Raw genomic sequence first — 115,343 nt, 5'->3', positions numbered from 1 at the left:
ATCACCTTCTACAATATGTAGAAGGTGATTTTTTTATTTTTTAATAGCATTTGCTGAAGTTATTTCATTCTCATATTTAGCAATTTTTTGTTGTATCTTTTTTAAGTTTTTTTCAGTGTCTTGAATGAGCTGTAAGACATTGGTCTCCTGTTGTTTCATTAATTCTAACCTTTGAAGGATGGTAGATTCTCCTTCCATAGACCAGTCGATAAATTGTTTTATTTTTTGAATTGGCATACCAGTGTTTTTTAAACACAAAATCATCTCTAAATATTTCAGTGCTTCTTCATCAAAAACTCGATCTCCTTTTTCGTTTCTTTGCAGAAAAGGAAACAGTCCTTGTTTATCGTAATAACGTATTTGAGAAATAGTTAAGTGTTGCATTTTGGCGACTTGCCCAATTGTATAATACATATCATTCATCCTTTTATTACCAAGGTATAATGCCATCTTTGTTAAGTATTTTACCATTATAGTTTGTTTCACTTAATGCATATTTAATAATAATTTTAGCACTTTCAGTGGTTGTATGGCCACCGGGGGAATTTCCATTAAGATCCGTAGTTGTAAAACCAGGAGTTACCCCAAATACTTCTGGACCGTTAGTGGCAAATTCTTTACTAAAAGCTAATGTTAAAGCATTAATAGCTGTTTTTGAAGAATTATATCCTAGTGTATTAATTGGATGTGTTTCACCATTAGCAAACATTGTTAGTGAGGCCATGTCAGTTGTTACATTTATTATTTTACTGTTGCTTGAATTCTTTAATAATGGCAAAAAGGCTTGCATCATTTGGAAAGTTCCAAAAAAATTAACTTCAAATCCTTGGCGTAAAGTTTCAATATTTAATTCACTAGGTAGCATATTGAAGTCTAGCGCTATGCCTGCATTATTAATTAATAAATGTAAGTGATCAGTCGTTTCGTAAATTTTCTTTGTTGCTTCTTGAATGGATTGTGAATTTGAAATATCTACTTGAATATAGGAAACGTTTGAAACATTTAAAGATTCTACGGCTTGTTGTCCAAGTTGTTCATTACGAGCACCTAAAAATACGTGATAATCTTTTTCTGCTAATTGACGAACAAGTTCATATCCAATTCCTTTATTCGCACCTGTTATAAAAGCATATTTTTTCATATTGAATTCCTCCAGTAATGTTATAGTAGGTTACAATGGAAAGGATACAGCCTAAACTTAAGTTTAGGTCAAGAGGAATTTTTTTAAATAAATATAGAATATCTATATATAAGAGTGAGAATTCTTATCATTTAAGAGAAAGTCTGTTATTATAAGAGATGTAGGTATTATATTTTCAAGGGGATGAAAACATGGAGTACAGAATTGAAAGAGATACATTAGGAGAAATAAAAGTTCCAGCTGATAAATTATGGGCAGCACAAACACAACGTAGTAAAGAAAACTTTCCAATTGGAACAGAGCAAATGCCGCTTGAAATTGTAAAAGCATTTGCAATTTTAAAGAAGAGTGCAGCGCTTAGCAATCAAAAATTAGGAAAGCTATCAGAAGAAAAAGCAGAAGCAATTGTAGAAGCTGCGGATGAAGTGATTGCAGGGAAATGGAATGAACATTTTCCGCTTGTCGTATGGCAAACAGGTAGTGGTACACAGTCAAACATGAATGTGAATGAAGTAATTGCAAATCGTGGGAATCAAATTTTGAAAGAGAAGGGATCTGACGTACATATTCATCCGAATGATGATGTGAACATGTCACAAAGTTCAAATGATACATTTCCAACGGCGCTTCATGTAGCTTGTGTAATCGCAGTAGAAAATCACGTATTACCAGCAATTACGAAATTAAAAGAAACTTTAGCAGAAAAAGTAACTGCATTTGAACATATTATAAAAATTGGTCGTACACATTTACAAGATGCAACGCCGTTAACTTTAGGGCAAGAAATTAGCGGATGGCACCGTATGCTTGAAAAAACAGAGCGTATGATTGCAGAGAGCAATACATATATGAAAGAGTTAGCAATTGGTGGAACTGCGGTTGGAACAGGTATTAATGCTCATCCTAAATTTGGTGAGATGGTATCAGAGGAAATTAGTCAATTTACAGGTAAACAATTTGTTTCTGCACCAAATAAGTTCCATGCATTAACGAGCCATGATGAAGTTGTATATACTCACGGTGCATTAAAAGCATTAGCTGCGGATCTAATGAAGATCGCTAACGATGTACGTTGGCTTGCAAGTGGTCCACGTAGTGGTCTTGGAGAAATTATTATTCCAGCAAATGAACCGGGAAGCTCTATTATGCCAGGTAAAGTAAATCCAACGCAAAGTGAAGCGTTAACGATGGTTGTAGCGCAAGTAATGGGGAATGATGCAACAATCGGATTTGCTGCGAGCCAAGGTAACTTTGAGTTAAATGTATTTAAACCTGTTATTGCTTATAACTTCTTACAATCAGCTCACTTATTAGCGGATGCAATTGTTTCGTTTAATGACAATTGTGCAGTTGGTATTGAAGCAGATGAAGAAGTAATTAATGAAAATGTGAATCGCTCACTAATGCTTGTAACAGCGCTAAACCCACATATCGGATATGAAAATGCAGCGAAAATTGCGAAGCATGCTCATAAAGAAGGATTAACTTTAAAAGAAGCAGCATTGCAATCTGGGCTACTAACAGAAGAGCAATTTGATGAAATTGTAGATCCAAAGAAAATGATTGCTCCAAAAGAGTAATAGAAAAAGCCAGGGTTCTTAGTATAGAATCTTGGCTTTTTTGATGTTCATTTTTATGTTTCATCTACTTGCAATACTACAAGCTTCAAAATATATTATTTGTTAGCAGGCGTATTCATTACTTTCATCTGTGGGCAGTTCTCTTTTAAGAGTGAAATGAATTTTTCTTCTTCTAGTGGTATGAAAGTGGTCACTGAGTCAAATAAATTGTAATGGATTTCTAATTGTTGTCTAGTCCATTTTTTTGAATGAAGTTTTTTACCAGAGTATTTAACGTGACGAATATCTTCAAATGGAATTTCAGTATGAAAAATGAAACCGTGTTTTACAACAAGAGATGATTCCGTTACGTTGTAGTGAGAGAAATAGAATGAAGAAAGATTCACGATATTTAGCAGCATCATGAGAGTGAAAAAAATAGAATTTTCATTTTGGAAGAATAACGAAACGAAAAAAATAATTATAAATAATGTAATGAAAATGACGTGGAATGGATTTTTTTTCGCTTTAAATTTCAAGTTAGTCACCTCGGTATACTTGTTCTTTAACTAAATTAAATCATAACATTGTGATAAAACGTGTGAATATGCAGAATTGCATATTCACACGTTTTATTATTCATGTAAAATTTCTTGATGGGATAAATTCAAAAGAAGTTTTGTAATAGTGGAGTGGCATAAAGTGACTTACAAGAATAGAAAGATAGCGTTAGTCATAATTAGTTGTATGATGATTATGAGTAGTTGTGCTAATAAATTTGTTGACGATAGAAATCGAAAGCATACATTTGTACAAGCAAGTAAGGTTTTAGTAGAGACTGTAAATAGAATATATAAAAAGTAAAGGATGTTTTCTTATACGAAAGCATCTTTTTTGTAGTTAAAATTGAATACTGAAGTTTTGTAATGAGTGAATACCAGTTCCATATTCACTAATCGCATATGCGTTCTGTGCCATTTACTTAACGGTAAACCAAGGGTCTTGAAGAATATTCATGTTCTATTTTACATCCTATAAAATGAATTTGTATAAACATATTCGCTTTTCGTTGTATTAAATCCTTTCGATAGATGTTTTTATAAAAGTTTATAAAATGGGCAAACGAAACGTTGAAATGTTTGTTTGTGTTGTGATAAGATGATGAAGTAATAATAAACGATATAGCGATTTGTTTGGTTTTTAAACAAACATTTTGAAGGAGTGTTTAGTATGAGCGATATTTCAGAGAAGTTTTGGGATGCGTCAATAGAGGAATTAAAGAAAGGGTATGTGTTTGATGAAGAAAAAGAGGGGTACATTTGCTTAGCTTGTGGTGAAACATTTATTAAAGGTGTTATTTATCAAGATAATCAAGTTTTGTATGAAGCAGAGAAGTTCGTCCAATTGCATATTCAAAATGAGCATACGTCTATGTTTGATTATTTGCTAAATATGGATAAGAAATTTACTGGATTAACGGATTTACAAAAGAAAATGGTTCAGTTTTTCTATATGGGACTGAATGATAAAGAAATTGTAAAAGAGTTGGATGGCGGAAGTACATCAACAATTCGTAATCATCGATTTACACTGCGAGAGAAAATGAAGCAAGCAAAAGTATTTTTAGCGCTAATGGAATTATCAGAAGAAAAATCAAAAGTACAAACCAAATTTGTACCAATTCATAGAACAGCAACGATGGTGGATGATCGATACAATATTACGGAAGAAGAAAATGATGAAGTATTAAAAGCTCATTTTACAGAAGGGTTAGATGGACCTCTCTCTAAATTTCCGAAGAAACAAAAGCGTAAATTAATTATATTGCGTCATTTAGTGAAGAAGTTTGATAGTAATAAAAAGTATACTGAAAAAGAAGTAAATACAGTGATAGAAAATGTATACCCTGATTTCGTAACGTTAAGAAGATATTTAATCGAATATGGATTTTTAGATCGAACAGCCGATGGAAGTCAATATTGGGTGAAGTTATAATCATATGAAAAGAAAATGAATAGAAGCACAGTATTATAACAACTATACAAAGAGATAGATATTGAAAATAGATTTTTAAGAAAAGGAGAAATGAAATTTGAAACCACCTGCAGATAACAATAAAGAAGGTGCGGAGTCACATAAGTTGGAAAGTGAGAGTAAACCAATTTGGAAATCGATGTCGATGTTTTTAGTACCGTTATTATTAAGTAATGTACTACAATCAGTTGGACAATTATTTGGTATGGTAGTAGTAGGAAGATGGCTTGGAGTTAATGATTTAGCGGCCATATCAGCATTCTTCCCATTATTTTTCTTGCTCGTTTCATTTGTAATTGGTATCGGTTCAGGGAGCTCTATTTTAATTGGTCAGGCGTTTGGTGCTAAAAACGAAGATCGTTTAAAAGCTATCGTTGGTACGACGCTGACATTTACCTTTATTATTGGAGTTGTGTTGGCGATAATAGGAAGTATTTTTGCGATGGATATTATGCGCCTAATGGGAACGCCAGAAAATATTATTGAAATAAGTGTACATTATGCACGGATTTTATTTATATCGATGCCAGTATTATTTTTATATTTCGCATATACAACATTTATGAGAGGTACAGGAGATTCTAAAACGCCATTTTACTTTTTAATTGTAAGTACAGCACTAAATATGATTTTATTACCAGTTCTTATTTTTGGATGGTTAGGAGCTCCGAAATTAGATGTGTATGGAGCAGCCTATGCATCTGTTATATCTACAGTTATTACGTTTATTGTCTTGCTTGTGTATTTAAAGAAGAAAAATCACCCATTACAACTAGATGGCACGGTTAGAAAATACCTTCGAATGGATGGGGAGTTATTAAAGCTATTGCTAAGGCTCGGTATACCGGCAAGTATAAATATGATATTAGTTTCATTATCTGAGATTGCCGTAATCGCATTTGTAAATCGTTACGGTTCGGATGCAACAGCTGCTTACGGCGTTGTGAATCAAGTTGCAAGTTATGTACAAATGCCAGCAGTTAGCCTTGGTATTACAGTTTCTATTTTTGCAGCACAATCAATTGGGGCGAATCAATTTGATCGATTGCAGAAAGTTGTGAAGGCCGGAATTATTATGAACTACGTCATCGGTGGTGTGTTAATATCTCTTATTTATTTATTCTCAAGAGACATTTTATCACTATTTTTAACGAGTCAAACTACAATTGAAATTGCTCATAGCTTAGTTATGATTACGTTATGGAGTTATTTAATTTTCGGTCATGCACAAATTATTAGTGCGACAATGCGAGCGAGCGGTACAGTACTTTGGCCAACTGTTATTGGAGTTGTTTCAATTTGGCTTGTAGAAGTACCCGTAGCATATTATCTTTCTTACCATACAAGTCTTGGAATAGAAGGCATTTGGATCGGGTATCCAGCAGCATTTATTGTCAGCTTACTATTGCAGTATGCATATTATAAGCTTTCATGGCAAAAGAAACGAATTACACGATTAGTTAGTTAAATAGAAAAATGTCCCTAAGTTATTAGACTTAGGGACATTTTTTCGTAAGTGCAGGTTTACAAATAGCTTTTTAAAGTTATATCAAAATGTTGTCTAATGAGTGTTTTATCACTCATATAAAACTCCCACGCTTTTTCCGGTTCACCGATAATCTCAAAGGATTCCTCTGTAATATATAAAGCGCAATTATCCTCCAGTGCAATTCCTTCTATATTCCCTTGATGATTTTGTAAAAAGGAATGGAAGGCGTTCATTCTGTTTAATTGATTATAATGTGGACAAAATCTTTTATTAACAATACCCCATCCGTTACTCTCTATGTAACCAGAACCTTCATAATCTGATCGGATACTAGACGTGAACCAACACATAGCACCAGCGCTATAACCAGCAATAAGTGTTCCTTGTTGCAGAGCCAATAATAATTTTTCATCAAGTCTATGTTCTTTCCATTGCGTAAGCATGTGAATATAGTTTCCGCCACCTAGATAAATTAAATCGGCTGAATGAATCATCTCCTCTATTTCATACTTAGAAGGTGAATCTGTTGTAATGCGTAAAATTTGTACTTCACAATGTAATTGTTTTTCAAACGTGTCTAAAAATAATTTTATATAGCTTTCATCATCATGACTAGCCGTTGGAATAAACAATACTTTTGGATACTGTTTATTTGTTAATTCTATAAGGCGTTCATTAATAGGCAAGTGATTTGAATCTTGTAAATCACCGCCACCAATGACAGCTAATTTCATAGTAAAGCACCACCTAATCATTTTTGTTATATAAAAATTCGATAGAAGAGAGTTACATTCCTTCCGTAATGTAATCAATAATTAGAAAATGTAGCTTAAGTATATCGGAATAGTAAAGAAACTACCGACTATATATACCAATACATTAGAAACCATTCATTGATATATAATATTTCATACTAATGTTTCAAAAAATGGAAAAAATATGTTTAAATAGATGTAATGAAGCATTCATTCATATTGAATTTATACTTATATTTTAAAAGGGTATCGGAAATAATAGCGATTTTCTAAAACAGTTTTTACTTTTAATAGGAAGTTGTATTACAATATGGTAAAATTATTTCAATATATTTGTTTAATATGAAATACAAAGAAGGAGCGTGAAAAAAGTGGATTTTCGATTTGAATTTACAACGAAGCTGAAAGAATACTTAGACGATGAGAAGGATGAAAAAATAATAAAAGATGGACATAGAGATGTAATTTTTCACTATTTATATGCGTTAGAGACTGAAATTGGCGTTGTTAAAAATCCTAATTTTACTTTTTTTGCATCAGGAAGACGTTCACATATAGTGTTAGAAAACGTTGAATTTAAAACAGAAGTAAATGTAAAAAGTAATATAATTGAAATTACAAAAATAGTGGATAATGTAGTTATTCCGTTAGATACTATCGTAGCGAAAGATCGGGAATTATTTGCACTTGGACGTAATGAAAAGTTTAGTGTACAAATATTAGAGCAGTATCTCTTTGATACATTTGGAGATAAGTTAGGCTTATAATGAATAGAATGATGTACGTATTTATAGGTAGTGAATTTTAGTTTGTATTACTTGCGTTTGACCTCTCATTTAATTTGTACTACAATTCGTAGTGTGAAAGGAGTCATACGATGTTTACGCAAAACTATAGGTTAAATGAGCAAGGATTAAATCATTTCTTTGGACCGCTTGAAGCGAAGATTATGGAGATTATTTGGTCTACTGAAGGTATTACTATTAAAGAAGTCCAGCAGAAATTAAGTGAAGAATCGCCTGTGAATTTTAATACTGTTATGACAGTTATGAACAGGTTAGTAGAGAAATTACACTTAGAAAAACAGACTGTGAAAAGAAGTGGCATATATCGTGCTATACAAACGAAAGAAGAATTCTTATCCAATCAAACGAAGAAAATGACACAGGAATTAGTGGGGGAATTTGGAGATTTAGTTATAACACATATGATAGATGAGTTAGAGCAGGCTGATCCGAATTTAATAAAAAAATTAGAAGACAAATTGAATCAGTTAAAAAAAGAGGATCGATGAAATGAAATGGCAAATGCGTAAAATCGTATTGTTAGCGCTCATTGTTAGTACCCTCTTTTTCAGCTTGTTATTGTATTATGTTACATATCCATTTCTCTTTCAAAATAAGGCATTCTTCCTTTCAAAGTTTTGCTTGTTTCAGTTAGAAAAACATATGAAAGAACTATCAATGGTTCGTATTATAATAGCGGGGTTATTATTAATTACTGTATTGATTGTGTGTAAAAGAATTTGGCGGCAATTTTTCTATAGTAAAAAAGTACAAAAAGTACTTATCCCATTTATTAGAAAAGGGAAACAAATATATATACTGCCGACTGCGGAAGTTGCAGCGTTTACAATTGGATTATTCCGTCCGAAAGTTGTCATGTCGGAAGGTTTGCTTCAGACGTTTTCAGATGAAGAGATTGATGCGATTATTTTCCATGAAGAATATCATCAAAATAATTGGGATCCGCTAAAATTATTTTGTTTTACGTTATTAGCAGAAGGAATGATGTACATCCCGATATTAAAAGAATTGTTACAACGATATCATACGTATCAAGAGTTAGCAGCAGATAAATATGCGATGCAAAAAATGGAATCTTCATTTGAGTTAGGTAGCGCGTTATTAAAATTAATTAAAATAAAGACAATGGAAAATCGATGTGTTACAGCTTCATTTGCAAAAACAGCAATAAATTTACGAATCGAGCAAGTGTTAAATGAAAAGGTTGCTAAGCTTACTATTCCGTTACATACGAACTCGGTATATGTAACAGTAGGGTTATTCTGGGTGTCGATTGTACTTATTGTCGGAGAGTGCATATAGCCTCTTTTTTTTAGGGTAAACACTACTCTATGTAGTGTGGATAGAGTGTTGTCATTTATATCATTATACTTTTTATCGCTATATATATCTTATTTATCATATATTACAGGTATTTTATTGTATACAAATCAAATGACGAAAATTACAGCATTCTTTATTCGTCTATTCGGTGGATTTACAGGTTTTTAAAAATGAGGAGGAAGAAAAGTGAAGAAACTAATTGCTATTATACTAGTAGGTGCTCTCGCTTGGGCGGGGGTTAACTTTTATAATTCAAAGAAAGAAGAAAAGGAAAGAAAAGCAAAGCAAGCAGAGTTACAAGAGAAAGAAGTATTACCACAAGTAGGTTTTAAAGCACCTGGCATCACATTAAAAGGATTAGACGGAAAGTTGCAGTCGTTAAATGATGCCAAGGGAAAACCATATATTATTAATTTTTGGGCATCATGGTGTGGGCCGTGTGAAATGGAGGCACCTGACTTAGTTCATATGTATGATAAATATAAAAAGGATGTTGAAATTTTTGCGGTGAATGCAACTGTTAGTGACCCAGTACAAGAAGCAAGCGCATTTGCTAATCGCTATGGATTTGAGTTTCCGGTTCTACTAGATATGGACGGAGTAGCTGGACTAGATTATAAAGTATTCTCTTTACCGACGACATTTTTTGTTAATAAGGATGGAATTATAGTAGATCATGTACGAGGTGTATTACCACCAGATCAATTAGAAAAGAAATTTAAGAAATTGATTGAGAGCTAAAAGGGGATTTCGTGATGATGGAGTGGATCGTGAGATTACAACCCGTATCTCTTATAATTGGAAGTCTATTTGGATTTATGTTGATGAAACGAAAGATGAGGCATCAAAATGCATCATATGAAAAAATGATGGATGCCGTAACAAATGCGTTTATTATCATCGTATTTGTATGGAAGTTTGCACCAGCAATTTTAAATCCTGTATGGGCTTTTAAATCGCCATTGCAAGCATTATTAGCTATAGGAAGTATGCAACATATTGTAGTAGGATGCGTAATTGCTAGTGTATACATTGTTTGGAAAAGTAAAAAGGAACAATTTTCGCTTCGTATTTTACTTGATGCATTGCCTTTTGGTCTGTGTGTAAGTATTATCTTTTATTTTCTATTACATCATGAAGTAGGTGTACAAACGACACTACCATGGGGAATGAATATATACGAATCTAAATTTTTGTATCATCCTATTTTTGTATATGAGATTATCCTCAACCTTTGTATAATGGGCTTGTTATGGATGAAAAATGAAAGGATCGGAAATGGAAAGAATATAAGTATTTTTCTAATTGTTGAGGGGTTTGCTCAAATCATTATTTCGCTTGTTAGTGAACAAAATTCGGTACAGTTTGGTCTATCAGCACAGCAAATAATGAGCTTTTGTATTATTAGTTTAGGGATTTTGTTGGTGCCGAAAAAATAAAAAATAGCCATTAACGGATATTCCCCGTACATGGCTATTTTTTATTACATATATTAAAAAATCGGCGGAGTAACAGAAAATAAGACTATCGCATTTTTCTCAAAATGATTCACCCATTTATGCTTTAAATAAGCAGGTATCTTTACACTGTCGCCAGTTTCTAATACGTATTCTTCCTCGTTTAAATATAATGTGATTTTCCCATCTAAGACAAATGCTAATTCTTCTCCTTTATGTTCTAGCACATTTTCTGATGAAGCTGTATTAGGCGGGACGGTCATAATTGCTGTTGCTAAATTTCCAGTGAAATCAGGTGAAAGCATTTCATATGATAAATTATCGATAATCATTTTCTTTCGTTTATGGGAACGTACAATTAAATCGTCTGTATTTGTATCTTCAAGTAAAAAGCTAAATGTTGGCACATCAAGAGCTTTAGCAAGCACTTTTAATGTTTGAATAGAAGGGTTAGCGGACCCACGCTCAATTTGACTTAACATAGATGGTGTAATATCGGCCATCTTTGCTAGTTCTTTACTAGTTAAACCTTTTTCTTTTCTTTGTTTTTCAATTTTTTTACCAATATCTATATTTTCCATAATGAAAATCTCCTTAAGGGTTATTAAATTATATTTAAATAAATTAAATTAAAATTAACTAAAGTTAACGATTTGTGTTAAACTATATTAAAATTAATTTAATTATAATTTATTATATGGTGAGCTACAAGGATATAAGGAGGAAACAAAATGAAAGAAATAGGGGCATTACAAGCAGAATACCCATTAGTGAATAAACTTATTGCAACAGAAGAAGTATTTTGGATAAATCCAAACATAGAAAAGTATGAAAGGGCAATAAAAGATTCACCACTTAATGAAGAGAATGTAAAAGATGCGGAAGAGAGATTAAAGCGTTTTGCACCATATATTGCGAAAGTTTTTCCTGAAACGAAAGGGACGAATGGCATAATCGAATCACCTTTAGTGAAAATATCTTCTATGAAAGAAGCTTTAGAGACAAATTACAAGCAACCTATTTTAGGAGAATTATTATTAAAATGTGATAGTCATCTTCCGATATCAGGATCAATTAAAGCTAGGGGCGGCATTTATGAAGTGTTGAAACATGCTGAACAACTAGCTTTGCAGCACGGTATGTTAACAGAAGAAGATGATTATTCCATTTTAGATAGTGATACATGTAGAGAGTTTTTTGCCAAATATTCAATTGCGGTCGGTTCAACAGGAAATTTAGGGCTAAGCATTGGGATTATGAGTGCGAAACTAGGTTTTAACGTAACGGTTCATATGTCAGCAGATGCGAAACAATGGAAAAAAGATTTATTAAGAAGTAAAGGTGTAAACGTTATTGAGTATGAAGCTGATTATAGTAAAGCAGTAGAAGAGGGGCGTCAGCAAGCAGATGCCGATCCTAGCTGTTATTTTGTAGATGATGAAAATTCCCATGATTTATTTTTAGGATACGCAGTAGCAGCATTGCGATTACAAAAGCAATTAGAAGAGTTAGAGGTTGTAGTAGATGAAAATCATCCTTTATTTGTTTATCTTCCGTGCGGAGTAGGAGGAGGACCTGGCGGGGTAGCATTTGGTTTAAAGTTATTGTATAAAGACAACGTGCACTGCTTCTTTGCGGAGCCTACGCACTCTCCATGCATGTTACTCGGTTTAATGACAGGACTTCATGATAAAATTGCTGTTCAAGATATCGGGATTGATAATGTAACAGACGCGGACGGACTAGCGGTAGGAAGACCGTCTGGATTTGTCGGTAAAACGATGGAACCATTTTTGAGTGGGAATTACACAGTAAGCGATGAAGAGTTATATAGATTGTTAAAAGAACTAGCTGACACGGAGAATATTTATTTAGAGCCTTCTGCACTAGCAGGTATGATAGGGCCAGTGAAAGTATGTAAAGAAGATGAGTATTTACAAAAGCAACAGTTAACAGAGAAGGTGAAAAAAGGTACTCATATTGTGTGGGGAACGGGTGGAAGTATGGTTCCAAAAGATGTAATGAATGAATATTATAGGAAAGGTTTGGAGTTAACGGTATAAGAAAAATGAGGCTAATTGTAGCCTCATTTTTTCATGTACATAAAAATCTTTGTTATTTTCACAATAGTTCTTTATAGTATATATAAAGGATAACTAATATTGAATAAATACAACAAAAAAGCTTTATTTTACATAATAAGAGGATGTGTATACGATGTCATTACAGACTAAATATATAGCGGGTATTTCGCTTGGGGTTATGGGTGTAGGCTTTGCGGCTTCTATCCCTTTTCAAGGAACGATAGCTGGAGAGATTATACAAGGGGGATTTGAAGCTGGGTTAGTTGGCGGGCTTGCAGATTGGTTCGCAGTTACAGCATTATTCCGTCACCCGATGGGAATTCCAATTCCGCATACAGCTTTGTTACCTAAAAACCGTAAACGAGTAACGAAAGGGCTCATCAATACGTTAGAAAATGAGTGGCTAACGAAAGAAAGTATTACGAATAAAGTAAAAGAAATGCAGCTAGCACAAATGGTGCTACAAATTGCAGAGAGAGAAATGCAGTCTGATGCTGTGAAAAAAGGCATTGTAACGATTGCTGAGAAGGCGATTGTTTCAATCGATACAGAAAAATTAGCGGTTATTATTGAAAAAGAATTAAAGACGTATTTACATACAATTAATACAAATAACATTTTACAAGTGCTTGTTGATCAATTAGTAGTGCAAGAATATGATGAAAAGACACTTGATTACATATTAGTGAAGGTAAAAGATTGGACAGCGCAAGATGAAGCTCGTTACCAGCTCGGTAGCTTAGGTATGAAGGCGATGGAAAATATAAAAGTAGATGGATTCTTGCAGTTTACTTTGAAATCATTTATGAATATTGTAGATGAAGATAAGATTGGCGGCATTTTGCAGAAGTTTATCATTAGTAATATTAACAGCTTACAAGAGGCTGATAATAGCACAAGACAACTTATATTAGCGAAGATTCGTCAAGAAATTATCAATGTAAAAGAAAATGAAGCCTTATTACAGGAATTAGAAAATTGGAAAGAAAAGTGGATTGCGAATTGGAATGCTACTGACAAAATAAAAGAGATGCTAGAGCAAGTACAGCAAAGAGCAGTTGCTTTTGTAAATAATGAAGAATTTGCTGATAAATATGTTATTCCATTTTTACAAAAACAAATGAATAAAATAAAAGAAGATGAACAAACTGTTCAAAAAATAGAGAAGTGGTTACAAAAGCAAGTTGTCACACTTGTGGAAAAGAACCATTCGAAAATCGGTAAGCTTGTACAAGAAAATCTTGATAAGTTAGATGATAAAACGTTAATCGAAATGATTGAAAATAATGTCGGTAAAGATTTACAGTGGATCCGAGTGAACGGGGCGGTTTGCGGATTTATGATTGGATTAGTGTTAGAAGGAATTAAAGCGATTATATGAGAAAAACCTTCCGCAATTGCGGAAGGTTTTTTATTTTTCGAGAACACTCATATTCAAATTATAAGCTTTCTCAATATTTAACTTGTACGTCCCATTTCCAGTTTTAATCGAATTTTTATACCAATGTTCTTGGTTGTTTAATTCTGGATGTTCTTCTGAAGAAGTATTTTCGTTTTTCGTTAAATCTTCTACTTGTTCCCAAGGTGTACTTCCATGGGTTTCTTTTTGATTCGTTACTGCTGTTAAAGATACATCACTTTCTTTTGCAAGATGGACAGACACTCTTGAGCTTTCCTGTACAAACCAATTATTTTGCAATTGACCTGGATAAAGAGATAGTTCGTTATTTGAAGCACGGATTTCCACATTTTTATTTTGCGGAAGAACAAGCGTTGGTTTCACCTGTGGTGCTGAATTAAATAACGTATGCTGAACAGGTAATGATTTTAAAGTGATATACATCGTTTCTCCAGCCGTTTGAACTGAAAGGAAATCATCTCGTTTTAAATTGAGTTTTTCATTTGCTTTCGTTGTCATTTCATAAGTTCCCAAAAGATGAATTTGATTTGTATTATTTCCCTCTATCGTTAGAGGCTGATGTCCTGCATCTACTACGATTTTTTTGATAGATTCAGGTATATCAAATTGTCCGTCTGGAATATTACTCGTTTGCCTCGTTGTGTTAATAGAATGACGAACTTCTTCTAGTAATCCAGTTGATAATAAACAGTAAAAAGCAATTCCGACACTTCCTAAAACGCCGATAAAGAAAATACTAAAAATATCATATTTAATAAAAGATTGCTCTTTTTTAGAGAATAGAAGGTATAGTAAAACTTCAGCTCCAAGTATGATGAGTAAAACTGGCCACCATGCAGTTAGTGTATCTAATACTTGAATTCCTTTTACGACTGAAAAAAGTAAAAAGCATCCTAACGATATAATAGAAAGCCCCATTGAGAATGTTCCAACACGCCATGTTCTCATTCTTTTGTACCACCTTTGTTTTCTTTATTTCCAAGTAACAATTTAAAGCCGCCGCCAATTAAGAGAAGTGCAACGATAGATGTTTGGAAATAGCGATAATATAGCTCGCTAAGATGAATGTTAAATATAGTTGCAAAGTAATCATTCAAAATAGGAAGGACTGTTTGATCTAATAAATAATAACCACCGAGTGTAATTAACCCGATACCGATCCATCTTTGATGATTGATAAAATAATCGATAATGGGTTCGTCTTGAACTCGTTCTTTTCCGTATTTTGCTGTTTGCTGTAACGCATCAAAAAAGCTATAGAACCAAATGATTGGTACTAAAAATAAAAACGCAGAAAGTCTTAATAAGTCGAGTAAATAAATAGATAGTAAGAAGGCCGCCATAAGCTGAAGACCACGGCGTTGTAAGCCTAAATACATATGACCTGCTCCAGGGAACATCGCTAAAATAGAAGCAAATGTTTTACTTTTCTTTCCCTGCTCGCGGTGCTCTTCAAAATCTTCGAAAATAGTACGGTCAATTAATTGCTCGCCACGTTCTTTTTTCTGTAGTTGCTGAACAACGTCAAAGAAATTATAAATCCATAAAACAGGTAACGTAATAAGGAAGATAAGAAAACTTTCTTGCGATGTTAAAAGTGCAACGAAAATGATCATACTTCCGATTCCTGTGCAAGCTACTAAAAATGTAAGTCCGCGTTGCATAAGTCCTAATTGGAAATGGCCAAGTCCAGGGATGATGGATAAGAGAATGATATAAAATCGTTCGCTCTCTTTAGAGGAATTTATCACTTCTCCAGCTTCTTGCTTTTTCGTTTGGTTTATAATGGTGATAACTAAATCTAGTAAGTTAATTACCCATAGAACAGCTAGTAAAAATAGAGAAAGAAAAGCAATATCACGTTCTCTTACTACTATGGTACAAAATACTGCAAAGGAGAATAGAAATAGTGATCCCCCGCTATATAAAATAAACCGTCCTAGCTTTTTTAAGTATAAATGTCCAAGCCCAGGAATTAGCCCTAATACAAGTGCTAAAAAGGGATTTTTATTCATGCTTTGAACCTCCGTCCTTTTTCGATGTGTCTACCGATTTGTTTACAATTTGTTGTGAAATAGAAGACTCGTTATGTTTTGAAGATTTCTCTAAATTTGATGTCGCTGTAAAAATATACTGAAATAAACCACTTACCATAAAAATAATTGTAGCCGCAGTCGCAATTATGTAATGAATGATCGTGCGCTTTAGTGAGGTTGTTTTTATATTTTCATTAGACTGTAGTGTTTCAAAATTAATTTGCGTCATAACTTCGTTCGTAAATGAATCATCATTTATCATTGGAAGGTTTTCATGTTGTTCATCAATACTTTCCATATAAAGTGCTAAACAATGATCACATTCATAAAGATGTTCTTCCATAGATTCACGTTCATTACTTTCTATAAAATCTAATGTATAATTGCGCCAATCTTCTTTTGAATAATGCATCATAGAAACTCTTCCTCCTTCCAATGTTTTTTAATCCATTTTCGTGCTCGATACAGTTTCATTTCGACTGTTTTTACTTCGATGTTTTCCTGTAAAGCAATTTCTTGATAGCTCTTTTCTTCTAAGTAATGTGCGAGAACAACGTCACGGTAATTTTCGGGAAGTTCTCGCAGTTTTTGAGCAATGAGTAATTTTTGCTCTTTCGTCAATAATAAAGCCTCAATATTATGAGAGGACTGTATATTTTCTTCAGCTTCTTTACATAAGGAGAGTTCTTCACTTTCTCTAGCTTTCTTTCTCTTATAATCAATAGCGTGATTGGTGGCAATACGTGCCATCCACGTTTTTAATCCGCGAAATTGATAATTTGGGAGAGAGGTGTGAATTTTTACGAATACTTCTTGTGTAACATCTTTCGAATCTTCTTCATGTCTTAAAATAGAAAAGATAACTTGAAAAATATAATGACGATATGTTTGTACAAGGATACGAAAAGCATGCTCGCTTCCTTGCTGTGCTTTTTCAATTAATTGTTTTTCCTCAATCGGTCTCTCCCTCCTTTTTGACGCATTCTATTATATAGACGTAAAGAATGATAAGTCACCCTACACATTTTGTAAAAAAAGAATAATATATTTTTTGCGGGAGAGCTAGATGAAAAAAGGTGTGAAAAAATGGTAAAGAGAAGTATATAATGAGCAAGTAGGAAATGTTACACGGAGAAAGGATGTGAATGTTAGTAGGGAAAGGTCCATACTAACAAACATGAAAATTAAAATATTAATAGCAGATGATAACTCTTTTATTAGAGAAGGTATGAAAATTATTTTAAATACATACGAAGAGTTTGAAGTAGTAGATACTGTAAATGATGGGGAAGAAGCTGTAGCGTATTGTAAAAAGCATGAAGTTGATATTGCTCTTTTAGATGTTCGTATGCCAAATATGAACGGTGTAGAGGCGACGAAGTTCATTTGTGAAGAGACGAAAACAAAACCGCTTATTTTAACGACGTTTGATGATGATGAATATATTTTGGATGCAGTAAAAAACGGAGCGAAAGGTTATTTATTAAAAAATAACGATCCGGAGCGTATTCGTGATGCGATAAAAGGAGTATATAACGGTCAAACTGTTATGCAAGATGTTGTCCTCGATAAAATTAAGTCTAATTTAATGGAAAGTAAAGAGGAAGAATGTAAAATTGATAAGAGCCTTTTCACAGAAAGGGAGCTTAGTATTATCGCATTAATTGCAAAAGGTTTCTCAAATAAAGAAATTTCGAAACAGCTTTTTATATCTGAGGGAACAATTGCAAATTATATTACGTCAGTTTTAGGGAAAACTGGACTTGAACATCGCACACAAATTGCGATTTATTACTTAACAGGGAAAGTAGATTAATGATATGGAATTTTGGTTAACTGTAAGTAAATTAATTGTCTTTTTATATATTGTGTTCAGTTATATTTACGCAAATGTAGCAAATTTACCGTGGGTTATATTTACTTTACTTATTTACCTTTCTGTAAACGTAATGATTTCTATATTTAAAAAAGATACGTATAAAAAAATATTAATCTGTATATCCATTGGCGTAGTTATGTTATTTACATGGAGGGTTCATCCATTTTTTATTTTGTTTTTATCTTTGAACTTATACGAAATTACATTCTATTACATAGAAAAGAATTGGCCACGCTTTGTCGTTATGATGCTCCCAATTACGATTGCAGATGAAAGTATTCGAATGACTTATGGATTAATTGTTGCATTTTCTTTTCTCGTTTTAACTATTGCAGATCGATATATATCGCGTGTAGTAAAGCTTGAATCGCAAAATGATAAGATGCGAAAAGATATGCAACGACTTACGAAAAGCTTACATGAAAATAAAGAGTACATAAGACAATCTGAATACACATTTAAGCTAGAAGAGAGAAATCGGTTATCGCAAGAAATTCATGATAAAATTGGTCACTCGATGACGGGTGCACTTATTCAAATGGAGGCAGCAAAGAGGTTAATGGAAATAGATAAAAAAAAATCTGCGGAGTTATTACAAAATGCAATTCACATTTCAAAAGATGGAATTGAAAGTATTCGCATTACATTGAAAAATATGAAGCCACCAACTGAGCAAATTGGTATTCATCGTATGAAATTATTCATAGAGGAATTTGCCGGTAAGAATGATGTGAATATTCCTTTCGTTTATAAAGGGAACTTAGATATGATTTCTCCGATACAGTGGAAAATTATTGGTGAAAATGTTATGGAGGCATTAACGAACGCGATGAAGTATGCTGATGCGACAGTCATCTCAATTGATATTCATGTACTTAACAAGATGGTGAAAGTACAAGTGAAGGATAACGGAAAAGGTGCGGTTCTCGTTAAGAAAGGTCTCGGGATTATGGGGATGGAGGAGCGAACAGCGTCAGTAAACGGAAAAATTATTGTAGATGGAACAAGTGGTTTTGCAGTAACAATGTTGTTGCCGATATGAGGATGAATCATCTCATATGAAAAAAGTGAATAATCTCATGTGAAAAGAATGAACTTCTGCACTGAGCAGGTTCATTCTTTTTGTTTATACTAAAAGCAGAGAAACCGAAATAGGGGTGAAATGATGAATACATTAGAAATTAAAAATTTAACGAAAAAATTTGGTGATTTCATCGCAGTTGATAATATGTCTTTATCTATTAAAGAAGGAGAAATATTTGGCTTTTTAGGATCGAATGGTGCTGGTAAGAGTACAACGATTAATATGATTGCTGGTTTGTTAAGAAGTAATGAAGGCGAAATTAGCATACTAGGAAAAAATATAAAGAAACATAACCGATTTGCGAAGATGAATATCGGTATCGTTCCGCAAGATATTGCGATTTATGAAGAGTTAACTGCCTATGAAAATGTGAAATTCTTTGCTGGGTTGTACGGATTAAGAGGAGTTGAGCTAAAAGCGAGAGTGGAGGAAGCACTGCAATTTGTGGGGCTTAGCGATAAACATAAAAGTTATCCGAAAAACTTTTCTGGCGGGATGAAACGAAGATTGAATATTGCTTGTGCAATTGCACATAGACCGAAGTTAATTATTATGGATGAACCGACAGTTGGAATTGATCCGCAGTCAAGAAACTATATTCTTCAGTCTGTCCGGAAGTTAAATGAAATGGGAAGCACTATTATTTACACGAGCCACTACATGGAAGAAGTAGAAGAGATTTGTACGAAAATCGCAATTGTCGACCATGGTAAAGTGATTGCAGAAGGTACGAAAGAACAGTTAAAAGCGATTATTACAGATACGAAAGATATTTGGATTGAAGTGAAGTCAGTAGAAAATTTAGATGTAGAAAAGTTAAAAGAGATAAACGGTGTGAAAGCTGTTCAAATTGAAGAGAACGTAATCAAGGTAAACTCGGATGCAGGATTAAATAATTTAAATCAAATTATTCAGCATTTCATTAATCATGACATTGAAATTCGTTCGTTAGAGGAGCAGGCTCCAAACTTAGAAACAGTATTTCTTACGTTAACCGGAAGAAACTTACGAGATAAATAAAAGGTAAATGAAGAAAAGGTAAAGGGAGGTTCATCAATTGAACATCTTCAATATTGCAATTATGCATATTAAAAGAGATTTCAGAGACGTAAGAACTTTAGTTTTTATGTTAGCATTTCCGATTGTACTTATGCTTGTGTTAGGAACAGCGTTAACCAACGCATTTAATAGTGATAGTCATTCGATTAAAGATATACAAGTGCTATATAAAGATGAAGCGAGTAGCACGTTTTCTCAATCATTTGCAGCATTTACGAAAGAAGTGGATAAATCAGGTATTCATTTTAAAAAAGCTTCCGGCAGTATAGATGGGAAAGAAGAAGTGAAGAAAAATAAATATGCTGCTTATGTAGAGTTAAATAAAGATGGTGCAAAATTTTACGGAAGTGACAAAAGTAGTATTGAGGGGAGTATTGTGGAAGGAATGCTTACAACATTTGTTGATAAGTACAATGTAGCGGTCGAAGTTGCAAAAGTAGATCCTACTAAGGTGAGCACAGTTATTTCAAACGGAAACCATAATGATTATATAAAAGAAACATCTTTACAAGCTGCGAAAAAACCAGGTTCTATGGATTACTACGCGGTTGTAATGACAACGATGATTGCACTGTATGCTGCGATGGGAGCGAGTTCTTTAATTCGAGGAGAACGAATACGTAAAACAGGAGATCGTCTCATTGCTGCACCTATAAGTAAAGCTGAAATATTCATTGGAAAAGTACTTGGTAGCCTAGTAGCAAATGCCCTGTGCATATTACTCGTCATGTTATTTAGTAAATTTGTTTTTCAAGCGAATTGGGGCGACCATCTTGGAATCATATTTCTTATTTTATTAACACAAGTCTTTCTAGCAATTAGCTTCGGTTTAGGAATCGGATATATCACGAAAACAGCTGAAGCGTCTAGGGCAATTATTATGGTTGTTGTGCAATTAGCTTCTATTTTTGGAGGTGCATATTTCGTAGTAGAAGAAAATTTCGTTACGAATTTATCGCCATTAACTTGGGCAAATACAGCTGTTATGAAAATTATTTATGCAAATGATGTAGGGGCAGCACTACCAGTCATTTCTTTAAACATTGGAATTTCAGCACTCTTTTTATTAATTGCAATTATTGCATTACGTAGACGGGAGGGGCTATAGTATGAAGGATATTTTATGGCTCATACAAAAAACGTTATCTGTGCTTTTGAAAAATAAAAAAAGTTTACTAATTATAATTAGCTTGCCGATAATAGGGACGCTCATTTCCTTCTCGATATACGGAAATGCAGGGCAAGGAACGTTAAATATCGGGATTGTAAATAAAGAAAATGAGCCGATAGCAAATGATACGATAAAGTTTTTAGAAGGATTAAATCATGTGAATGTGAGTAAGGTTAAGGAGTCTCAAATAGAAGATAAACTCACTTCCAAAAAACTTGATGGAGTTATTACATTAGATTCTGGTTTTTCAAAAAGTGTTCGAGAAGGGAAACCAGAGCATATTGAAATTTCATCGATTAAAGGTGATCAAGTAACAGGATTTATAAAATCATATTTATATAATTATATTGATAATATAGCAGCTATTAGTAAAGTAGCCGGAACAGATCAAAGCACATTCGACAATATGTACGCAGGGTATCAAAAAAGTTCATTTAAAATGAAAACTGAGACGCTAGAAGATACTTCGAAAAATAAAGATATGACAAATCAAACGATGGGTTACCTTATTATGTTTATGCTGTTTTCAGCAGCGAACTTATCAGGTCATATTTTAAAAGAAAAAGAGAATAGAACGTACTTTAGACTATTATCAACGCCGATAGATGGGAAGAAGTTTATATTATCTAATGTCGGAGTAAATATCATAATACTAACAGTACAAATTTTGATTACAATCCTATTCCTAACGAATGTTTTTCATACGAATATCAATATGCCTTTCATAGTGATGATGGGCGTACTAATGCTATTTGCATTAATCGCAATTGGAATATCATTAGTCCTTGTAGCTTTTTCGAAAAACTCAGCATCGGCAAATGCGATGCAAAATATGATCATTGTACCAACATGCTTACTTGCTGGATGTTATTTCCCATATGACATTATGCCAAGTGCAGTACAAAAAGTAGCTAATTTTCTTCCGCAGCGCTGGTTGTTAGATACGATATCAAAACTGCAGCAGGGAATACCATTCTCGGAGTTGTATTTAAACATTTTAATTTTATTCGCTTTCGCAATTGCATTCTTCTTAATTGCTATTTATAAGTTTGGAAGAAATAATGACGCGAGAAATTTTGTTTAATGTGAAAAGGTGTGGCTTAATGCCATACCTTTTTTGTTTGAAACTTAGAGTATCTTTTGTAGTATAGGAATGCTTTTGTAGAGCACTTCGTTATGTGAAGCATGCAAAACATATTTATTTCCCTCTAGAAGAAAAACGCTATGTAGAACAGCGTTACCGTCACCATGTTTTGTAAGTAAATCACCGACGACTTTGCCGTCTGTCCATTTCAGTTTGGAATGTGAAGGGACGACTTGTAAATATTGAGTTGTTTCCTCTCCATCTCCGGCAATGAGTGTCGTTTCAATATTTCTTTTTTGTATAATAAATCTATTTGTATTTAATATATCGAGGAAAGGGTTTTTCGTTTTCATCTTACTATAAGGAAGAAATGTAATAGAAGAGTCGGATTTTATAAATAAATAATTTCCGTAATCTTTACAAGGAATAACATCTTGTAATCCTGGAAAGTAAATGTGTATCGCCTCAACTTTATTGATTTTATGTAAGATGCTTAAGTAACAAATATATTGTTCCATATAAAAATGAACGATATTTATTTTAGAAGAGGCATGGATAGGGAGACTGCCTCCAGTCCAATAACTATAATTTGGTGGAGATCCAGCGTTTGGTGTGCAGAGTATTATAAGTTGATTCACATCATTTTTATATTCGTCACTTTGAACGTAAGAACGTCCAAGAAGGCCGCCCATACTATGACAAATTAAATTTAGTTTATCGCAACCTGTAATCTTTTTAGCATAAGCAATCGTTTGTAATAAATATTTTTGTGTAGAAAGAACAATACGCTGCCGCCAGTCATAAAAACAGATGAACAAGTCTTTATTTCGTTCGTACCCCATACTTTCTAGCATCATGATGAATGGTTCGTAAACAAATGCAGAAAGTCCAAAACTCCAATTACCAGTGCCGGGAATAATAATATTGCTCATTGAACCGAAAAGACCTGGGATAAAAACAATAGGAGTTTTTCCTTTTCTCATATTCGTATCTCCTTTAACTGTTCAGTATCAATAAAAATAAGAAATACATTTCGTATGAAAACATATTTAAATGAAACACTACGAAATAGTAAGGAATATGATTGGAAGGAAACCAAAATGATAAAAAAAATATTAAGAGTTACTTCTATTATTATTGCTATTTTCGTTTTTATTTTAATTTGTATGCATATCGATGTTACCTTAGGTAGGAAAATGGAAGCTGGAAAAAACATGCCGACAGAGTATGCGCCTCATTATAGTGATTTTCAATTATATGTAGAAGGGAAATCATTATATGAGCAGCTATTTGAAGATATTAAAAAAGCGAAAAGCTCCATCTACACTTATTTCTTCATTTTGTCGGATGATAAAAGTAGTCATACTTTTTTAAACTTATTAAAAGAGAAGGCAAAAGAAGGAGTAAACGTCTATTTATCAGTTGATCGCATTAATGATTTATCATTTGAAAGAAAGATGATAAATGAATTACGGGAAAGTGGTGTGCATTTTACATATAGTAGAAAACCTGCATTGCCATTCGGATTTTATTCATTTCACCATCGTAATCATCGCCGTATTACGACGATTGATGGAGAGATTGGCTATACAGGCGGATTTAATATAGGAGATGAGTACTTAGGGAAAGATAAGCGATTTGGATATTGGCGTGATTATCATGTACGGCTTAAAGGAGAAGGAGCAAAAGATTTAGAACAGCAATTCGCTTTAGATTGGAAACGAGATACGAAAGAAGAGATAAAGAGGAGTACGAATAAAGCTAGTAAAGGGAATACATTACATACTATGACTAGTTACAATGGGCATTACGTTGCTGAAAAATATATAGAGCTCATAAAACAAGCTCAGCACTCCATTGTAATTGCAACGCCGTATTTTATAGCAAAAAATAAAGAGTCCATGAATGCTTTAATCGCAGCACAAAAGCGTGGTGTTACAGTAAAAATACTTTGGTCATATAAACCAGATCTACCTCTTATAAAAGAAGCGGCGTATCCATACATACGTCAAGCTGTTAATAATGGGATTACTGTATATGGGTATAAAAAAGGAATGTTCCATGGCAAATTAATGCTTATTGATAATGAATTAACCGTTATTGGTACAACAAACTTTACTTCGCGTAGCTTCAATATAAATGATGAAATGAATTTTTATATTTATGGTGGTCCTATTGTAGGACAAGTTAATAAGGCGTTAACAGAGGATTTTCATGATTCGAAAGAAATGACGAAAGAGTTTTTTGAAAAGTTATCTTTTTGGGAGCGTTGTAAGGAGAAAGTGGCGGGATTGGTTGAGTTCTATTTGTGATGATGAATTAGGAAAGGGTGCCTACAAAAGGCACCCTTTTTTGGTGGGAAATCATTACTTTTCATGCACAAGCATCGTAACATCATCATTAATCAACGTCCCCACATGTTCACCTAAACATATTTTTTTCATGACTCCAGGCTCATCAAAGTTAAAGACATGCGTTGGTAAATTGTAGTCCCGGGCAAGCAGTAATGCCGCTTGATCCATGACTTGTATATTTTGTCTAACGACATCATTATAGTTTAGTTTGCTGTACATTTTTGCTGATTTGTTATGCTTCGGATCACTTGTAAAAACGCCATCGACACCCTGTTTTGCGACTAATATGGCATCGCTATTCATTTCAATAGCTCTTTGTACACTTGGATAATCTGTTGTCACGAACGGTTGCCCGTTTCCGCCTCCAAAGATAACGATATAGCCGTTATCTAAATGGTGGACTGCACGTAAGCGAATGTATGGTTCAGCTACTGCATTAAATGGAATGGACGTCATAACGCGTACTTCTCTATTTGTTTTACTTGTTAAAACACCGCGAAGCATTAAGCTGTTAATGATCGTACCTAGTGTACCGATATTATCAGCTTCTACGCGATCAATTCCCCACTCTTCAGCTAGATGCCCCCTAAAAATATTACCGCCACCGATGACGATGGATACTTCGATACCTAAATCAACAATGGATAAAATTTCGTTTGCGATATGTTCTAATCGTTTGGAGTTAAAGCTATTTCCAGTTTGATCGGCAAGTGCACCGCCGCTTAATTTAATTAAGACACGTTTATATGGCCTCATAACAATTCCCCCTATATAGATCGCAATAAAAAAGGAACAAAGGCGAATGCCTTTGTTCCTTTTTAAGAAAATGAAAAAGAAAAGAAGAAGATAGGACGAATTGCTTTGTATAGTTTTTCATAACATCCACTCCTTTTCATTTTGATTTGTTTTAAGTATATATCTTTTTGATTATACGAAACAATCTGATTACTTATCAAGTTTATTTTATCGTTTTTTAACAAAATGGTGTCAATGAAAAAAAGAAGAAAAATATTTGAATTTTTTGTGACGAACTTGTAGGTTTTTGTATGATTTTGTAGGTTCGCTTATAAGATGTGTGAGTAGCTTTTATAAATTCAAATTGAAAGCGTTCGCATGAAGGGGATGAACATAAATGAAAAAATTCGGATTGGCAACACAAATTTTTGTCGCGCTTGTTTTAGGGATTGTAGTAGGGGCAGTCTTTTATGGCAATAAAACGGCGATTTCTTATATCACACCAATTGGGGATATATTTATTCACTTAATTAAGATGATTGTAGTACCAATTGTTATTTCAGCATTAATTGTTGCAGTAGCTGGTGTAGGAGATATGAAGAAGCTTGGGAAACTGGGTGGTAAGACAATTCTTTATTTCGAAATTATTACGACGATTGCTATTTTAATGGGATTACTTGCAGCGAATATATTCCAACCAGGTACTGGTGTTGATATGAGTAATTTACAGCAAAGTGATATTTCTTCTTATAAACAAACTGCAGATGCAACAGAGAAGAAAGGTTTTGCTGAGACAATTGTTCACATTGTACCGAAAAACGTATTTGAATCGATTGCACAAGGTGACCTATTACCGATTATATTCTTCTCAGTATTATTCGGCTTAGGAGTTGCGGCAATTGGGGAAAAAGGAAAGCCTGTCTTTAACTTTTTTGAAGGCGTACTCGAAGCCATGTTTTGGGTTACAAATCAAGTTATGAAATTTGCACCATTTGGTGTATTCGCATTAATTGCCGTTACGGTTGCAAAATTTGGTGTAGCAACACTACTTCCGCTAGGAAAACTAGTGCTAGCTGTATACGTAACTGTTATACTATTCGTTGTGATTGTATTAGGTATTAATGCACGAATGGTTGGAGTAAACATTTTTACATTAATAAAAATTTTAAAAGAAGAATTGATTCTTTCATTTACGACAGCAAGTTCAGAAGCTGTTTTACCTAATATAATGAGAAAAATGGAAGAGTTCGGTTGTCCAAAGGCAGTTGCCTCTTTCGTAATTCCGACAGGTTATACATTTAACTTGACTGGATCGGCTATTTATCAAGCGTTAGCGGCATTGTTTGTTGCACAAATGTACGGTGTGCACATGTCACTAACGGAGCAAATAACGTTATTATTCGTTCTCATGTTAACATCCAAAGGTATGGCGGGAGTTCCAGGTGCATCGTTCGTTGTTGTATTAGCAACGTTAGGTTCAATGGGGTTACCACTAGAAGGTATCGCATTAATTGCGGGAATTGACCGCATTTTAGATATGATTCGCTCATCTGTCAATGTATTAGGAAATGCATTAGCGGCCATTGTTATGTCGAAGTGGGAAGGCGAATTCGATAATGAGAAAGCAAAACAATATGTAGAAACAGTCAAAGAAACAAAAGCAGCATAAGAAATCGTTAAGGAGTGAATAATCATGGCAACATTAACTGAAGTTAAAAATGGTGTTCGAATTGAAAAAGATTTTTTAGGTGAAAAAGAAGTACCAAACTATGCATACTACGGCGTACAAACAATGCGTGCAGTTGAAAACTTCCCAATTACAGGATACAAAATCCATGAAGGTTTAATTAAAGCGTTCGCAATTGTAAAAAAAGCTGCAGCGCTTGCGAATACAGATGTAGGAAGATTGGAATTAAACAAGGGCGGTGCGATCGCAGAAGCTGCTCAAGAAATTCTTGATGGAAAATGGCATGATCATTTCATCGTAGATCCAATCCAAGGCGGAGCGGGTACTTCAATGAACATGAATGCAAATGAAGTCATTGCCAATCGTGCTCTTGAATTATTAGGAATGGAAAAGGGAGACTATCATTATATTAGTCCAAATAGTCATGTAAATATGGCCCAATCAACAAATGATGCATTCCCAACGGCGATTCATATCGCAACGTTAAATGCATTAGAAGGCTTATTACAAACGATGGGTTATATGCATGATGTATTTGAATTAAAAGCCGAACAGTTCGATCATGTGATTAAAATGGGACGTACACATTTACAAGACGCTGTGCCAATTCGCCTTGGACAAGAATTTAAAGCGTACTCACGTGTACTTGAACGTGATATGAAACGCATTCAGCAATCACGTCAACACTTATATGAAGTGAACATGGGAGCAACTGCAGTTGGTACAGGCTTAAATGCAGATCCAGAATATATTGAAGCAGTTGTAAAACATTTAGCTGCAATTAGTGAATTACCGCTTGTTGGTGCAGAAGATTTAGTAGATGCGACGCAAAATACGGATGCTTATACTGAAGTATCTGCAGCGCTTAAAGTATGTATGATGAATATGTCTAAAATTGCGAATGACCTTCGCTTAATGGCATCAGGTCCGCGTGTTGGTTTAGCGGAAATTATGTTACCAGCTCGTCAACCAGGTTCATCTATTATGCCAGGGAAAGTAAACCCTGTTATGCCAGAAGTAATTAATCAAATTGCGTTCCAAGTAATTGGTAATGACCATACAATTTGCCTTGCTTCAGAAGCAGGACAATTAGAATTAAACGTGATGGAACCAGTACTTGTTTTCAACTTACTTCAATCGATTAGCATTATGAATAACGGTTTCCGTGCCTTTACAGATAATTGCTTAAAAGGAATTGAAGCGAATGAAGATCGCTTAAAAGAGTATGTTGAGAAAAGTGTAGGAATTATTACAGCCGTGAACCCTCATATCGGTTATGAAGCAGCAGCTCGCGTTGCGAAAGAAGCAATTGCAACAGGCCAATCCGTTCGAGAACTTTGTGTGAAAAATGGTGTATTGTCACAAGAAGACTTAGAGTTAATTCTAGATCCATTCGAAATGACACACCCAGGGATTGCAGGAGCAACTCTTTTAAAGAAAAATTAAAAGAAGAGGGGGGACAATCCCCTCTTTTTTGTTTACAATATAGAAATGCTATATATGAATAGAGGTAGGGATGTTATGAGCAAGTTTACAGTAGCTTCTAATGGCGCATTAGAAACAACATTAAGAGGAGCAGAAGTATTATCAACACCACTTTTAAATAAAGGGGTAGCTTTCACACAAAATGAAAGAGAAGAGTTAGGTTTAAAAGGGTTATTACCGCCAGCGGTTTTAACGTTAGAAGAACAGGCACGCCGAGCATACGAACAATTTAGTTCTCAGCCGGATGATTTATTAAAGAATGTATACTTAACTGCGTTACATGATCGAAATGAAGTATTATTTTATCGTATATTAACAGATCATTTACGTGAAATGTTACCGATTGTATATACACCAACTGTCGGTGTAGCAATTCAAAGATATAGTCATGAATATCGTAAACCACGTGGTGTTTATTTATCAATTAACGATCCATCAGGTATCGAAGAAGCATTCACGAATATCGGTGCAACAGCTGAGAACATTGATTTAGTCGTTGTAACAGATGGAGAAGGCATATTAGGAATTGGTGACTGGGGCGTTGGTGGTATTAACATCGCAATCGGAAAATTAGCTGTTTACACTGCTGCAGTTGGAATCGATCCTAGTCGTGTATTACCGGTAATTTTAGATGTAGGTACAAACCGTGAGGAGCTATTAAACAATCCATTTTATATTGGAAATCGTCACCCTCGTATAACAGGTAAAGCTTACGATGAATTTATTGATACGTTTGTACAAGCGGTAAACAAACAATTCCCGAAAGCACTTTTACATTGGGAAGACTTTAGCTCTCGTAACGCACGAAAAATTTTAGATAAATATCGTCATGATGTTTGTACGTTTAATGATGATATTCAAGGTACAGGTGCAGTTTCACTTGCGGCAGTATTATCGGCAGTGAAAGCTTCTGGTGTACCGCTAAGTGAACACCGCGTTGTTGTATTTGGTGCTGGTACGGCTGGAATCGGTATCGCAGATCAAGTTAGAGATGCGATGGTCCGCGTAGGCGTATCTGAAGAAGAATCATATAAGCGTTTCTGGTGTATTGATCGTAACGGGTTAGTTACAGATAATATGGAAGATCTTCTTGATTTCCAAATTCCGTACGCAAGAAAAGAAGTAGAAGTAAGTGGGTGGAAGCAAAATGATGTGATCGGACTTGCTGAAGTTGTGAAACATGTAAAACCGACAATTTTAATTGGTACATCTACTGTTGCAGGTGCATTTAAAGAAGAGATTATTAAAGAAATGGCTTCTCACGTAGAAAGACCAATTATTTTACCAATGTCGAATCCGACACCACTTGCTGAAGCAAAACCAGCAGATTTAATCGAGTGGACAGAAGGAAGAGCGTTAGTTGCAACAGGAAGTCCATTTGAACCAGTTACATATAACGGTGTAACGTATGTGATTGGACAATCAAATAATGCACTGATTTTCCCAGGTCTTGGTCTTGGAACAATTGTAGTACGAGCAAGCGTCATGACGGATGGAATGTTCGCAGCAGCAGCTGAAGCAGTTGCAAGTATGGTAGATACAAGTCAGCCAGGAGCACCTATTTTACCAGAGGTCGAAGAATTACGTAATATCTCAGAAATGGTTGCAATTGAAGTAGCTAAAGTTGCAGTTGCAGAAGGTGTTGCAAGAGTGAACTTAAGTGATAACGATATCAAGATGGCAGTGAAAGAAGCAATGTGGAAGCCAGAGTATCGCCAAATAAAAGCGGTAGAAAAGGTTAGAATATAGAAAAAAAGCCCGTTTATAACAATAAGCGGGCTTTCGCTTTTACTACTAAAAAAAAGTATAGGAAGTGTCACCTTTGAATTGGAATCAATTATGGAAGAAAGATATGTCCCTTTTAATTATATTAATGGTCGTTGTTCCGATTGCTGGGGAGCTGAACTTTCATCCCTTTAATGATACGTTTCGAGTTAGCTTCGGTACACCGCTATTCTTCTTTTTATTATTATTTTTAAGAAGAGTACCAGCAGGAGTTGCAGGTATTCTTGTTGGTATATCTGTAGTCTTATTCCGAGTATGTCTTGACTGGATCATGCAAGGTTCATTTCATATGACAGAATCATTTTATTTGCGTTATCCTGTGTTCTTCTATTATTTTATTTATGGCAGTTTTTTTTCGCTTTGCAGGGTAAATAAGTTCCATCAGAAACCAATCATTATTGGATGCCTTGGGATTTCAATTGAAATTGTTGCAAGTATGTCAGAACTTGCGTTTTATCACATGTTAGTACTAGGTACAACAATAACGATTTCTGAAGTAAATAAACTCATCATTATTGCTATTTTTCGTAGTTTCTTTGCACTTGGTTTTTTAAATATGATGAATTTATATGAAACGAAATTAAAAGAATCGCAAGTTCGAAAAGAAAATGAAAATATGTTAATGCATCTTTCTAATTTATATGTGGAATCTGTTCATTTGAAAAAGACGTTACAAAATGCGGAGTTAATTACACAAGAAGCATATCAACTATATCGAAATTTACAAGTAAGCGCTGATTCAAGTAGTAAAACAGCATTGAAAATAGCGGGGGAAGTGCATGAAATAAAAAAGGATAATCAAAGGATATTTGCAGGATTATCTAAACTGTTATTAGATAAAAATGTGGCTGAATATGTAGAAGGACATGAGTTAGCAGAAATGATTGTTAGAATAAACGAGAAGTATGCTGAAATGCTAGAAAAGGATATACGTTTTTCTAAACATATAGAAGGTGAGCATGCTGCATACCACGTGTATACAGTTCTATCAATTTTTAATAACCTCGCTGCAAATGCAGTTGAAGCAATTGAAGATAAAGGTGTCATTATTATTAAGCTATATAAAAGAGATCAACATATATTTTTTGAAGTAATTGACGATGGACCTGGTATTGCACAAAAATATAAGAAATTAGTATTTAAGCCAGGATTTACTTCTAAGTATGATCAAACGGGAACACCGTCAACTGGTATTGGGCTTTCTTACATAAATGAAATGGTAACAGAGCTAGGCGGAGAAGTGAGATTAGAAGGCCGAGAAAATAAAAGAGGATGTAAGTTTATCGTTTGTTTACCGGAGGGTAGTTTAAAGCGGGAAGGGGAATAGATTTGTTTTATTATATCGTAGACGATGATGAAGTTTTCCGTTCGATGCTTTCGCAAATTATTGAAGATGGAGATCTTGGAGAAGTAATTGGTGAGGCGGATGACGGAGCTTTTATTGAGGCGGATCAACTAAATTTTAAAAAAGTAGATATTTTATTTATTGATTTGTTGATGCCGATGAGGGACGGAATTGAAACAGTTCGTCACATTGCGTCAACTTTCACGGGGAAAATCATTATGATTTCTCAAGTGGAATCGAAGCAGCTTATAGGTGAGGCATATACACTTGGTGTAGAATATTATATTACAAAACCATTAAATAAAATCGAAGTTGTATCTGTTGTACGCAAAGTGATGGAGCGTATTAGATTGGAGCGTTCTATACACGATATTCAAAAATCATTGAATAACGTGTTTCAGTGGGAAAAACCGCAATTGCGTACTGAACCAGTGCAAGAAGGAAAAAAGATAGGGGATTTAGGGCGCTTTTTACTATCAGAACTCGGTATTGCGGGAGAGAATGGAAGTAAAGATTTACTTAGTATGCTGGAATATTTATATGGTCAAGAAAAGGCACAGACATTTGAGTTTGGCTTTCCTGCGTTAAAAGAAATTTTCCATCATATTACGATAAGAAAATTAGGGGATTTAGCTTTAGAGGCGGATATTGATAAAGAGAAAAAAGCGTCTGAACAAAGAGTACGTCGAGCTATTTATCAGTCGTTAAATCATTTGGCTTCTTTAGGATTAACAGACTTTTCAAATCCAAAATTTGAAAGCTATGCTCCAAAATTTTTCGATTTTACCGTAGTTAGAAAACGGATGACAGAAATGACGAAAGATGAACTCGCATCTTCTGGTCATACGCGAATTAATACGAAAAAGTTTATTCAAGTGTTGTATTTTGAGGCGAAGAGGTTGATGGAGATAGAGTGAAGAAGATGCTTATAAATAAGCATCTTCTTTTGTTAAATCAACATTTTATATTTTCTCGTGGAGCATGTAAAATGTTAAGTAAGAGAAAATGGTTTTATATTAAGGAAGTGTCAAAGCAATGAGTTTCACATTGAATAAATCGATTATTAAAGAAGTGTGCGGAGAGACCTCATATAAAAGAGGTGAAGCCTATTATAAATCAAATAAAGTGATAATAGATCAGTACGATGAAAATAAAGAAATTTGTGAGGCGACAGTAAAAGGGAACGAGGATTTCCATGTTACAGTAGCAAAAGCCAAAAAGGGTGATGTTGTTGCAAAATGTAGTTGTCCTTCATTAGCGTCTTTTCAAACGTACTGTCAACATGTTGCAGCAGTATTAATACAAATAAACTATAATCAACAAACAGGTAGAATGAGCTCCACTAGTAACAGAAATGATCAATTGACAAGTGGTATGTTTCAGCTGTTTGCAGACAAACCACTGAGGCCAAAAAGTAAACAACACCGTTTTGATACACGTGAAATATTAGATATTGAGTTTATATGTACACCAGTAGCTACGAGAAGTGGTGGGGCTCTTCTTGGAATTCAATTGAAACTTGCCAAAGTGTATTTCATAAATCATATTAGAGAATTTCTTTCTAAGGTGGAGAAAAGGGAATCTTTTCATTGTTCAAATGAATTTACATATACACCAGATGTACATAGTTTTAAACAAGAAACGGATGCAATTATTCAGCAGCTCATTAAAATGTATCATAATGAAAAAATGTATGAAGATACGCTAGAAGTACATGCGAAACAAGATGAAAGTATGATATTTATACCGCCAGCTTCGTGGAAGGATATGCTCTCTTCACTTTCTAAAGTTGAATATGTACAGCTGAAACAAAATGAACAACTGTTTCAGGGATTACAAGTTTCAAAAGGTTTGTTGCCGTTACACTTTGAATTTACGAAGGGAAATAATGGCGGATTTACACTTCATATAGATGGTCTAAATCGTGTACAAGTTATGGATATGTATAACAATGCACTTTACGATGGGAAATTATATCACTTACACATTGAAGATTGTATGCGACTTATTGAATTACAAAAGATGATGAGTCGCTCAAATAGTAATCAGTTTTATATTCCAGAAAGTAAGATGGAACATTTCGTCGCGAAAGTTGTACCAGGATTAATGAAGCTCGGAACTGTACACATTGATGAAGTAATATCGGATCGTGTTGAAACACCTTCGCTAAAAGCGAAATTGTATTTAGACCGCGTGAAAAGTCGCTTATTAGCAGGTCTTGAATTTCACTATGGGAACGTCATGATTAATCCGCTAGAAGAGGATGGACAGCCGTCTGTTTTTAATCGTGATGAGAAAAAGGAAAAAGAGATTTTAGACATTATGAGTGAAAGTGCCTTTGCAAAAACAGAAGGCGGTTACTTTATGCATAATGAAGAAGCTGAGTATAACTTTTTATATCACGTCGTGCCAACATTAAAAGGTTTAGTTGATATTTATGCGACGACAGCAATCAAATTGCGAATTAATAAAGGGGATGCAGTTCCTCTTATTACAGTGAGAAGAAAAGAAAGAATTGATTGGTTGTCATTTCGTTTTGATATAAAAGGAATACCAGAAGCAGAAATTAAAGGTGTATTAGCGGCCCTTGAAGAGAAACGTAAATATTATCGATTGGCGAACGGTTCGTTTTTATCGCTAGAGAGTAAAGAGTTTAATGAAATTAATCAGTTTATAAAAGAATCAGGTATTCGGAAAGAATTTTTACATGGAGAAGAGGTAAATGTTCCACTTATTCGGAGTGTAAAATGGATGAACGGACTTCATGAAGGCAATGTTTTAAGTTTAGATGATTCTGTTCAAGAGTTAGTAGAAAACATTCAAAACCCGAAAAAATTAAAGTTTGCTGTGCCAAATACTTTAAATGCAGAAATGAGAAAGTATCAAGTATATGGGTTCGAATGGATGAAAACACTTGCTCATTACCGTTTTGGCGGTATTTTAGCAGATGATATGGGACTTGGAAAAACGTTGCAAAGCATTGCTTTTATAGATTCTGTTTTGCCTGAGATTCGAGAAAAGAAACTACCTATATTAGTCGTTTCACCATCATCTCTTGTTTATAATTGGTTTAGTGAATTGAAAAAATTCGCCCCGCATATTAGAGCAGTTATTGCAGATGGAAACCAAGCAGAGCGCCGGAAAATTTTGAAAGATATAACGGAATTTGATGTCGTAATTACGTCATATCCATTACTGAGAAGAGATATAAGATTGTATGCAAGACCATTTCATACACTATTCCTTGATGAAGCGCAGGCGTTTAAAAACCCTACAACGCAAACGGCAAGAGCTGTGAAAACAATTCAAGCTGAATACCGTTTTGGGCTAACGGGTACACCTGTAGAAAATTCATTAGAAGAGCTATGGTCTATCTTCCATGTCGTCTTCCCAGAATTATTACCAGGAAGAAAAGAGTTCGGTGATTTAAGGCGTGAAGATATAGCGAAGCGAGTGAAACCATTCGTATTAAGACGATTAAAAGGGGACGTATTAAATGAGTTGCCAGAGAAAATAGAGCACTTACAATCATCGGAGTTATTACCCGATCAAAAGAGTCTCTATGCTGCTTATTTAGCGAAGCTCAGGGAAGAAACGTTAAAGCATTTAGACAAAGATACGTTACGTAAAAATAAAATTAGAATTTTAGCTGGTTTAACGAGATTGCGACAAATTTGTTGTCATCCTGCTTTATTTGTTGATGATTACAAAGGAAGTTCAGCTAAATTTGAACAACTGTTAGAGATTTTAGAGGAATGTAGAAGTACAGGAAAGAGAATATTAATTTTTTCTCAATTTACGAAGATGCTTTCCATTATTGGTCGTGAGTTAAATCACCAAGCAATTCCATACTTTTATTTAGACGGGAGTACACCAGCGCAGGAACGTGTAGAGCTGTGCGATCGGTTTAATGAAGGAGAAGGGGATCTATTTCTCATTTCTTTAAAAGCTGGTGGTACCGGACTTAATTTAACTGGTGCAGATACAGTAATATTATACGATTTATGGTGGAATCCAGCTGTTGAACAACAAGCGGCCGATAGAGCGTATCGAATGGGGCAAAAAAATACAGTGCAAGTTATAAAGCTAGTAGCCCACGGAACAATTGAGGAGAAAATGCATGAACTGCAAGAAAGTAAGAAAAATTTAATTGCTGAAGTGATTGAGCCGGGAGAAGAAAAATTAGCATCCATCACGGAGGAAGAAATACGAGATATTTTAATGATTTAATATGAAAAAGCTATGCTTTCACATGTGAAAGCATAGCTTTTTGTTGTAATAATTATATTTTGTTTTGTGCAAAGTAAAGAAATCAAATGTTATTTAAATTACTTCTTTGTACCTTTACTTTTGTATGGCTTTGCAGCTGCCTTTTTCTTTGCACTTGATTGCCAACGGTTCCATCCTTTACTTCCTGTACCTTGTCCTACACCTTTTTTCGGTTTTGCCTTCGTTTTACTCATATGATCACTCCGTTATTTAAAAATCTTATTTGATAATAGTCAATGATTTAGAAAATACTCTTTATAAATGACTATGATTGCTTTAAGTAAAAATAAACTGCTTGAATGCTATAGTATATCATGAAATTGCAAGTAAACTGAAAGGAATTATAAAGAAAATGAAAATAATAAGAAATACTGCGGATTCTATATTCCGAACGATCACATTAATTATTGTGTATACGTTAGTTTCGGTCAGTGAAACATTTTTTGGATTGACGAGGCAGAAAAAGTAAAGATGTTAAATTAACAACAATCAATAAAGCCGTAAAATAAAGAATTGAAAAATATTTTAAAACTTTTTGTTGACTTTCTTTATTTTTTGTATAGAATAATCATTAATAAAATGTTTCAGAGATGTGACAACAAAACGACTATGAAAGGACGAGTAGTAGTAGGACGTAGTTTAAGCGAGTCAGGGGTGGTGTGAGCCTGATACGAAGCCTATTATGAAGAACCTCCTGGAGTTGCTAACCGAAATCCTTTATAGGAAAGTAGACTTAGCCGGGAACTTCGCCGTTACAAGAAGAACAGTATCGAGATATTTCATCTCCGTATTGTATAAGTGAGCAACCTCTGTTGCTAATTTGGGTGGTACCGCGGAACCAAAGCCTTTCGTCCCAGTTTTTTGGGAAAGAAGGGCTTTTTTTGTTGGCTTCTTTTCACAACATCCAAACATTTTAGGAGGAAACCACCATGTATCAATCATTAATGACAGTAAGAGAGACTCAAATTGCAATTAAGGAAGTTAAAACATTTTTCGAGGACCAATTAGCAAAACGCCTTGAACTATTCCGCGTATCTGCACCATTATTCGTAACGAAAAAATCAGGATTAAACGATCACCTAAACGGTGTAGAACGTCCAATTGAATTTGATATGTTACATTCAGGAGAAGAATTAGAAATTGTTCATTCACTAGCGAAATGGAAACGATTTGCATTACATGAATATGGATATGAAGCTGGTGAAGGTTTATATACAAACATGAACGCGATTCGTCGTGATGAAGAACTTGATGCAACGCATTCCATTTACGTTGACCAATGGGATTGGGAAAAAATCGTTCAAAAAGAATGGCGTACTGTCGATTACTTACAAAAAACAGTACAAACAATTTATGGAATATTCAAAGATTTAGAAGATCACTTATTTGAAAAATATCCGTTCCTTGGAAAGTATTTACCGGAAGAAATTGTTTTCGTTACTTCTCAAGAATTAGAAGATAAATATCCAGAATTAACACCGAAAGATCGTGAACATGCAATTGCGAAAGAACACGGTGCAGTCTTCATTATCGGAATTGGTGATGCACTTCGTTCAGGTGAAAAGCACGACGGACGCGCAGCTGATTATGACGATTGGAAATTAAACGGTGACATTTTATTCTGGCACCCAGTACTACAATCTTCATTTGAATTATCATCAATGGGAATTCGTGTTGATAGTAAATCACTTGATGAGCAGTTAACGAAAACTGGTGAAGACTTCAAACGTGAGTATGATTTCCATAAAGGTATACTAGAAGACGTACTACCATTAACAATCGGCGGTGGTATTGGACAATCAAGAATGTGCATGTACTTCTTACGTAAAGCTCATATCGGTGAAGTTCAATCTTCTGTATGGCCTGACGATTTACGTGCAGCTTGTAAAAAAGAAAACATTCATCTGTTTTAATAGAAGTGAGAGAGGGTAGCTCAAAGAGTTATCCTCTCTTTTTATTGTGTAAACGAATGGTTTACAGTGAATTTTACTAATGGTTTCTTTCTTTTATATCTCTTTTTATGTAATAATTTGTTAAAGGAGGGGACGTTATGAATTTAGGAGAACAGTTAAAAAAACTACGAGAGTCAAAGGGATTTTCACAAGAGGATGTTGCTAAAAAGATTGGTGTAACGAGGCAAGCGATATATAAATGGGAAAATGATAAAAGTTATCCTGATATTGATAATTTAATTTTACTGAGCGAAATGTATAATGTTACGCTAGATGAGTTGATAAAAGGGAATCAAGATTTCAAAAAGAAAATACATAGTGATGCAGAAGATGAGGATTTTGAGAAAGGAAATGAATTTGGTTTTTATATTGGATGTGGTTTGCTAATTTTAAGTGCTTTCGTTGATTATGAAGGAATGCAAGAAATCTTATTAGGAATAGCACTATTCATGATAGTTTTTTACTCTGACGTGAAGAAAGTTATTTTGAATGAGTTCAGATCGTTTTTTAAAAGAAAAGATATATATGATAAGAGGTGAGAAGAATCAGTTATATTTCCTAGGAAAGAGTATAAGAAGTAATTGAATTGTTTTATAATGATTTTAGGATGTTGATAGTGTGTTAAAAAGTTCAAACAAGCATAACCCCGTTCTAAAGCTAGGACGGGGTTCAAAATCTAAGTTTTATGAAGCGAGAATTTCTTTCAAATATTTTTACTTTAGTAAAGACTTCTTATAAAATATTACTTATTTATTACCGAGTTCTTCCGCTAAACCGATTAAAATTCCTTCGACTCCACGAATGTAGCAGAGACGATACGAGTTCTCATACTGAACTACTTCACCAACGAGCTCTGCACCATGCTTAGTGAGTCTCGATACCATTTCGTCAATGTCTTCAACGGTGAACATGACGCGTAGATAACCGAGGGCGTTTACAGGAGCATTTCGGTTATCTGATATAGTAGGTGGGGTGAGAAATCGCGAAAGTTCAATTCGGCTGTGGCCATCTGGAGTGACCATCATAGCGATCTCTACGCACTGAGAACCGAGTCCAGTTACGCGACCAGCCCATTCACCTTCGACATTGGCTCGACCTTCGAGATTCAAGCCAATCTCCTCAAAGAAAGAGATTGCGTTATCAAGGGATTCTACAACGATGCTGACATTGTCCATTCGTAGTAATTTGTTTTTTGCCATAGTCTTATCTCCTTATGTATAAAAGTCTATTATTTAATTATCCTCATAATTATACTACTAAGTAGTTACAAATTCCTTTCAGTCAAAAACACCTTGTCACAGTATAGGAAAATGTGACAAGGTGTTTTTTAATATGTCATATAGCATCGTGTTAACGAACAGCTTTTTATTTAATAGGAAGGTAATACATTAATATGATTTTTTTAGCATTACTAAATATATCAGATTAGCTCATTTGCACTAAAGGCTCAATTTTCGCCATAAATGATTGATGCAGCGCCTCAACGCCTGTTACTAAATGAAGGCGGTCAATAACGACAGACACTTTAATTTCTGATGTACTTACCATTTTAATATGAATATCTTCTTCTTTTAAAGTAGTGAACATATTTGCAGCGACACCTGGGTTAGATACCATGCCAGATCCTACGATTGATACTTTTGCTAAGTGATTTTCATGTTCTACAGATTCATAGTGAAGAGTTTCTTGATTTTGTTCCAAAACTTCTAAAGTTTCTCTTAAATCATTCGAATGAATGGAGAAGGAGAGGTGTACAGTTCCTTCATTTGTAATACTTTGAATGATGATATCTACATTAATGTGTGCTGCTGCTAATGTAGAGAAAACTGTTGAAAGCGAGCCTTGTTCTAATCCTTTAATTGTGACACGTGTAATGTTATCCTCAAATGCAATACCTTTAACGATTGATTGTTGTTCCATGTTACATTCTCCTTTTACAATTGTTCCGTTTTCTTGTTCCATACTTGAGCGAACTTCTAAAACTACATTATGATTTTTAGCAAACTCAACAGCGCGCGGGTGTAATACGCCAGCACCGAGATTAGCAAGCTCTAACATTTCGTCATAAGAAATTTCGTCTAATTTGTAAGCATCTTTTACAACTCGTGGGTCCGTCGTATATACACCTGTCACATCCGTATAAATATCACATTTTTTTGCTTTAAGTGCAGCAGCTAATGCGACAGCAGTCGTATCAGAGCCACCACGGCCAAGCGTTGTAATTTCATTTTCTACACTTATACCTTGGAAACCAGCTACGATAACAATCGTACCTTCAGCAAGATAAGATTGAATACGATCTGTATGAATGTCAGTAATCCGTGCACTACTATGTACAGATTCTGTCGTAATACCTGCTTGCCACCCTGTTAATGAAATTGCATGATAGCCTTTTGCTTGCAGTGCCATTGTTAATAATGAAATAGTTACTTGTTCTCCTGTAGATAGAAGCATATCCATTTCACGTTTACTTGGATTTTCTGTGATAGCGTTAGCGAGTGCGACAAGTTCATCTGTGCTTTTTCCCATTGCTGAAACGACAGAGACAATGCTATGACCTCGTTCATATTCTTCAATAATTAAATTTGCTACATGTTGAATGCGTTCGACGCTTCCGACAGAAGTGCCACCAAATTTTTGAACAATTGTTTCCATTACAAATTCCTTCTTTCGTCTATTTTTAAGAATAGATTAGGAAATATATAAATCCCCAATACTCCTGTAGTTACCAGAAAGACAAACAAAAAACACCATCTCAAATAAGTGAGGATGGTGCTGTTACAGGAAAAGGGAAACAGAAAACGGAGCTAATAAAAAAACCGCCAAAAAAGGAATATCATAAAAAAATGATATCTCTTTTTTGTAGATAGCTCTTCATACGTACACGTCTGTACATATGACAGTTCTGTTTCTATTCGAAAACAGCCCCAATTGATAAATGCAGAGAAATTTATCAATTTCGGCAATACTTCCTTTCATCTAAGTTCATAGACATCTCTGTGTCTCCATTAGAATACTCATAAGTATCGCAACCTCTATCTCACGTTTTAGGCGAGAGTGTTTGATTTATGAAGTTGTTGGTAACATTTGTTTTATAATAATTTAAATTTTTCGTGGAATCAAGTGTTTTATATATATTTTAAAAATTCTTTCTTTTTTCTGAGGAAGTTTGTGAAAAATGTAGCAAAATAAATTCATTGCATGTACATTAAAGTTATAGTGCATAGGAGGTGGGGAGAATGAAAAGGAAACAGCCTATTTATGTTGCGACAAAAATGAACACGACGATGGAAAAATTATGGGAATATACGCAAGAACCAGATATACATACAGAGTGGGATGCTCGCTTTACTGAAATTTCGTATTTAGAGAAAAAAGAAGGGGAACCACAGAAGTTTTTGTATAAAACAAAGATTGGATTTGGGCTTGAAATAGTTGGAGAAGGGGAATCAATAGGTGAAATAAGAAAAGATATTTTAATGCAGTTATGCAGTTTGATGAAAACGAAAATGAAATTGTAGATTATTTTGGTGAACCACATTTACTCGTTTCTACACTGCATTTTCATATCGATGAGTTAGGGGCAATGCATATTTCTTCAAAGAAACAATGGTTTTATATGTTTGGAAGAAAAATGCCGTTACCAAAATTTTTGTATGGTGAGGCAAAAATTGTTGAAAGTTATGATGAAACACTACAATGTTTTCGAATTCATGTACAAGTACGAAACCCGTTAATTGGTTCGCTTTTTTCATATAAGGGAACATTTGTGGAAAGGGAATAGACGATATGAAAAATATAATATTTGGGCTTGCTTGCTATGTTGTTTTTCTAATAAGTGAGTGGTCGAATATAAATCCTGTTGAAGCAATTATATTATTATCTGTTTTATTATTTATACCAATGTCATTTTGTATTATTGATAAAAGAAAAAGAGATGGATCGCAATTATTATTTTATAAATCCGTATCATTTTTATATCCAATCGCAGCAATTTGTGCAATGTTAGCTTTCGTCACAAATCACTATTTATTTGCGCTAGTTTGGTTTGTATATACAGGAATTGTTGCGTTATTTGGTGTAAGTAGATTGCTAGAAAGAGGATGGAAGCCGTTAGAAGAGATCGCCATAGATAGTGCGTTTATTTATTTGTTTTTAGGTGGTTTTTGGTTTTCTGCTTCAGTAGCAAAACTTTCAATTATGCATTTTAGCTCTGACATTGTTTTACTCACAGCTGCACATTTTCATTATTCGGCGTTTCTATTGCCATTATCAGCTGGTTTAATAGGGAGAAAAAGAGAAAAGAGAAGTAAAGTGTATGATGCTATTATGTTTATCATCATGATTTCACCTATGACAGTTGCAATAGGAATTACATACTCAAGAATATTTGAATTTTTTGCAGTGTTCCTATATTTATGTGCAATTTATGGGTATGGATTTTACGTTTGGAGAGCAAAATTTAATGCTATCAGTGCAAAGATTCTTCTAATCGTTTCGTCTAGTACACTCATGGTTACAATTATGTTCTCACTTATATATTCATACGGGAATTTGAAGCATGTCTTGACGATTACAATTGCTCAAATGGTTTGGATTCATGGTGTTGTCAACGGAATTGGAGTAGCGTTACCGGCATTTATCGGCTGGGTGATTGAAAAGAGTGTTCCGAATTATAAATACTATGGGAAACCAATGAGTAAGTTAAGAGGAAATGTGGCAATTGGTGAGGCTTATTTATATAGCAGCAATTTAGTAGACAGTAAGGAATACAACGGTTTAGTTGATAAAGTAAATGACTTTCATAGTGAGGCATTTGATGTGACGAAGGTTCCTTTAAGTATTATTCATTTTTATGAAAATACAGTAGAGTATGAATTGCAATCGAGTATTAAATGGGCTCGTTGGTTCCGTCCGTTCGCACTTTGCTATGAGAAAATGAGTAAGCGTGTAGAACAAATACATTTAGGAATGGGCGGCAATTGGGAAACGATGCATGGCTCTATCATTAGTGTCATAGATGAGAAAGATGGAAGAGAGAATGTAAGGGCTTGGCTAAGAAAAAATGAAGCAGGTAAATCTATTTTTGTAGCTCTTTATTCAAAGCATACAAATAAGAGTGAGACATATATGAATATCGCCTTACCTTTACCTTATTCGAATATGACTGGTATTTTGAAACTATATAATGATAGTCATGATTTAATTATTACTAGTAAGTTAAGAGAAAATGGTCAGGGAGATGAGGGGATTTATTTACATACTCGGTTCTTGACAATCCGTTTACCGTTAGCAGAGACTTTTATTATAAAAGAGCGCACGGATCACATACTAGAAGCTAATCATAGAATGTGGATATTTGGAGTTAAGTTTTTAGAAATTGATTATAAGATTAAGAAAGTACAGGAGAAGTAAGAAAAGCTTGGAGAGATTCCAAGCTTTTTTACGTATGTGTAATTGTTATAGCAACTTGTTTATCTAGCTCATTATCCCAAACACGTTGAATTTCAAAGGTGCCTTTTTCAAAAAATAATGGGAATCTTTCTTTAAACCAATCTTGCATAGGAAGCTTTAGTGCTGTATCGATTGGTATCCATAATAATTTGCCCTCAGGTGGGTTTAAAAGAAGTTCACCTTCAAATGAGTCTGTCCAGTAGTTAAATACCATGTACCGAACATTCCCTTTCGGATTTACATATTCATCTAATCCCTTAAAATTTAAATCCGAAACAAGTAATCCGGTTTCTTCTTTTACTTCCCTTATAGCGGCTTGAACGATACTTTCGGGAAAATCTACTTTGCCGCCAGGAGCTATGTAGCCAGGGAAACCTCGATGATTGGGTCGTTTTACGAGTAAAACTTCATTGTTGCGCTGGATCATACACATTGTATAGATTTGGTGTTCGATGTTATGTGAATTTGGAGGCATAATGATGCATTCTCCTTTATATTTTTTTGATAATTTTACCATAACATAATGGTTTCTTATATAATTGGAAATATAATATTATGAATTTTCAGTCGTATATTATGTATTCTATAGTCATTTGAAAAGAGGAGAGAGACATGCAAGGGGAAATACAAAAGGAGAAAAGTTTAAGTTATATTGGAAAATTATTATTACCAGTTAAAGTATCAACGCACTTTAAGTTTTTATGGATTGGACAATTACTCTCGGCCTTAGGTAGTTCGATAACTATGGTCATACTTCCAGTTGTTGTGTATTCATTAACTGGCTCAACAGTTGTAATGGGGATGACGATGGCAATGTACATGCTACCTAATATTCTTGCTTTACCGTTTGCAGGTTTAGTTGTAGACCGAATTGATCGGGTTAAATTAATGTTATTTACGGATATAATCCGCTGTATATTAATGCTATTACTTGCATCGCTTATATTTATGGATTTATTAACAATTACGATTTTATATATTCTCGTTGCCATATACGGACTTATGGAAGGGATATTCCAACCAGCATATTCTGCTGTAAGGGCGAAAGTATTCGTTCCTGAAATTCGTAATGCAGCTAACGCACTCACTCAAATGAGTAATCAAGGTATACGATTGATTGGGCCAGCACTTGGTGGGTTAATCGTATCGGTTGCATCTGCAGGGATAGGTTTCGGACTAGATGCAGCAACGTACTTATTATCATTTTTATGTTTATTATTTTAAAAGAAATTAAGTTTAAAAAAGTAAAACCCATTGAAAAGAGTAAGCTTACTTACAAACAAGAGTTTATGGAAGGTGTTTTAGTTTTAAAAAGTCATCCGTGGCTGTGGATTACAATTTTAGTTTTTTCTTTTATAAATATTTGTTATGCCGGCATTATCGTCGTATTAATTCCATGGTTATTTAATGTTCATCATCATTTTGAAGCTTACGTGTATGGGCTTGGCATGGCCTTTTCTGGTGGTGGGGCTATAATTGCCGCAGTAATATTTGGTGGGAAAGAGCGGTGGCATAAGAGAGGATTACTGGCTTATGGAGGTGTTTTAATGAGTGGCATTGCTTTATTAATTATGCCATTCATTTCTTGGGCACCCGCTTTAATATTCTTAATGGCAATTGAAGGATTTGGCATGATGATATTTGGACTCATTTGGGAAACGAGTTTACAGGAGTTTGTACCAGAAGAAGCATTCGGAAGAGTGGCAAGCCTTGATATGTTGGGTTCTTTTGCTTTATTGCCATTAGGGTATGTAGTTGTAGGCTGGTTAGCTACTGTCATAGGTGGCGAAATAACTATTATAACACTAGCTAGTTTAGTAATTTTAACAATTGGAATAGCATTGTCTGTACAGAGTATTCGTCGATTTAATTGATTATATGGGAAAAGAGGGCTAGACCTATATAGAAAATAACTTAGCATATAATCAACTAGTATTAATAAAACACCTTTGTAATGAAAAACTGTCCGTACATATTTGGCACAACAAAATTAGAAATCACAAAAGAAGTGACGGAAGCGATACAAGCAGGTTTCAAAAAAGAAGACTAAGCCCTAAAGAAATTAGGACTTAGTCTTCATTAAATACAAATGTTTGTTTCATTTTTTTACCTTCATTTACCGGATGGCCATTGTAAGAGAAATTCTTTTCTTCCCAAGTGATTACAACTTTAAAATTATGACTATTAAAGTCTAATGGGAATACCATGTAGTCAAAGCTTGTATGACTTTTAGAAATATTTTCATTAGGTGTAGTAGGTTTAAAGGTAGCTTTAGAGGTAGGGTTGTTATCAAGTATTTCCACAGATACGTTTGATACATCATGACCGATGTTTTTTACGAGTAAACTATACGTATCAAATACACCTTGCTTTGGCTGGATTGCTTGCTTGTTTGAGTTATGAGATTTATCAATTTCGACATACCATTGTTTAGACTTTGACGCAATCGGTAGTGACTGAAATGTGTAAGCACTAGCTTGTATTGGTAGTGCTAAGCATAAAAGTGTAAAGAGAGTTAATATTTTTCGTTTCATTTTTTTAGAGCTCCCATTCTTTAATGGATTTACTTGTTATTATCTTCTTTTTACGAGTAAATATACCATATAATGTAAAGTGGCTATAAGAGTAGTGAATCAATATCTTATTCAATACTCTTATAGCCGGCATAATTACGTATGTAGTAAAAAAGAATAAATTTGTTTTTCTATACTTAGATTGCTGCCCTTTTTAAAAGGACTATTTTTACGTTTTAATAAAAAGAATATACTAAGAGTTCAGTATAAATTATTTATTTTAATGTAGTTAAATGTGCTTATATATGTGAAATTAGAGAAGGAAGCTGTGTAGAGATGTTTCTACACAGTTTTTTTAGGATATGAAAAAATTACCAAAAATATGTTAAAATAACATTGTCATACAACAAGGGGGATTTGTTTTATGGAAAATGGACATCTTGCTAAAGTAGACTTAACGAAAAAAATTGAATCAAAATCTAAGTACAATAAGAAATTAGAAAAATATCAAAGGCGCTTATTAGCATTACAGCAAATTTTGAAAGAAGAAAAAATCGCGGTTATGCTTGTTATGGAAGGATGGGATGCGGCTGGTAAAGGTGGGGCAATTAAGCGGGTGACGGAACATCTTGACCCGCGTGGGTTCCAAGTAAATCCAATTGGAGCGCCTGCACCTCATGAGAAACGTTACCATTATTTGCAACGTTTCTGGCGCAAAATTCCACAGTACGGGCAAATCACCATTTTTGATCGCTCATGGTACGGTCGTGTGTTAGTTGAGCGTGTTGAAGGATTTGCTACAAAGGAAGAGTGGATGAGAGCATATGATGAGATTAATGATTTTGAAAAACTACTAACAGATGACCATTACATAATAGGGAAGTTCTTCTACCATATAAGTAAAGAGGAACAGTTAAAGAGATTTAAAGATAGAGAGAAAAATCCTTTGAAAAGATGGAAAATTACAGACGAAGATTGGCGTAATCGTGAAAAATGGGATGAGTATGTTGAAGCAATGGAAGACATGTTTGAAAAAACAAGTAAGCCAAATGCAAAGTGGCATATTATTGAAAGTAACGATAAATTGTATGCTCGTGTGAAAACGTTAAAAATTATTATTTCATTCATTGAGGATTATTTCTTAGAACATGGTATAGAATTGCCTTCTTATTATTATGAAATGAAAGAGGATATTGAAGTTTTGCAAGGTGTAGGTGTTAAAGAGTAAATAAGAAAATGGCCCTGTGAATTGGTGAAACCAAATTATGGGGCTTTTTTATTTAGAAACATTTTACAATTAACAGAATAAGGTATATAATCAATAATCATATTAACAATGTTAATATGATTATTGATTATATACTATGTGGGGGTTTTACTTTGAAGGGAAGAGATGTTGTTTTAGGTTTATTAATGGAAAAGGAATTGTCTGGTTACGATATTAAAATTGTGTTTGAAGACGTATTTACTCATTTTTTTGATGGAAGTTTTGGAATGATTTATCCAACATTACGGCAATTGGAGAATGAAGGGAAAATAAAAAAAGAGGTTGTCATGCAAGAGGGAAAACCGAATAAGAAAATGTACTTTATTACAGATGAGGGGCGTGAAGAATTTTATCAATACATGCAGACGCCTATAGAGAAGGATGTTTTACGTTCGGATTTTTTAATGAGAATGTATTTTGGCAACTATAGTGATGATGTAACAATAAAAAAATGGATTAAAGATGAAATTGAAAGAAAAGAAGCGTACATTGCAGATCTTCGATTGAAATATGAAAAGTGGAGAATAGGTATTACTTTCGTCGAAGAAATTTCACTAGATGTAGGTATTGCATCGTATAGTGCACAAGTGGAGACTTTGAAGAAAAAATTAGAAGAGTTAGAGGCGAAAGAAAACAATAAAACAGAAGAGTGAAAAACGCATTCACAATAAATAAAGGGGTATATAAAGATGGAGCAATCAAAGGGTATTAAGATTGTCTTTTTAATGTGTCTAGGTATCTTTCTTTGTATGATTGATACGACAATTATGAATATAGCTTTACCGGCAATACAATCGAGTGTAAATACTTCATTAGAAAAGATGTCTTGGGTATTAAATGTTTATACAATGACGATTGCAGTACTTGCCATTCCGTTAGGGCGGATAGCTGATATCTTTGGAAAAGCAAAGATGTATATTCTTGGTCTGGTGATTTTTGGGGGTGGATCGGTACTTTGCGCTTTTGCTAATACAGGTGATTTTCTTATTTTTTCTCGTTTTATACAAAGTATTGGGGCAGCAATTTTATTTCCAACAAGTATGGTAATTGGTGTATCAGCTATGCCGTTAGCTAAAAGGCATGTTGCACTTGCAATTTTAGGAGTAACACAAGGATTGTCAGCTGCTATGGGGCCAGTAATAGGTGGAATTATTACGCAAAATTTAGGATGGAGATGGGTGTTCTTCGTTAATGTTCCGGTTTGTATAATAGGAATCGTGTTATGTTGCATCATGCTACAAATAAAAAATGAAGAACGTATTATCTCAAAAATAGATTGGATAGGACTACTATTAAGTAGCACAGCAATTTTTTCATTTACTCTCATATTAGTAAAAGGTAATACATGGGGATGGCAAAGTAATATTGCTTTGTCTTGTTATGCAATTAGCACTATTTCTCTTATTCTATTTATTTTAGTAGAACGAAAGATTCATAACCCAATGGTGAATTTAAAGTTATTTCAAGATCGAATGTTTGTCGGAGCGTCAATCGTTGTTATATTGAGTAATTTATTTTTAATTGGAGTTACTGTATTGCTTCCAACGTTCTTGACGAAACTACAAGGTCGAACGGAAATTGAAGCGGCTTTTTTAGTGACACCTATTTCAGCGATGATATTTTTTGTCTCACCAGTTGCAGCAACTTTAATTAAAAAACTCGGAAAAGTAACTATTATTTTGTCAGGATTTCTTGTTATGGGGCTTTCCTACTATTGGTTGCAAATGATTGATGTTCATTCAACAAATATAGAAATTATTATTCCATGTATGATATTAGGTGTCGGATATGGCTTAGTAGTGGGGCCAATTACAGTTTTAAGTGCGTCTTCGTTTGAAGGAGAATTATTAACTGCTTCTCAAAGTGTTGTATCAATGTTACGACAGGTTGGAATTGTATTGGCGGTCGCAATATTTGTCTCTAACTTAACTCATAATTTAACTATAAATAAAGAAAAAGTATATCATTATGCAGAAGAAAAGGTGCGGAATATTCATGTGAATAGTACTGAGCAAACTGAAATTTTACAAATGACTAAAGAAAAAATAGAGAATCAAAGTTTAGAGTCGAATATAAATAAGAAACAAAATGCAATGACAATGGGATTAAGTAAAGAGAAAAAGGAAGAATTGATTCGCGACAAGACGGATGAAATATTAAGAAAAGTTCCAGTAGAATATAGGGATGTAAAAAGAGAAGAAGTTATGAGGCAAGTAACAAAAGAAGTTGAAAAACAAGAGGAAAGTATAAAGAAAGAGGTACTCACATTTTCGAATGATGTGAATCATTATGCCAAGAATCAGATGGCAATGAGTTTTACAGATTTATATAAAGCAAGTGTGCCAATTATTTTAATTTGTGCTTTCGTAAGTTTGTTGTTTTGGGAAGGAAGAGCTTTGAGTAAAAAGAGAAGGGGAAGGATAGTAGAAGAAGTGTAAAGGGAAACAGGCTGCTATTAGCCTGTTTTTTCATTGTTTTCTCCTTGCATATTGTGAATAGTAGTATTTTTAATATAGCATGGGATAAGTCGAGTATGATTAGAAAGTTTTTTAGAATGAAAGGGATGAATGGAAAATGCCATTGAATATGTAACGTTATACATAGTACATTAACAAGAGGGATTAATTTTAAAAGGAGGATGGGGAATTGCTAGATAAGGCAGGGGCTTTAATAGATAATCATGTGTACACAGAAGAAGAGCAACAAAAACTATACAAACGAACGTTAATAATCGTCAGCATTTCACAAATGTTTGGCGGTGCAGGACTAGCTGCTGGTATTACAGTGGGAGCACTTCTTGCGCAGCAAATGCTTGGAACAGATGCATTTGCTGGATTACCAACTGCTATGTTTACATTGGGATCAGCATTAGCAGCTTTCATAGTAGGGAAGCTTTCGCAACGATATGGACGCCGGATAGGTCTTGCAACAGGGTTTATAGTAGGTGGATTTGGAGCAATTGGTGTTGTAATGGCAGCTTTAACGAATAGCATTATTCTTTTACTTATTTCTTTACTCATATATGGTGCCGGTACAGCCACGAATCTACAAGCTCGTTATGCAGGTACAGATTTAGCAGATAAGAAGCAGAGAGCAACGGCTGTTAGTATTACGATGGTAATGACGACTTTCGGTGCAGTTGCAGGACCAAATTTAGTAGGAGTAATGGGTAGTTTTGCGCATTCAATTGGAGTTCCTAAACTTGCAGGTCCGTTCATACTATCGGCAGCAGCATTTATACTGGCGGGTCTAGTTCTTTTTGTTATGCTTCGTCCAGATCCGTTAATTATTGCTAACATAATAGAAAGATATAAACAGGAACATACATATAAAGGACAACCAATAACAGACGAAGCGAAAGAAAATAAACGAGGTATTACAGTTGGAGCAATCGTAATGATACTTACGCAAATCGTGATGGTTGGGATTATGACGATGACGCCAGTTCATATGGGACACCACGGTCACGGTTTAAGTGCAGTAGGACTTGTGATAGGTTTTCATGTAGGTGCAATGTACCTTCCATCTCTCGTTACAGGAATGTTAATTGATAAAATTGGCCGAACTACAATGAGCATAGCTGGTGGAGTGATTTTACTTGCAGCGGGTGTCATAGCTGCGATAGCGCCAAGTGATTCTTTATTACTATTAATCGTTGCTCTGTCTTTACTTGGGCTAGGATGGAACCTCGGATTGATTAGTGGTACAGCACAAATCGTTGATTCCACAACACCGTCTACACGTGCTAAAACACAAGGGAAAATAGATGTTTTTATTGCGCTAGCTGGAGCTTCTGGTGGAGCGATGTCAGGTATGGTAGTAGCGAATTCAAGTTATGCGGCATTGTCATTGGCTGGAGGCGTGTTAGCGTTATTACTTATTCCTGTTGTGATATGGTCTCGAAAAGGGGCAAGAAATTAAATGAAAAAGAGGTTCTAGTTACTGACTAGAGCCTCTTTTTATACACTTAAATTAAATTCCACTCTACAATAAGCCCTAAATGTGTAAGACCACCACCGAATCCGTATAGTAAAAGTGTGTCTCCATTATTTAACTTTCCTTCTTTTATAGCTAAATCTAGAGCGAGTGGAATGGTGACTGAAGAGGTATTCCCCATATATTCCACGCTCGTTAATGTTTTTTGTATTGGAATTTGAGATTTTTCGCAAATAGATTCAATCATTCGTAAGTTAGCGCTGTGGGGTATGAACCAGTCTATATCATCCCCTTGCATATTTGCGTTATGTAATAAATTTTTTATGCCTTTTGGCACTGTTCGTGTTGCCCATTTATATACTTCTCTTCCATTTTGAACGATTTTTTCATTTGTTTGCAGTGGTGTGCCATTCATAGTAGTAGATAAGTTTGTGCTATATAGATGAATGCCGCCATCACCGTTTGTTCCCATGTGAGCAGCGATAAAGCTTGGGATGTCTTCATCTCTTTCTAATAAAATAGCTCCAGCACCATCACCGAATAAAATACAGGTCGTTCTATCGGTATAATCAGTAACTTTAGATAATGTCTCTGTCGCTACGACAAGTATTTTTTCATGTGATCCAGAAGTGATTAAGCTATTACCGACGTGTAGTCCATATGTAAAACCAGCACAAGTTGCATTTAAATCAAAAGCTAGTGTATGAGGTATGTTGAAGTATTGTTGTATTTGGCAAGCAACACTAGGGAAAACGTAATCAGCAGTAGTAGTAGCGACAATGATACAGTCGACATCTTCTAAGTTTTTCTTATATGTTGTACATAAATTTTTAATTGCTTTAATGGCTAAGTTTGAGGAATATTCTTCTTCGCTAGCGATTCTTCTTTCCTTCATTCCTGTTCTTTGTACAATCCATTCATCATTCGTATGGACCATCTTTTCTAAATCGTTATTAGACAATATTTGATCTGGAACATAAGTACCAATTGCAGTAATACGAGATTTAGAATGCATAGGAACATCTCCTAATTTTTATTTTTATAACCTGATACTAATATTAGGTTATAAAAATGTCAATATAGATTTTTGTTGTATTAAAACGATAATACTTAACTTACTATGAAGGAATTTGGCGAGTGCTGTAAAAATAATATACGAGAAGTTTCTAAAATTGATAATTGCTTTTGTTATTTTTATTGTGAGAAAAACTCGCAAAAAATGACGATTAAAGTAAAAAAATAACGATTTTCTTTAGTGTGATATAGGTTGTTAAACCTTGTGAAAGCGAATTACTTATGCTACACTTTATGTAACTTAAAATGAACGGAGGGGCTTCCTTTGATCTTAATCAGATTACGTCTCAATACTTTGTGCCAATAATTGAATAGCGCTCAAAGGCTCTGTCTGTGTACAGAGTGAACGGGATTGGTCTGCCTATTTTAAAGGAACCCTTTATTAAGCTTATATGTGAAAAAGAGGGAGGGACGAATACGCCCTCTTTTTGTTTTGCCTTTATAAATAGAATGGGATTGTATAGGTGAACGCTTATTGTGTATACGTATACGATCTTGGGACTTTTTGACTATAAAATAGGATGAAAGCATAGCTTTCTTCTATTTCTTTGGTGAACCCTTATCCGTTTACGAAAACACAGGCAGCGACCTGTGTTTTTTATTTTACGTAATCGAAATGGAGGAATAAATATATGGAAGAAGTATTACAAAGAGCAGTTTTAGTTGGAGTAAATGTAGGTAATGAAGATGATTTTGCATATTCGATGGAAGAGTTAACAAATCTTGCGGAAGCTTGTGATGTAGAGGTAATTGGGCAAGTAACGCAAAATTTACAACGAGTAAATCCATCGCATTATATCGGAAAAGGAAAGATTGAAGAAGTAGCAGCGTATGTACAAGAAATAGATGCGAATATGGTCATCTTTAATGATGAATTATCTCCTTCACAAATTCGAAATTTAGAAGAGGATTTAGATTGTAAGGTGATTGATCGTACCATTTTAATTTTAGATATTTTTGCGCAACGTGCGAAAACGAAAGAAGCACAGCTGCAAGTAGAAGTAGCACACCTTCAGTACATGATGCCTCGTTTAATTGGTCTTCGTGAATCGTTAGGGAGACAGAGCGGCGGCGTTGGTACGAAAAATAAAGGTGTCGGTGAGAAGAAGCTAGAGTTAGACCGTCGTAAAATTGAAGAACAAATTTCAGTTTTGAATAAAGATTTAGAAGCGCTCGTTGCCCAGCGTCAAACGCAGCGAAAGCAACGTAAGAAAAATGAAATACCTGTTGTAGCATTAGTAGGTTATACGAATGCAGGAAAGTCAACGACGATGAATGCAATGCTTGAAATTTATAATGGTACAGAAGAAAAACAAGTATTTGAAAAAGATATGTTATTTGCGACGTTAGAAACATCTGTACGAAATATTGATTTGCCAGATAATAAATCATTTTTATTAACAGATACAGTTGGATTTGTAAGTAAATTACCACATCATCTTGTGAAGGCGTTCCGTTCAACGTTAGAAGAAGTAGCGGAAGCAGATTTACTTATTCACGTCGTAGATTACGCAAATCCAAATTATGAACAATTAATTGATATTACAAATGAAACGTTAAAGAAAATTGGAGTAGAAAATATTCCAACGATCTATGCTTATAACAAATCAGATATGGTGGATGTTGAAATTCCGAAAGTACAAGAAGACCGCGTGTATTTATCTGCGAAGAAACATGTTGGAATTGAAGAGCTTGTAGAAATGATTCGTTCCCATATTTATAAAGAATATACGAAATGTGAAATGTTAATTCCGTATGATCACGGACAGGTAGTTTCGTATTTCAATAATCATGCGCACGTTTTATCAACGAGTTATGAAAATGAAGGTACGAAACTAGAAGTGGAATGTAAGACGAGCGATTATGAGAAGTATAAGCGTTTTGCAATTTAATGTAAGAGGCAACCCAGTTTGTGATTGGGTTGCCTTTTTCTATAATGTTTTACTGCTGAAAGTTACAAGGATGCAAGTCAATGATGGGAGTTAAGTTATATTTCTGGAAAAAGAAATGAAAGCAGTATAGAATAGAAATGTTTCAAAAGTCAGAATTTATTACACCTACTGTAATAAATATATATTTTGTACAGAAAGGAGCGATTCACATATGCAGGCAGTTTCACAAAAAAACACAGTAGAAACACCGACAATATATCGAATATTATTTGCGATTAGTTTCGGACATTTTTTAAATGATTCGATGCAAGCAGTTGTGCCGGCGTTGTTTCCTATTTTGGAAAAAACGATGAATTTATCCTATATGCAAGTAGGGTGGATTGCGTTTGCGTTAAATATGACGTCATCGATTATGCAACCGGTGTTTGGTATGTATTCAGATAAGAAGCCGTCACCATTTTTATTACCACTCGGTATGTTTTCAAGTATGCTTGGAATGATTGGACTCGCGTTTGCACCAAACTTTATTATTGTTATTATTTCTGTTTTATTTATTGGCTTAGGTTCCGCAGTCTTTCATCCAGAAGGCGCTCGTGTTGCGTATATGGCGGCAGGTGCAAAACGAGGGTTAGCGCAAGCGATTTATCAAGTTGGGGGAAACACGGGGAATTCTTTAGCTCCTATTTTTACAGCGCTAATTTTCGTTCCACTCGGTCAAATTGGTTCATTAGGTTTTACAGCATTTGCAGCAGTAGGAATTGCATTATTAATTTTCGTATCGAATTGGTACAAAAATGAATTAGCAACCGGCGCTGTAAGAAGGAAGAAGAGAGCTGCGCTTGAGGCGGAAAATGCAATTGTAAGTACACACATTAAATTTGTTATTATACTTCTTGTTTTTCTTACTTTTGTGCGCTCTTGGTACGGTGCCGGTATCGGGAATTTCTATCAATTTTACTTAATTGAGCATTATGGTTTATCTATAAAAAATGCCCAGTATTTCGTATTCGCATTTATGATTGCTGGTGTGTTAGGCACTTTCTTCGGGGGACCGTTAGCAGATCGATTTGGTAAGAAAAACATCATCGTATTTTCAATGTTAGGTTCAGCGCCACTTGCGCTGTTATTACCACATGTCTCACTTGTGTGGGTCGTACCTTTATTTTTATGTATCGGTTTTATTAGTTCAAGTAGTTTTAGTGTAATTGTTGTATACGCGCAAGAGCTTGTTCCGGGAAAAGTAGGGATGGTATCAGGTCTAATTGTAGGTCTTGCGTTCGGCCTTGGTGCTCTAGGTGCTGTAGTACTAGGAAAGTTAGCTGATATATATAGCCTTCAGTTCATTATGATATTATGTAGTTGTTTACCGTTAATTGGACTTACTTCATGGTTATTACCAAGTGATAAGAAAACGATAGAATAGGGGATGCACTATGAAATTATGTGAAAACGTAACAGAATTAATAGGAGATACACCTGTCGTCCGATTATCTAAATTTATTCCGGAAGACGCAGCGGACGTGTATGTGAAACTAGAAATGTTTAATCCATCACGTAGTGTGAAAGACCGTGCTGCTTATAATTTACTTCACGTTGCAGAAGAAAATGGTCTCATTAAACCAGGGGATACAATTATTGAACCGACAAGCGGGAATACAGGAATTGGTTTAGCGATGAACGCAGCAGCTAAAGGGTATAAAGCGATTTTAATTATGCCAGACAATATGTCAAAAGAGCGTATTAATTTATTGAAAGCATACGGGGCAGAAGTAGTTTTAACACCAGCAGAACAAAGAATGCCAGGAGCAATTGCGAAGGCGTTAGAACTGCAAAAACAAATACCGAATAGTTTTATCCCGCAACAATTTGAAAATCCAGCTAATCCGAATATTCACCGTTATACGACTGCACTTGAAATTTACGAACAAATGGAGGGAGAGCTTGATGCTTTTGTTGCAACGGCAGGAACAGGCGGAACGATTACAGGGACTGGTGAAACGTTAAAAGAGAAATTGCCAAACTTATATATTGCAGTAGTGGAACCGAAAGGATCTCCCGTTTTATCCGGTGGTGTACCAGGTCCTCATAAACTAGTAGGAACAAGCCCAGGATTTATTCCGAAAAACTTAAATACAGAAGTGTATAACGAAATTATTCAAATTGCAGACGAAGAGGCTTTAACGACAATGAGAAACTTAGCTAGACAAGAAGGATTATTAGTTGGGCCATCTTCTGGAGCATCTGTTTACGCTGCAATCATGATAGCGAAACGTCTAGGCGTTGGTAAAAAAGTTTTATGTATTGCGCCTGATACAGGTGAACGTTATTTGAGCATGGGGTTATTTGAATAAAAAGGATAGAAACACCTTAATAGTGAATAGCTGCTATTAAGGTGTTTGTTTTATGGAATGAAGAGGGGGAGAAGAACAATGAAACTATTAAAACCAATCCATGAATATAGTGAGCGTATTACGGCGTATAGACAAGCGTTTTTACACTCAGGGGAACAACCACATGGAAGTAGTTCTTTACAAAACTTTGATTCTCTTGATGAATGGTTTGAAAAAGTGAGTAAACAAGAACTAGGAGAAAATTTACTAGCTAATCGAGTGCCATCTAGTCAGTTTTTAAGTTTTGAAAAAGGGGAACTTATAGGTTTTTTGAATATTAGACATAGATTAAATCCAGAATTATTACGGGAAAGCGGTCATATTGGATATAGTGTCCATCCGAATAAACGTCGCCACGGTTACGCTACGAAACAACTACAACTTGCATTAGCTGAAGCGCAAAAATTAGGATTGCAGAAAGTATTAATAACTTGCGATAAATCCAATATCGGTTCTGCTAAAACGATTCAAAAGGTTGGAGGTGTGTTAGAAAATGAAGTAGTTTCTTCTCGTACTGGTGAAGTTATTCAGCGCTATTGGATAGAAATATGATTAAGTAGGAATTTGAAAAGGTAATGCAAGCTGTAATATCGAAATAGATAAATGAAATATAGGGGATTACTGCAATTTTAGGGGGAAATGAAATGGGATTAAAAGAGAGAGCGATAGAGATGTCAGAGATTTATAGGCAAAATCCGAAAGTAGAAGCTATTATTTTAGCGGGTTCAGTAGCTAGAAAGCTTGAAGATGAACATTCAGATATAGAATTACATATTTTATGGTCAACACCGCCGGAAGATGAGGATCGTAGGGCCCCTATTTATCATATTGATGGGAAAATATTATCGTATCATCCGTATGAGGAAGAAGAATGGTCGGAAACGTATTTAACGAAAGAGGGAATTAAATTAGAGATTAGTAACTTTTTAACAGAGACAGTAGAGAAAGTAATTTCGGATGTGGTGGATCAATATGATATAAATTATGAAAAACAATGTATTGTATCATCCATTCATGATGGTGTTAGTTTGTATGGAGAAGGGAAAGCGAATGAATTAAAAGAAAAAGTAGCGGCATATCCAGATGAACTAGCAAAACTGATGATTTCAGAAAATCTATGGTTAAGTAATCGTTGGCACAATCGAAAGGCGCTTTTAAAACGGAAAGATTGGCTTATGCTTTATGACGTTATTTGCGAAGTACAAAGGAACGTATTCGGTGTTTTATTTGGTTTGAATAAAATGTACGTACATCATCCAGCGTTTAAATGGATGCCTAATAATGTGGAACGAATGACTATTAAACCTGAAAAATTATATGAACGTATGGCGGACACATTAATAGGGAATCCAGAAAAAAGTGTGCAGGAGTTAGAGTTGCTAATAGAAGAAGTGTTGCAACAAGTTCATACATACGCGCCAGGAGTAAATGTGGATGAGCAAGAAAAATCTATTTTTTATTTTGTGAAATAGAAAATAGTAATAAGGGGGAAGTTATGGGTTTTTTTAATAGGTTTTTTAAAAAAGTTGAAAAAGTAAATGAGCAAGAAGCTACTCTTCATGAATTAAGTGAAGAATTGTATGTTGAATCACCGGTAGAGGAAGCGACTAGTTACTGGGTATCAATGGCACAAAATATAATTGTTAATGCTGTAAAAGCGGCTGACAATGATGTGGAACGTGCCTTCGTGTTATTGAATTTGAAGAAAGGTGAGGCTTCATTTGATATTTTTTATCAAATAAATGGGCAATTGTATTTCTGGGATCAGCTAGAAAATGAGACGATAAGAAATAGAATTCAGAACGAGTTGTTACCGCAAGCTCCAGAAGTTTCAAATGCAGTAAATGAGCAATTTCGTGGAGCTGATCACCCTATAATTTCGTTCGCACAATTGCAGTTTGAATGGGAAACGAAAGCCTGGTTCTCACATGTAATTTGGGAAGATAGCCTTGCTGCTCAATTGCCCAAAACTCAAATTCTAAATGAATGGTTTCGTGTAATTAAAGAAGAAACGAAAAATAGACCACTGGATAGTGATGCGAAATTTTCTTGGTATCCATCAAACTCTTAAAAAATGAATACAGAGAGACAGGTTATGTTTCTAGATGATTTGTATTATTGAATAAGTATCAATAATACGTAATTCTTTTTCTATTGCCTGTTAGAATTCGTTATGTACTAAGCTACTTGTTTTCTAAACTAAAACTTATATTTCGAATTTTTAAATAGATTGTAATACATAAAAATTCGAAATATAAGTTGACACTATTTTTAATGTGTGATAAAAATGATAGTAATCAATTCGGAAAATAATATTTGGGCAATGAAAGGGTATAGTAGTGAATATCTCCCTATTTCAGAGAGCTGATGGTTGGTGTGAATCAGTATATAGATTATTCATGAAGTTCGTCCTGGAGCATCTTTCATAAATCTCATATTTTGAGGAAATGAAAGACGGTAGTTTATACCGTTATCAAATAAAGTGGTGAAGATTTTTTCACAACTAGGGTGGTACCGCGATATTTATCGTCCCTACGTATTTACGTAGGGACGTTTTTTATTTAGGTCCTAACTTTGGTGTGGCTTCATAACTAGGGTGGTACCGCGATATTTTATCGTCCCTACGTTTTTGCGTAGGGGCGTTTTTATTTAGGTGGTTTCTTAGTGTTCTTCACAACTAGGGTGGTACCGCGATATTTTTGTCGTCCCTACGTATTTACGTAGGGGCGTTTTTTTATTATTAGGGAGGAAGTGAACGTATTAGAAAAAAGTATTGATAGAACAATATAAATACCGAATTGTAACAAAGAAAAAGAGATAGAGAGGAGATTAACAAATGAATTCACAGCAATGGACATCGAAATTAGGTTTCGTATTAGCTGCAGCAGGTTCGGCAATTGGTCTTGGGGCGATTTGGAAATTCCCATATATGGCCGGCATTGGAGGAGGCGGAGCGTTCTTCCTAATTTTCATCGGTTTCACATTATTAATTGGTTTACCGCTATTATTAGCTGAATTTGTTATTGGAAGAAGTACACAAAAAGAGGCTGTTGATGCATATAGAGAGATTGCTCCTAAAACGTTATGGCCTTGGTTAGGTAAATTAGGAATTGTAACATGTTTCATATTACTTTCTTTCTACAGTGTTGTAGGAGGCTGGATTTTATTATATTTATGGAATGCGATTACAGGTAGACTATGGGAAGGAAATGGAGCATACGAAGCTACGTTTGGTGAAATCATTTCCAATCCATATTTAGCAGTTGGATCACAGCTATTATTCATCCTTATTACTATTTTTATCGTAAGTAAAGGTGTACAAAATGGTGTTGAAAAAGTAAATAAATATTTCATGCCAGCACTATTCGTTTTATTCTTTGTATTAATCGTTCGTGCACTTACGTTAGATGGTGCTGGAGAAGGAGTTCGTTTCTTCTTACAACCTGATTTCTCACATGTAACATCAGAAGTTATTTTATACGCAATGGGGCAATCGTTCTTCTCATTATCTGTTGGGGTAGCCGTTATGGTAACGTATAGCTCATACTTACCGAAAGAAGAAAGCTTACCACGTTCAGCATTTTCTATCGTAGCCTTAACTCTTGTTATTACATTACTTGCAGGACTTGCAATTTTCCCAGTTGTGTTCGCATTTGGAATGGAACCATCTCAAGGACCGGGACTATTATTTATCGTATTGCCAGCTATTTTCAGTAAAATGGCATTCGGAAAATTATTCTTCATCGTTTTCTTATTATTATTCTTCTTCGCTACGATTACATCAGCAATTTCGATGTTAGAAATTAGTGTCGCATCGTTAACATCAAAAGGTAAAGGGAAACGTGAAAAAATGGCCTTAATCGTAGGGTTATTAATCTTCGTTGTTGGGGTACCATCAGCATTATCATTCGGTATATTAAGTGATCTGAAGATTTTCGGGAAGACAGTCTTTGATTTAGCGGACTATGCAGTAAGTAACGTATTAATGCCACTTGGTGTATTATTAGTTTCTATCTTTGTTCCTTTAAAAATGAAGAAAGATGTATTAATGAAAGAGCTAGGTGTAAGTAAAAATAAAGGTTATAAACTATTCGTATTATGGTTATTCTTACTTCGTTATATCGCACCAATTGCGATTATTATCGTATTCTTAAATGTACTTGGCATTATATAAAAAGAAAGGTAGCGTATCATACAAAGATACGCTACCTTTTTATTTTGCTCTTTTTTGCAATTCATTTACTGTTACGAACTGATAGCCCTTCTTAGATAAAATTTCGTGCTTTAAGAAGGGTGTGGATGCAAGGAGAAGGAATTTATCATATAATAAAATGCAAAAGGTATATTAGGAGGTGTTTATATGGCGATTATAATTCAATTGCCAGACACTGCAACGTCTCATGCAAAGCCAAGTATGGAAATGGCGATACTTTGCGTGAGGTAGACAAGTAATATACAATCGCCTATATGAGCTCGTATCATTTTTTATATTTGGCTTTGCACCTTATTGAAATGAACCATAAAAAATAAGGGGCGAGCAGAAATGAAATACGTAAAAGCTAATGCTGTTTTACCGGAGAGTTTAATTACTGAAATTCAAAAGTATATACAAGGTGAAACAATTTACATTCCGAAACAAGAAACGAAACATTATAAATGGGGTACACGATCTGGCGGAAGAAAACAATTAGATGAAAGAAATAAAGCAATTAAAGAAGCGTTTAAAAGTGGGATTGCTATTCATCAACTTGCAGAAGAATATTTTCTTTCTGGGGAAACGATTAAAAAGATTGTGTATTCTAAATAAGAGGAAAAGAGTCTGATTCATATATTACTTTGAATCAGACTCTTTTTGTTTTATATGTATTGGATATATGAAGTGTGAACGGGCATGATAATAGAAAAAATGTGCCGTTTTTTTATTAAATGCTATACAGAACATTTGAAGAGTAGAAAGGTGAACATATATGAATCATATTGGACAAATAACGATAGAGCTTTTAATTGGTTTTTTTGTTCTATTAATTGCTACAAAAATATTAGGGAAAACACAAATATCTCAGCTAACGCCCTTTGATTTTATTTCTGCAATCGTCCTAGGTGAGCTCGTTGGAAATTCAATATATGATCCTAAAATTAAAGTATGGTCTATTTTATATTCAGTATTTGTTTGGGTAATTTTAATTTATACTATTGAAGTGATAACACAAAAAGTAAGAGGGACAAGAAGGTTTTTTGAAGGATATCCTTCAATTATTATTCGTAATGGAAAGATTGATCGTGAACAATTAAGCGTAAATCATTTGGATATAAACCAATTACAACAAATACTTAGGCAACAAAAAGATATATTTTCAATCCGAGAAGTTGAATATATGATATTGGAACCTAACGGAAACATAAGCGTTTTGAAAAAAAGTAAATACGAATCTCCTACTGTAAATGATTTAAGTTTAAAACATAAGCCTGTATACTTACCAATTTCATTAATTAGTGATGGAAAAGTAGTTAAGGATAATTTGAGGGAAGCGGGATTTGATGAAGGGTGGCTTTATAAACAAATAAAGCAAAAAGGAATTACTAAATTTGAAGACGTATTATATGCGGAATGGAAAACGGATGATGGCTTCTTTTGTCAGGAAATGCAGCGGTAGAGAATAAGTGATATATGTAATGTTTGTTTCTAAGTTATCTTTTACATATCAAAAAACGTAATCATTGTATACAATAAAACTAGATCAACAATTTGTATGGAGTGATAAAGATGGAAGCGTTTATTAGAAGTGATCAATATAATTTTATAAAATCACAAGCTTATATTTTAGCAAACGGGCATGCAACGGCAAATGATAGAGGTGTAATTCAAGCGTTAAAATCGCTTGCGATTGAAAAGATAATACATGTATTTGAGAATTTAACGGATGAACAGAAAGAGTTAATTGATACGGTATTAACAGTTCAAAATAGAGAAGATGCAGAGTCATTTTTAATGAAAATAAATCCGTATGTAATTCCGTTTCAAGAAGTTACAGCACAAACATTAAAAAAGTTATTTCCTAAGGCAAAAAAGTTAAAACTTCCTGATATGGAAGAAATGGATATGAAAGAAATATCTTATTTAAGCTGGATTGATAAGGGATCAAGCAGGAAATTTATTATAGCGAAAAATGATAAAAATAAATTTGTTGGTCTGCAAGGAACGTTCCAAAGTTTAAATAAAAAAAGCATTTGTTCATTATGTCATGGGCATGAAGAAGTAGGAATGTTTTTAGTTGAAATTAAAGGCGATGTACCAGGAACTTTCGTTAAAAAGGGAAACTACATTTGCAAAGATGGTGTAGCTTGCAATCAGAATATGAAATCGCTAGATAAATTGAACGATTTTATTGACCGCTTGAAGAAATAACGAGAAAACCTCTAGTATTTAAACTGGAGGTTTTTATTTTTTGAAGAAGTAAAATAAGCTTTCTTTGTAAATGTAGATTTATAATGAAATTTGATAAAAATATCTATTATGATACAGTTGCTTATATGCAAGGAGGTAAAACATGGATTACCTTTTATCGAAAGAAAAAGTGAAGCGATGGCCCAAAGATATGATAGCGGCGGGGCGTTGTCATACTGTTGGCCTTAAATCGGATGGCACGGTAGTAGCAGTGGGCCGGAATAAAGAAGGGGAATGTAATGCAAGTGGCTGGCGAGATATTGAAGCAGTCGCAGTGGGGAATGATAAACATAACCAGTGTGATGTAAGTGGCTGGATAAATATTGTAGCAATAGCAGTTGGTACGAATCATACAATTGGACTAAAATCAGACGGTACCGTGGTGGCAGTGGGCTGGAATGAGTATGGTCAATGTAACGTAAGCGATTGGCGCGATATTGTAGCGATAGCGGCTGGTTGTGCACATACAGTCGGACTAAAATCAGACGGCACGGTAGTCGCGGTAGGTAATAATGAATTTGGCCAATGCGATGTAGGTAGCTGGCGCGACATTCGGTTGCCTGGCAAATAGTCAATTTACAATAAATGATTAGTAATATTATTCTATTTTAGGAGTAATTATGGAATAGGATATGTAGAAAATAATTAAACTTAAATCTACTGAATAAGAATCTCTTTTGAAAAGGGATTCTTATTATTTTTCATAAAATGAGGGTCTAAATGGAATTTTTGAACAAACTATATTTCAAAATTACAGTAGAAGATATAAATAAAGTATAGAGGAGATAAAGAAATGCTTAAAAAGTTTTTGCTTTCTTTACCGGATGTTTTACTTATATGTATCGTTCTCTACATAACGTACACAAATTCTTTTAGCTTTGGACAGATGTTAGTAATTTCAATTGCAATCGGAATTATTGGTGGTCTTGTTATAAGGATTGGTAAGGATGTATTTATGTATATAAGGTGGACAATGAAACAGAGGAAATCTTGAATACGTTGTATTGCTATTAGGAGGAGATGAAATGACTAAGAAAAAGAGTAGAGTGAAAAATGAAGTAGCGCTTTGGGCATTAACAGCGGTTGTTCTCATCATTGTATGGTACTTTTATCAAAAATAAAAACGCATCGTATTAAAAAAGCACGATGCGTTTTTATTATTTTTTTTGCCAATTTTCTTTAATAAAGTCTTCACGACCAGATTCCTTTTGCTCAGTAGCATATTTCTCTGGATTCTTTTTATAGAAATGTTGGTGGTATTCCTCTGCTGCGTAAAAAGGTGCAGCAGGGCGAATTTCAGTCACGATTGGATCTTTAAACATACCGCTTTCTGTAAGAGCTTGTTTTGATTTTTCAGCAAGCCCTTTTTGTGTTTCGTTATGATAAAAAATAGCGGTACGATAAGATGGACCACGGTCAAAAAATTGTCCGCCATCATCAGTTGGATCGATTTGTGGCCAATATAAGTCTAGTAATTTCTGATAAGGAAAAATAGAAGGATCGAATGTAATTTGAACAACTTCTAAATGTCCAGATATTCCAGCTTTTACTTGTTCATATGTTGGGTTTTCTACATGACCTCCTGCATAGCCAGAAAGTACTTTATGAATACCAGGAAGTTCATCAAATGGTTTTACCATGCACCAAAAGCAACCGCCTGCGAAGGTTGCGAGTTCGTATGTTTTTTCGGACATTGCTGTAATCCTCCTAAATGTATATGTTTTATATAGTATTATATAAATTGTTTTATTGCGCAATAAAAAAGATTTGAAAATATATGTTTTTTATAAACAAGATCCTCCGCTCACATCAATTAATTGTCCAGTTACCCAGCGGCTGTCTGGAGAAGCAAGGAATGCAGCAGTATCGGCAATGTCTTCTACTTCACCTAAGCGATTGAAAGCGGAAATAGTAGTAGCGTACTGCTTCATCATCGGGTCGCTCAAGAGTTCTGCATTCATATCTGTTTTAATAAATCCTGGAAGTATTGCATTCACCGTTATTCCTCGTGCTCCAAGCTGTTTTGCTAGCGTAAAAGTCATTGTATTAATAGCGCCTTTCGTCATACTATATGCAACAAAATCAGGTAAAGAAATGCGGGTGGCAGCGGATGAAATATTAATAATTCGGCTATTGTCACGTAAACGTGGCAGTGCTTGTTGAATGATAAAGAATGGTGCTTTTGCATTTACTGAAAACATTCTATCAAAAAATTGTTCAGTCGTTTCTTCAATAAAAGCACCAGGACCAATGCCAGCATTGTTTATTAAAATATCAAATTGTGTTTCACCAGTGCGCTTTTGTAATTCAGTATCTAAAGCGTTATAAAGGTTTTCTACACCGTGTAAGGATTCTAAATTTGCGCCGATAGAAAAAGCTTGGCCACCATCTGATCGAATTTCATGAACAGTTTCTTCAGCGTCATCTTTTCGATTACCGTAATGAACAGCAACCAATGCACCGTCATTTGCTAAACGTTTAGCGATCGCTCGTCCAATTCCTCGGCTTGCTCCTGTAACTAACGCTACTTTCCCTTTTAACATAGTTTCCTCATCTCCTCATAAACTTTATAAGTTTTTCTTTATGTAGTAATGCAAACATACTTAAGTAATATATGAGTGTATGTAAGTAATGCATTCCAATTTTGATTTGAGAAAAAATAAATAGAATGAATTTTGATTTTTTTGAGAAAACATGTTGACAACGAAAAGAACAACGTCCTATAATACGTGTAACAAATAAAAGTTAATTAAGAATTTTCTAACTTTATATGTTGTATATGCAAAGAAGAGGAAAGTAGATGATTATGATCGTTTCAGAGAGCTACTCCAAGGCTGTGAGGGTAGTAACAATCGAATCATTGAAGATCACCTCGGAGCATCGCTTGCGAAAGGGAAACTGAGTAGAGGGCGGCGGCATCGTCTCCGGTAAAAGGACGGAGGTCTGATTGGACCTACAAAGCTTATATTTCGTGAGAAGTATAAGGAAGCTGAGTGGTAACGCGAAACTCTCGCCTCAGCAATCAAAGCTACTAAATTGTAGTAGTTGATTGCTGAGGCGAGAGTTTTTATTTTTAAAAATAGAAGAAGAGAATGCGTAGAAGAGGAGAGTAAATGATAAAGATTGTTTCAGAGAGCTGCCCCGAGGCTGTGAGGGTGGTAACAATTCACTCATTGAAAATCACCTTGGAGCACTACTTTTGAAAACTAGTAAAAAGTAGCGGGGTTGTTCCCGATAGAAAAACAAAAGTCTAATTGGACTTGCAGAGCTTATATTTCGTGAGAAGTATAAGGAAGCTGAGTGGTACCACGATTCCCTCGTCTCAGCAATGGATTGCTACAAGTATGTAAGTAATCGATTGTTGAGACGAGTATATTTTTAAGGTTTATATACTGAATATTCTGTTAAAATTACTCATCTCAGCAATCGATGTAGAAATAGATTGCAAAAATAGAGAAAAAAGAGGAGCGATGTGAGATGGGAAACCAGTACATTTACATGAATGGGGAATTTGTAGAAAAAGAAAAGGCAGTTGTTTCAGTGTATGATCACGGTTTTTTATACGGAGACGGTGTATTTGAAGGGATTCGTAGTTACGGAGGAAATGTATTTTGTTTAAAAGAACATGTGAAACGATTGTATGAATCAGCGAAATCTATTTTACTAACAATTCCAATGACGGTAGAAGAAATGGAAGAAGCAGTTTTACATACACTCCAAAAAAATGAATACGCTGATGCTTATATTCGCTTAATTGTCTCAAGAGGAAAAGGTGACTTAGGACTCGATCCGAGAAGTTGTGTGAAGCCGAGCGTAATTATCATTGCAGAACAATTAAAGTTATTTCCACAAGAATTTTATGATAATGGGCTAAGCGTTGTATCTGTTGCATCAAGACGTAATACGCCAGACGCGTTAGATCCACGTATTAAGTCAATGAATTATTTAAATAACGTACTTGTAAAAATTGAGGCGGCACAAGCAGGAGTGTTAGAGGCTCTTATGTTAAATCAACAAGGATATGTTTGTGAAGGTTCTGGCGATAATGTTTTCGTTGTGAAAGATGGAAAAGTATTAACCCCGCCATCCTATTTAGGGGCATTAGAAGGTATTACGAGAAATAGTGTTATCGAGCTATGTGAACGACTGAGTATTCCGTGTGAGGAAAGACCATTCACTCGCCATGACGTATATGTAGCGGATGAAGTATTTTTAACAGGAACAGCAGCGGAGTTAATTCCAGTTGTAAAAGTTGATTCGAGAGAAATTGGAGATGGGAAACCAGGAAGTGTAACGAAACAATTGACCGAAGAATTTAAAAAATTAACGAGAGAAAGAGGAGTACGTGTTCCCGGGCTGACGGAAAGCTTAGCATAAATAAGGAGAGGAGTTAATTGAAATGAAGCAGCAGTATACAGCGTATGAGAAGTTACAGTGTGAAGAAATGACAGGCGCTGGGCACGTGATTCAAGGTTTGAAGAAATTGGGTGTAACGACCGTTTTCGGCTATCCAGGCGGAGCGATTTTACCAGTATACGATGCGTTATACGAAAGTGGTTTGAAACATGTTTTAACTCGTCATGAACAAGCTGCCATTCATGCGGCTGAAGGATATGCGAGAGCTTCTGGGAAGGTCGGGGTAGTCTTTGCTACCTCTGGCCCAGGGGCGACAAATTTAGTTACGGGCTTAGCAGACGCTTATATGGATTCGATTCCTTTAGTTGTCATTACCGGCCAAGTTGCAACGCCTTTAATTGGTAAAGATGGATTTCAAGAAGCGGATGTTGTCGGAATTACAGTACCTGTTACGAAGCATAATTACCAAGTTCGTGATGTAAATCATGTATCACGAATTGTGCAAGAAGCTTTTTACATCGCCAAAAGCGGACGACCGGGACCAGTATTAATCGATATTCCAAAAGATGTTCAAAATGCAAAAGTCACCAGTTTCTTTAATGAAGAAGTTGATATTCCGGGGTACAAACCAGAACTTGTACCAGACAGCATGAAACTTAGAGAGGTGGCTAAAGCAATTTCAAAATCAAAGCGTCCACTTCTTTATATTGGAGGAGGTGTCATTCATTCAGGTGGATCCGATGAACTCTTCGAATTCGCAAGGGAGAACCGTATTCCAGTCGTTTCAACTTTAATGGGACTTGGTGCATATCCACCGGGAGATCCATTGTTTCTAGGGATGCTTGGTATGCATGGGACATACGCTGCTAATATGGCGGTAACAGAATGTGATTTACTACTTGCATTAGGTGTTCGCTTCGATGATCGTGTAACAGGGAAATTAGAACTTTTTTCTCCGCACTCGAAAAAAGTACATATTGATATTGATCCTTCTGAGTTTCATAAAAATGTAACTGTAGAGCATCCGATTGTTGGTGATGTGAAAAAAGCGTTACACATGTTGTTACATATGTCTATTTATACACAAACAGATGAATGGCTTCAGAAAGTAAAGGCATGGAAAGAAGAATATCCACTTTCTTATAAGCAAAAAGAATCTGAGTTAAAACCACAGCATGTGATCAACTTAGTAAGTGAATTAACGAATGGTGAAGCGATTGTCACAACAGAAGTAGGACAGCATCAAATGTGGGCTGCTCACTTCTATAAAGCAAGAAAACCTCGGACGTTCCTTACCTCTGGAGGATTAGGAACAATGGGGTTTGGGTTCCCAGCGGCAATTGGTGCTCAGCTTGCAAAAGAAGAAGAACTCGTCGTTTGTATTGCAGGTGATGCTTCTTTTCAAATGAACATTCAAGAACTACAAACAATTGCTGAAAATAACATCCCTGTAAAAGTATTTATTATAAATAACAGATTTTTAGGGATGGTAAGGCAATGGCAAGAAATGTTTTATGAAAATCGTTTATCAGAGTCAAAAATTGGCTCACCAGATTTTGTGAAAGTGGCAGAAGCTTATGGAGTGAAGGGATTAAGGGCGACAAATTCAACAGAGGCGAAACAAGTGGTGTTAGAAGCATTTGCTCACGAAGGTCCTGTCGTAGTTGATTTTTGTGTAGAAGAAGGTGAAAACGTATTTCCGATGGTTCCGCCAAACAAAGGGAATAACGAAATGATTATGAAGAGGTGGGAAGAATGAGTCATACTTTTTCACTCGTTATTCATAACGAGCCAAGTGTCTTATTACGTATAAGTGGAATTTTTGCTCGGCGTGGCTATTATATTTCTTCTTTACATTTAAACGAAAGAGATACGAGTGGCGTTTCTGAAATGAAACTCACAGCAGTTTGTACTGAAAATGAAGCGACATTACTTGTTAGTCAGTTGAAAAAATTAATTGATGTACTGCAAGTAAATAAATTATAAGGGGTGTATGGAGTATGAAAACGTATTATGAGAAAGATGCAAATGTAGAGTTATTACAAGGGAAAACAGTTGCGGTAATTAGTTATGGATCTCAAGGGCATGCGCAGGCACAAAATTTACGTGATTCAGGTGTGGAAGTTGTAGTTGGTGTTAGACCTGGTAAATCGTATGAAGTAGCAAAAGTAGATGGATTTGAAGTAATGTCTGTTTCAGAAGCGGTTCGAACCGCACAAGTTGTACAAATGTTATTGCCAGATGAACAGCAAGCACATGTATATAAATCAGAAGTAGAAGAGAATCTCCGTGAAGGACAAATGTTACTTTTCTCACATGGATTTAACATTCACTTCGGCCAAATTAATCCGCCAAGTTACGTAGATGTAGCAATGGTTGCGCCAAAAAGTCCAGGTCATCTCGTTCGCCGTGTATATCAAGAAGGAAATGGTGTTCCGGCATTAGTCGCAGTGCATCAAGATGCGACGGGAACAGCGCTACATGTAGCATTAGCGTATGCAAAAGGTGTAGGTTGTACACGTGCGGGTGTAATTGAAACGACATTCCAAGAAGAAACCGAAACGGATTTATTCGGTGAGCAAGCTGTACTTTGCGGCGGGGTAACTGCACTTGTGAAGGCCGGGTTCGAAACGTTAACGGAAGGTGGATGTCGTCCTGAAATTGCATACTTTGAATGTTTGCATGAATTAAAGCTAATTGTTGACTTAATGTACGAAGGTGGATTAACGAATATGCGCCATTCTATTTCAGATACGGCAGAATTTGGAGATTATGTAACAGGATCGAGAATTGTTACAGATGAAACGAAGAAGGAAATGAAGCGTGTTCTGACAGAAATTCAGCAAGGTGAATTTGCGAAGAAATGGATTTTAGAAAATCAAGCAGGGCGTCCGACGTATAACGCAATGAAAAAAGCAGAACAAAATCATCAATTAGAAAAAGTGGGAGCAGAGCTTCGTGAAATGATGAGTTGGATTCATGCACCGAAAGAATTAGTAAAGAAATAGAGTAAGAGAGTATAAATGAAAAATATGTAAGAGGGGATTTGACAAGATGAGAAGTGACATGATTAAAAAAGGTTTTGATAAAGCGCCGCACCGTAGTTTATTAAAAGCAACTGGTTTGAAAGATGAAGATTTTGATAAACCTTTCATAGCGATTTGTAATTCTTTTATTGAAATTATTCCAGGGCATAAACACTTGAACGAGTTTGGGAAACTTGTAAAAGAGGCAGTTCGTGCGGCAGGTATGGTACCATTCGAATTCAATACAATTGGAGTTGACGATGGTATTGCGATGGGACATATCGGTATGCGTTATTCTCTTCCGAGTCGTGAAATAATTGCAGATTCAGTAGAAACGGTTGTAAATGCACACTGGTTTGACGGCATGATTTGTATTCCAAACTGTGACAAAATTACACCAGGTATGATGATGGCTGCACTACGTATTAATATTCCGACTGTGTTTGTTTCAGGCGGCCCAATGGCAGCAGGAAAAACATCTAAAGGAGAAGTTGTTGATCTGAGTTCCGTTTTTGAAGGAGTAGGAGCTTATCAATCTGGGAAAATTTCAGAAGAAGAATTAAAAGATATTGAAGATCATGGCTGTCCATCTTGTGGCTCTTGTTCGGGTATGTTTACCGCGAACTCTATGAATTGTTTATGTGAAGTGTTAGGTTTAGCTCTTCCTGGTAACGGGAGTATTTTAGCAATTGATCCAAGACGTGAAGAGTTAATTAAACAAGCAGCAGAGAAATTGAAAATTTTAATTGAAAGAGATATTAAACCAAGAGACATTGTAACGGAAGAAGCAATTGATGATGCGTTTGCGCTTGATATGGCGATGGGCGGTTCAACAAATACAGTGTTGCATACATTGGCGCTCGCGCAAGAGGCTGGATTAGATTACGATATGAACCGTATTGATGCCGTTTCAAGACGTGTACCACATTTATGTAAAGTAAGCCCTGCTTCCAATTGGCATATGGAAGATATTGATCGTGCGGGCGGGATTAGTGCAATTTTGAAAGAGATGAGCCGGAAAGAAGGAGTACTTCATCTTGATCGAATAACTGCTACTGGGCAAACATTAAGAGAAAATATTGCTGAGGCAGAGATTAAAGATAAGGAAGTTATTCACTCTCTTGAAAACCCTCATAGTGAGGAAGGAGGATTGCGTATATTAAAAGGCAACCTTGCGAAAGATGGAGCGGTTATTAAAAGCGGTGCAACAGAGGTAAAGCGTTTTGAAGGACCTTGCGTTATTTTTAATTCACAAGATGAGGCACTTGCTGGCATTATGCTTGGGAAAGTGAAAAAAGGAGATGTAGTTGTCATTCGTTACGAAGGACCAAGAGGTGGCCCTGGTATGCCAGAAATGTTAGCACCAACATCAGCAATTGCTGGAATGGGATTAGGTGCTGAGGTTGCATTATTAACGGATGGACGTTTCTCTGGAGCTTCACGTGGAATTTCAGTAGGACATATTTCACCAGAAGCAGCAGCTGGTGGAACAATCGCACTTCTTGAACAAGGGGATATTGTATGTATTGATGTTGAAGAACGCTTGCTAGAAGTAAGAGTGAGTAATGAAGAATTAGATAAGCGTAAAAAAGAATGGAAACGACCAGAACCGAAAGTGAAAACTGGCTGGCTTGGACGTTATGCACAAATGGTAACATCGGCGAATACAGGGGCTGTTCTGAAAATCCCACATTTTGATTGAGCCAATTTAAAAGAGATAAGGATGATATATAATGGTGCAAAAGGTAAAGGAGAGAGTGAAAATTGAAGATATCTTAATGGCTCATAATTGCATGAAAGATATCGTTATTAAAACACCGTTACAACGTGATACAGTTTTATCTGAGAAATATGATTGTGACGTTTATGTAAAACGAGAAGATTTACAATTAATTCGCTCTTTCAAAATTCGTGGTGCATACAATTTGATTCAAAGTTTACCGAAAGAAAAGTTACAAAACGGTGTTGTTTGTGCAAGTGCTGGTAATCATGCGCAAGGAGTTGCTTATACATGTAATTTATTGAAGATTCCGTCGAAAATATTTATGCCCACAACAACACCGAAACAAAAAGTATCACAAGTACAATTTTTCGGTGGTGATTTCGCAGAGATTGTATTAGTTGGTGATACATTCGATAGCTCTTTCCAAGAAGCACAGTGTTATTGTGAAGAAAATAGAATGACATTTGTTCATCCGTTTGATGATCCGTATGTAGTTGCTGGTCAAGGGACAGTGGCAGTTGAAATTATGCATGATATGGAGAAACCGGTTGATTATATCTTTACGGCAATCGGCGGTGGTGGATTAGCATCAGGTGTTGGTACATATGTAAAAGGTGTTAGTCCTACTACAAAGGTTATTGGTGTAGAACCGATGGGAGCTGCCTCTATGAAAGAGGCTTTTCTTCAAAATGATAATGTCGCATTAGAGAAAATAGATAGTTTTGTTGATGGGGCAGCGGTTAAAAAGGTAGGAAAGTTAACTTTTGAAACTTGTAAAGATGTAATTGATGACATCGTTTTAGTACCAGAGGGGAAAGTTTGTACGACGATTTTAGAACTGTATAAGAAAAATGCGATTGTAGCTGAACCGGCTGGTGCACTCTCTATTGCAGCACTTGATTTATACAGGGATGAAATAAAAGGTAAAACAGTTGTATGTACGCTAAGTGGTGGAAATAATGACATTGATAGAATGCAAGAAATGAAAGAACGATCTCTCATTTACGAAGGGTTAAAGCATTATTTCATCATTGAATTCCCACAGCGTTCAGGCGCGTTAAGAGAATTTCTTGATAAAGGATTGGGGCCAGAAGATGATATTACTCGTTTTGAGTATATTAAGAAACATAATAAGGAAAATGGTCCAGCATTAGTCGGAGTAGAGTTAAAACATAAAGAAGATTATGAGCAATTAATTACTCGCTTTAAAGAAAATAATATTCAATTTATGGAGCTTAATAAAAACCCTGTTTTGTTTGATTTGCTTATTTAATAGAAGGGAAGAATAAGCATCTAAATAAAAAAGATAGATACAAGCAAAGAAATATAGTGCTTGTTCTATCTTTTTTATAGTTAAACTAGATACTCATTAAATTCAAGAAGAATAAAGCTAGTTAACCAAAAAAATATCGCAATGCGAATAATTACATACATAGTAAATTCAAAGGTAGTAAGTTTTCGTTCGCGTTTTATTTTTTTTAGAAATCTAACAGAAAAAACTGAACATAAAAGTAGAACGGCTATAGACATTTTATAAATATTTTCTAACAAACTTACATTTTCTAATAAGTTTTTCAGCATGTTTATCACCTATTCTGTAAAGTAGATTACAGAGAAATAGATCTTGAGCTGTCTAGTTTCGTTTATTTTTTATTTTCCCTGTATCAACAATTTCTACATCAGTTGAAATTGTTTGTAAATATTGAAGAGCTTTTTTCTTTTCTTCCTCATTTACAGGGGAAACTTGGTTGTTGCGAATGATATAAGGATTGAATGACATTTGGACATCCTTTCCTTTAAAAGTTAAAGTTAATACGCCAGTTTCGGCGCTTTTTCCATTCACATAACTTGGGAATAAAAAGTTACCTAATGAGTAAGCGATAGGAACTTTATTATAATACTCAAACCCTTGTAACCAATGTGGATGGCTTCCGACAATCGCGTTAGCTCCTGCTTCAACCATTTTAGGTACATATTGCTTTTGGTATTCTACCGGACGGTTTGATTTTTCAACGCCCCAATGCATATAGACGATTAAATAGTCTGCATCTTGTTTTTGTTCTTTAATTGTTTTTGTTACAAGATTTAAATCATAGCCATTCGCAACGCCAGGTTTATTCTCACCAGCTACCCAATTAGAATCAGGCATAAATCGAACGAAGGAAAGAAATTTAAACTTTTTCCCTTTTACGGTCATTTCTCGTGCTGTATATGTATCTTTCGCATTTTTTCCGGCTCCAATGTAAGGGAACTTTAATTTTTCTACGTGAGAAATCGTATCTAATAATCCATCTTGCCCATAATCAAGTGTGTGGTTATTCCCAATATTTACGATGTCATATCCAGTGTTTTTAATAGCTTGTAGTGTAGATGGATCACTTTTAATCCAAAAGAGTTGCCCAGGTGCTTTCTTTTCTTTCGTTGTAAATGCCGATTCTAAATTCACAAAAGAAATATCAGCTTTTTTTATTTCTTCTTTTACATGTTGGAATGGGTAATCAGCCCCATTCTTTTCGATTATAGGACGTAATTGCCAATCAAACATTGTATCACCAGAGAAGGTGAGTGTGATTTCTTGGTCTTCTATTTTCTTTTCGCTTTTTGAAGCGGTTTTACTAGATTTGTTTTGTAAATCGGGTTTGTCTTTTGCTTTTGAAATAAAAGAGTAATTGATTAATAAAACAATCGGTGTAATGAAAAAGGCTATTAACAAAAATCGTTTTAGTAAAGTTTTCATATATACCTTCCCTTTTAATATTATCCCGCAATTAAATTAACACTGAATCTATTAAAGGTAATTAAAGTTACAAAAAAACAGCGGGTTATGTAGTGGAAAACATTTGTTAATATTCTCAATATTAAGTTAACATATAGATAACCTGTAAATCAATGTATAAACCAAAATATAGAAATAAAGAATTCGAAGGGTGAAGAATGAGAAATGGTTATATTAGGAGCAGTTGTAAATGGAATTTGTATTATATTTGGTACTTTACTTGGTAAATTATTTAGTAGGATTCCAGAAAGTATGAAAGGGACGATAATGCACGCAATCGGTTTAGCGGTTACTGTGCTTGGGCTTCAAATGGCATTAAAAAGTGAAAACTTTCTTGTTGTCATACTGAGTTTAGTGATTGGTACGGTAATTGGAGAGTGGTTACAATTAGAAGAAAAGTTAAAAAATTTAGGGGATTGGCTAGAAAATAAAGTTGGATCGAAGGGGAAAGGAAGCATATCAGAAGGTTTTGTAACAGCTACTTTAATTTTTGCAATTGGTGCGATGGGGATACTTGGTGCACTTGACAGTGGGATTCGCGGAAATCATAATATTTTATTTACCAAGGCAATTATCGATGGATTTATTTCTATTATATTAACGACAACTCTAGGAATTGGCGTAGTATTTTCGGCGATTCCAGTTGTTTTATATGAAGGTGGTATTGCAGTTTTTGCAACACAAATTAATAGTTTTGTCCCGGAAGAATTAATGAACCAATTTATAGTGGAGATGACGGCTACGGGCGGCATTATGATATCTGCTATTGGATTGAACTTGCTTAGTATTATTAAAATCAAGGTGGCAAATTTACTTCCAGGTATATTGGTAGTAGGTGTAATTGTTTCAATTATTTATGGTTACGGTTTGTTAGTAAATTAGTAGAGGGTGGAAACACATATGGAGGAATTTCAATTTACAAAACGTGTGCATAAAATATTGGAGATTGCAGCAGAAGAGAGTGAGTATAACATAATTCAACCAGTCCATCTGTTCATAGGTATGTGTAAAGAAGGTACAGGAGTTTGCGCTGAGTTATTTATGTATTTGTTTCATAAAGTCGGTCCAGATTTTTTAGAAAAACTTTCGTTACGAAAACGATTCGATTTACATCATCAAGAGTATAAAAAAATAGGACAATATAAACTATCTTATAAGGCGATAGAAATTTTACAAATAGCGAAGAAACGTATGGAACGCTTTCAGCAAGTAGTAATCAATGAAGGACATGTTATGTATGCATTATTTCGTGTAGATACAGATATTGGTGAATTTATACATACACAAATGCAAAAAGATATATTACGTATTACAGCTGCACCGAGAGACTTAGCGGTTGATTTAAATAGTTTTAAATCTATTTATAATACATTATTTTGTCATGTAAGAAGAGCTAGTCCTTCTGATTTTGATAAGTTATCACGACTTGTGGCGGCTGAATTTGGTGAACGGTGGTTACAGTCGGTTGATTACGGATATCGGACATATAATGAAAAGTTACCTATCTATATTGCACAGCAGGAGGAAGTAATAGTTGGTTTCGCCTGTTACGATGTAGTGAGAGGAAAGAAAGGATTGTTTGGTCCAATGGGCATAGCGAAACAAAATCGTGTGAAAGGTGTAGGAAAAGAATTATTGTATCATTGTTTATATAATATGAAGCAAGATGGATATGAATATGCGATTATTGGACAAGCAGGTCCCATTGAGTTTTACGAGAGAAATTGTAATGCTCGTTTAATACCGATAGATAATAAGTAACCAACTTCATATAGAGGAGTTGGTTTTATTATGAAAATGATGTAGAGATGTAGTGGTTTTTACTAGAAAATAGCGGGTTTTGTAGTAAATCTTGCATAAAAAGCAAATTACTAAACTTTTTACAAGAAAGGGTGTAGAATGGGTATCTAAAGAAAGAAGGTGTGAAAATGGCCAGCTGGAAACGAAATTTAATGATTTGTTGGCTAGGTTGTTTTACCACTGCAGCCGGTATGAGTTTAGTAATTCCTTTCTTATCTTTTTATATTGAGGAATTAGGAGTAACTGGCACTTCAAGTATTGCACAGTGGTCGGGACTTGCATTTGGTGTAACATTTTTAATGGGTGCGATCGTATCGCCAATATGGGGAAAGCTTGGTGATATACATGGACGGAAACTGATGCTTATTCGTGCTAGCCTCGGTATGGCGATTATTATGACGCTTATGGGGTTTGTAACGGATGTATATCAATTAGTCGCACTAAGATTTTTAATGGGAGCAGTATCTGGTTTCCTTTCAACCGCAATGACATTTATTGCAGCAGAAACTCCGAAAGAACATTCAGGTTGGGCAATTTCTACAATTTCAACTGGTGGCGTGAGCGGTTCTTTACTTGGTCCATTACTTGGTGGATATTTGTCTGAGTTAATTGGAATGCGTCATGTCTTTCTTGTTACAGGAGCTTTTTTATTCCTTTCCTTTCTCATCGTTTTTTTCTTCTTGCATGAAGAAAATCACTCTGCTCAAGCAAAAAAAACACAGCCGAAAAAAGTATGGACGATGGTCCCAGCGAAGCATTTAATTATTAGTTTATTTGTAACAACATTTATTATTCAACTTGCTAATATGTCAGTTCAACCAATTGTTACATTGTACGTGAAAAATTTAGTAGGTCCTCATACTGCACATATTGAAACAATTGCGGGAGCAGTTATGTCAGCAACAGGATTAGCCGTTATTTTGGCAGCACCAAGACTAGGAAGATTATCAGATCATATCGGTCCTCAAAAAACGTTAGTTGTAGCGTTATTTGCTGCAGGAATTATTTTTATCCCGCAAGCATTTGTAACCTCAGCTTGGCACCTATTAATTCTTCGATTTTTATTAGGTATCGCACAAGCAGGATTATTACCTTCCGTACAAACTCTACTAAAACAACATACACCAACCCATGTTACGGGACGGATATTTGGATATAATCAATCATTTCAGTTTTTAGGAAATATGATTGGTCCAGTGCTCGGGGGGCAAATTGCAGCACATGCAGGCTTCCAATATGTTTTCCTCTCTACATCATCACTACTATTTATTGCGTGTATCTGGGTTTATTTTCATAATAAGAACGAAGAGGTATCAGAGAAACAACATTTGGAAGTTAGTTAACTTAGTGAATAAAAAAAGGGTGAAGCAATGATTGCTTCATCCTTTTCTTTAAAATTTAAGACATAGATAGCTTAATGTACCAAGCTCATAACTACGGTGAATGACTTCACCGCTATTTTCACCACTTCCCATAGCGATAAATAAAGGAACAAAATGTTCTGCTCTTGGTACTGCTAATTGTGCATGAGGAGCATTTTTCTCCCAATTAAACAATGCATCTTTATCGTTATGCTGCATATGTTTAATAATCCAATCATCAAATTCAATTGCCCATTTTTCAGGTGTAGTTTGATTCCATTTCAAAGCTCGTAAGTTATGGACGGTAACACCACTCCCGATTACTAAAATATCTTCTTGTCCGAGTCCTTTAAGTGCTTCTCCAATTTCAAATTGTTCTTTTGCAGAAAGGAATGGATTGACTGATATTTGCACGACAGGAATATTTGCTTCTGGATACATGCGGTGCAGGAGTGTCCATGAACCATGATCTAAACCTCTCGTCATATTATGATGGACTGAAATACCTTTGTTCTTAAATTTTGTTTCTAACATAGATGCAATGCTAGAAGAGCCTTTCGCACGATATTTGATTTCGTATAACTCAGGGGGAAAACCTCCAAAATCATAAATTGTTTCATACTCGTTATCTGATGAGGAAATCGTTAATACTTCACTTTCCCAGTGAGCAGTGAAAATGACAATTGCTTTCGGTTTATATGTTTCTCCAAGTGTTTTTAAAAATCGTGTATAGTCTGTATCTTGAATAGCGAGCATAGGCGAACCATGTGCTAAAAATAATGATGGCATCATAATAGTAGAAACCTCCTAAAAATTATATAGTTACTTTATGTAAGTAACTATATAATTTTATTTTCGATTCGTCAACATAATAGTTATTGAGCTAATTGGAAAAGGGAGTCATTTGTCATAATGAAGGCAATTGCATATAATACATAGTAAGAAAAATGAATCGATATTCATTTTTAAAGATACATAATAGAGTTGGGAGCTGACGAAATGAACGTACAGGAAAGTTTCGTTACGGCATTGGATGGATCAGAAATTTATTTACGCAAGTGGTTGCCAGAAGGTAAACCGAAAGGGATTATTCAAATTGCACATGGTATGACAGAACATGCAGGTGTTTATACAGACTTTATTGCTGCGTTATTAGAAGCAGGGTATGGTGTTTATGCACATGATCATAAAGGTCATGGGAAAACAGTGAAAAGAGAAGAAGATTATGGTCATTTTAAACCAAATGTAGGTTGGAATGAGGCTGTGTCTGATGTTATTTTTGTATCAGAAACGGTAAGAAAAGAGCAGACATGCCCGTTATTTTTACTTGGCCATAGTATGGGTTCTTTTTTATCAAGACGTGCTGTGCAACTTAGAGGCGAATTATATGATGGATTTCTGATTTCAGGAACAGGTGGAAATCCAGGGCTTTTAGGAGCTATTGGTCATAAAGTAGCAACAATCGAAATGAAATTGCGTGGTGCAAAAACGAAAAGTCCAATGCTAAACTTTTTATCTTTCGGAAACTTCAATTCGAACTTTAAGCCAAATCGTACAAAATTTGATTGGTTATCTTCAGATAATAATCAAGTTGATAAATATATTGCGGATCCGTTATGTGGTTTCATTTGTACGACGAGTTTTTACCGAGAATTATTTTCTGGTGTATTAGAAGTAAATAAACTAGAAGAATACAAGAAGACGCCAAAGAATCTTCCAATACATATATTTTCTGGTGATCGTGATCCTGTTGGCGATATGGGGAAAGGTGTAAAAGAAGTATATGAAAACTATAAAAAATGTGGTGTGAAAGACGTGACACTACGTTTATATGAAAATGGTAGACATGAAATGTTTCATGAAGTAAATAAGGATGAAGTATTTAAAGATTTAATTTCTTGGTTAGATGCGCATAATAAATGAGAAAGATAATCCCAAACTGTTTGTAGTTTGGGATTATTTATTTTACAGAAATACGGGCAATAAATTCTTAAATTCACTTTACTTAATAAAAAATAAATCTTATTCTATAGTCGTTAAAAAATAAAGAAATATTGTATGAGAGGAAACCTCACTTTTCTGAAGTGAGGCTTTTTGTAGTAACGAAGTAATAGTGAATAAAACTAATTTTAAAAATAATTTAAAATCAAACTTTTTATAAAGCAACAGATGCTCGTTCATAATAGTAGTATAATAGTGAATGAGGTGTTAATAGAATGGAAGATAGAACATTAGGTTTATTACTAGATGTTGTTGGTGAATTATTTTCAGATGAAATTTCAATTGCTGTTTCGAATACGAAAGAATATATTTACTATCGGCCAAGTAAACGAATTGATTTAAAGATTAGCGCTGGGGATTCTATAAAGGAAGGAACGATTGCTCATAAAGCGATGGTGATGAATCAAAAAACATCTGAGTTTATGAATCGGGATGTTTTTGGTATTCCTTATCATGGAATGGCTGTACCATTTTCAAACAATGGAAAGCTTGAAGGGTGCGTAACGGCAATTTATCCAGCTTTAACGGATGGAAAGTCAGTCGTTACTTTAAAAACAACAGATGGCTGGATTCCGGTTCCTTTTTCAAAGGTTATGTATTTAGAGGCTAAAGATAAAAAGACGTACGTGAATTCAGAAGAGTTATCAGGAACACATAAATACTCTCTGCAAGAATTCGAATACTTGCTTCCTAAAGATTCATTTATTAGATGTCACCGTTCATTTATTGTAAATGTTAATCATATTAAAGCGATTTATCCTGATACCCATTCTACTTTTGTACTTTCGATGGATAATGGTGAGAGAGTACCAGTTAGTCAATCATACGCTAGTTATTTCCGTAAGCTTCTAGGATTCTAAATTTTTCTGCTTTAGAACCTAAATTTGCTGTTCTGTCTGAATTTTCGGCATTGTATACTAAAATCCCTATTTTGATAGTGTAAATGTGTAAAATAATTATGAATATTCAATGAGAGAGGGATTACATATGGAGAATAATTTAGATAGAATCAGAGATCAACGTCTAAAAGATCGGGTAGTTACACCTGAAGAAGCAGCTTCCTGGATTCAAAGTGGAATGACTTTAGGCTTAAGTGGGTTTACACGTGCAGGTGATGTAAAAGCAGTCCCATTTGCGCTTGTAAACCGAGTTAAGAATGATGAATCTTTTAAAGTAAATGTTTATACTGGGGCTTCTTTAGGCTCGGATGTAGACAAATTATTTGCTGAGGCAGGAATTTTAGGGAAAAGATTACCTTTCCAAGCTGACGCGACGATGCGAAAAGGAATTAATAACGGAGACTTTTTATTTGTGGATCAACACTTATCTCATACAGCAGAGTTACTCCGCGCTGACGTTCTGGATATAGATTTCGCTATTTTGGAAGCGGTTGCGATTACAGAGGACGGAATGATTATTCCAACCACTTCAATTGGAAATTCCTTAGCGTTTTCCTTAAATGCTAAGTCTATTATTATTGAAATGAATATGGCTCAATCCACGCAATTAGAGGGACTACATGATCTATATGAACCAGGTAAACAAGGGGAGAGGCTTCCAATTCCGCTTGTGAAAACAGATGACCGAATTGGAACAATCGGTATTCCAATTGATCCTGAAAAAGTAAAGGGAATTGTGTTTACGAATCAATTGGATTCGCCATCGACAATTGTTCCTCCGGATGAAGAAACGGTCATTATGGCACAGCATTTAATAGAATTCCTTCGAGAAGAAGTTAAAATAGGGCGATTAACAAATCGTTTAGCGCCGTTACAATCAGGAATTGGTTCAGTTGCTAACGCAGTATTGCATGGAATGTTAGATTCAGAATTTGAAGATTTAGAAGTGTATTCTGAAGTTTTACAAGATGCAGTTTTTGATCTTATGGATGCTGGAAAAGTCAATTTTGCTTCTTGTTGTTCTATCACGCTTTCTGAAGAGAAAATGCAACAAGTATTTTCTAACTTTGAAAAATATCGTGACAAATTAATGATGCGTCCGCAAGAGATTTCCAATCATCCTGAAATCATTCGTCGCCTTGGATTAATCTCAATTAATACTGCATTAGAATTAGATATATACGGAAATGTTAACTCTACTCACGTTTTAGGTACAAAAATGATGAATGGAATTGGTGGGTCTGGTGATTTTGCAAGAAATGCACGCCTAGCTATCTTTGTTACTAAATCGATTGCGAAAGGTGGTAACATTTCAAGTATTGTTCCTTTCGTTTCTCATGTAGACCATACTGAACATGATGTAGATGTTATTGTTACTGAACAGGGGTATGCCGACTTAAGGGGACTTGCGCCAAGAGAAAGAGTGGAACTTATTATTGAGAATTGCGCACATCCAATGTATCGTGATCAACTACGTGCTTATTACGAAGAAGCAAAAACAAGAGGTGGACAAACTCCTCATATTTTAGAAAAAGCTTTTTCTTGGCATACGAATTATGCTAAAAATGGAACAATGGTTGAAGCGGTAGTAGAAACTGTATAGGTTTGTATCGTACGAAATAGTAAAACGAATGAGTGAGTTTGAAGATTAAATTTTAGAAAAAGAGAACACCAACTTTTAGGGATGGTGTTCTTTTTCTTTAAAAAAATTGTACTGGTTATAATAAAGATTTATAAAAATAACCTCTAATTTATGAAAAAAAGGTTTTTTGAAGTGCTTTCCGAATCAATTTAGTAGTTTACATATCGAAGGTGAGGAGAAAGAATCATGAAGATAAGAGAAGCGTTATTAAGTGAAGCAAATGAATTAAGTGAATTCGCACTACAATCAAAAGCAACGTGGGATTATAGTGAAGAATTCATACTTGCTTGTAAGGAAGATTTAACAATTACAGAAGAATACATAAAAAATAATTTTGTATATGTTTTAGAAAACGATAATGCGAAGATTGGTTTTTTCTCATTTTTACGTAATGATAAAGCTCTCGATTTCTTGTACATTCATCCTGATTACAAAGGAAAAGGTTACGGGAAAATACTTTGGGAGTACGTAATAGAAAAAGCCAATGAACTAGGATTAAAAAGTTTTACGATTGATAGTGATCCGAATGCAAAAGGATATTACTTGAAAATGGGGGCACAGTTAATAGGAGAGACACCATCAACTGTCTTTAAGGGTCGTGTACTGCCTCTTTTGAAATATGATGTGTAAAACTATTAATAGTAGGGGAAGATTAGAATGGATGATGTAAAGGAAAAAAGAATATATGAAGCACTAATAAAATCGTGGTCGATTGAAACGAGTTCAAAGTGGACAATTGAAAACCCAGCAAAGGGACAGTGTGGTGTAACGGCTCTAGTCGTTCAAGACATATATGGAGGAGAAATTAAAAAGACAAAAGTAAGAGAGGTATGGCACTTTTATAACTTTATAGATGGGCAGAGATTTGATTTTACAGAGACTCAATTCAATGGGAAATTGAATTATATGGATGTGGAATCAAATCGGAAAGAAGCATTTGCAGATACAAATGAAAAACAATATAGCATTTTGAAGGAAAAAGTAACGAAAGAATTCAAATTATCTTTTGACTCTTAATCTTTAATAAGTTACTATAATGGTGGTAACTTATTAAAGGGAACTTCATAGAGTTGAAAGGGGAAATACTTTTGAAAACAACTTATGTAAACGCTACAATTGTAACGATGAATGAACAAAACGAAGTGATAGAAAATGGATATATCATTGTAGAAAATGATCAAATTATAGATGTAAAGAGCGGAGAATTCGCTAATGATTTTGAAGTAGATGAAGTAATTGATATGAAAGGAAAGTGGGTTTTACCAGGGCTTGTAAATACACATACACACGTTGTAATGAGTCTCCTAAGAGGTATTGGCGATGATATGTTATTACAGCCGTGGCTTGAGACGAGAATTTGGCCACTGGAAAGTCAATTTACTCCCCAAATTGCGGTCGCTAGTACGGAATTAGGATTACTTGAGATGGTGAAAAGTGGTACAACATCATTCTCTGACATGTTTAATCCAATTGGAGTAGATCAAGACGCAATTATGGAAACGGTATCAAGGAGCGGGATGCGAGCTGCTGTTTCAAGGACTTTATTTAGCTTCGGAACGAAAGACGATGAAAAGAAAGCGATTGAAGAAGCTGAGAAATATGTGAAGCGTTACTATAACGAAAGTGGCATGTTAACTACGATGGTTGCACCACATAGTCCATATACATGTAGTACAGAATTGTTAGAAGAGTGCGCACGGATTGCAGTAGAGAATCAAACGATGGTTCATATCCATCTTTCTGAAACAGAGCGTGAAGTACGTGATATTGAAGCACAATATGGAAAACGTCCAGTAGAATATGCAGCGAGCTGCGGATTGTTTAAACGCCCAACAGTTATTGCACACGGTGTAGTATTAAATGAAGATGAGCGTGCATTTTTAGCAGAAAATGACGTTCGAGTAGCTCATAATCCGAATAGTAATTTAAAACTAGGTTCTGGTATAGCGAATGTAAAAGCGATGCTAGAAGCAGGAATAAAAGTAGGAATTGCAACAGATAGTGTTGCATCTAACAATAATTTAGATATGTTTGAAGAAATGCGCATAGCGACTTTACTACAAAAAGGTATTCACCAAGATGCAACAGCTTTACCAGTTGAAACAGCTCTTACACTTGCGACAAAAGGAGCTGCTGAAGTAATCGGGATGAAACAAACAGGATCACTTGAGATTGGAAAATGTGCTGATTTCATTACAATTGATCCGTCTAATAAGCCTCATTTACAACCAGCGGATGAAGTGTTATCACACCTTGTATATGCTGCTAGTGGAAAAGATATAAGCGATGTAATTATTAACGGAAAACATGTCGTTTGGAATGGCGAATGTAAAACGTTAGATGAAGAGCGTATTATATTTGAAGCAAGTCGTTATAAACGAGGTTTGCAAAGATAGATAATTATGTGGCAGTTGAAAAAGCTATCCTTTTAAAGGATAGCTTTTTTCTTGAACGAATAAATATTCAAAAGAATGTCGCATCTTTCTGTTAGTATTTCTGCTATAATATATTACGCTTTATAATATTTTATATTTAAGGAGAACAACTCATGAAGCGAAAAAAGAGCCATTTAATGGTAATGGCACTTGTTACATTTTTATTATTAACAGCTTGTAATAATAAAGCGAATAAAAGTGATACAGAGGTTAAAAAACAAGTGTTAAATGTAACAGTATCAGAAGAAATTCCTTCTCTGGACACTGCGAAAACAATGGATGGTACATCAGCCCACGTTATGCAGAATATATTTGAGGGGTTATATGTATTAAATGATCAAGATCAGTCTACTCCAGCCATAGCAAAATCGTTGCTCTTTTATGTGAAAAATGCGAAAGAGATCAATAAGGGAACAATGCCTCTTGATGCACTTGGGGTTAAAGCAATAAATAATTATACGTTAGAAGTTGAACTCGAACAGCCGGTTCCGTATTTTTTACAGTTGTTAGCACTACCTATATACTTACCACAGCATGAATCATTTTTGAAAGAACAAGGAAACAATTATGCATTGGAACCTAGTAATCTCATATATAACGGGCCATTTGTATTAGAAAAATGGAAGCATGAACAAGAGTTTCAATTAAAGAAGAATGCTACATATTGGGATCAAAAGAAAGTGAAATTAGACGAAATAAACTTTCATATCGTAAAGGATACAATGACAGCTGTAAATTTATATGAAGCCGGAGATTTGGATCGAGTACCTATTAATTCGCAAATTGTAGACAAGTATAGAGGGAATAAGGAATTACATATGTCGAGTGATCCTGGAATTGCCATGCTTCGTTTTAATGAAAAAAATACCGCGTTAGCAAATAAAAAGGTGCGTCAATCTATTTCATTAGCGTTAAATAAAGATGATTTTGTTGCTCACTTTATTAATAACGGAGCAAAACCTGCAAGCGGGCTTGTACCAGTTGGTCATGTAAATGAAGTGACCGGTAAAGATTTTAGAAAAGAAAACGGAGATCTTTCTTCATATGATTTGCAAAATGCGCAAAAGATTTGGAAAGAAGCGAAAAAAGAGCTTGAAGTAGAGCAAGTAAACCTCGAGTTTTTAACGTTTGAACAAGATAATGCAAAACGGATGGCAGAATATATAAAAGGTGATTTAGAAAAGAATTTGCAAGGAATCGCGATACAAATTAAACAACAGCCATTTAAGCAAAAATTACAGTTAGAACAAACAGGTGATTACGATATAACTATGGCAAATTGGGGACCTGACTATAAAGACCCAATTAGTTATTTAGAGTTATTTACGACAGGGAATCCGAATAATAAAATGAATTATTCTAATGTTCATTACGATGAATTAATAAAGAAAGCGAAAACGGATTTTGTACTAGATACGGAAAACCGATGGGAAGCGTTGCGAGAAGCCGAGCAGGTATTATTAGAAGATGCTGCGGTAGCGCCGCTTTATCATATTGGCTCAGCATATGTACAAAAGGATTATGTAAAAGGAATTGAAAAGCATCAATTTGGTGGTATTTATACTTATAAGAATGCTTATATTGCTAATGAATAAATACAAAAAACCTTACTTTTTAAAAGTAAGGTTTTTTACACATGAATTCTATTAAACCGATTTCAATAAAGCGTAAAAATTCGTATCATATGGGACATCATCTTGATACATATAATTTTTTAGAACGCCTTCTTTTTCAAAGCCTAATTTTAATAGTACTTGATTGGAAGCTTCATTTTCAAGAAATACAATTGCTCCAATCCGCTTTAAATGAATCGTATGGAAACCGTATGATATAATCTCAGAAACAGCTTCAGTCGCATATCCTTTTCCCCAGTGTTCAGGCAAAAAGGCATAACTTATATTGGCTCGTTTATGCTCAGAAGACCAATCGTGAAAACCAATGGTACCAATGAGTTCTTTCGTGTCTTTTAATTCGATTCCCCATTTTATACCGCTTCTTGCATTGTAACTCAACTTAAAATTATGAATGATTTGCTTCACTTGATCAATATCTTGTAACGGTTTTTGGCCATAATAGCGCAGTACATTAGTATTAGAAAAGCATTGTAGTATACGCGGTGCATCTTCTTTGGTAAGTTCTCTTAAAATGAGTCTTTCAGTTTTTAATAAAGGAAACATATTTTCGCTCCTTTTCACATGAAAATAGAATGTATTTGTTATTATATAATTTAATCTGAAAATAAAGATTATTCAAGGTGTAAGGAAGTTATTGGCTGGAAATAGATTATAAAATTTATTTTAAAAAGACTTTATAGGATTAATACAAATAATGAAAAAAGGGTATTCCAAATTAAAATTGGAATACCCTTTTTCATTATCCTACAAATGTTTGATACAGTAAGAAGATATTTAAAATGATAACGAGTGCTGCAATTATCCAAGCGATAAATGTTGTTATACGGTGGTTAACGAGTGCACCCATAATCTTTTTGTTACTTGTAAACATAATAAGTGGTACTAGCGCAAATGCAATACCGAATGATAAGACGACTTGGCTCATGACTAGAGCGTAAGTTGGATTTACACCTAAAGCGATAATAACTAATGGTGGAATCATTGTAATAAATCGGCGTAAGTATAACGGAATATGCATGCGAATGAAACCTTGCATAATAATATCACCCGACATTGTACCGACAGAAGAGCTAGATAGTCCTGCTGATAAAAGTCCAATCCCAAATAATGCAGCCGATACAGGACCTACTAAATTGGTAAATTGAGTGTAAGCAACATCTAAATCTTCAACGTGCAAGCCGTTTTTAAAGAATAGTGCAGCAGCAACAATTAACATACTTGCATTAATTGCTCCAGCAATAACCATTGCAATAATAATATCGATAAATTCGAAACGAAAAATCTTTTTCTTTTGTTCGTCAGTTGTTCCGACCACGCGGCGTTGTGTTAATGCAGAATGCAAGTATATTGCATGTGGCATAACTGTTGCACCTAAAATCCCTGCTGCAAGTAATATACTGTCTACACCTTGGAATTTTGGAATAAATAGTCCTGAAAGAAGGGGACTTAATTCTGGTTTTGCATAAAAAACTTGAATCCCAAAAGCAATTACTACAATGAAAATCATTCCTGTAATAATAGCTTCTAGTGGACGAAATCCTCTACGTTGAAACTCAAGAATAATAAATGATCCGGCTGCAGTAATTAAAGCGGCAGGTAGCATCGGGATTCCAAATAGTAAGTAAAGCCCCAAAGCAGCTCCAATAAATTCCGCTAAATCTGTAGCCATAATAACTAGTTCACCTTGTATCCATAAGCCGATAGACACAGGCTTTGGAAAGTTTTCACGAGCTATTTCGGGTAAATTGTTTCCTGTAGCAATTCCTAATTTAGCTGATAAAGTTTGGATTAATACAGCCATTAAGTTAGAAGCGAGTATAACCCATAATAGTAAATATCCATATTGTGAACCAGCTGCGATATTTGTAGCAAAGTTGCCAGGATCAATATAAGCAACGGACGCGATAAAAGCGGGTCCTAAAAATGGTAACAGTCTTTTCCAGCCTTTTGTTTCTCCACTTAAAGCTAAGTGAGCTGATTGTACAGTTGTACTTTCAGAAGGGAGATGTTCATCTTTTGTTATATCTTTATTCATAGTAGTTTTCCCCTTTAAAATGTTAACTTGATGAAATTATTGTATTTATTCTTACTCATTATTTCAATACATTTAAATATATTATATGGTAATTTCATTTGAACACGAAAGTTTCCTTAATGCAAATTATATGCCTTTATGCAATGGATGGTGTGATAACGTAAAATGAATTGGGAGTTTATGGTGTGATGACGTGGGGAAACATAGTGAATTAAAGGGCTGTTTTTGAAATTTATGTGAACATAAAGCTGATAATACAGCATATTAATTGATGGAATTGCATTTGTATGATATATAATATATTGGGATTACAACATAACCATAGTGTTTTGGTGTGTAATCTTGTTTTTTATTTTTGTTAACTGATAGAAAATAGTATAAAGAAAAGAAAATGGGATTCATTTTCTTATTATATATGTTTTGATATGAACGTTAACTTATACATGATTTAAAAAATTAGATAGGTGGTAGAAATACATTGGCAACTACAAAACCATACAGAGTATTACTATATTACATGTACACAACAATTGAAAACCCAGAAGAATTCGCGGCAGAGCATTTAGCATTTTGTAATTCACTTGAATTAAAAGGAAGAATTCTTGTAGCAAAAGAAGGTATTAACGGAACTTGTTCTGGAACTGTAGAGCAAACAGAGAAATACATGGAAGCAATGAACAATGATCCACGTTTTGACGGTATCGTATTTAAAATAGATGAAGCTGATGGTCATGCATTCAAGAAAATGCACGTGCGTCCTCGTCCAGAGTTAGTTACACTTCGTCTAGAAGATGACATTAACCCGCACGAAATAACTGGGAAGTATTTAGAGCCAAAAGATTTTTATGAAGCAATGAAACAAGAAGATACAGTTATCATTGATGCACGAAATGATTATGAATTTGATTTAGGTCACTTCAAAGGTGCGATTAAACCTGATATCGAATCCTTCCGTGAATTACCAGATTGGATTCGTGAAAACAAAGAAGTACTTGAAGGTAAAAAGATTTTAACTTATTGTACAGGCGGAATTCGTTGTGAGAAGTTTTCTGGTTGGTTAGTTCGTGAAGGCTATGAAGATGTAAGTCAGCTTCACGGCGGAATTGTAACGTACGGAAAAGACCCAGAAGTACAAGGTGAGCTTTGGGATGGACAATGTTACGTGTTCGATGAGCGTATCGCTGTACCAGTAAACCAAAAAGAACATGTTATCGTTGGTAAAGACCACTTTACAGGTGAACCTTGTGAGCGCTATGTAAACTGTTCAAATCCAGAATGTAATAAGAAAATTTTATGTTCTGAAGAAAACGAAGCGAAATATTTACGTGCATGTTCTAATGAATGTCGTGTAAGTCCACGTAACCGCTACGTAATACAACATGAATTAACGGAAGAGCAAGTAGCTGCTGCATTAGAGCAAATCGAAGCAGGGAAGTAAACTGAATTCTTATAGTAAAAGGGGTACTCCAAGTTTAATTTTGGAGCACCCTTTTTTTATTATACGGTTCTGTCATTTGTCGGTTTTTGTCGGTAAGTCGATATATTAAAAAAATCGCTGATATATTTTGAGTTGCGCTGATATATCTTAAAAATCGCTGATATATTTTGAGTTGCGCTGATATATCTTAAAAATCGCTGATATATTTCGAGTTGCGCCGATATAATCGGAAAATCGCTGATAAAGATTTCACTTACTGCAGCGCGCCAAGAATTTGAAAATAACCTTCTTTAATTTTTATCTTCTTTCTCTTTAACGGCAGAAAGTACAGTTTGTTTTACCCAAGCTTTTCTTCGTTTATGCTGTAAACCCCATTGGTATAAACTTTGAGCTCCTAAAATAAGTGAAATGACAATGCCGCTAATCGCAATTAATAGAGCGAAAAATTCAAGAGGTGACGATATTTTGTTTGAATCGGTGTTTCTTAAAAGGTCAATCATAGTAAACCCTAACATTTGGCCCACTACAGAGTAGAGCGTTAAAATTAATAATAAGAGGCTATCTTTTTTAGAGGCGACATTTTCTTGATATTTAAACAAACTATCAAGATTTTGTTTCGCGTTCGAGTATAGAACCTCAATATTAAAAAGTTTTCTTAAACGAAAGAAAATATCTTCACTTTGTGATTGGGATACTAATTCTAAAGAAAAATAATTAGCAGTGAACGAATTGATCGAATAAATTAATTTCTCTATTTCATTAGTATCTTGTTCAATGTTTAGCTCAGCATAGGCGTTTGCCATTTTTAATAAAACAATTTTATGGAATAGGTTTAATAATAAAGCGTAATAAAATTCTCCGTACATTTGACTAGCAAGTTTAGCGATTTCGCGTTCTCCTTCATTTGTTACACATGTAAAAATATGTTCTTCCATTATGAAATAACGATTTGGAGCCCATCTCTGGTAAGCGTGTTTTTTTAAATAGTCATGAATGTAAGGAAGGTTATTTGCACTCACATATGGCTTACCATCACTTGTTAATCCGGAAAGACTAGAAGTACGATAAACATCCACTTCATTAAGTTCCATACCTTCTTTTAGTGACAATAAAGTTTGGACGTACATTCTTTGGTCTTCGAAGAAAGGGAAGGTTTGAAAGTATGAACTTCTTAATCTCTTCTTTTCAAAGAAATCAGTTACGCCATGAAATAAATAACCAAAAATGAATTTTTCAACTTGGGAATACTTTTTTCCGTTACATCCAATACAAATAGTCTCATTTGTATCATTTTTAGTTTCAAGTACACGGAAGCGAGCAGCGAATTCGATTGCTTCAGATAAAGTCATGCTTGGAGCAGTGTTTACTTCTGTTCGAATTGTTAAGAAGCCAAGTTCATAAGGACAAAGTGTTACATCAATAGAGTGTATCTTGAATGGGATTGAAATAAGGTTTGTTGTTAAATGTCCAGTTAAGTTAAGGTCCTTTGAATAACGTTGCAAGCCCTTTTGATGCTCTGAGTGAGGAAAGAGAATTTTATTTGTAAATGAAAGATAGTATGCTTCCATATTTTGATGTGAAACTTTAAACTCCCCATAATATGTATTTTCATCATAGAGATGATCGAGCCGAAAAGGACGGAAATCGTTTTTTTGTAAGAAAGGGAACATATTTTGTTCATATCCAGCTTTAAACGAAAACGGGAATATAAATTGAAATATAGCTGTTGCTACATCTTTTTCCTCAATTGCTTGTATTGCCTCCATCTACATTGTTTCCTTTCCATATATGCTATAGAAACAACATGCCCAAATTTATTTGAAAATAACCACTGTTTTATACTCGATTGAGAGTGAAAATTCAGCTTATTTAGCAGAGGACATGTATAATGTTATGTATACTAAAAGTTATAAAATTGTATTTTGAAAAGGGGGATGCTGTATGCGGATTTTAGTATTAGGCGCTGGTGGAGTCGGAGGATTTTTTGGTGGCAGATTAGTCGAAAAGGGAGAAGATGTTACATTTCTTGTTCGTAGTAAACGGAAAAAACAATTAGAGGAAAGAGGACTTGTAATCCGAAGTGTTAACGGGGATTTCTCTTTCCAACCGAATTTAATAACGAAAGAAGAGAGAACTTCTCCATTTGATGTCATTTTATTTTCAACAAAAGCGTATCACTTAAACGAGGCAATTCAAGATTTGAAGCCGTTTGTTGGCGAAAATACTGTAATCATTCCATTGTTAAATGGTATCGCTCATTTATCGCTATTACAAAAAGAATTCGGCGAAGAAAAAGTACTTGGCGGTTTATGCTTTATCGAGACGACGTTAAACGATCAAGGAGAAATTGTACAAACTAGCGCTGCCAACAGACTTGTGTTTGGAGAAATTAAGTCTCAAAATTCAGAGAGAGTAAAGCATATTTCTAAAGCATTTGCAGGTACGAAATCTAGTTTTGTTTTAAGTGAAAATATTACGCAAGATATGTGGTATAAATATTTATTTATTACTGTAATGTCCGGTGTGACAACGTTAATGCGTGCACCAATTGGACCAATTCGTGAAAGTGAAGGCGGCCGTGATTTTATCCGTAATGTATTTGAGGAATCTGTACAAATTATGAAAGTATTAGGAGCTCCAATAAAGGTTAATATTGCCCAGGAACATATGAAAACAATTGATAAAATTTCGTATGATATGAAGTCATCGATGCAACGTGATATGGAGAAGGGTTCGTTTATTGAAGGGAAGCACTTGCAAGGATATTTACTGGATGTAGCAGAGCAATTTTCTATAGCGGCACCATTATTAGGCACTATATATCAAAATTTAAAGGTGTATGAAGAGATGACCTTTAACAGATCTGTAATAGAATTAGATGTATGAAAAAATAAAAAAGATAGCAATATATAAGTGTATTGCTATCTTTTTTATTTTTTTGTATGACAAATTATTTATTTCTTTTCGTTCTATCTGTCAAATTTATTTCCTGTTCACGTTTACCATATAACTGATTAATTTCATTTGCTACTGCATCTAAATATGAATCGGAAAAAATAGGCTTCTTTTCTTTAGACATAGGGGTCTCCTTTGCGGATTTTTTAGTATTCATTATGTATATTTCTCAGTGGATTATGCACAATCATTTTAATTTTTTTCTTATTAAAAATTTTTGTTTACTTTTTGAAAATAAAGGAGTATTATAATCCACAGTTTCAATTTTCTAAATCGCTGAAACCGCATGGTACGGGGGACCCGTTTTTACGGATTAGTACATAATCCGATGGGGTGAATCCTTAAAAAAGGTAGGGCTACTCATAGGCCCGAATCCGACAGCTAACCTCGTAAGCGTTATATTGAGAAGGAAGGTGGAGCTTGTGCGACAAAAAAAATAATGTCTACAAGTCTATTTCGCTATGGCTTGTAGACATTTTTTGTTTTCTGAGTAAATAGTTTACTGGCTGCAACAAGCAGAAAAGTTCGTACAAAATTATTGGAGAGTGGACAGCATTGGTTTCATCTATTAAAAGATTTTTAATTGGAAGACCGTTAAAATCAACGGAGCTTGGAGAACAAAAGCTTAATAAAACGAAAGCTTTAGCTATTTTATCTTCTGACGCATTGTCATCAGTTGCTTACGGTCCAGAGCAAATTTTAATTGCTTTAGCAGGTGTTGGAGCGATCGCTTATTGGTATTCCATTCCGATCGCTGTTGGGGTATTAGTATTATTGACAGCCCTTATTTTATCTTATCGTCAAATTATTTTTGCTTATCCGCATGGCGGGGGAGCGTATGTTGTATCAAAAGAAAATTTAGGGATGAATCCAGGCTTAATTGCTGGAGGATCTTTATTAGTTGACTATATTTTAACTGTTGCGGTAAGTGTGTCTGCTGGTACAGATGCAATTACGTCTGCGTTTCCTAGCTTACATGCACACAACGTAATTATTGCGGTTATATTTGTTATATTAATTACGATATTAAATTTAAGGGGAGTAACGGAATCAGCTTCCGTTTTAGCATATCCTGTTTATTTATTCGTTTTAGCACTATTTATATTAATTGGTGTGGGCATATATAATATTTTAACTGGTCATGTTTCACCCACTTTACATGCGCCAATTGGTACACCAGTTGCAGGGATTAGTTTATTTTTATTACTAAGAGCATTTGCATCAGGTAGTTCTGCTTTAACAGGTGTTGAAGCAATTTCAAATGCAATTCCGAACTTTAAAGATCCTGCGCCAAACAATGCTGCAAAAACATTGCTTGCAATGGGTGCATTACTTGCTGTGTTATTTTCAGGAATTGTATTTTTAGCTTATTATTACGGAGTGACTCCGAGTAAAGAAGTAACAGTTGTTTCTCAAATTGCTGAACAAACATTTGGACGTAATTTCATGTACTATTTCATACAAGGTACAACAGCTTTAATATTAATTCTTGCTGCTAATACAGGTTATTCTGCATTTCCTTTATTAGCGGTTAACCTTGCAAAAGATAAATTCATACCGAGAATGTTTACGATTAGAGGAGACCGCCTAGGTTACTCAAACGGTATTATTATACTTGGAGTTGCTTCGATTATTTTAATTGTAGCTTTCCAAGGGCAAACAGAACATTTAATTCCACTATATGCAGTAGGTGTATTTATTCCATTTACACTTTCTCAAACAGGGATGGTATTAAAATGGCTTCGCGAAAAGCCTGAAGGATGGGCTTTAAGATTAACGGTTAATTTAATTGGTGCAGTTATTAGTTTTATCGTAATGAGCATGTTCTTTTTAACTAAATTTGCACAAGTTTGGTCGATTCTTATTTTCTTACCAGTTATTATCTTCTTATTCCATCGAATTAAGAAGCATTATGATGCAGTGGGTGATCAATTAAGTTTAAAAACTTGCGAGCCTCTTATTCCAATTGAGGGGAATGTAATTGTCGTTCCTGTAGCAGGTATGACGCATGTAGTAGAAAATTCATTGAACTATGCGAAATCGCTTTCGGCAGATCAAGTTATCGCAGTATATGTTGCTTTTGACAGAGAAGAGGAAAAGAAATTTGAGGAGAAATGGAAGAAGTGGCAACCTGAAGTAAGGCTTGTTACATTACATTCTCATTATAGAAGTATTATTCAGCCGCTAACGAAGTTTATCGATACAGTGCAATATAAGGCAAGTGAATCGAATTACCGTGTTACGGTCGTTATACCACAGTTCATTCCGAAAAAAGGTTGGCATAACATTCTTCATAATCAATCCAGTTTACTTATACGTGCGTATTTACTTTATAAAAGAAATGTTGTTATTACGACAGTTCCATATCATTTGAAAAAATAAGAAAATTTTTTAAGGATAGCTTCGCGAAAATGAAGCTATCCTTTTTGTGTATATGCTATGCATAATTGCATATGGGGTTAAAAATTATACTAATATAACTTCATTGGTTATTTGAAAGTAGTGTTTTCTGTTGTGATATGTAGATATTTCAATCGATAAAGTGAATCGGATTATATTTTGAAATAAGGACATGAAAGCTTGAAAATAAAGGGAATGAAAATACTTCTTTACGATATATAAACAGCTGTGTTTAAATGACCTTACAGTACAAAACTTATATGAAAACAAAATGAAATTTCATATTTACGTATGTTGTTTAGTTTAAAATGAATAATATTTTTATGTAATATATTCACTGTGTGAATGTGGGAATTTCGATGAAATAGAAAATTTATACAATATTATTCATACTAAACACATATGAAAAATAATGAAATGTTTTGTGACGATAAGTAAGTACTGTAGCAATACGAGAGAGGTGGTTCATACATAGATCACGTTGAGAACGTTCTCTATTTTAACCATCTCAAATTATGGGCAAGAAAATAGAATAATAAAATGCGATAGTAATAGTTGCTAATACATAGGAGGAGTTAAAGTGAAAAAGACTTTAATTACAGGGTTATTGGTTACAGCGGTATCTACGAGTTGCTTCATTCCTGTAAGCGCTTACGCTAAGGAGGGGCAAACGGAAGTGAAAACAGTATATGCGCAAAATGTAATTGCTCCAAATACATTATCCAATTCAATTAGAATGTTAGGATCACAATCACCGCTTATTCAAGCATACGGATTAATTATTTTGCAACAGCCAGACATTAAGGTAAATGCGATGAGTAGCTTAACGAATCATCAAAAGTTTGCAAAGGCGAATGTACGAGAGTGGATTGATGAATATAATCCGAAGCTAATTGACTTAAATCAAGAGATGATGAGATACAGCACTAGATTCAATAGTTATTATAGTAAGCTCTATGAACTAGCAGGAAATGTAAATGAAGATCAGCAAGCAAAAACAGATTTTATGAGTGCATATGGAAAATTACAATTGCAAGTACAGAGCATCCAAGAGAGTATGGAGCAAGATTTATTAGAGTTAAATCGATTTAAAACAGTATTAGACAAAGATAGTAACAACTTATCAATTAAAGCCGATGAAGCAATAAAAACACTGCAAGGATCAAGTGGAGATATTGTGAAATTAAGAGAAGATATTAAAAGAATTCAAGGGGAAATTCAAGCTGAACTAACTACTATTTTGAATAGACCTCAAGAAATAATTAAAGGTTCTATTAATATCGGTAAACAAGTATTTACAATCACAAATCAAACTGCACAAACGAAAACAATCGATTTTGTTTCTATCGGTACTTTAAGTAATGAAATTGTAAATGCTGCAGATAGTCAAACGAGAGAAGCAGCTTTTCGCATTCAGCAAAAGCAAAAAGAGTTATTGCCACTTATTCAAAAGTTATCACAAACTGAAGCAGAGGCGACTCAAATTACATTCGTTGAAGATCAAGTAAATAGCTTTACAGAATTAATTGATCGTCAAATTACAACTTTAGAAACGTTATTAACGGATTGGAAAGTTTTAAATAATAATATGATTCAAATTCAAACAAATGTTGAAGAAGGCACGTATACAGACAGTAGTTTACTTCAAAAACATTTTAATCAAATTAAAAAAGTAAGTGATGAAATGAATAAGCAAACAAATCAATTTGAAGATTACGTTACAAACGTTGAAGTACATTAAATAGAAAAATAATTAGCGATATAGGGAGAGAAGAAAAATGACAAAAAAACCATATAAAGTAATGGCTCTATCAGCACTTATGGCAGTATTTGCAGCAGGAAATATTATGCCGGCTCATACGTATGCAGCTGAAAGTACAGTGAAACAAGCTCCAGTTCATGCGGTAGCAAAAGCTTATAATAACTATGAAGAATATTCATTAGGACCAGAAGGTTTGAAAGATGCAATGGAAAGAACAGGTTCAAATGCTTTAGTAATGGATCTGTATGCTTTAACAATTATTAAACAAGGTAATGTTAACTTTGGAAATGTATCGACTGTTGATGCAGCTTTAAAAGGAAAAGTGATTCAGCACCAAGATACAGCTAGAGGAAATGCGAAGCAATGGTTAGATGTATTAAAGCCACAGCTTATTTCAACGAATCAAAACATCATTAACTACAATACAAAATTCCAAAACTATTATGATACTTTAGTTGCTGCGGTAGATGCAAAAGATAAAGCGACTCTTACGAAAGGCCTAACTAGATTATCAAGTAGTATTAATGAAAATAAAGCGCAAGTGGATCAGTTAGTAGAAGACTTGAAAAAATTCCGAAATAAAATGACGTCGGATACGCAAAACTTCAAGGGTGATGCAAATCAAATTACATCTATATTAGCTAGTCAAGATGCAGGGATTCCACTTCTGCAAAATCAAATTACAACGTACAATGAAGCAATTAGTAAATATAATGCAATTATTATCGGTTCATCTGTTGCGACAGCTCTAGGACCAATTGCAATTATTGGTGGTGCAGTAGTTATTGCTACGGGCGCAGGAACACCGCTAGGAGTCGCATTAATTGCAGGTGGTGCAGCAGCTGTAGGCGGTGGTACAGCTGGTATCGTATTAGCGAAGAAAGAACTTGACAATGCACAAGCTGAAATTCAAAAAATAACTGGACAAATTACAACTGCTCAATTAGAAGTAGCTGGGTTAACGAACATTAAAACACAAACTGAGTATTTAACAAATACGATTGATACTGCAATTACAGCGTTGCAAAACATTTCAAACCAATGGTATACAATGGGATCAAAATACAATTCTTTACTTCAAAATGTGGATTCAATTAGTCCAAACGATCTTGTTTTCATTAAAGAAGATTTAAACATTGCGAAAGATAGCTGGAAAAACATTAAAGACTATGCAGAAAAGATTTATGCTGAAGATATTAAAGTAGTAGATACGAAAAAAGCATAATCGAATACGAATCGTTAGGGCGTTAAGTGTTGATGAATGATTTGAAGCTCCTGTTCAGTTGTGAGCAGGAGCTTTTGATATCCTTATAAAGAGAATAGGTGAAAAATATGCAGAAACGATTTTATAAAAAATGTCTTTTAGCGGTAATGATTGCTGGGGTGGCAACGAGTAACGCATTTCCTTTACATCCTTTTGCAGCAGAACAAAATGTAACGGTGCTACAAGAAAATGTGAAAAACTATTCTCTTGGACCAGCAGGATTCCAAGATGTAATGGCACAAACGACATCAAGCATATTTGCAATGGATTCATATGCAAAATTAATTCAAAATCAACAAGAGACGGATTTAAGTAAAATAAGTTCGATTAATAGTGAATTTAAAGGGAGTATGATTCAGCATCAAAGAGATGCAAAAATTAATGCAGCATATTGGTTAAATAATATGAAGCCTCAAATTATGAAAACAGATCAAAATATTATAAATTACAATAATACTTTTCAATCGTATTATAATGACATGTTAATAGCGATTGATCAAAAGGATAGTGGAAAATTAAAAGCGGATTTAGAAAAGTTGTATGCGGATATTGTAAAGAATCAAAATGAGGTAGATGGATTATTAGGAAATTTGAAAGCTTTTCGCGATAGAATGGCGAAAGATACAAATAGTTTCAAAGAGGATACAAATCAGTTAACAGCGATATTGGCAAGTACGAATGCTGGTATTCCAGCTCTAGAGCAACAAATAAATACATATAACGATTCGATTAAAAAGAGTAATGATATGGTCATTGCTGGTGGCGTACTTTGCGTAGCTCTAATAACATGTCTTGCTGGCGGGCCGATGATTGCGGTTGCGAAAAAAGATATCGCAAATGCAGAAAGAGAAATCGCCAATTTAAAAGATAGAATTTCAGGAGCACAAGCAGAAGTCGTAATTTTGACTGATGTAAAAAATAAAACAACAAACATGACAGAAACAATTGATGCAGCAATTACAGCACTACAAAACATATCAAATCAATGGTATACAGTAGGTGCAAAGTATAATAATTTATTACAAAACGTAAAAGGAATTAGTCCGGAAGAGTTTACGTTTATAAAAGAAGATTTACATACAGCGAAAGATAGCTGGAAAGATGTAAAAGATTATACAGAAAAATTACATGAAGGTGTGGCAAAGTAAACAGTGGACTAGTTCTGCTGTTTATTTTTCATCCTGTTTTTTGTGAGAGTTGAGCTTGCAATTATATATAAGTTTGTCATGTGTTTTATCAATGTGGCTATTGGGTAATAGTTAATCAAATTGATACGAATAACCTAAATAAATTTCTGATCAAGTCTTTTATATGTAATGTTTTAATGAAAAAAGCTATACTGTAAGCAAAACTAAAAATTGGAGAGGAAATACTACAACATGGAAAATTATCTATTATTTATCCTTACAGCAATGTTAATCATAATGATGCCTGGTCCTGGTTTTGCACTAGTTACAAAAAATACTATCTCGCATGGTAAAAATGGCGGGATAAAGACTGTTTTAGGAACGATATCTGGAATGATGATTCATACAATAATGGCTACGTTAGGACTTTCTGCTATCTTAATGAAATTTGCTATGTTATTTACATTTATAAAATATGCTGGGGCTGTTTATTTAATTTATTTAGCTGTAAAGTCAATTAAAAGTGCCTTACATAAAAAAGAAGATATGTCAGGTTCAGCAGAAATGGACTCTAAGGATATTGGGGCAATTAAAAGCTTTAGACAAGGATTTACTACGGCAATTTTAAATCCAAAAACCGCTGTATTTTTCCTTAGTTTTTTACCCCAATTTATTGTGAGTAATCAAAATCATTTCTTCCAATTTCTTTTGTTAGGACTCACATTTACGACTTTGACAGCAATATGGTATTTACTTTACATCTCACTCATACGTCAATTAAGAACTTTTTTAAGAAAAGAAAGAGTGAACCGTACAATAGAGGGTATTACAGGCGCCGTATTATTAGTATTTGGAGTTAGATTGTTTTTCCAAAAATAAATATGTAGATAAAACGAGAAATAAAAAAGTTGATTATTTCTCGTTTTATTCTTTAAAATCTGCAACAGAATCAGGATTTCCCCTCAAAGTATAAATTCCAAGAGGAACCGTTTTTTTATTTACTTATATACGTACAGCTGTACCACTGACAGCAACCATTAACATTCCATCACGAACAACTTCGTAATCTACGTCAATACCAACGATAGCGTTCGCACCCTTTTCTTTTGCAAGTTCTTTCATTTCGCCCATTGCAATATCACGAGCGTCTTTTAGTTTACTTTCATAAGCACCAACACGGCCACCGACAACATCACGAACGGAAGCGAATACATCGCGGACAATATTTGCACCCATAATAGCTTCACCATTTACAATATCAATATACTCAATAATCTCTTTACCTTGAATTCCAGAAGTTGTTGTTACAATCATGACTGACACTCTCCTAATATTTTATAATTTTTGATTAGCTTTCTTATGTCATAGAAAAAGTAGTTCTGGTACCAAAAATGCTTGATAGAAACATAGAATATTTTTGGCATCAGAAACAAGTCTAGTTTCTTACAGAATGAAAGCAAGGCAATTGTTTAACATATGTATCGCTATAACATATGCAATGGATCTTTTAGAAATAAGATAAGCCGCAGTAAGTATCAACGATCCAGGTAAATAAATAGCAATATCCGAAAGTTGGTTCGTATGAAGAAGTGTAAAAATCATAATCGAAATGATAGATGCAATAGCAGTACCAATATGGTAAGAAAAACGATTTATTAATATGTGGCGAAACACAATTTCTTCAAGTATTGGACCCAGAATACCAAATACAAGCAATGTAAATACAAGAGGTACCTCTGCACCCGTTTCAAGGAGCTGCTCTTGGTTCTCTGGTTGACCAGTTGCTAGAAAATGCATAACACACTGTTCCACAATTAACGTAAATAAAACTACCATAGGAATACTTACTATTTTCAAAATTGTCTTCTCTTTAAAATAAGTAAAACTTTCAATAATTTCTTTCCTAAAGTAAATGATTCCTACAATAGCAGGTACAGTAAAACCGATGGCACTAAGAACAAATTCTGATTCAACTAAATTGACATTAGCTAAAAGTGATATGCCAAATAGTATGTACAAGCCAATTTGAAATGGTACAAACAGTGTAAAGATTATTAGCATAATGATTTCTTTTTTATTCATTTTTATAAAGTTCACTGTATTGCCCCCATAATTAAATTACCTATAATTTTTGATTTTTCTTTCTGCATAACGCTCTCCTTCTAAATATATTTATATAAGATTATAAACCGGACGGTTCGGTCTGAATCGAAATCTAATGATACTACAAGTTTCTAGTTTTTTAAACCCTTTTTATAAAGTATTAACAAAATCAAAATGGAAAAAAGCAAATATATTTATATTTCAGTTGCTTTGTTACAATTTAATTCCAGTAATCATTAATGGTTAATCTTTTATAGAATGAAGTGAAAGTGGGAGTAGTTCAAACACTTTAGCTAAACATATTGATAAAAATTATATATAATAATCATATGTCTATACATTAAAATTAACTATATATTTTTACACCTCTACGATTTTAGATAAAATTAGTTGTATAATATGACTGAATTAAACAATTGGTCATGTTGTTTTGACGGAAAATTCACTTAATTTATGTAGGTAATACAATTTGATTAACTTCTTTTCAAACTGTATTGTTTGAGGTTTCCATAAGATAGGGATTGATAAGATATTTCTGTTCCAAACTTATTTATACTTACAAAAAAATTAAGAAAATAGAGGGTAAACATTACCTAGAATATTAGGATCGTTTTCATTAGGAGGATTACAAAGCATGACTAAAGTTGATAAGGTTAAAGAAAAAATTATTGAAACATCTTTATATTTATTTAATACTAATGGGATAACTCGCACATCCATCCAGGATATAATGACAGCTACTGAACTACCTAAAGGATCTATTTATCGTAGATTCAAAAGTAAAGAAGAAATTGTCCTTGCTGCCTACGACAAAAGTGGTGAGATTATGTGGAGTCATTTTCATAAAGCAATGGAAAATAAAAAGACAGCAATTGATAAAATCCTTGCAATTTTCCTTGTATATCAAGATGCAGCTAATAATCCTCCTATTGCTGGAGGCTGTCCATTACTTAATAGTGCCATTGAAAGTACTGGAGTATTTCCAGAATTACAAAAAGCAGCAGCAAAAGGTTATGATGATACAGTAATGTTAATGGCTTCTCTCATAAAAGAAGGAATAGAGAAACAAGAATTTAAAGAAGATATAGAGGTTATATCACTCGCTTCCTTTCTTGCCTCTTCAATGGAGGGGGCTATTATGGCAAGTCGAGTATCTAACGATAATATACACCATCATTATTTTATTGAACAAATAAAACATCATCTTTTCACTTATTCTAAATAAGTGAGAACTTGCATTGTTTCCATCCAATTTTTATAAAATTAAATTGAGTAAATACCCCTTATAAATAGTAACTTCTGTTTATAAGGGGTATTTGAATAGTTTTTAGATGATGTTTCATGTTTCTTATTGAACGGCTTTGTTATCGTTACTACAGAAAAAATGTGAATTAAATGTTAATTGATTTACATGTTTCAAGCGTATCTATATTGAGTTTGTAAATCTACACAATAAGTTTTCATTATATATTAAGTGTAGTAGAAGTTCAGATAGATAAAATTCGGTAGTCGAATTTTTTTGCATAAAGCTGTATAATGCTTGTAACGAAAGGGAAATACAGGAAGGGATTTGTAATGAGTTACTATGGAAAAAGATAAACAACAATTAAGCGTTGAAGTTGCAAGATTATATTATCAATCAGATTATAGTCAGCAAGAAATTGCTAACAAATTAAATATTTCAAGACCGACGATTTCTAGATTGTTAAAGTACGCGAAAGAAAAAGGGTTTGTTCAAATTAGCATCGCCGATCCATTTGCTGATTTAGATAACGTCGGGAATTTACTGAAAGAAAAGTACAACTTGTTAGAGGCACATGTTGTATTTTCTCCAGTGCCGGAATATGCAACGATTACAGAGTATATAAGTAAATATGCTGCTGAGTATATGGAAAAGACGGTTAAAAACGGTGATATTGTTGGTGTAAGCTGGGGCATGACTATGTATGAAATCGCTAGAAAAATCGTACCGCAACATGTAAAAGGGGTGGAGGTTGTCCAGCTAAAAGGTGGTATTAGTCATTCAAGTGTAAATACATATGCGAATGAGACGATAGCTTTATTTGCAGATGCTTTTCAAACGACGCCAAGAAATCTACCTCTTCCAGTTATATTTGATAATGCAGTGACAAAAGAATTAGTAGAGCAGGATCGACATATTCATCACATTATTGAAATGGGGAAACAAGCGAATATTGCAGTTTTCACTGTAGGAACAGTGCGAGACGAAGCGCTATTATTCCGATTAGGTTATTTCGATAAGGATGAAACAAGTTTACTCAAAAAACAATCGGTCGGTGACATTTGTTCACGTTTCTTTGATGGAGACGGAAATATTAGTAGCGAAGAGATTAATCAGCGTACAATTGGAATTGAGTTAGAGGAACTGAAATTAAAGAAACGCTCTATTTTAGTTGCAGGTGGTAATAGAAAAATAAAAGCAATTGATGGTGCGTTACGTGGCGGGTATGCAAATGTATTAATTATCGATCAGCATACAGCGAAAGAATTATTACATTATCAAAAAGATTAGAAATAAAAGGCGTTCTCAAGATGTTAATTTTGAGAATGCCTTTTATTTTGTTATGTATGAATGATAGGAGTTTTTTTGAACACAAATTGCCTTTTTAAAAATAATTATGGATATGGAGATACATACTACCATTGTTAACATAAAAATTTTGATTATATATCTGAAATGTTCTTTGTTAGAATGCGCTTTATTTACTACAAGATGATTCCTTTTAAAAAGAATGAACAAAATTTCAAAAGTGTATTTACATTTGTTCAACTAAGAGTTAGAATGAAGTTGTTAAAAGATATGAGGAGTGAAGATAATGAACATTGCAAAGTTAATTGACCATACAATTTTAAAAGCTAATACTACTAAAGAAGATGTTATGAAAGTAATCGAAGAAGCAAAGGAATATAAATTCGCTTCTGTTTGTATTAACCCAACATGGGTAAAATTAGCGGCTGATGAACTAGCTGGACATGATGTAGACGTTTGTACTGTAATCGGTTTCCCATTAGGAGCAAGCACGACTGAAACAAAAGCATTTGAAACAAAAGATGCTATTGCAAAAGGTGCAACTGAAGTTGATATGGTAATCAACGTAGGCGCTTTAAAAGATGGTGACAACGAACTTGTTGAAAAAGACATTTATGAAGTAGTACAAGCAGCAAAAGGAAAAGCTCTTGTAAAAGTAATCATTGAAACTTGCCTATTAACAGATGAAGAGAAAGTACGCGCTTGTGAATTATCAGTAAAAGCTGGTGCTGACTTCGTAAAAACTTCAACTGGATTCTCAACTGGCGGAGCAACTGCTGAAGATATCGCATTAATGCGTAAAACAGTAGGACCAAACGTTGGTGTAAAAGCATCTGGCGGTGTTCGTACACGTGAAGATGCAGACAAAATGGTAGCTGCTGGAGCTTCTCGCGTTGGAGCAAGTGCTAGTGTTGCAATCGTATTAAATGATGCAAAAGGTGCTACAGATAACTACTAATCATTAATGAAGTGAAGAGCAATAGATACACAAAGTAAAGTGTATCTATTGCTTTAATAATTGAAAAAAATGTAAGCGGATACGAATGGGAGGAGACGGCTTATGAAATACTTAATTGGTATTTTTGGCCTCGTATTGATTTTAGGTATCGCTTGGCTTGCTAGTAATAATAGAAAGAAAGTCAAATATCGCCCAATCATAACGATGGTTATATTACAATTTATTTTGGGGTTTTTATTATTAAATACAAGTGTAGGGAATATATTAATTAGCGGAATAGCAGATGGTTTTGGAGAGTTATTAAAATATGCCGCTGATGGTGTGAATTTCGTATTTGGTGGATTAGTAAATCAAAAAGAGTTTTCGTTCTTTTTAAGTGTATTAATGCCAATCGTATTTATATCAGCTTTAATAGGTATTTTGCAACACATTAAAGTATTACCTATTATTGTGAAATCTATCGGTCTAGCATTAAGTAAAGTAAATGGAATGGGGAAACTAGAATCATATAATGCAGTTGCTTCTGCGATTTTAGGACAATCTGAAGTGTTTATTTCAGTTAAGAAACAATTAGGGTTATTGCCAGAGAAAAGAATGTATACATTATGTGCATCTGCAATGTCTACCGTTTCAATGTCTATCGTCGGATCATATATGGTGTTATTAAAACCGCAATATGTTGTAACCGCTTTAGTGCTTAACTTATTCGGTGGCTTCATCATTGCTTCTATCATTAACCCGTATGAAGTTACTGAGGAAGAAGATATGTTAGAAGTACAAGAAGAAGAGAAAAAGACTTTCTTTGAAGTATTAGGGGAATACATTATTGATGGATTTAAAGTTGCGATTACAGTAGCAGCTATGTTAGTCGGTTTCGTTGCTCTTATCGCATTCATTAATGCAGTATTTAAAGGTGTAATCGGTATTTCATTCCAAGAAATTCTTGGTTATGTATTTGCACCATTTGCATTTATTATGGGTGTACCTTGGCATGAAGCAGTTAATGCCGGAAATATTATGGCAACAAAATTAGTATCGAATGAATTTGTCGCTATGACAGATTTAGCACAAGGAAACTTTAATTTCTCAGATAGAACGACAGCGATTATATCTGTATTCTTAGTTTCATTTGCAAACTTCTCTTCAATTGGGATTATTGCAGGGGCGGTTAAGAGCTTAAATGAAAAGCAAGGGAATGTAGTCGCAAGATTTGGTTTGAAATTACTATTCGGTGCAACATTAGTAAGTTTCTTATCAGCAACAATCGTTGGCTTATTATTTTAATAGATTCGTATCATATAAAAAGGAATGGTGATTGTAATGAGAATGGTAGATATTATTGCAAAAAAACGTGACGGCAAAGAATTAACGACTGAAGAAATCAAATTCTTTATTAATGGATATACAGACGGAAGTATTCCTGATTATCAAGTGAGTGCGCTTGCAATGGCAATCTTCTTTAAAGATATGACAGATCGCGAACGTGCAGATTTAACGATGGCGATGGTTGAGTCTGGTGAAACGATCGACTTATCAGCAATTGAAGGAATTAAAGTAGACAAACATTCAACTGGCGGTGTTGGTGATACAACAACTTTAGTATTAGGACCATTAGTTGCTGCTTTAGATGTACCAGTAGCAAAAATGTCTGGTCGTGGTTTAGGACATACAGGCGGAACAATTGATAAATTAGAAGCGGTAGAAGGATTCCACGTTGAAATTACGAAAGAGCAGTTCATTGATATTGTAAACCGTGACAAAGTAGCTGTTATTGGACAAACAGGAAACTTAACACCTGCAGATAAAAAGATTTATGCATTACGCGATGTAACAGGAACGGTTAACTCAATTCCTTTAATCGCAAGTTCAATTATGAGTAAAAAAATTGCAGCAGGTGCTGACGCAATCGTACTTGATGTAAAAACAGGTGCTGGTGCATTTATGAAAACAGAAGAAGATGCAAAAGAATTAGCACATGCAATGGTACGTATCGGAAATAATGTAGGACGTCAAACTATGGCTGTTATTTCAGACATGTCACAACCGCTTGGTTTTGCGATTGGTAACGCTCTAGAAGTAAAAGAAGCGATTGATACGTTAAAAGGTGAAGGTCCAGAAGATTTAACAGAATTAGTACTTGTATTAGGTAGCCAAATGGTCGTACTTGCGAAAAAAGCAAATACGTTAGAAGAAGCTCGTGAAATGCTAATTGAAGTTATGAAAAACGGAAAAGCAACTGAGAAGTTTAAAGAGTTCTTAAGCAATCAAGGCGGAGATAGCTCAATTGTAGACAATCCAGAAAAAATGCCACAGGCGAAGTATGTAATTGATGTACCTGCAAAAACTTCAGGTGTTATTTCTAACATTGTTGCAGATGAGATTGGTATTGCAGCTATGTTACTTGGTGCAGGTCGTGCAACGAAGGAAGATGAAATCGATTTAGCAGTAGGATTAATGTTACGTAAAAAAGTTGGCGATGCAGTAAAAGAAGGCGAGCCATTCGTAACAATCTACGCAAATCGTGAAAATGTAGAAGATGTAAAAGCAAAAATTTATGAGAACATCTCTATCGCTGAAACAGCAGTGGCTCCTAAATTAGTTCATACAGTTATTACTGACTAATCATCATTTCGTTTACTTTGAGGGGGAAATAATATGGGTAAGAAAAAATATATTGAAGAAGCAAACAAGATGTTATCGAAAGCGTATATTCCGTATTCTAAATTTCCTGTTGGCGCAGCGTTAGTTACGAAAGAAGGGAAAATCTATACTGGTTGTAATATAGAAAATGCTTCTTACGGTTTATGTAACTGTGCAGAAAGAACAGCAATATTTAAAGCAGTATCAGAAGGTGAGCGCGATTTTAGTTACTTAGTTATTACAGGAGAAACTGATGGACCGATTTCACCATGTGGTGCGTGTAGACAAGTAATTGCTGAATTCTGTGACCCGAAAATGCCTGTATTATTAACGAATGTAAAAGGTGATGAAAAAGAAGTGACTGTTGAGCAGTTACTGCCAGGTGCTTTCTCAATAGAAGATTTAAAATAAATTGAAAAGCCATTCTACAATTATTATTTGTGGAATGGCTTTTTTATTTTCAAAAATTGAATGTAATATTTTGTTCATACTCCGTTCATAAACTTTGCTTAAAATAATTGCAGCGAATATAGAAAGTTTACAACAGGAGGAATAGAATGAAGAAATTATATAATGCGGCATTTATTTACTTAATTATTGGTTTATTATCAGGTGTATTTGCAAGAGAGTATTCGAAAGCACAAGGAATTAAAGGATCCACAATGTTGCAATTAGTGCATACACATGTATTAGTGCTCGGTTTTGTATTCTTTTTAATTGCTTTAGCTTTATGTAAAGTGTTTCATGTACAAGAAACAAAGAGCTTTTGTGCATGGTTTGTTGTTTATAATGTAGGAGTAATCTTTACTATTGTTACAATGCTATGGAGAGGTCTTCTACAAGTAAATGGAACTGACTTTTACGGTTTAAGCCATATGGCTGGATTAGGTCATGTTATTATAAGTATCGGGCTCGTTTGGTTTATGATTTTGCTCAAAAAGTCTTTTAAATAGATAGGAGTGGGAAGAGTATGATAGCACTTTTATCAAGTATTTTAGCGGTTTGTATGGCTGTTGGTGTCATGTTTCTGCGCTTTAAAGCAGCGAAAAAACCGGTAACGAAAAAGAAAATTATATTGCCGCCAATTTTTATGAGTACTGGAGCAATGATGTACTTTTTACCGGAATTCCGATTAACGTCGTTAGAAATAATAGAAGCAATTATTGCAGGGCTTATTTTCTCTGTATTTCTTATAAAAACAACGAAGTTTGAAATAAGAGACGAACAAATATATATGAAACCGTCAAAAGCATTTATATTTATTTTAGTCGGATTATTAGCTGTACGAGTAGCGTTGAAATCATATTTAAGTCAATCGATTGATTTAGCGGAGTTAAGTGGAATGTTTTTCTTACTTGCATTTGCGATGATTGTGTCGTGGAGAATTGCGATGTATCGCTCGTTTACTAAATTAAAAAAGAAAATAAAAAGAGCTGGAATTTCTATATAGGAAATCCAGCTCTTTTTATGTTTTATTAGAATTCTTTAGCTCGGAACTCATTTGCTTAATTTTAAACGTATTTGAGCATCTTGTAATGCAGCAGGTGTAACGTTAAGACCATTTTGATCAACAATTTTTGTGTTTAATAAAATGGAATCTAAGCTTCCACGAAATGTTTGTGTATAGTTTTGGCGCAACATTTGTTGTTCTTGTTTTTCATCAACTGTTAATCCATTCGCTTTTTCTTTTTTTGACAATTCGTTAATACGGAATAAAATGTTTTGCATTTTGTTCACCTCTTATTTAAATTTAAATTAGCAACTTACTAATTTATAGTTATTGTAACTTGTTTAGTTGCCTGTGTCAATACTATCTAAAATTTAGTTAAAAATTGACGAAAAATTATAACAATAATAGAATGAAGTGTATTGAATAATTAGTTTCACAATTATACATAAAACGCTAGGGGGATTATCATGAAATCAACATTTTTTGCTCAAAATAGAGAACGATTAGCAAACACATTACCAGAGGGATCTATTACGATTTTATTTGCGGGACAAGCACCGCATATGTCAGCTGATGCACATTATAAATTTGTACCGAATCGTAATTTTTACTACTTAACGGGAATCGATGAACCAAATGTTATTTTTATGCTGAAAAAGGTTGGAAGTAGTGTTGAAGAAACACTTTTCATTGAAAAGGCAGATCCAGTAATGGAAAAATGGGTCGGTAAAACAGTTTCTAACGAAGAAGCAGAGAAAATTTCAGGTATAAAGAAAGTTATATATTTAGATAGCTTTGAAAAGACAATGTCAAATATACTTTTTACAGAAAATGCGAAGCATCTATATTTAGATATAGAACGTCGTGATTGGAATGGTACGGAGACAAAAACATTAGCATTTGCTAAACATGTAAGAGAAAAATACCCACACGTAACAATTGGTAATGTATATCCGAACATTTGTGAATTACGAGTATTTAAAACAGAGGAAGAAATTGAAATTATTAAAGAAGCGATTGCTATAACGAAAGACGGTATTTACAACGTACTTAAGCATGCAAAAGCAGGCATGATGGAGTATGAATTAGAAGCACAATTTGATTTTACACTGAAGTCATCTGGAATTAAGTACCATGCGTTCAATACAATTTTGGCGAGTGGGAAAAATGCTACAGTTCTTCATTATGAAGATAATGATGCACAAATTCAAAATGGTGACTTAGTATTACTAGATTTAGGTGCTCAAAAAGACTACTATAACGCTGATATTAGTTATACATTCCCAGCAAATGGAACATTCTCTAGTCGCCAAAAACAAATTTATAATATTGTATTAAAAGCATTAAAAGAAACAACAGAGATTATTAAGCCAGGATTAAAGTTCGCTGCATTAAATGAGCATACAAAAAAGGTACTGGCAGAAGAGTGTAAAGCAATTGGTTTAATTCAAGAAGATGAAGAGTTATCAAAATACTATTATCATGGTGTCAGCCATTTCCTTGGTTTAGATACACATGATGTAGGAACATATAAAGATAGAGTGTTAGAAGAAGGTATGGTTATAACAATTGAACCTGGTCTTTATATTGAAGGAGAATCAATTGGAATTCGTATTGAAGATGACATTCTTGTAACGAAAGACGGGTATGAAAACTTGTCAAAAGATATCATTAGGGAAGTTGAAGAAATTGAAGAATTTATGAGTGTAAATAATGAACATGTAAAAGGAAACCAAGCTGTAGTTAAATAATAAAAGAGTCATCACTAATTTATTTGAACTTTATCTCGAATCGTGGACAATTAAAAAATCCATGATTCGGGATAGGGTTCTTTTCTTCGAAATACTAATCTTTAATTATTAATCCTAATAAAGTAGCAAACTGAACAGCTTGATATGTCGATACTTTACATCCTCTTAAATCGTTCACTGAAACTGTAAGTGTATCAAAGGTAGAAGAACTAATATCTATCCCCTTCAGTGATGTCTGATCAAAATTAGCTTCATCAAGACTACATAATTGGAATTCAACTTTTTTAAGTTTACAGTCAAAAAAATCTGCATTATTTAATGAAGTTTCATTGAAGATGATTTTTTCTAGTTTAGAATTTCCAAATGCCGCTAAATTCAAAATTGAATTCTCAAATTTAACATTTCCTAAGCTAGATCCTGTGAAATTTACTCCGATTAATTTACTGTTTTTAAATTCGACTCTGTGAACAGAAGAATTGCTTAAATTAACATTTGATAAATCACAGTTTTCAAAACAAACATCTGTAATATCAATATTGCTAAAGTCTGTATTAGTAAACTTACAGTTTTTTATCACCGCATCATATAACCGCACTCTATCTACAGATTCATTTTCGAAAGTGGAGTCTATAATTTCACACACTTCCAATGTTGGATCTTCTTCATAAAAAATATCTTGAAAATTCTTTGAAGATAACTCTGGTGAAATTTTTGGTCTATCAATTTTCATCGTATATCAATCCTCTTCTATTTGATATATTTGTGTAATTTGAGTCCATTGTCTGTGAGGAACATTAGTTCTTATTATACAAAAATCTAAGTTCTTTTGTGAAGAGCATTTTAGCTACATTTTTCTTATTTAATAATAGCAGTGTTATTGTTTCTTAAGAAATAACGTCAAAACAAATACGAGAACGGCTAATATAGTCGCTACAAGGAAAGCATTTTGTATTACTAAAATATTCGTCTCTTGTAATGTCTCCGCTTTTAGTAATTTTCCAATTAGCTTACGTAAGATCTAATTACATCTCCTTATTTTCTTGAAAATCAACTTCTATAATGATTTTGAAAAAGAATAAGGAGGGATTGTCCATGAAGCGATTTGTATTAGCAGCCGTTACTGTCTCTGTAATATTTTTAATTGCTGCCTGTTCTGTGACGACAAATACAACAAATGATCATAAAAATATGAATGATAACAAAACACTACAGACTGAAACAGCTACAACACCATTGAAGGTTGAAAAAGGGCCAGAAGTTACTTTAATAGCGAAAGAAGAAAAGCAAAAATTAAGTAACGGTGTTATTGTTCCAGTCTGGACATTTAATGGCTCATCTCCTGGTCCAGAAATTCGGGTGAAAAAAGGTGAAAAGGTGAAAGTGACATTAAAAAATGAATTATCTGCACCAGTATCTATTCATTGGCATGGATATCCTGTCCCAAATAACATGGATGGAATTCCGGGCGTGACACAAGATGCAGTTGAACCAGGAAAAAGTTTCACTTACGAATTTGAAGCGAACGTACCAGGAACGTACTGGTATCACTCGCATCAAGATTCTGTAAATCAATTAGATAGAGGTTTGTATGGAGCGCTCATTGTAGAGGATACAAAGGAAAAATATGATAAAGATTACACATTACTGTTGGATGAATGGGTTACAGATAAAGAAGAAATTAAAAAGCAGTTAAAAGAAATGACAAAAGGGCAAATAGGTAATAAATCTAAAGGTGATGAAAATACGAAAAAGAATGATGATAAGAACGGCATGGATCATTCTGGTATGGACATGGGCAGTGATCAAAAAGACTCTGGCAATATGGCAGGAATGGACCATGGAAATATGAAGATGGAAGGTCATGATATGAGTATGTATGATTTATTCACAATCAATGGAAAAAGCGGTGATTTAGTAGTGCCATTGAAAGTGAATAAGGGAGATAAAGTTCGTCTTCGACTTGTTAATGCTGGTTATCTATCACATGATATACATGTTCACGGTCATGATATAAAAGTAATTGCGACAGATGGTCAACCAATAAACGATCCAAAAGTTATAAAGGATAAAGTAATTTCAATCGCACCGGGTGAACGTTATGATATTGAATTTACTGCTAATAATCCTGGGAAGTGGTATGTTGAGGACCATTCAAAAAATAAAGGTGCAAAAGGAATGAAAGCTGTTATTGAGTATGATGGCAGCAAAGAGATGAAAGATAAAGCAGATGAAAAGGGAAAATTAGCGAAATTAGATATGACGAAATATGGTGCTAAAAAATTAGGTAGTTTCACGTTAAATCAAGAGTATACTGCCACATATAATATGGACTTAAATACGCAAATGAATGAAAATGAAATGGTATATACAATTAACGGAAAGGTATTTCCGGATATTGACCCAATTCAAGTGAAAAAGGGTGATTTAGTAAAAGTGAAATTGGTAAATCGTTCTAAAATGGATGATCACCCAATGCATTTACATGGTCACTTCTTCCAGGTGTTGAGTAAAGATGGAAAACCGATAGAAGGTTCTCCAATTGTAAAAGATACATTGAACTTAAAACCAGGAGAAGAATATGAAGTAGCCTTTGTAGCAGACAATCCCGGTGAGTGGATGTTCCACTGTCACGACCTACATCATGCTTCAGCAGGGATGGTAACGGAAGTGAACTATACAGATTATAAATCTGACTATGTTCCAAACCAAAACATTCCTAATAAGCCAGAATAATAGGAAGCAGTTATCCTATGGATAGCTGCTTATTCATTTTTGTTGCAAGTACTAATGTATATGTTGATTATGCCCAGGTGAAGGTGAAGGTGCAGGAGTATGATCTGGGAATGTCGCGAATACGGCAACGATAATTACTACACTAATTGAAAGGAATAACAAAAAACGACGTTGGATAAAAGTAGAAAAGTTCTCCGATAACAATTGAATCACACAGGACATAGTAATCGTTATAGTAAGTAAAAGGCTAATGAACAATATACTATGAGCTTGTTGAGCGTTTAACATTTCTGTAATCATTGCTCCCATCATACTTGCCATTAATCCAGAGAACATTCCTTCTAAAGCAGTATATAGGTGAAAACGTAGACCCACTAAAAAACCGATAAAACCACTAATTAAAATAGCAAGTAAAGTAGAATATAGTAATTCCCCCTTAAAGAGAATGCCTAAATAAAAACCAATACTTAAACCGATACTCATACTAAAAGACATAATAAATACCATATACTCCATTAGGGTAACCTTACGTTTAGAAATATTGGATACAATAAGAATTGAGGTACAGCAAAGTGTTAAGGTAGTTAACGTATAAGCAAACATTATGATACCTCCTTGTCCTATCGTTCATTTCATCATATGTGTACTTATGATAATTTATATCTGCATATTATCTGCACAATTTCATAGATGTAAGCAAAGGAACGCTTGATTTTTTAGGGCGTCTTTTTTAATTGTAAGCATGTGAAAGAAATTGTTATATTATGAGTTTCTATTGTGAAGCCATAAAGAATAAGCGTATAATATTATAGGTCTCCCATTTGCGAGACAAACCGCGAATGATAAATAAGATTGTTGTTTTATCATCGCTTCTAAACATATAGACAATGAAAGTAACACTGGAATACAGATAGGGAGTTATAAAATGAAATTAATTATTGCCGAGAAACCAGATCAAGGGTTGGCTCTTGTTTCACAGTTTAAATATCGCCGGAAAGATGGATATTTAGAGGTAGAAGCGAATGAGTTATTTCCAAATGGAGCGTACTGTACATGGGCAATTGGTCATTTGACGCAGTTATGTAATCCAGAGCATTATCACGCAGAGTGGAAAAAATGGTCACTTAATACATTACCGATGATTCCAGAGCGTTTTCAATTTGAAGTAACAAAGTCAAAGTATAAGCAATTTAACGTTGTGAAACAGCTGTTACATAATCCACAGGTAACAGAAATTATTCACGCAGGCGATGCTGGGCGTGAAGGGGAACTAATCGTACGAAATATTATTAATCTTTGTAATGTGCAAAAGCCTATGAAGCGTCTATGGATTTCGTCTTTAACGAAGCAAGCTATTTATCAAGGGTTTAAAAATTTACTTGATGAATCAGATACAATTAATACGTATTACGAAGCATACACAAGATCTTGTGCTGACTGGGTTGTTGGCATGAATGCATCACGTGTGTTTAGTATTTTGTTAAAGAAAAAAGGAATGAATGATGTATTTTCTGCTGGTCGTGTCCAAACACCAACGTTAGCATTGATTGTAAAGCGTG

At 34.5% G+C, this 115,343-nt stretch carries 106 protein-coding genes, 4 pseudogenes, 2 riboswitches and 3 other annotated features (1 of these 115 only partly in view); of the genes and pseudogenes, 79 read left to right on the top strand and 31 right to left on the bottom strand.

Annotated elements, in window-relative coordinates; all coding sequences use genetic code 11:
* Nucleotides 1-33: 33 nt before the first annotated feature.
* Both QCI79_RS03910 and QCI79_RS03905 read right to left on the bottom strand, forming a co-directional pair.
* Nucleotides 34-414 carry a MerR family transcriptional regulator gene (locus QCI79_RS03910; RefSeq protein WP_000291861.1) on the bottom strand — a complete coding sequence of 127 codons (381 nt, stop codon included), beginning with the start codon at nucleotides 412-414 and terminating at the stop codon, nucleotides 34-36.
* A 16-nt stretch (nucleotides 415-430) separates the two neighbouring features.
* On the bottom strand, nucleotides 431-1,141 hold the full coding sequence (locus QCI79_RS03905; RefSeq protein ID WP_000759549.1) for an SDR family NAD(P)-dependent oxidoreductase: 711 nt from the start codon (nucleotides 1,139-1,141) through the stop codon (nucleotides 431-433).
* A 191-nt stretch (nucleotides 1,142-1,332) separates the two neighbouring features.
* On the opposite strand from QCI79_RS03905, the gene fumC reads away from it, so the two are divergent.
* Nucleotides 1,333-2,721 carry a class II fumarate hydratase gene (fumC, locus tag QCI79_RS03900; RefSeq protein ID WP_000456608.1) on the top strand — a complete coding sequence of 463 codons (1,389 nt, stop codon included), beginning with the start codon at nucleotides 1,333-1,335 and terminating at the stop codon, nucleotides 2,719-2,721.
* Between the two features lie 95 nt (nucleotides 2,722-2,816).
* Here fumC and QCI79_RS03895 read toward each other — a convergent pair whose 3' ends face one another.
* Complete coding sequence (locus QCI79_RS03895) at nucleotides 2,817-3,239, bottom strand: PH domain-containing protein (RefSeq protein WP_000669070.1); 423 nt, start codon at nucleotides 3,237-3,239, stop codon at nucleotides 2,817-2,819.
* A 691-nt stretch (nucleotides 3,240-3,930) separates the two neighbouring features.
* Between QCI79_RS03895 and QCI79_RS03890 the strand changes: the two genes are divergently transcribed.
* On the top strand, nucleotides 3,931-4,695 hold the full coding sequence (locus tag QCI79_RS03890; protein ID WP_001280276.1) for a DUF2087 domain-containing protein: 765 nt from the start codon (nucleotides 3,931-3,933) through the stop codon (nucleotides 4,693-4,695).
* 97 nt (nucleotides 4,696-4,792) lie between these two features.
* Nucleotides 4,793-6,202 (top strand): MATE family efflux transporter, encoded by a 1,410-nt coding sequence (locus QCI79_RS03885; protein ID WP_000804125.1) that lies wholly within the window; start codon nucleotides 4,793-4,795, stop codon nucleotides 6,200-6,202.
* A 56-nt stretch (nucleotides 6,203-6,258) separates the two neighbouring features.
* Here the strand turns inward: QCI79_RS03885 and QCI79_RS03880 are convergent, their stop codons facing one another.
* A complete protein-coding gene (locus tag QCI79_RS03880; protein WP_000762121.1) occupies nucleotides 6,259-6,957 on the bottom strand; it encodes a peptidase E in 699 nt (232 codons plus the stop codon).
* A 392-nt stretch (nucleotides 6,958-7,349) separates the two neighbouring features.
* On the opposite strand from QCI79_RS03880, the gene QCI79_RS03875 reads away from it, so the two are divergent.
* The 6 genes from QCI79_RS03875 (at nucleotide 7,350) to QCI79_RS03850 (ending at nucleotide 10,546) form a co-directional block, all read left to right on the top strand.
* Nucleotides 7,350-7,745: a DUF3942 family protein gene (locus QCI79_RS03875; protein WP_000347526.1), complete on the top strand. Its 396-nt coding sequence runs from the start codon at nucleotides 7,350-7,352 to the stop codon at nucleotides 7,743-7,745.
* A gap of 110 nt (nucleotides 7,746-7,855) precedes the next feature.
* The gene (locus QCI79_RS03870; protein WP_000495075.1) at nucleotides 7,856-8,272 is read left to right on the top strand and encodes a BlaI/MecI/CopY family transcriptional regulator; all 417 of its coding nucleotides are present in this window, start codon (nucleotides 7,856-7,858) and stop codon (nucleotides 8,270-8,272) included.
* A gap of 1 nt (nucleotide 8,273) precedes the next feature.
* Nucleotides 8,274-9,086 (top strand): M56 family metallopeptidase, encoded by an 813-nt coding sequence (locus QCI79_RS03865; protein ID WP_000871929.1) that lies wholly within the window; start codon nucleotides 8,274-8,276, stop codon nucleotides 9,084-9,086.
* A 48-nt stretch (nucleotides 9,087-9,134) separates the two neighbouring features.
* A complete protein-coding gene (locus QCI79_RS03860) occupies nucleotides 9,135-9,275 on the top strand; it encodes a hypothetical protein (protein WP_015382254.1) in 141 nt (46 codons plus the stop codon).
* Nucleotides 9,276-9,293: 18 nt separating this feature from the next.
* On the top strand, nucleotides 9,294-9,848 hold the full coding sequence (locus tag QCI79_RS03855; protein ID WP_000733174.1) for a TlpA family protein disulfide reductase: 555 nt from the start codon (nucleotides 9,294-9,296) through the stop codon (nucleotides 9,846-9,848).
* A 17-nt stretch (nucleotides 9,849-9,865) separates the two neighbouring features.
* Complete coding sequence (locus QCI79_RS03850; RefSeq protein ID WP_021728690.1) at nucleotides 9,866-10,546, top strand: prolipoprotein diacylglyceryl transferase family protein; 681 nt, start codon at nucleotides 9,866-9,868, stop codon at nucleotides 10,544-10,546.
* Nucleotides 10,547-10,599: 53 nt separating this feature from the next.
* On the opposite strand, the gene QCI79_RS03845 is transcribed toward QCI79_RS03850, so the two are convergent.
* Complete coding sequence (locus tag QCI79_RS03845; protein ID WP_000427637.1) at nucleotides 10,600-11,145, bottom strand: helix-turn-helix domain-containing protein; 546 nt, start codon at nucleotides 11,143-11,145, stop codon at nucleotides 10,600-10,602.
* 150 nt (nucleotides 11,146-11,295) lie between these two features.
* Between QCI79_RS03845 and QCI79_RS03840 the strand changes: the two genes are divergently transcribed.
* Both QCI79_RS03840 and QCI79_RS03835 read left to right on the top strand, forming a co-directional pair.
* Nucleotides 11,296-12,627 carry a D-serine ammonia-lyase gene (locus tag QCI79_RS03840; RefSeq protein ID WP_000658534.1) on the top strand — a complete coding sequence of 444 codons (1,332 nt, stop codon included), beginning with the start codon at nucleotides 11,296-11,298 and terminating at the stop codon, nucleotides 12,625-12,627.
* A gap of 154 nt (nucleotides 12,628-12,781) precedes the next feature.
* Nucleotides 12,782-14,029 carry a DUF445 domain-containing protein gene (locus tag QCI79_RS03835; RefSeq protein WP_000058297.1) on the top strand — a complete coding sequence of 416 codons (1,248 nt, stop codon included), beginning with the start codon at nucleotides 12,782-12,784 and terminating at the stop codon, nucleotides 14,027-14,029.
* A gap of 30 nt (nucleotides 14,030-14,059) precedes the next feature.
* Here QCI79_RS03835 and exsE read toward each other — a convergent pair whose 3' ends face one another.
* The 4 genes from exsE to QCI79_RS03815 are packed head-to-tail and all read right to left on the bottom strand — an operon-like array spanning nucleotide 14,060 to nucleotide 17,004.
* Nucleotides 14,060-15,016, bottom strand: coding sequence for an exosporium protein ExsE (gene exsE / locus QCI79_RS03830; protein ID WP_001261427.1), 957 nt, complete (start codon nucleotides 15,014-15,016; stop codon nucleotides 14,060-14,062).
* Complete coding sequence (locus tag QCI79_RS03825; RefSeq protein ID WP_001039122.1) at nucleotides 15,013-16,083, bottom strand: hypothetical protein; 1,071 nt, start codon at nucleotides 16,081-16,083, stop codon at nucleotides 15,013-15,015. Before QCI79_RS03825 ends, exsE begins: the two co-directional genes overlap by 4 nt.
* Nucleotides 16,076-16,519, bottom strand: coding sequence for a hypothetical protein (locus QCI79_RS03820; RefSeq protein ID WP_000972351.1), 444 nt, complete (start codon nucleotides 16,517-16,519; stop codon nucleotides 16,076-16,078). Before QCI79_RS03820 ends, QCI79_RS03825 begins: the two co-directional genes overlap by 8 nt.
* A complete protein-coding gene (locus QCI79_RS03815; protein WP_071686419.1) occupies nucleotides 16,516-17,004 on the bottom strand; it encodes an RNA polymerase sigma factor in 489 nt (162 codons plus the stop codon). The genes QCI79_RS03820 and QCI79_RS03815 overlap by 4 nt, the downstream gene beginning before the upstream one ends.
* Before the next feature lie 277 nt (nucleotides 17,005-17,281).
* On the opposite strand from QCI79_RS03815, the gene QCI79_RS03810 reads away from it, so the two are divergent.
* The 5 genes from QCI79_RS03810 to QCI79_RS03790 all read left to right on the top strand — a co-directional run bounded on the left by QCI79_RS03810 (nucleotide 17,282) and on the right by QCI79_RS03790 (nucleotide 22,381).
* A complete protein-coding gene (locus QCI79_RS03810) occupies nucleotides 17,282-17,920 on the top strand; it encodes a response regulator transcription factor (RefSeq protein ID WP_000694093.1) in 639 nt (212 codons plus the stop codon).
* Between the two features lie 4 nt (nucleotides 17,921-17,924).
* Entirely contained in the window at nucleotides 17,925-19,025 is a 1,101-nt protein-coding gene (locus tag QCI79_RS03805) for a sensor histidine kinase (protein ID WP_000397685.1), read from the top strand.
* 123 nt (nucleotides 19,026-19,148) lie between these two features.
* The gene (locus QCI79_RS03800) at nucleotides 19,149-20,087 is read left to right on the top strand and encodes an ABC transporter ATP-binding protein (protein ID WP_001093830.1); all 939 of its coding nucleotides are present in this window, start codon (nucleotides 19,149-19,151) and stop codon (nucleotides 20,085-20,087) included.
* 37 nt (nucleotides 20,088-20,124) lie between these two features.
* A complete protein-coding gene (locus QCI79_RS03795; RefSeq protein WP_001020151.1) occupies nucleotides 20,125-21,234 on the top strand; it encodes an ABC transporter permease in 1,110 nt (369 codons plus the stop codon).
* A gap of 1 nt (nucleotide 21,235) precedes the next feature.
* Complete coding sequence (locus QCI79_RS03790; RefSeq protein ID WP_000651885.1) at nucleotides 21,236-22,381, top strand: ABC transporter permease; 1,146 nt, start codon at nucleotides 21,236-21,238, stop codon at nucleotides 22,379-22,381.
* Nucleotides 22,382-22,425: 44 nt separating this feature from the next.
* On the opposite strand, the gene QCI79_RS03785 is transcribed toward QCI79_RS03790, so the two are convergent.
* A complete protein-coding gene (locus QCI79_RS03785; protein WP_001225400.1) occupies nucleotides 22,426-23,364 on the bottom strand; it encodes an esterase/lipase family protein in 939 nt (312 codons plus the stop codon).
* A 117-nt stretch (nucleotides 23,365-23,481) separates the two neighbouring features.
* Here QCI79_RS03785 and cls point away from each other — a divergent pair, with 117 nt between their 5' ends.
* A complete protein-coding gene (cls, locus tag QCI79_RS03780) occupies nucleotides 23,482-24,693 on the top strand; it encodes a cardiolipin synthase (protein ID WP_000591912.1) in 1,212 nt (403 codons plus the stop codon).
* Nucleotides 24,694-24,747: 54 nt separating this feature from the next.
* Here the strand turns inward: cls and pyrH are convergent, their stop codons facing one another.
* Complete coding sequence (pyrH, locus tag QCI79_RS03775) at nucleotides 24,748-25,491, bottom strand: UMP kinase (protein ID WP_001248061.1); 744 nt, start codon at nucleotides 25,489-25,491, stop codon at nucleotides 24,748-24,750.
* A 376-nt stretch (nucleotides 25,492-25,867) separates the two neighbouring features.
* Here pyrH and QCI79_RS03770 point away from each other — a divergent pair, with 376 nt between their 5' ends.
* The 6 genes from QCI79_RS03770 (at nucleotide 25,868) to QCI79_RS03745 (ending at nucleotide 36,002) form a co-directional block, all read left to right on the top strand.
* Complete coding sequence (locus QCI79_RS03770) at nucleotides 25,868-27,139, top strand: cation:dicarboxylate symporter family transporter (protein ID WP_000713291.1); 1,272 nt, start codon at nucleotides 25,868-25,870, stop codon at nucleotides 27,137-27,139.
* Nucleotides 27,140-27,163: 24 nt separating this feature from the next.
* On the top strand, nucleotides 27,164-28,603 hold the full coding sequence (gene aspA / locus QCI79_RS03765) for an aspartate ammonia-lyase (protein ID WP_000224178.1): 1,440 nt from the start codon (nucleotides 27,164-27,166) through the stop codon (nucleotides 28,601-28,603).
* Nucleotides 28,604-28,678: 75 nt separating this feature from the next.
* Nucleotides 28,679-30,391, top strand: coding sequence for an oxaloacetate-decarboxylating malate dehydrogenase (malS, locus tag QCI79_RS03760; RefSeq protein ID WP_002100899.1), 1,713 nt, complete (start codon nucleotides 28,679-28,681; stop codon nucleotides 30,389-30,391).
* 64 nt (nucleotides 30,392-30,455) lie between these two features.
* A complete protein-coding gene (locus QCI79_RS03755) occupies nucleotides 30,456-31,754 on the top strand; it encodes a sensor histidine kinase (protein ID WP_002004878.1) in 1,299 nt (432 codons plus the stop codon).
* A 2-nt stretch (nucleotides 31,755-31,756) separates the two neighbouring features.
* A complete protein-coding gene (locus QCI79_RS03750) occupies nucleotides 31,757-32,689 on the top strand; it encodes a response regulator (RefSeq protein WP_000500302.1) in 933 nt (310 codons plus the stop codon).
* A gap of 118 nt (nucleotides 32,690-32,807) precedes the next feature.
* Nucleotides 32,808-36,002: a DEAD/DEAH box helicase gene (locus QCI79_RS03745; protein ID WP_000011051.1), complete on the top strand. Its 3,195-nt coding sequence runs from the start codon at nucleotides 32,808-32,810 to the stop codon at nucleotides 36,000-36,002.
* 98 nt (nucleotides 36,003-36,100) lie between these two features.
* Here the strand turns inward: QCI79_RS03745 and QCI79_RS03740 are convergent, their stop codons facing one another.
* Nucleotides 36,101-36,235, bottom strand: a complete 135-nt coding sequence (locus QCI79_RS03740; RefSeq protein WP_000047588.1) for a DUF3934 domain-containing protein — start codon at nucleotides 36,233-36,235, stop codon at nucleotides 36,101-36,103.
* Between the two features lie 406 nt (nucleotides 36,236-36,641).
* Nucleotides 36,642-36,900: a binding site (T-box leader), on the top strand.
* 70 nt (nucleotides 36,901-36,970) lie between these two features.
* On the opposite strand from QCI79_RS03740, the gene asnA reads away from it, so the two are divergent.
* Both asnA and QCI79_RS03730 read left to right on the top strand, forming a co-directional pair.
* Nucleotides 36,971-37,954 carry an aspartate--ammonia ligase gene (gene asnA, locus QCI79_RS03735; protein WP_000284914.1) on the top strand — a complete coding sequence of 328 codons (984 nt, stop codon included), beginning with the start codon at nucleotides 36,971-36,973 and terminating at the stop codon, nucleotides 37,952-37,954.
* A 137-nt stretch (nucleotides 37,955-38,091) separates the two neighbouring features.
* The gene (locus tag QCI79_RS03730; RefSeq protein ID WP_001048450.1) at nucleotides 38,092-38,532 is read left to right on the top strand and encodes a helix-turn-helix domain-containing protein; all 441 of its coding nucleotides are present in this window, start codon (nucleotides 38,092-38,094) and stop codon (nucleotides 38,530-38,532) included.
* 207 nt (nucleotides 38,533-38,739) lie between these two features.
* On the opposite strand, the gene QCI79_RS03725 is transcribed toward QCI79_RS03730, so the two are convergent.
* Both QCI79_RS03725 and QCI79_RS03720 read right to left on the bottom strand, forming a co-directional pair.
* Nucleotides 38,740-39,192 carry a VOC family protein gene (locus QCI79_RS03725; RefSeq protein WP_001107261.1) on the bottom strand — a complete coding sequence of 151 codons (453 nt, stop codon included), beginning with the start codon at nucleotides 39,190-39,192 and terminating at the stop codon, nucleotides 38,740-38,742.
* A gap of 226 nt (nucleotides 39,193-39,418) precedes the next feature.
* Nucleotides 39,419-40,648, bottom strand: coding sequence for an aspartate kinase (locus tag QCI79_RS03720; RefSeq protein WP_000448032.1), 1,230 nt, complete (start codon nucleotides 40,646-40,648; stop codon nucleotides 39,419-39,421).
* Nucleotides 40,649-40,852: 204 nt separating this feature from the next.
* Nucleotides 40,853-41,039: riboswitch (Lysine riboswitch) on the bottom strand.
* A gap of 193 nt (nucleotides 41,040-41,232) precedes the next feature.
* Here QCI79_RS03720 and QCI79_RS03715 point away from each other — a divergent pair.
* The 3 genes and pseudogenes from QCI79_RS03715 to QCI79_RS03705 all read left to right on the top strand — a co-directional run.
* Nucleotides 41,233-41,490 (top strand): annotated as a pseudogene (locus tag QCI79_RS03715) (hypothetical protein); the annotation flags it as partial.
* Nucleotides 41,454-41,777: pseudogene (locus tag QCI79_RS03710) on the top strand (DUF4166 domain-containing protein); the annotation flags it as partial. The pseudogenes QCI79_RS03715 and QCI79_RS03710, both read left to right, overlap by 37 nt.
* Nucleotides 41,778-41,782: 5 nt before the next feature.
* The gene (locus QCI79_RS03705; protein WP_021728691.1) at nucleotides 41,783-43,408 is read left to right on the top strand and encodes a YndJ family protein; all 1,626 of its coding nucleotides are present in this window, start codon (nucleotides 41,783-41,785) and stop codon (nucleotides 43,406-43,408) included.
* Nucleotides 43,409-43,436: 28 nt separating this feature from the next.
* Here the strand turns inward: QCI79_RS03705 and QCI79_RS03700 are convergent, their stop codons facing one another.
* Nucleotides 43,437-43,922 (bottom strand): 8-oxo-dGTP diphosphatase, encoded by a 486-nt coding sequence (locus tag QCI79_RS03700; RefSeq protein WP_001134949.1) that lies wholly within the window; start codon nucleotides 43,920-43,922, stop codon nucleotides 43,437-43,439.
* Between the two features lie 137 nt (nucleotides 43,923-44,059).
* Between QCI79_RS03700 and QCI79_RS03695 the strand changes: the two are divergent.
* A pseudogene (locus QCI79_RS03695) lies at nucleotides 44,060-45,321 on the top strand (MFS transporter).
* A gap of 195 nt (nucleotides 45,322-45,516) precedes the next feature.
* Here the strand turns inward: QCI79_RS03695 and QCI79_RS03690 are convergent.
* Nucleotides 45,517-45,981 carry a hypothetical protein gene (locus QCI79_RS03690; protein WP_000823343.1) on the bottom strand — a complete coding sequence of 155 codons (465 nt, stop codon included), beginning with the start codon at nucleotides 45,979-45,981 and terminating at the stop codon, nucleotides 45,517-45,519.
* Between the two features lie 403 nt (nucleotides 45,982-46,384).
* On the opposite strand from QCI79_RS03690, the gene QCI79_RS03685 reads away from it, so the two are divergent.
* From QCI79_RS03685 to QCI79_RS03670, 4 genes are all read left to right on the top strand, one after another.
* Entirely contained in the window at nucleotides 46,385-47,188 is an 804-nt protein-coding gene (locus QCI79_RS03685; protein WP_000427320.1) for a polyphosphate kinase 2 family protein, read from the top strand.
* Nucleotides 47,189-47,340: 152 nt separating this feature from the next.
* A complete protein-coding gene (locus QCI79_RS03680) occupies nucleotides 47,341-47,880 on the top strand; it encodes a PadR family transcriptional regulator (protein WP_000678329.1) in 540 nt (179 codons plus the stop codon).
* A 36-nt stretch (nucleotides 47,881-47,916) separates the two neighbouring features.
* Entirely contained in the window at nucleotides 47,917-49,665 is a 1,749-nt protein-coding gene (locus tag QCI79_RS03675) for an MDR family MFS transporter (RefSeq protein ID WP_000438113.1), read from the top strand.
* Between the two features lie 208 nt (nucleotides 49,666-49,873).
* On the top strand, nucleotides 49,874-51,148 hold the full coding sequence (locus QCI79_RS03670; RefSeq protein ID WP_000884511.1) for an MFS transporter: 1,275 nt from the start codon (nucleotides 49,874-49,876) through the stop codon (nucleotides 51,146-51,148).
* Between the two features lie 46 nt (nucleotides 51,149-51,194).
* Here the strand turns inward: QCI79_RS03670 and QCI79_RS03665 are convergent, their stop codons facing one another.
* On the bottom strand, nucleotides 51,195-52,178 hold the full coding sequence (locus QCI79_RS03665; protein ID WP_000555754.1) for a ketoacyl-ACP synthase III: 984 nt from the start codon (nucleotides 52,176-52,178) through the stop codon (nucleotides 51,195-51,197).
* Nucleotides 52,179-52,869: 691 nt separating this feature from the next.
* On the opposite strand from QCI79_RS03665, the gene hflX reads away from it, so the two are divergent.
* The 12 genes and pseudogenes from hflX (at nucleotide 52,870) to QCI79_RS03605 (ending at nucleotide 63,958) form a co-directional block, all read left to right on the top strand.
* Entirely contained in the window at nucleotides 52,870-54,129 is a 1,260-nt protein-coding gene (gene hflX / locus QCI79_RS03660) for a GTPase HflX (protein ID WP_000393280.1), read from the top strand.
* 211 nt (nucleotides 54,130-54,340) lie between these two features.
* Nucleotides 54,341-55,552 (top strand): MFS transporter, encoded by a 1,212-nt coding sequence (locus tag QCI79_RS03655; protein ID WP_001149411.1) that lies wholly within the window; start codon nucleotides 54,341-54,343, stop codon nucleotides 55,550-55,552.
* A 10-nt stretch (nucleotides 55,553-55,562) separates the two neighbouring features.
* Nucleotides 55,563-56,480: a cysteine synthase A gene (gene cysK / locus QCI79_RS03650; protein ID WP_000762279.1), complete on the top strand. Its 918-nt coding sequence runs from the start codon at nucleotides 55,563-55,565 to the stop codon at nucleotides 56,478-56,480.
* A gap of 78 nt (nucleotides 56,481-56,558) precedes the next feature.
* Nucleotides 56,559-57,071: a GNAT family N-acetyltransferase gene (locus tag QCI79_RS03645; protein ID WP_000771278.1), complete on the top strand. Its 513-nt coding sequence runs from the start codon at nucleotides 56,559-56,561 to the stop codon at nucleotides 57,069-57,071.
* A 92-nt stretch (nucleotides 57,072-57,163) separates the two neighbouring features.
* Nucleotides 57,164-57,991, top strand: a complete 828-nt coding sequence (locus tag QCI79_RS03640) for a DUF4037 domain-containing protein (RefSeq protein ID WP_000523212.1) — start codon at nucleotides 57,164-57,166, stop codon at nucleotides 57,989-57,991.
* A 23-nt stretch (nucleotides 57,992-58,014) separates the two neighbouring features.
* A complete protein-coding gene (locus tag QCI79_RS03635) occupies nucleotides 58,015-58,590 on the top strand; it encodes a hypothetical protein (RefSeq protein WP_000505546.1) in 576 nt (191 codons plus the stop codon).
* 243 nt (nucleotides 58,591-58,833) lie between these two features.
* Nucleotides 58,834-59,056, top strand: a binding site (T-box leader).
* Between the two features lie 299 nt (nucleotides 59,057-59,355).
* A complete protein-coding gene (locus QCI79_RS03630; protein ID WP_001088187.1) occupies nucleotides 59,356-60,693 on the top strand; it encodes a sodium-dependent transporter in 1,338 nt (445 codons plus the stop codon).
* A gap of 369 nt (nucleotides 60,694-61,062) precedes the next feature.
* Nucleotides 61,063-61,326 carry a CD3324 family protein gene (locus tag QCI79_RS03625; protein WP_000878325.1) on the top strand — a complete coding sequence of 88 codons (264 nt, stop codon included), beginning with the start codon at nucleotides 61,063-61,065 and terminating at the stop codon, nucleotides 61,324-61,326.
* A 160-nt stretch (nucleotides 61,327-61,486) separates the two neighbouring features.
* Nucleotides 61,487-62,173: a DUF421 domain-containing protein gene (locus QCI79_RS03620; protein WP_021728692.1), complete on the top strand. Its 687-nt coding sequence runs from the start codon at nucleotides 61,487-61,489 to the stop codon at nucleotides 62,171-62,173.
* A gap of 110 nt (nucleotides 62,174-62,283) precedes the next feature.
* On the top strand, nucleotides 62,284-62,925 hold the full coding sequence (locus tag QCI79_RS03615; protein ID WP_000387073.1) for a FusB/FusC family EF-G-binding protein: 642 nt from the start codon (nucleotides 62,284-62,286) through the stop codon (nucleotides 62,923-62,925).
* Between the two features lie 196 nt (nucleotides 62,926-63,121).
* Nucleotides 63,122-63,535: pseudogene (locus QCI79_RS03610) on the top strand (RCC1 domain-containing protein); the annotation flags it as partial.
* Between the two features lie 222 nt (nucleotides 63,536-63,757).
* Nucleotides 63,758-63,958 carry a hypothetical protein gene (locus tag QCI79_RS03605; RefSeq protein ID WP_000913386.1) on the top strand — a complete coding sequence of 67 codons (201 nt, stop codon included), beginning with the start codon at nucleotides 63,758-63,760 and terminating at the stop codon, nucleotides 63,956-63,958.
* 163 nt (nucleotides 63,959-64,121) lie between these two features.
* On the opposite strand, the gene msrA is transcribed toward QCI79_RS03605, so the two are convergent.
* Nucleotides 64,122-64,658: a peptide-methionine (S)-S-oxide reductase MsrA gene (gene msrA, locus QCI79_RS03600; RefSeq protein WP_001291863.1), complete on the bottom strand. Its 537-nt coding sequence runs from the start codon at nucleotides 64,656-64,658 to the stop codon at nucleotides 64,122-64,124.
* A gap of 90 nt (nucleotides 64,659-64,748) precedes the next feature.
* Nucleotides 64,749-65,507 (bottom strand): SDR family oxidoreductase, encoded by a 759-nt coding sequence (locus QCI79_RS03595; protein ID WP_000911808.1) that lies wholly within the window; start codon nucleotides 65,505-65,507, stop codon nucleotides 64,749-64,751.
* A gap of 545 nt (nucleotides 65,508-66,052) precedes the next feature.
* Nucleotides 66,053-66,292, top strand: a binding site (T-box leader).
* A 149-nt stretch (nucleotides 66,293-66,441) separates the two neighbouring features.
* Between QCI79_RS03595 and ilvE the strand changes: the two genes are divergently transcribed.
* The 6 genes from ilvE to ilvA are packed head-to-tail and all read left to right on the top strand — an operon-like array spanning nucleotide 66,442 to nucleotide 73,342.
* A complete protein-coding gene (gene ilvE / locus QCI79_RS03590) occupies nucleotides 66,442-67,341 on the top strand; it encodes a branched-chain-amino-acid transaminase (protein WP_000528156.1) in 900 nt (299 codons plus the stop codon).
* Between the two features lie 22 nt (nucleotides 67,342-67,363).
* On the top strand, nucleotides 67,364-69,079 hold the full coding sequence (gene ilvB / locus QCI79_RS03585) for an acetolactate synthase large subunit (protein ID WP_000813474.1): 1,716 nt from the start codon (nucleotides 67,364-67,366) through the stop codon (nucleotides 69,077-69,079).
* Entirely contained in the window at nucleotides 69,076-69,306 is a 231-nt protein-coding gene (locus QCI79_RS03580) for an ACT domain-containing protein (protein WP_000019916.1), read from the top strand. The genes ilvB and QCI79_RS03580 overlap by 4 nt, the downstream gene beginning before the upstream one ends.
* 14 nt (nucleotides 69,307-69,320) lie before the next feature.
* The gene (ilvC, locus tag QCI79_RS03575) at nucleotides 69,321-70,328 is read left to right on the top strand and encodes a ketol-acid reductoisomerase (RefSeq protein ID WP_021728693.1); all 1,008 of its coding nucleotides are present in this window, start codon (nucleotides 69,321-69,323) and stop codon (nucleotides 70,326-70,328) included.
* 46 nt (nucleotides 70,329-70,374) lie between these two features.
* A complete protein-coding gene (gene ilvD / locus QCI79_RS03570; RefSeq protein ID WP_001255818.1) occupies nucleotides 70,375-72,048 on the top strand; it encodes a dihydroxy-acid dehydratase in 1,674 nt (557 codons plus the stop codon).
* Nucleotides 72,049-72,079: 31 nt separating this feature from the next.
* Nucleotides 72,080-73,342, top strand: coding sequence for a threonine ammonia-lyase IlvA (gene ilvA / locus QCI79_RS03565; RefSeq protein WP_000250323.1), 1,263 nt, complete (start codon nucleotides 72,080-72,082; stop codon nucleotides 73,340-73,342).
* Between the two features lie 80 nt (nucleotides 73,343-73,422).
* On the opposite strand, the gene QCI79_RS03560 is transcribed toward ilvA, so the two are convergent.
* Entirely contained in the window at nucleotides 73,423-73,650 is a 228-nt protein-coding gene (locus QCI79_RS03560) for a hypothetical protein (RefSeq protein WP_000916802.1), read from the bottom strand.
* A 52-nt stretch (nucleotides 73,651-73,702) separates the two neighbouring features.
* Entirely contained in the window at nucleotides 73,703-74,806 is a 1,104-nt protein-coding gene (locus QCI79_RS03555; RefSeq protein ID WP_021728694.1) for a CapA family protein, read from the bottom strand.
* Between the two features lie 204 nt (nucleotides 74,807-75,010).
* Here QCI79_RS03555 and QCI79_RS03550 point away from each other — a divergent pair, with 204 nt between their 5' ends.
* The 3 genes from QCI79_RS03550 (at nucleotide 75,011) to QCI79_RS03540 (ending at nucleotide 77,988) form a co-directional block, all read left to right on the top strand.
* The gene (locus tag QCI79_RS03550) at nucleotides 75,011-75,727 is read left to right on the top strand and encodes a DUF554 domain-containing protein (protein WP_000236039.1); all 717 of its coding nucleotides are present in this window, start codon (nucleotides 75,011-75,013) and stop codon (nucleotides 75,725-75,727) included.
* An 18-nt stretch (nucleotides 75,728-75,745) separates the two neighbouring features.
* The gene (locus QCI79_RS03545) at nucleotides 75,746-76,606 is read left to right on the top strand and encodes a GNAT family N-acetyltransferase (protein WP_021728695.1); all 861 of its coding nucleotides are present in this window, start codon (nucleotides 75,746-75,748) and stop codon (nucleotides 76,604-76,606) included.
* A 167-nt stretch (nucleotides 76,607-76,773) separates the two neighbouring features.
* Nucleotides 76,774-77,988 carry a multidrug efflux MFS transporter gene (locus QCI79_RS03540; RefSeq protein ID WP_000179299.1) on the top strand — a complete coding sequence of 405 codons (1,215 nt, stop codon included), beginning with the start codon at nucleotides 76,774-76,776 and terminating at the stop codon, nucleotides 77,986-77,988.
* 48 nt (nucleotides 77,989-78,036) lie between these two features.
* On the opposite strand, the gene QCI79_RS03535 is transcribed toward QCI79_RS03540, so the two are convergent.
* Nucleotides 78,037-78,798 (bottom strand): DODA-type extradiol aromatic ring-opening family dioxygenase, encoded by a 762-nt coding sequence (locus tag QCI79_RS03535; protein ID WP_000982910.1) that lies wholly within the window; start codon nucleotides 78,796-78,798, stop codon nucleotides 78,037-78,039.
* A gap of 207 nt (nucleotides 78,799-79,005) precedes the next feature.
* On the opposite strand from QCI79_RS03535, the gene QCI79_RS03530 reads away from it, so the two are divergent.
* From QCI79_RS03530 to QCI79_RS03500, 7 genes are all read left to right on the top strand, one after another.
* Nucleotides 79,006-79,929 carry an alpha/beta hydrolase gene (locus tag QCI79_RS03530; RefSeq protein ID WP_001102598.1) on the top strand — a complete coding sequence of 308 codons (924 nt, stop codon included), beginning with the start codon at nucleotides 79,006-79,008 and terminating at the stop codon, nucleotides 79,927-79,929.
* A gap of 293 nt (nucleotides 79,930-80,222) precedes the next feature.
* Complete coding sequence (locus tag QCI79_RS03525; protein WP_000390208.1) at nucleotides 80,223-80,867, top strand: LytTR family DNA-binding domain-containing protein; 645 nt, start codon at nucleotides 80,223-80,225, stop codon at nucleotides 80,865-80,867.
* Between the two features lie 127 nt (nucleotides 80,868-80,994).
* Nucleotides 80,995-82,509: a succinyl-CoA:acetate CoA-transferase ScpC gene (locus QCI79_RS03520; protein WP_000429822.1), complete on the top strand. Its 1,515-nt coding sequence runs from the start codon at nucleotides 80,995-80,997 to the stop codon at nucleotides 82,507-82,509.
* Nucleotides 82,510-82,734: 225 nt separating this feature from the next.
* Complete coding sequence (locus tag QCI79_RS03515) at nucleotides 82,735-83,178, top strand: GNAT family N-acetyltransferase (RefSeq protein ID WP_000701894.1); 444 nt, start codon at nucleotides 82,735-82,737, stop codon at nucleotides 83,176-83,178.
* Between the two features lie 27 nt (nucleotides 83,179-83,205).
* On the top strand, nucleotides 83,206-83,565 hold the full coding sequence (locus QCI79_RS03510; protein ID WP_000342912.1) for a YunG family protein: 360 nt from the start codon (nucleotides 83,206-83,208) through the stop codon (nucleotides 83,563-83,565).
* Between the two features lie 53 nt (nucleotides 83,566-83,618).
* Nucleotides 83,619-84,944, top strand: coding sequence for a bifunctional S-methyl-5'-thioadenosine deaminase/S-adenosylhomocysteine deaminase (locus QCI79_RS03505; RefSeq protein ID WP_002100905.1), 1,326 nt, complete (start codon nucleotides 83,619-83,621; stop codon nucleotides 84,942-84,944).
* 152 nt (nucleotides 84,945-85,096) lie between these two features.
* Nucleotides 85,097-86,578: a peptide ABC transporter substrate-binding protein gene (locus QCI79_RS03500; RefSeq protein ID WP_021728696.1), complete on the top strand. Its 1,482-nt coding sequence runs from the start codon at nucleotides 85,097-85,099 to the stop codon at nucleotides 86,576-86,578.
* A gap of 51 nt (nucleotides 86,579-86,629) precedes the next feature.
* Here the strand turns inward: QCI79_RS03500 and QCI79_RS03495 are convergent, their stop codons facing one another.
* Together QCI79_RS03495 and QCI79_RS03490 are read right to left on the bottom strand one after the other, a co-directional pair.
* On the bottom strand, nucleotides 86,630-87,160 hold the full coding sequence (locus QCI79_RS03495) for a GNAT family N-acetyltransferase (RefSeq protein ID WP_000484229.1): 531 nt from the start codon (nucleotides 87,158-87,160) through the stop codon (nucleotides 86,630-86,632).
* A 196-nt stretch (nucleotides 87,161-87,356) separates the two neighbouring features.
* Complete coding sequence (locus tag QCI79_RS03490; RefSeq protein ID WP_001030677.1) at nucleotides 87,357-88,652, bottom strand: Nramp family divalent metal transporter; 1,296 nt, start codon at nucleotides 88,650-88,652, stop codon at nucleotides 87,357-87,359.
* Between the two features lie 478 nt (nucleotides 88,653-89,130).
* Between QCI79_RS03490 and trhO the strand changes: the two genes are divergently transcribed.
* Nucleotides 89,131-90,090, top strand: a complete 960-nt coding sequence (gene trhO, locus QCI79_RS03485; RefSeq protein WP_000246218.1) for an oxygen-dependent tRNA uridine(34) hydroxylase TrhO — start codon at nucleotides 89,131-89,133, stop codon at nucleotides 90,088-90,090.
* 290 nt (nucleotides 90,091-90,380) lie between these two features.
* Here the strand turns inward: trhO and QCI79_RS03480 are convergent, their stop codons facing one another.
* Nucleotides 90,381-91,856 (bottom strand): hypothetical protein, encoded by a 1,476-nt coding sequence (locus tag QCI79_RS03480; RefSeq protein ID WP_000387424.1) that lies wholly within the window; start codon nucleotides 91,854-91,856, stop codon nucleotides 90,381-90,383.
* 175 nt (nucleotides 91,857-92,031) lie between these two features.
* On the opposite strand from QCI79_RS03480, the gene panE reads away from it, so the two are divergent.
* Entirely contained in the window at nucleotides 92,032-92,976 is a 945-nt protein-coding gene (gene panE / locus QCI79_RS03475) for a 2-dehydropantoate 2-reductase (RefSeq protein WP_021728697.1), read from the top strand.
* 64 nt (nucleotides 92,977-93,040) lie between these two features.
* Here the strand turns inward: panE and QCI79_RS03470 are convergent, their stop codons facing one another.
* On the bottom strand, nucleotides 93,041-93,169 hold the full coding sequence (locus QCI79_RS03470; RefSeq protein WP_000031873.1) for a hypothetical protein: 129 nt from the start codon (nucleotides 93,167-93,169) through the stop codon (nucleotides 93,041-93,043).
* Between the two features lie 140 nt (nucleotides 93,170-93,309).
* Nucleotides 93,310-93,456, top strand: a riboswitch (cyclic di-AMP (ydaO/yuaA leader).
* A gap of 144 nt (nucleotides 93,457-93,600) precedes the next feature.
* On the opposite strand from QCI79_RS03470, the gene QCI79_RS03465 reads away from it, so the two are divergent.
* The 5 genes from QCI79_RS03465 (at nucleotide 93,601) to QCI79_RS03445 (ending at nucleotide 100,477) form a co-directional block, all read left to right on the top strand.
* Nucleotides 93,601-95,427 (top strand): APC family permease, encoded by a 1,827-nt coding sequence (locus QCI79_RS03465; protein WP_000254887.1) that lies wholly within the window; start codon nucleotides 93,601-93,603, stop codon nucleotides 95,425-95,427.
* Between the two features lie 598 nt (nucleotides 95,428-96,025).
* On the top strand, nucleotides 96,026-97,186 hold the full coding sequence (nheA, locus tag QCI79_RS03460; protein ID WP_000751832.1) for a non-hemolytic enterotoxin NHE subunit A: 1,161 nt from the start codon (nucleotides 96,026-96,028) through the stop codon (nucleotides 97,184-97,186).
* A gap of 37 nt (nucleotides 97,187-97,223) precedes the next feature.
* Nucleotides 97,224-98,432, top strand: a complete 1,209-nt coding sequence (gene nheB / locus QCI79_RS03455) for a non-hemolytic enterotoxin NHE subunit B (RefSeq protein ID WP_000162986.1) — start codon at nucleotides 97,224-97,226, stop codon at nucleotides 98,430-98,432.
* Nucleotides 98,433-98,539: 107 nt separating this feature from the next.
* Complete coding sequence (gene nheC, locus QCI79_RS03450) at nucleotides 98,540-99,619, top strand: non-hemolytic enterotoxin NHE subunit C (RefSeq protein ID WP_001171995.1); 1,080 nt, start codon at nucleotides 98,540-98,542, stop codon at nucleotides 99,617-99,619.
* A 231-nt stretch (nucleotides 99,620-99,850) separates the two neighbouring features.
* Nucleotides 99,851-100,477, top strand: coding sequence for a LysE family translocator (locus QCI79_RS03445; RefSeq protein WP_000432999.1), 627 nt, complete (start codon nucleotides 99,851-99,853; stop codon nucleotides 100,475-100,477).
* Between the two features lie 123 nt (nucleotides 100,478-100,600).
* On the opposite strand, the gene QCI79_RS03440 is transcribed toward QCI79_RS03445, so the two are convergent.
* Both QCI79_RS03440 and QCI79_RS03435 read right to left on the bottom strand, forming a co-directional pair.
* Nucleotides 100,601-100,912: a heavy metal-binding domain-containing protein gene (locus QCI79_RS03440; protein ID WP_000637518.1), complete on the bottom strand. Its 312-nt coding sequence runs from the start codon at nucleotides 100,910-100,912 to the stop codon at nucleotides 100,601-100,603.
* Nucleotides 100,913-101,041: 129 nt separating this feature from the next.
* A complete protein-coding gene (locus QCI79_RS03435) occupies nucleotides 101,042-101,695 on the bottom strand; it encodes a CPBP family intramembrane glutamic endopeptidase (protein ID WP_001009302.1) in 654 nt (217 codons plus the stop codon).
* Between the two features lie 640 nt (nucleotides 101,696-102,335).
* Between QCI79_RS03435 and QCI79_RS03430 the strand changes: the two genes are divergently transcribed.
* From QCI79_RS03430 to QCI79_RS03395, 8 genes are all read left to right on the top strand, one after another.
* A complete protein-coding gene (locus QCI79_RS03430) occupies nucleotides 102,336-102,926 on the top strand; it encodes a TetR/AcrR family transcriptional regulator (protein ID WP_000169648.1) in 591 nt (196 codons plus the stop codon).
* Nucleotides 102,927-103,286: 360 nt separating this feature from the next.
* On the top strand, nucleotides 103,287-104,234 hold the full coding sequence (locus QCI79_RS03425; RefSeq protein WP_000409786.1) for a DNA-binding transcriptional repressor DeoR: 948 nt from the start codon (nucleotides 103,287-103,289) through the stop codon (nucleotides 104,232-104,234).
* Between the two features lie 304 nt (nucleotides 104,235-104,538).
* Nucleotides 104,539-105,210: a deoxyribose-phosphate aldolase gene (gene deoC, locus QCI79_RS03420; protein ID WP_001017441.1), complete on the top strand. Its 672-nt coding sequence runs from the start codon at nucleotides 104,539-104,541 to the stop codon at nucleotides 105,208-105,210.
* A 102-nt stretch (nucleotides 105,211-105,312) separates the two neighbouring features.
* Nucleotides 105,313-106,494 (top strand): NupC/NupG family nucleoside CNT transporter, encoded by a 1,182-nt coding sequence (locus QCI79_RS03415; protein WP_000876173.1) that lies wholly within the window; start codon nucleotides 105,313-105,315, stop codon nucleotides 106,492-106,494.
* Nucleotides 106,495-106,530: 36 nt separating this feature from the next.
* Nucleotides 106,531-107,832 (top strand): pyrimidine-nucleoside phosphorylase, encoded by a 1,302-nt coding sequence (locus QCI79_RS03410; protein ID WP_001983022.1) that lies wholly within the window; start codon nucleotides 106,531-106,533, stop codon nucleotides 107,830-107,832.
* A gap of 33 nt (nucleotides 107,833-107,865) precedes the next feature.
* A complete protein-coding gene (locus tag QCI79_RS03405) occupies nucleotides 107,866-108,261 on the top strand; it encodes a cytidine deaminase (RefSeq protein ID WP_000516778.1) in 396 nt (131 codons plus the stop codon).
* 146 nt (nucleotides 108,262-108,407) lie between these two features.
* On the top strand, nucleotides 108,408-108,803 hold the full coding sequence (locus tag QCI79_RS03400) for a DUF2871 domain-containing protein (protein WP_000737864.1): 396 nt from the start codon (nucleotides 108,408-108,410) through the stop codon (nucleotides 108,801-108,803).
* Nucleotides 108,804-108,820: 17 nt separating this feature from the next.
* On the top strand, nucleotides 108,821-109,300 hold the full coding sequence (locus tag QCI79_RS03395) for a CcdC family protein (protein ID WP_000561043.1): 480 nt from the start codon (nucleotides 108,821-108,823) through the stop codon (nucleotides 109,298-109,300).
* Between the two features lie 47 nt (nucleotides 109,301-109,347).
* Here the strand turns inward: QCI79_RS03395 and QCI79_RS03390 are convergent, their stop codons facing one another.
* On the bottom strand, nucleotides 109,348-109,578 hold the full coding sequence (locus QCI79_RS03390; protein WP_001179612.1) for a DUF896 domain-containing protein: 231 nt from the start codon (nucleotides 109,576-109,578) through the stop codon (nucleotides 109,348-109,350).
* A 189-nt stretch (nucleotides 109,579-109,767) separates the two neighbouring features.
* Here QCI79_RS03390 and QCI79_RS03385 point away from each other — a divergent pair, with 189 nt between their 5' ends.
* On the top strand, nucleotides 109,768-111,051 hold the full coding sequence (locus tag QCI79_RS03385; protein WP_000842968.1) for an aminopeptidase P family protein: 1,284 nt from the start codon (nucleotides 109,768-109,770) through the stop codon (nucleotides 111,049-111,051).
* Between the two features lie 94 nt (nucleotides 111,052-111,145).
* Here the strand turns inward: QCI79_RS03385 and QCI79_RS03380 are convergent, their stop codons facing one another.
* Nucleotides 111,146-111,781 (bottom strand): pentapeptide repeat-containing protein, encoded by a 636-nt coding sequence (locus tag QCI79_RS03380; protein ID WP_000687273.1) that lies wholly within the window; start codon nucleotides 111,779-111,781, stop codon nucleotides 111,146-111,148.
* Between the two features lie 362 nt (nucleotides 111,782-112,143).
* Here QCI79_RS03380 and QCI79_RS03375 point away from each other — a divergent pair, with 362 nt between their 5' ends.
* The gene (locus QCI79_RS03375; protein WP_000819877.1) at nucleotides 112,144-113,784 is read left to right on the top strand and encodes a multicopper oxidase family protein; all 1,641 of its coding nucleotides are present in this window, start codon (nucleotides 112,144-112,146) and stop codon (nucleotides 113,782-113,784) included.
* A 51-nt stretch (nucleotides 113,785-113,835) separates the two neighbouring features.
* Here the strand turns inward: QCI79_RS03375 and QCI79_RS03370 are convergent, their stop codons facing one another.
* Nucleotides 113,836-114,387: a hypothetical protein gene (locus QCI79_RS03370; RefSeq protein WP_000458547.1), complete on the bottom strand. Its 552-nt coding sequence runs from the start codon at nucleotides 114,385-114,387 to the stop codon at nucleotides 113,836-113,838.
* A gap of 322 nt (nucleotides 114,388-114,709) precedes the next feature.
* Between QCI79_RS03370 and topB the strand changes: the two genes are divergently transcribed.
* Nucleotides 114,710-115,343, top strand: partial view of a DNA topoisomerase III gene (gene topB / locus QCI79_RS03365; protein ID WP_000766771.1) — the 5' portion only. It continues 1,511 nt past the right edge of the window; the window shows 634 of its 2,145 coding nt (coding positions 1-634); it begins with the start codon at nucleotides 114,710-114,712; its stop codon lies off the right edge, out of view.

Origin of the sequence: Bacillus cereus group sp. MG1 (assembly GCF_040460035.1) — a bacterium.
Classification (GTDB): Bacteria; Bacillota; Bacilli; order Bacillales; family Bacillaceae_G; genus Bacillus_A; species Bacillus_A cereus.
This window is presented reverse-complemented; position numbering and strand designations above follow the sequence as displayed.

Coding starts and splice junctions, on each gene's coding strand:
- QCI79_RS03665 (WP_000555754.1), bottom strand. CDS start 52,178: ATGCATTCTAAATCTCGTATTACTGCAATTGGTACTTATGTTCCAGAT.
- QCI79_RS03845 (WP_000427637.1), bottom strand. CDS start 11,145: ATGGAAAATATAGATATTGGTAAAAAAATTGAAAAACAAAGAAAAGAA.
- QCI79_RS03400 (WP_000737864.1), top strand. CDS start 108,408: ATGAAGAAATTATATAATGCGGCATTTATTTACTTAATTATTGGTTTA.
- nheB (WP_000162986.1), top strand. CDS start 97,224: ATGACAAAAAAACCATATAAAGTAATGGCTCTATCAGCACTTATGGCA.
- QCI79_RS03480 (WP_000387424.1), bottom strand. CDS start 91,856: ATGGAGGCAATACAAGCAATTGAGGAAAAAGATGTAGCAACAGCTATA.
- QCI79_RS03405 (WP_000516778.1), top strand. CDS start 107,866: ATGGGTAAGAAAAAATATATTGAAGAAGCAAACAAGATGTTATCGAAA.
- QCI79_RS03905 (WP_000759549.1), bottom strand. CDS start 1,141: ATGAAAAAATATGCTTTTATAACAGGTGCGAATAAAGGAATTGGATAT.
- QCI79_RS03410 (WP_001983022.1), top strand. CDS start 106,531: ATGAGAATGGTAGATATTATTGCAAAAAAACGTGACGGCAAAGAATTA.
- QCI79_RS03880 (WP_000762121.1), bottom strand. CDS start 6,957: ATGAAATTAGCTGTCATTGGTGGCGGTGATTTACAAGATTCAAATCAC.
- QCI79_RS03790 (WP_000651885.1), top strand. CDS start 21,236: ATGAAGGATATTTTATGGCTCATACAAAAAACGTTATCTGTGCTTTTG.
- QCI79_RS03595 (WP_000911808.1), bottom strand. CDS start 65,507: ATGTTAAAAGGGAAAGTAGCGTTAGTTACAGGAGCAAGCCGAGGAATT.
- pyrH (WP_001248061.1), bottom strand. CDS start 25,491: ATGAGGCCATATAAACGTGTCTTAATTAAATTAAGCGGCGGTGCACTT.
- deoC (WP_001017441.1), top strand. CDS start 104,539: ATGAACATTGCAAAGTTAATTGACCATACAATTTTAAAAGCTAATACT.
- QCI79_RS03620 (WP_021728692.1), top strand. CDS start 61,487: ATGAATCATATTGGACAAATAACGATAGAGCTTTTAATTGGTTTTTTT.
- nheC (WP_001171995.1), top strand. CDS start 98,540: ATGCAGAAACGATTTTATAAAAAATGTCTTTTAGCGGTAATGATTGCT.
- QCI79_RS03615 (WP_000387073.1), top strand. CDS start 62,284: ATGGAAGCGTTTATTAGAAGTGATCAATATAATTTTATAAAATCACAA.
- asnA (WP_000284914.1), top strand. CDS start 36,971: ATGTATCAATCATTAATGACAGTAAGAGAGACTCAAATTGCAATTAAG.
- msrA (WP_001291863.1), bottom strand. CDS start 64,658: ATGTCCGAAAAAACATACGAACTCGCAACCTTCGCAGGCGGTTGCTTT.
- QCI79_RS03690 (WP_000823343.1), bottom strand. CDS start 45,981: ATGAAACGAAAAATATTAACTCTCTTTACACTTTTATGCTTAGCACTA.
- QCI79_RS03630 (WP_001088187.1), top strand. CDS start 59,356: ATGAATTCACAGCAATGGACATCGAAATTAGGTTTCGTATTAGCTGCA.
- QCI79_RS03390 (WP_001179612.1), bottom strand. CDS start 109,578: ATGCAAAACATTTTATTCCGTATTAACGAATTGTCAAAAAAAGAAAAA.
- QCI79_RS03375 (WP_000819877.1), top strand. CDS start 112,144: ATGAAGCGATTTGTATTAGCAGCCGTTACTGTCTCTGTAATATTTTTA.
- QCI79_RS03835 (WP_000058297.1), top strand. CDS start 12,782: ATGTCATTACAGACTAAATATATAGCGGGTATTTCGCTTGGGGTTATG.
- fumC (WP_000456608.1), top strand. CDS start 1,333: ATGGAGTACAGAATTGAAAGAGATACATTAGGAGAAATAAAAGTTCCA.
- QCI79_RS03425 (WP_000409786.1), top strand. CDS start 103,287: ATGGAAAAAGATAAACAACAATTAAGCGTTGAAGTTGCAAGATTATAT.
- QCI79_RS03850 (WP_021728690.1), top strand. CDS start 9,866: ATGGAGTGGATCGTGAGATTACAACCCGTATCTCTTATAATTGGAAGT.
- QCI79_RS03910 (WP_000291861.1), bottom strand. CDS start 414: ATGTATTATACAATTGGGCAAGTCGCCAAAATGCAACACTTAACTATT.
- QCI79_RS03625 (WP_000878325.1), top strand. CDS start 61,063: ATGAAATACGTAAAAGCTAATGCTGTTTTACCGGAGAGTTTAATTACT.
- hflX (WP_000393280.1), top strand. CDS start 52,870: ATGGAAGAAGTATTACAAAGAGCAGTTTTAGTTGGAGTAAATGTAGGT.
- QCI79_RS03805 (WP_000397685.1), top strand. CDS start 17,925: ATGGAATTTTGGTTAACTGTAAGTAAATTAATTGTCTTTTTATATATT.
- QCI79_RS03745 (WP_000011051.1), top strand. CDS start 32,808: ATGAGTTTCACATTGAATAAATCGATTATTAAAGAAGTGTGCGGAGAG.
- QCI79_RS03675 (WP_000438113.1), top strand. CDS start 47,917: ATGGAGCAATCAAAGGGTATTAAGATTGTCTTTTTAATGTGTCTAGGT.
- QCI79_RS03430 (WP_000169648.1), top strand. CDS start 102,336: ATGACTAAAGTTGATAAGGTTAAAGAAAAAATTATTGAAACATCTTTA.
- QCI79_RS03520 (WP_000429822.1), top strand. CDS start 80,995: ATGGAGAATAATTTAGATAGAATCAGAGATCAACGTCTAAAAGATCGG.
- QCI79_RS03445 (WP_000432999.1), top strand. CDS start 99,851: ATGGAAAATTATCTATTATTTATCCTTACAGCAATGTTAATCATAATG.
- QCI79_RS03720 (WP_000448032.1), bottom strand. CDS start 40,648: ATGGAAACAATTGTTCAAAAATTTGGTGGCACTTCTGTCGGAAGCGTC.
- QCI79_RS03655 (WP_001149411.1), top strand. CDS start 54,341: ATGCAGGCAGTTTCACAAAAAAACACAGTAGAAACACCGACAATATAT.
- QCI79_RS03470 (WP_000031873.1), bottom strand. CDS start 93,169: ATGTCTAAAGAAAAGAAGCCTATTTTTTCCGATTCATATTTAGATGCA.
- QCI79_RS03605 (WP_000913386.1), top strand. CDS start 63,758: ATGCTTAAAAAGTTTTTGCTTTCTTTACCGGATGTTTTACTTATATGT.
- ilvE (WP_000528156.1), top strand. CDS start 66,442: ATGGGAAACCAGTACATTTACATGAATGGGGAATTTGTAGAAAAAGAA.
- aspA (WP_000224178.1), top strand. CDS start 27,164: ATGGCAACATTAACTGAAGTTAAAAATGGTGTTCGAATTGAAAAAGAT.
- QCI79_RS03890 (WP_001280276.1), top strand. CDS start 3,931: ATGAGCGATATTTCAGAGAAGTTTTGGGATGCGTCAATAGAGGAATTA.
- QCI79_RS03495 (WP_000484229.1), bottom strand. CDS start 87,160: ATGTTTCCTTTATTAAAAACTGAAAGACTCATTTTAAGAGAACTTACC.
- QCI79_RS03395 (WP_000561043.1), top strand. CDS start 108,821: ATGATAGCACTTTTATCAAGTATTTTAGCGGTTTGTATGGCTGTTGGT.
- malS (WP_002100899.1), top strand. CDS start 28,679: ATGAGCAAGTTTACAGTAGCTTCTAATGGCGCATTAGAAACAACATTA.
- QCI79_RS03490 (WP_001030677.1), bottom strand. CDS start 88,652: ATGAATAAAGATATAACAAAAGATGAACATCTCCCTTCTGAAAGTACA.
- QCI79_RS03370 (WP_000458547.1), bottom strand. CDS start 114,387: ATGTTTGCTTATACGTTAACTACCTTAACACTTTGCTGTACCTCAATT.
- exsE (WP_001261427.1), bottom strand. CDS start 15,016: ATGAGAACATGGCGTGTTGGAACATTCTCAATGGGGCTTTCTATTATA.
- QCI79_RS03685 (WP_000427320.1), top strand. CDS start 46,385: ATGGAAAATGGACATCTTGCTAAAGTAGACTTAACGAAAAAAATTGAA.
- QCI79_RS03545 (WP_021728695.1), top strand. CDS start 75,746: ATGGAGGAATTTCAATTTACAAAACGTGTGCATAAAATATTGGAGATT.
- QCI79_RS03770 (WP_000713291.1), top strand. CDS start 25,868: ATGAAAAAATTCGGATTGGCAACACAAATTTTTGTCGCGCTTGTTTTA.
- ilvD (WP_001255818.1), top strand. CDS start 70,375: ATGAGAAGTGACATGATTAAAAAAGGTTTTGATAAAGCGCCGCACCGT.
- QCI79_RS03415 (WP_000876173.1), top strand. CDS start 105,313: ATGAAATACTTAATTGGTATTTTTGGCCTCGTATTGATTTTAGGTATC.
- QCI79_RS03540 (WP_000179299.1), top strand. CDS start 76,774: ATGGCCAGCTGGAAACGAAATTTAATGATTTGTTGGCTAGGTTGTTTT.
- QCI79_RS03550 (WP_000236039.1), top strand. CDS start 75,011: ATGGTTATATTAGGAGCAGTTGTAAATGGAATTTGTATTATATTTGGT.
- QCI79_RS03515 (WP_000701894.1), top strand. CDS start 82,735: ATGAAGATAAGAGAAGCGTTATTAAGTGAAGCAAATGAATTAAGTGAA.
- QCI79_RS03635 (WP_000505546.1), top strand. CDS start 58,015: ATGGGTTTTTTTAATAGGTTTTTTAAAAAAGTTGAAAAAGTAAATGAG.
- ilvA (WP_000250323.1), top strand. CDS start 72,080: ATGGTGCAAAAGGTAAAGGAGAGAGTGAAAATTGAAGATATCTTAATG.
- QCI79_RS03500 (WP_021728696.1), top strand. CDS start 85,097: ATGAAGCGAAAAAAGAGCCATTTAATGGTAATGGCACTTGTTACATTT.
- QCI79_RS03640 (WP_000523212.1), top strand. CDS start 57,164: ATGGGATTAAAAGAGAGAGCGATAGAGATGTCAGAGATTTATAGGCAA.
- QCI79_RS03740 (WP_000047588.1), bottom strand. CDS start 36,235: ATGAGTAAAACGAAGGCAAAACCGAAAAAAGGTGTAGGACAAGGTACA.
- QCI79_RS03385 (WP_000842968.1), top strand. CDS start 109,768: ATGAAATCAACATTTTTTGCTCAAAATAGAGAACGATTAGCAAACACA.
- QCI79_RS03530 (WP_001102598.1), top strand. CDS start 79,006: ATGAACGTACAGGAAAGTTTCGTTACGGCATTGGATGGATCAGAAATT.
- panE (WP_021728697.1), top strand. CDS start 92,032: ATGCGGATTTTAGTATTAGGCGCTGGTGGAGTCGGAGGATTTTTTGGT.
- QCI79_RS03700 (WP_001134949.1), bottom strand. CDS start 43,922: ATGCCTCCAAATTCACATAACATCGAACACCAAATCTATACAATGTGT.
- ilvC (WP_021728693.1), top strand. CDS start 69,321: ATGAAAACGTATTATGAGAAAGATGCAAATGTAGAGTTATTACAAGGG.
- QCI79_RS03810 (WP_000694093.1), top strand. CDS start 17,282: ATGAAAATTAAAATATTAATAGCAGATGATAACTCTTTTATTAGAGAA.
- QCI79_RS03380 (WP_000687273.1), bottom strand. CDS start 111,781: ATGAAAATTGATAGACCAAAAATTTCACCAGAGTTATCTTCAAAGAAT.
- QCI79_RS03560 (WP_000916802.1), bottom strand. CDS start 73,650: ATGCTGAAAAACTTATTAGAAAATGTAAGTTTGTTAGAAAATATTTAT.
- QCI79_RS03840 (WP_000658534.1), top strand. CDS start 11,296: ATGAAAGAAATAGGGGCATTACAAGCAGAATACCCATTAGTGAATAAA.
- QCI79_RS03825 (WP_001039122.1), bottom strand. CDS start 16,083: ATGAATAAAAATCCCTTTTTAGCACTTGTATTAGGGCTAATTCCTGGG.
- QCI79_RS03555 (WP_021728694.1), bottom strand. CDS start 74,806: ATGAAAACTTTACTAAAACGATTTTTGTTAATAGCCTTTTTCATTACA.
- QCI79_RS03440 (WP_000637518.1), bottom strand. CDS start 100,912: ATGATTGTAACAACAACTTCTGGAATTCAAGGTAAAGAGATTATTGAG.
- QCI79_RS03525 (WP_000390208.1), top strand. CDS start 80,223: ATGGAAGATAGAACATTAGGTTTATTACTAGATGTTGTTGGTGAATTA.
- cls (WP_000591912.1), top strand. CDS start 23,482: ATGATAAAAAAAATATTAAGAGTTACTTCTATTATTATTGCTATTTTC.
- QCI79_RS03820 (WP_000972351.1), bottom strand. CDS start 16,519: ATGATGCATTATTCAAAAGAAGATTGGCGCAATTATACATTAGATTTT.
- QCI79_RS03580 (WP_000019916.1), top strand. CDS start 69,076: ATGAGTCATACTTTTTCACTCGTTATTCATAACGAGCCAAGTGTCTTA.
- QCI79_RS03705 (WP_021728691.1), top strand. CDS start 41,783: ATGAAAAATATAATATTTGGGCTTGCTTGCTATGTTGTTTTTCTAATA.
- QCI79_RS03870 (WP_000495075.1), top strand. CDS start 7,856: ATGTTTACGCAAAACTATAGGTTAAATGAGCAAGGATTAAATCATTTC.
- QCI79_RS03725 (WP_001107261.1), bottom strand. CDS start 39,192: ATGGCAAAAAACAAATTACTACGAATGGACAATGTCAGCATCGTTGTA.
- QCI79_RS03800 (WP_001093830.1), top strand. CDS start 19,149: ATGAATACATTAGAAATTAAAAATTTAACGAAAAAATTTGGTGATTTC.
- cysK (WP_000762279.1), top strand. CDS start 55,563: ATGAAATTATGTGAAAACGTAACAGAATTAATAGGAGATACACCTGTC.
- QCI79_RS03645 (WP_000771278.1), top strand. CDS start 56,559: ATGAAACTATTAAAACCAATCCATGAATATAGTGAGCGTATTACGGCG.
- QCI79_RS03730 (WP_001048450.1), top strand. CDS start 38,092: ATGAATTTAGGAGAACAGTTAAAAAAACTACGAGAGTCAAAGGGATTT.
- QCI79_RS03535 (WP_000982910.1), bottom strand. CDS start 78,798: ATGATGCCATCATTATTTTTAGCACATGGTTCGCCTATGCTCGCTATT.
- QCI79_RS03785 (WP_001225400.1), bottom strand. CDS start 23,364: ATGAGAAAAGGAAAAACTCCTATTGTTTTTATCCCAGGTCTTTTCGGT.
- QCI79_RS03510 (WP_000342912.1), top strand. CDS start 83,206: ATGGATGATGTAAAGGAAAAAAGAATATATGAAGCACTAATAAAATCG.
- ilvB (WP_000813474.1), top strand. CDS start 67,364: ATGAAGCAGCAGTATACAGCGTATGAGAAGTTACAGTGTGAAGAAATG.
- QCI79_RS03865 (WP_000871929.1), top strand. CDS start 8,274: ATGAAATGGCAAATGCGTAAAATCGTATTGTTAGCGCTCATTGTTAGT.